Here is a 115,343-nt window from a genome sequence, read left to right as displayed (position 1 = left end):
AGGTGATCCGGCCCTCCTGTGCGACCCGTTGGACGAGGCGGGCCGCCGGCCCGTCGTGGTGGCGCCCGCACGCCCGTCGCAGCGGAGGCCGCGCGGCTAGGGTTGAGCGGTGAGCGCGACGACCGAACCCCTGCACATCGGGCTGGTGTCGCTGCACACCTCCCCCGGAGACGAACCCGGTTCGGGCGAGGTCGGCGGCATGAACGTCGTCGTCCGGCACCAGGCCGAGGCGCTGGCTGACCTGGGCCACCACGTGGACATCATCACGCGACGGTCCGCTCCGACGCAGCCGGACTCGGTGTCGCTCGTGCCGGGCGTGTGCCTGCGGTTCCTGTCCGCGGGGCCGGCCGAGCCGGTGCCGAAGGGTGAGCACGACGCGTTCATCGAACCGTTCCGTCACGAGCTGCAGCAGCTCGGCCCGTTCGACGTCCTGCACTCGCACCACTGGTTCTCCGGCGCGGCCGCGCTGCCCGTCGCCCGCGAGCGCGGCATCCCCCACGTGCAGTCGTTCCACTCCATCGCCGCCGACCCGGCCACGCCGCTGTCCGAGGGCGAACGCCCAGAGTCCGCGGGCCGCATCGCCGGCGAGGAGCTGCTCGCTCGCGAGTCGGACGCCGTCGTGGTGGTCTCCGAGGCCGAGGCCTCGACGGTGCGCACCCGGCTCGGCGGCGACGACGCCCGCATCTGGATCGTGCCGCCGGGGGTCGACGGGTCCGTCTTCCGCCCCGCCGCCGTCGGTGCGCGCCGCGCCGCCACCCCCTACGTGGTCGCGGCGGCGCGCGTGCAGCCGCTCAAGGGCCTGGACCTGGCGATCGAGGCGATCGCGGACATCAGCCTGGAGGCCCGCCCCACCCTGGTCATCGCGGGCGACGTCTCGAGTGAGGCGGGCGACTACGTGGACGAACTGCGTCGGCTCGCCGACGAGCGGGGCATCGCCGACCACGTCACCTTCATCGGGCCGCAGTCGCGTGCCGACCTGGCGTTCCTGTTCCGTGGCGCGGCAGCCGTGCTCGTGCCGTCCCACTCCGAGACGTACGGACTCGTCGCGCTCGAGGGCTCCGCTTCCGGGGTGCCGGTCGTGGCCGCCGCCGCCGGGGGCCTGCGTGAGGCCGTGGTCGACGGGGAGACGGGCGTCGTGCTCGAGTCCCGCGACTCGCAGGCGTGGGCGGACGAGATCGAGCGGATCCTGACGGATGCGCCGTACGCCGCCGGCCTCGCCGCGGCGGGCCGGGAGCACGCGGAGCGCCTCAGCTGGGAGCGATCGGCCGCGGGGCTCGAGGACGTCTACCGCCGGGTGCTCGGGCGATCGTGAGCGGGACGGGCGGCCGGTTCGCGGCGTTCTGGGCGGCGCTCGACGCCGTACCCGTCGAGTCGGACGCCGAGGCGCTCTACGACGTCGGGTCGGCCGAGGGAGGACTGCGACGAGCGAACCTGACGCGGTACCTGGAGCAGTCCGGCGCAGGGGCCGACACGTTGCTCGTGGCCGAGGCCCCTGGGTGGCGCGGCATGACGAACACGGGTGTGCCGTTCACGAGCATGCGCGAACTCGGGTCCGGGTACTCGGTGCCACCGGAGCCGACGGCACCGTGGGAGGCCTCGTCGCGCGTCGTGCACGCGGCACTGGAAGGCTGGCGCGGTGCGCTCCCCGTCGCGTGGGCGATCTTCCCGCACCACCCCTTCGTGGCACCGGACCGGCTGACGAACCGAACGCCCCGACCCGCCGAGGTCCGCTCGGGAGCACCCGTCGCCCTCGCGCTGCTGGAGGCCCTCGGCGGCGTGGAGCGGGTCCGGGTGGTCGCCGTCGGTCGGAAGGCGCAGGGAGCGCTCGCCCTGGCCGGCATCGAGGCGACCGCCGTGCGGCACCCGGCGCAGGGCGGCGCGAAGCAGTTCACCGAACAGCTGCGAGCGCTGGACCGCTAGCCGTCCGTCCGTCCGCCCCGGTCCGTCCCGGTCGCGTCCCGCTCAGGCGGAGCGGACCTCGACGCCCTTGGCCGCGAGCCGCTCGGCGACGTGGGCGGGCAGTGGTGCGGCGGCGTACACGGTGCGGAGCTCCGGCAGGTCGAGCAGGTCGTCCCAGTTCTGCGGGTCGAAGCGGTCGTCCGAGCCGTCCCAGCCGGGGTGCACGTCCCGCAGCACCTCGAGGTCGGAGTCCACCGTGATCTCGGTGACGAGCGACAGGTGCGACGGCAGCAGGTCGAGGTCGTCGTAGTACTCGCGCGCCCGGTCGTCCTGCCCGTCGACGTCGAGGTCCTCGTCGGTCTCGTCCTCGGCGTCCGGGTCGTAGGGGTCGAGGACGTCGAGGTCGTAGCAGAGGACGTCGAGCACCAGGAGCTTCGCGTTGAAGTCCGCGAACTCGATGGGCTCCTCGGTGGTGTTCGACTGCTGGTCCATGGCCGGAGCGTATCCGTCGCCGAGCGACCGTGTTGCGATCGCGAGAAACCTTCCTGTGGGACTGGACAGAAAGGCATCTCGCGCGCAAGGGTGACGCATGGCCACCACCAAGACGGACCGCCCACAGCAGGAGCAGCACGAGCTCCGCCGGGTCATCGGTCCCAAGCTCCTGCTGCTCTTCATCGTCGGCGACATCCTCGGCACGGGTGTCTACGCGCTCACCGGCCAGGTCGCGGCCGAGGTCGGCGGAGCAGCGTGGCTCCCCTTCCTCATCGCGTTCGCGGTCGCGCTGTTGACGGCCTTCTCGTACCTCGAACTCGTGACCAAGTACCCCCAGACCGCCGGTGCCGCCCTCTACGTGCACAAGGCGTTCGGCATCCACTTCGTCACCTTCATCGTGACGTTCATCGTGATGTGTTCCGGGATCACGTCGGCGTCGACGGCATCACGGGCGTTCGCGGCGAACCTCGGCGCCGGGTTCGGCATCGAGCTGCCGAACGGCGTGGTGATGCTCATCGCGATGGGCTTCATGCTCGCGGTGATGTTCATCAACTTCCGCGGGGTGAGCGAGAGCGTCAAGACGAACGTCGTGCTGACGCTCGTCGAGCTGTCCGGTCTCGTCATGGTGATCCTGATCGGGTTCTGGGCGATCGCGGGCGGCAACGCGGACTTCTCGCGGGTCGTGATGTTCGAGACGCCGGAGGACAAGTCCCTGCTGCTGTCGATCAGCACCGCGACGTCGCTGGCGTTCTTCGCGATGGTCGGGTTCGAGGACTCGGTCAACATGGCCGAGGAGACCAAGGACCCCTCGCGCATCTTCCCGAAGATCATGCTCACCGGCCTCGGGATCACCGCGGTGATCTACGTCCTCGTGTCGATCTGCGCCGTGGCCGTGGTGCCGATCGGAGAGCTCGCCGGCAACGAGACCCCGCTCGTCACCGTCGTGCAGACCGCCGCGCCGGACTTCCCGATCGCCGACCTGCTCCCGTTCATCTCGATGTTCGCCGTCGCCAACACGGCCCTGATCAACATGATGATGGCGTCGCGTCTGCTCTACGGCATGAGCAAGCAGGGCGTGCTGCCGGGCTTCCTGTCCCGAATCTCCCCCGCCCGTCGCACCCCGTCGACCGCGATCGTCTTCACCACGCTCATCTCGCTGCTGCTGATCGGGTGGGTCTCGCTCGACCCGGACTCCCCCATCGTCGTCGTCCTCGGTGGCACCACCTCGCTGTTGCTGCTGACGGTGTTCGCCGTCGTGAACGTGACCGTGCTCGTGCTGCGCCGCGACAAGGTCGACCACAAGCACTTCCGCGCGGGCGTCATCATCCCGGTCATCGGCATCATCACGTGCCTCTGGCTCGTCCTGCCGTTCTCGTCCGGTCGTGACCCGCAGCAGTACCAGATCGCCGGCGCGCTGCTGGCCCTGGGCGTGCTGCTCTGGATCCTGACCTGGTTCACCCATGGACGGAAGCAGGCCGAGAAGGCCCCGACCGGACTCGTGACGGAGCCGACGAAGGTGCAGCGCCCGCCGCACGACCACCGCGACGTCTGATGGACGCGACCAGTGTCATCTGGACCATCGTCATCGCGGTGATCGCCGCGCTGTCGCTGTCCGCCGGGGGCTGGCGCCTACGTCGAGGTCGACAGGACGCTCGACGCCGACGGTGACTGACGTGCACGAGTGACCCGTGACGGTTCTGGTTCGCGAAGCCCCCGTTTCGTGAACCAGAACCGTCACTCGTTGCCGGGGATGCACCTTCCCCGCGGCGAGCAACCGGCGGCAAACTCCGAACTCCGAACTCCGAACTCCGGACCCCGAACCCCGAACCCCGAACCGCGAACGTGCGATCACGGCGGGCCGCCGCACGCTTCCCAGGAGGCGCCCGTACGCTCGTGCTGCTCTTCCCGCTCCGCCCGCCCAGCACCCGCCCAGCCCGTCGAGAGGTCCCGTCATGCGCCGTGTCGGCATCACCCTCGCCTCGGTGTTCGGCGCCGGGATCGTGGCGGTCGGCATCGGCGTGGTCGTCCTCGTGGTGATCGCGGTCAACTCGCTCGCCGGCATCGCGAAGTCGAGCGCCGCCACCCCGACTCCCGCGTGCCCGGCCGTCGCCTCGAAGACGATCGGCGGGATGGTCGTGCCGGCCGGCCCCGTCGGTGGCTTCTGTCAGGACCGCCTGGTGAACGCCGCGCACGTGATCGAAGCCGCCCAGGCGCTCGGCATCGGCCCGCACACGCAGGCCGTCGGGGTGATGACCGCGATCGGCGAGTCCAGCCTGGTGAACCTGGACCACGGCGACGCCGCGGGCCCGGACAGCCGCGGCCTGTTCCAGCAGCGCGACAACGGCGCGTGGGGCACGTACGAGCAGCGGATGGACCCGTACACGGCCGCGTCGATGTTCTACGCGAAGCTCGTGAAGGTCCCCGGGTGGAAGACGATGACCCCGACGCAGGTGGCGCACGCGGTGCAGATCAACTCGGACCCGGACCACTACGCGAAGTCGTGGCCGCAGGCGAAGGCGATCGTCGAGGAGCTCACCGGCCAGGACGTGCCGGACGCCGCTCCCCAGGGCTGACCGCTCACGAGGCCACCGCCTGCGTCTCCTCGTCGAACTCGACGATCGCGGCTCCCCCGGAGTGCACGACGACCTGGGCGCGGAGCCGGACCGACTGCTCGTCGAGGGCACACGCGCAGGCGTCGACCCACTCCCAGTCCACCGGGTAGAGCCGGTCGGCGTCGGGGCGTTCCCACACGAGCACGACGTCGACGGCCCCGAGCTGCGCCACGATGTCCGCGATCAGGGCCGCGAAGTCGTCGACGTGTTCGTCCGGGGAGTACGGCAGGTCAGCGATCGGCAACAGGAACGGGATCGACATCCCACGGTCGTCGAGGAACAGCACCCAACACTGCCGGCGCAGCGGTCGTTCGACGACGGCTTCGACGAGTCGGACGACATCGTGGTCGGTGCGGACGGGTTCACGGATCAGGCGGTCGAGCATCTCGGTGTCAGGCATGGCTCCAGCGTGGCGAACCGGAAGCCACCGCCCGAAGCGCGATCCGGGTTCTGTGGATAGCCGCTCCACGAACCCAGCCTGTGAGGGAAGAGTGCCTCAGATGCCGTGCGTGACCGAGCTGTCGACGAGCAGCAGCGAGGCGAAGAACACCGCGACGATCGCCGCCATGCCGACGAGCACCACCGGCCAGGTCAGCCGACGCCGCACGAGCCGCAGGACACAGACGGCGATCGTCGCGACCAGCACCGCCGCCACGATGATCGGCCCCACGACGACGACCGAGTCCCCCAGCGTCTCGTTGCAGGTGTTGCCTGGCGCCGCGCACGACACGAACGCCAGCGACATGAGCTTGATCCCCCACCCCGCTGCCAACGCACCGACCGTGAGCACGACGAGCAGCGCGGTGGAGGCGACCACGTCCGCGACGCGGCTGCGGCCTGCCAGGGGGTGCCGGGCCTCCCGACCGAAGCGCGCCGGACCGGACCCGAGTGGAGCCGGACCCGTCCCAGGACCCGTCCCGGGGGCCGGGCCGCTCTGCCGCGCGGGCGCGTCCATCAGGAGCGCCGGCCGCGCGTCGACCAGAGGGCGAGCGCGATGAGGACGGGCTGACCGAACAGGCGGACGAAGCGCTTCTCGTCGCTGTCCAGGCCGAAGGCGTCGCGACGGTTGACCCACTGCGACAGGTTGCCGGGGAAGATCACCGTGAAGAACAGGGCCGCGACCGAGCCGACGAAGCGGCGGGCCGGCTTCGGAGCGAGCACCAGGGCCGAGCCGAGCGTGATCTCCGCGACCCCCGACGCGAGCACCGTCGTGTCGTCGTCCAGCGGGACGAACTCGGGGACCTGCGCCGTGAACTCCTTGCGCGCGAAGGTGAGGTGGCTCGTGCCCGCGACGACGAGGGCCAGGCCGAGCAGGACGCGGAAGAAGGAACGCATGCCTCCATGGTGCCCGTTCCCGCGACCGGGTGCCCGCGCTGCGCGACTCGGACGTGTTCGAAGCGAGGTTCACTCGCTACCATGCGGTCCATGGGAGCAGTCGCTCGAGACCACGAACCGCCGGCAGCCCCGGCGACCTTCGCGGTGGTGCTCGGACCGGTCGCGTTCTACCTCGGCATCATCGTGCCCGCACAGTCGACCGTGCAGCACGTGCTGCTCGGTGCGGTGTTCGGGCTGGTGTGCGTGCTCAGTGGCTGGCGGGCGATCCGGATCGCCGGTCGTCGCCGGGCCGTGCAGGTCTGGTCGTGGATCGGCATCGTGATCGGGAGCGCCGGGCTCGTCATGCTCGTCTGGCAGGTGCTCGTGATCGTGACCGGGGGCGCGTTCCCGGCGCCGTTCTGGTCGCCGTACGCCAACCGCTGAAGCCGGGTCACCAACCGAGCGTGCCGGGCGCGCCCTTGAACGGCCCGACGATGTCCGCCGTGATCCAGCCGCCGTAGAAGTCGCCGTCCTGCGCCTGGACCCGTTCGCCGCCGACCTCGCACGAGTCCATCGCCGACGGGTAGATCGCGACGCGTTCCCGCAGCGACTCGTAGCCCGGGACCGGTGTCGGGTAGTTCCAGGCGGCACGGCTCGCGACCGTCCTGTCACCACCGACGACGTCGAAGTAGCGCGCCAGGCCCTTGAACTCGCACATGCTCGAACCCGGCGCCTTGACCAACGCACCCTCGGCCAGGTCGGCCATCGGCAGGTAGTAGACCGGCGGGTGCGAGGTCTCGAGCACGCGGACGGCGTCGGTCGTGTCGGCAACGACCGTGCCGCCCAGACGGACGACGACGCGGGCGGTGACCCGCTCGACGGCGGGCGGGCGGGGGTAGTCCCAGACGGACTCCTGGCCGGGGCCGGGCTCGGTCCTCTTCGGGTGGCGCATGCTCCAGGTGTACGCCCGGTGCCTGCGGTGCAGCCGCGTGCGTGCGGCCGGGCGCCTGTGCGCGCGTTGGGGCGTTCTTTCGCGCCGAGCGACAGTTCACGGGTCCGGCGGTGCGTGAAGTGTCGCCCAGCGCGAAACCCCGCCGCCGGAACGCGCGCACCCCGCCCGTGCGCACGATCCCCTCCGGGTGCACCATGGGCGGGTGACGACGACGACACGCAGCCTGTTCCGACGGAAGCCCATCGACACGATCGATGACGAGGCCGGGGGCGAGGGCGGCCTGAAACGGCACCTCGGCCTGTGGCAGCTCACCGCGATCGGCATCGGCGGCATCATCGGAGCCGGCATCTTCACCCTCGCCGGCACCGTCGCGAACGGCGTCGCCGGACCCGCGGTGCTGATCAGCTTCCTGGTCGCCGGGGTCGCGAGCGCCGCCGCCGCGCTGTCGTACGCCGAGTTCGCCGGGCTCATCCCGAAGGCCGGCAGCGCGTACACGTACGGCTACGCGGTGCTCGGCGAGATCGTCGGGTGGTTCATCGGCTGGGACCTGCTGCTCGAGTACACGGCGATCGTGGCGGTGGTCGCGATCGGCATCTCCGGCTACGTGGGGTTCCTGGTCGGCCAGTTCGGCATCGACCTGCCCGCGTGGATGCTCGGCGCCCCGGGCACCGGTGACGGCCACGTGATCGACGTCTTCGCGATCGCGCTGTGCCTGCTCACCGCGTTCGTGCTCACGCGCGGCATCCGCAGCGCCGCCCGGTTCGAGTTCGTCGCCGTCGGCATCAAGGTGGCGCTCGTCGTGCTCATCGTCGTGCTCGGCGTGTTCCACATCAACAGCGCCAACTACTTCCCGTACTTCCCGTTCGGCTTCGGCGGCGTGATGACCGGCGCCGCGACCGTGTTCTTCGCCGTGTTCGGCTACGACGCCATGTCCACCGCGGCCGAGGAGTCCACCGACGCCCGCAAGCACATGCCGAAGGCGATCCTGCTGTCCCTCGGCATCTCGATGGTGCTGTACGTCCTGGCGACCCTCGTGCTCACGGGGATGCAGAAGTACACCGACATCGACCCGGCGTCGGGCTTCTCGTCGGCGTTCGAGTCGGTCGGACTCGGCGGCGTCGCCAACGTCATCGCGATCGGCGCCATCGTCGGCATCGTCACGGTGCTCGTGACGTTCATGCTCGGCGCCTCGCGCGTCTGGTTCTCGATGAGCCGCGACGGCCTGATGCCGAAGTGGTTCGCGAAGACCGACCCGAAGCGGCACGTGCCGACCCGGGTGACCTGGATCCTCGGCATCGCGTCGGCGATCCTGGCCGGGGTGCTGCCGATCGGTGTCGTCGCGGAGCTCACGAACATCGGCATCCTGCTCGCGTTCGTGGTGGTGTGCTCGGCCGTGGTGGTGCTGCGCTACCGGCAGCCCGACCTGGACCGCCAGTTCCGGCTGCCGTTCATGCCCGTCATCCCGATCATCGGCGTCATCGCGTCGCTGTGGCTCATCACGTTCCTGCAGTGGGAGACGTGGGTGCGGTTCGCGATCTGGTTCGCGATCGGGCTCGGCGTCTACTTCGGGTACTCGCGGAAGCACAGCAAGCTGGCCGAGCCGGCAAAGCGCTGAGCACAGCCGACGAGGCGCCGAGCGCAGCCGACGCCCGCGCCCCTCAGCGCCGCAACGTCTCCCGCGGGTACTCCCCGAACCGGTTCGCGTACACCGAGGCGAAGCGCCCCATGTGCGCGAAGCCCCACCGCCGGGCGACGTCCGCCACCGAGGTCGCCTGCGGGTCGAGGATCCGCAGCTCCTCGTGCACCCGTCCGAGCCGCACCTCGCGCAGGTACGTCATCGGCGAGCGCTCGAACGCCCGCTGGAACGACTCCTGGATCCCCCGGATGCTCAGCCCCGCGGCCTGCGCGATGTCGGCCACGGTGAGCGGTTGGTGGGCGTGCGCCTGGATGAACTCGACCGCGGCCCGGAGTCGTCCGTCACTGCGGGTGCCGTAGCCCGCGGGGAACCGCTCGGCCTGCAGCGGGTACATGCGGAACAGGGCCCGGGCGACGTCACGCTGCGCCTCGTGCCAGGCGAGGGACTCGTCGCCCTCCTCGCGCAGCGCACGGAGCGCGCCGGACACGGCGGCCCGCCATTGGCCCAGAGCTGCGGAGTCAGGCGTCGTCGTGGTGTCGAACGCCATGGTGCCGTCGACCAGGTGCTCCTCGGCGGCGACGTCGAGCACCAGGTCACGGCGCAGGTGCACCAGGCGCTGGTCCCAGTCCTGGTACTCCATCTCGAACCGGCGCTCGACGGGGAACAGGGTGGGGATGCCGGGCTGCATGCGGACCTCGTCGCGGCCGACGTCGACGCGGGCCTCGCCCCGTTCGAGCCACTGCACCACGACCTCGCCCTCGGTGGCGACGTCACCGCGCAGGTACCCGTGCATCTGGGAACGGCGGACACTCAGCCGTTCGTCACCGACACCGACGTACTTGAACCAGTAGTCCTGGTCGAGGGCCCGGGAGTACCAGGCCTTGCCCGCGTACATGCCGGCGAGCGAGCTGATGGCGTCGTCGGTGTCCTGACCGGCCACGGCGACGAGCGAACGTGGCTGGGCGGGGCGTGCAGCAGGATCGGAACCCGGAGCGGGCGCCTGCGACTCGGTCGTGTCGGTCATGGGAACACCTCTCTCTCCTGGAGCAGAGCGGTGTGGTCACCTCCGGGTGGTCCCCGGCCTGCCCTCTCACGCTAGGGAGCAGCGGGTGGACGTACAACCGGGTTGCGCTCTGCGGCCTAACGGCCGGTCCAGCGCACCCAACCGTGTACCTGAGCGGCCGCGCTCTCGAAGGACGAGTGCCCGCCGGTCAGCGAGTGGTCCGGTGAATCGACCGTGTACGTGTCGGTCCGGGTGATGTCGCACACGACCTCGGCGTCGATCCACCCGTTCCAGTGGTCGGCTGAGTCGCGTACCCACCGCAGTCGGTCCGGCATGCGCTTCCAATCGGTTCCGTGGACCGCTGTCGTCGCGCTCCGAGTTGGACGGTAGTCCTGTCAGATGTTCGTCGCACAGGGTGGCGGCGGGGATCGTCGGTGGCGACTGGCACGATGGTCCCGTGCCTGCTGCCCCGATGATCGACGCCGTCGACGTCATCCGCTTCGTCGGGCCGCAGACCTTCGGCCGCGCACGCGACGTCGTCCGCGCCGGCCTGGTCGACGACGCCACCTGGCACGACGACGACGGCACGGTCACCGCGGTCGTGTCCGGCACCGCCGACGACCCGTACGAACTCCGCGTCGACACCACCCCCGCGCGCGGCGACTTCGTCCGCCCGGTCCGCAGCACCTGCAGCTGCCCGCTCGGCGGCGACTGCAAGCACGTCGCGGCCGCGCTCCTCACCATCAACGCCCGCGCCCTCGCCGCGAGCGCCGGCCCACGCCCGGAAGCGCCGGCTCCGCCGCCCTCGGACTGGAGGCACGACCTCGCCCGCCTCGCCGGTGACGACGAGCGGGCGCCCACCCCGCAGGGCACCAGGATGGGACTGCAGTTCGAGTTGCGTGACGCGGTTCCCGCCAAACTCGCCTCGCGAGCCCGTGCCGCCGGCCGCGCCCTGCCGGCACCGTCCCGCAGCGTGCGGCTCGGGGTCCGTCCGGTGACCCGCAGCGACGCCGGCAACTGGGTGCGCGGGCAGCTGACCTGGGGCACGCTCCCCTACTCGCAGAACCGGCTCGGCGTCGGTGCCGAGCAGCACGCCTGGTTCCTGCAGCTCGCCGCCCTGCACCGCGCGGGGCAGCTCGCGGGCCTGCCGGGTGAGAGCGACTGGCTGCACCTCGACGACTTCCGGAGCCCCTTGCTCTGGCCGCTCCTGCAGCAGGCCGCGGCGCTCGACATCGCGTTCGTCACGGGCAAGCGCGAGGGCGGTGCGGTCCTCGGCACGCAGGCCCAGGTGCTGCTCGACGTGGCCCGGCACGGCGACGCCGTGGTGATCGGTGCGAGTGCCGTGCTCGACGGCCGGCCCGTGGTGCCCGGAGCAGCGCGGATGATCGGCGACCAGGGCGTCTACGTGTTCCGCGAGAGCCCCGAGTTCACGGTGGCCGTCGCCCCGACCCCGGCGCCGGTGCCCGAGGACCAGCGACGGATGCTCCTCGAGGGCACCCGGATCACCGTGCCGACCGCCGAGGTCGACGAGTTCCTGGCCGACTGGTCACCCCGGTTGCGCGGTGCCCTCGGGCTGGTCAGCTCCGACGGCTCGGTGGAGCTGCCCGAGCGCACCCCGCCCGAGCTCGTGCTCACCGCCACCTTCGAGCCCGCCAGGGCGCCGCGCACCGACGACCGCGTGCACCTGCACTGGCGTTGGCACGTCGACGGCCGGAAGGACCCGGTGTCCCTGCACGGCCCGCTCCCCGACCTGTCCGGGCTCCGTGCCGCCGACGATCCGACAGGCACCGACGACCCACCCGTGACGGAGCCAGCCACGGCGGCCGCGGCCGCGGAGCCGACCACGGCGACGACGCAGGCCGACGACGCGACGCAGGCCGGGCCTCCCGTCCGCCCTGCCGGACCCGGTGGCGGACTGGACTGGTTCCAGGACGGCACCGTCGACGGGGCCGACGTCGCGGTGTTCGCGAACGAGTTCCTGCCCGAGCTGCCGTCGCTCGGCGTGCGCACGGTCGTACAGGGTGAGCGGCTCGACTACGAGCGGTTGAGCGGGCGGCCGCACATCCGCGTCACGACGATGCCGTCGGACAAGCACGATTGGTTCGACCTCGGCATCATCGTGAGCGTCAACGGCAAGCAGATCCCCTTCACGCCGCTGCTCACCGCGCTCGCGGGTCGGCAGCGACGGCTCAAGCTCGTCGACAACTCGTACCTGTCGCTGGCCGACCCCGCGTTCGATCGGCTCAAGGAACTCATCGACGAGGCCCGCGACCTGGACGAGTGGGAGCCCGACCAGCCGATCGCCGTCACGCCCCTGCACGCCGGGCTGTGGTCGGAGTTCGACCTGCTGGCTGACGAGACCTCGCACGACGAGCGGTGGCAGGCGATCGCCTCGGGGCTGCTCGGGGCGACTCCCCCGGGTGACGTCCCCGTGCCGGACACCGTGTGCGCCGACCTGCGGCCGTACCAGCACGCCGGGTACGCGTGGCTGTCGTTCCTGGTGACGCACGGCATCGGCGGGGTGCTCGCCGACGACATGGGGCTCGGCAAGACGCTGCAGGTGCTCGCGATGGTCGCCGCCCGTCGTGCCGCGGAGCCCGACGCTCCCCCGTTCCTCGTCGTCGCGCCGACCTCGGTCGTCGGCAACTGGGCTGCCGAGGCCGCCAAGTTCGTGCCGTCGCTGCGGGTCGCGACGGTGACCTCGACGTCGCTGAAGGACCCGGGGCTCGTCGCGCGCACCGCCGCCGCGTCGGACGTCGTCGTCACCTCGTACGCGCTGCTCCGGCTCGACGCCCGCGCCTGGATCGACCTGCCGTGGTCGGCGCTGGTGCTCGACGAGGCCCAGTTCGTGAAGAACCCGCAGTCCCAGACCCACCGTGTGGCCTCGGAGCTGCAGGCACCGGTGAAGTTCGCGATCACCGGCACACCGCTCGAGAACGGCCTGACGGACCTGTGGGCACTGTTCCACATCGTCGCGCCCGGGCTGCTGTCCACCTGGACCCGGTTCGGCGACGACTACGTGAAGCCCCTCGCCTCGCCCGAGCTCCGCGGCGGGGCCCGGCAGGAACTCACCGGGCGGCTGCGCCGACGGATCCGGCCGCTCATGCTCCGCCGCACCAAGGAAGCCGTCGCGGCCGACCTGCCCCCGAAGCAGGAGCAGGTCGTCCGGGTCACGCTCGACCCCGCGCACCGGGAGCTGTACGAGCGCACCCTGAACCGGGAGCGCCTGAAGGTCCTCGACCTGATCGACGACCTGTCGAAGAACCGGATGATCGTGTTCCGGTCGCTGACCCTGCTGCGGATGCTCGCGCTGTCGCCGGCCCTGGTGTCGTCCGGGTCGTCGTCGTCGGACTCGGACGTCACGTCGGGATCGACCCCGATCCCCTCCGCCAAGCTCGACCTGCTGCTCGACGAACTCGAACAGCTCGCAGCAGAGGGCCGTCGCGCCCTGGTGTTCAGCCAGTTCACCTCGTTCCTGCGGATGGTCTCGGACGCCCTCGACGCCCGAGGGATCGGCTACGAGTACCTCGACGGCTCCACCCGCAAGCGCCCGGAGGTCATCGAGCGCTTCCGGCAGGGCACCGCTCCGGCGTTCCTCATCTCGTTGAAGGCGGGCGGGTTCGGGCTCACCCTGACCGAGGCGGACACCGTGTTCGTCCTCGACCCGTGGTGGAACCCCGCCGCCGAGTCCCAGGCCGTCGACCGCACGCACCGCATCGGGCAGACCCGGTCGGTCAGCGTCCAACGGTTCATCGCCGAGGACACCATCGAGGAGAAGGTCCTCGCCCTCGCCGCGCGCAAGGCCGAGCTGTTCGCCACGATGATCGACGACGACGCCCTGTTCGCCGACGACCTGACCGCCGACGACATCCGCTCCCTGCTGACCTGAGCCGCCGCCCGCGCCCCCGTTCGACCCGCACCACGTTCCGCCCCGCACCACCTGGAGTCCCACCGCATGACGTCCCGCCGACGCCGCAGCCGCATCACCCTGACCTCCGTCCTCATCGTCCTGGCCCTCGCCGTCGGCGGGTACGCGCTCGACGCCACCGGTGTCCTCGGACCCGACGCCGACGCTGCGGGCGGCCCCACAGCCGTGGAGACGACCACCATCGGCCCGCAGCAGGCGTCGTCGGGGGCGAGCCCCGCCTCCAGTCCGACCGTCAGCCGCGGAACCGACGCCGACGCGGTCCGCGCACGCACCCAGCTCGCCGGCCTGCCCGTCAAGGGCAAGGCAGCCGGTACCGGCTACGACCGCACCGGCGACTTCGGCAGTGCCTGGCTCGACGTCGACCGCAACGGGTGCGACACCCGGAACGACGTCCTCGCCCGCGACCTCGCCGACATCACCCGCGAGGGCCGCTGCAAGGTCCTCACGGGCACCCTCGTCTCGCCGTACACGGGTGCGACGGTGGACTTCGTGCGCGGCAACACGACCTCGACCCTCGTGCAGATCGACCACGTCGTCGCACTCGAGAACGCGTGGCGCACCGGAGCGCAGCGGCTCACCGAGACCGAGCGGCAGGCGCTGGCGAACGACCCGGTGAACCTGTTCGCCGTCGACGGGCGGTCCAACTCGCAGAAGGGCTCCGGCGACGCGGCGACCTGGCTCCCCGCGAACAAGGCGTTCCGCTGCACCTACATCGAGCACCAGGTCACGGTGAAGGCGAAGTACCGCCTGTGGGTGGCCCCGGCGGAGCGGGACGCGATGGTGCGGGTGCTGGACGCCTGCTGACGCGGTCACTAAACGACAGGTGTAGTATAGGTATCTCGATGCAGATGCATCGATCGGACTCGCTGCCCCACCGCGGACCCCGAGCCCTTCACCGTCGAAGACCTCAGGAGGCCTCCCACCATGCCCGAAACCACCACCGGCGCCACCCGCTTCGCCGACCGCGTCGTCCTCATCACCGGCGGCGGCTCCGGCCTCGGCCGCGCGACCGCCGTCCGCCTGGCCGCCGAAGGCGCTGCGCTGTCCCTGGTCGACGTCTCCGAGCAGGGGCTCGAGGCAACGAAGACCGCCGTGCTCGAGGCAAACCCGGACGCGCAGGTCCTGACGACCGTCGCCGACGTGTCCGACGAGGCCCAGGTCGACGCCTACGTCACCGCCACGACCGAGCGTTTCGGCCGCATCGACGGCTTCTTCAACAACGCCGGCATCGAGGGCAAGCAGAACCCCACGGAGTCCTTCACCGCCGCCGAGTTCGACAAGGTCGTGTCGATCAACCTGCGTGGCGTGTTCCTCGGGCTCGAGAAGGTGCTCAAGGTCATGCGTGAGCAGGGCTCCGGCATGGTCGTGAACACCGCGAGCGTCGGCGGCATCCGCGGCATCGGCAACCAGTCCGGGTACGCGGCAGCCAAGCACGGCGTCGTCGGCCTCACCCGCAACTCGGCCGTCGAGTACGGCCGCTACGGCATCCGCATCAACGCCATCGCCCCCGGTGCCATCTGGACGCCCATGGTCGAGAACTCGATGAAGCAGCTCGACGCGGAGAACCCGCGCAAGGCCGCCGAGGAGTTCATCCAGGTCAACCCGACGAAGCGCTACGGCGAGGCCCCCGAGATCGCCGCCGTCGTCGCCTTCCTGCTGTCCGACGACGCGTCCTACGTCAACGCGACGGTCGTCCCGATCGACGGCGGGCAGTCGGCCGCGTACTGAGACCGTCACCTCCGATGCCCGGCGCACGTCCGCGTGCGCCGGGCATCGGCCTGGAGGCGCGGCTCGGCTCCGCCGTGTCCGCCGGCCGTGACAGCATGGCTGGCGTGAGTACCGATGAGACGAACGGATCAGCCTTCGGCCGAGGCGTCGACAAGGCCCCGCCGACCGCGGCCGCCGAACTGCGACGGAGGATGGCGGCCTCGCCCGCGGGCTTCCTGCGCAGCGCGGCGTGGGTCCCATGGAAGGCGGCGGGTACCCCGGAGGCCGGCAGCGTCGCCCACGTCATGATCCGGGACAAGCCGTTCGTGCCCGTCTTCACCGACCCGGACGAACTCGCCGCCGGCCTGCCCGACGCCGAGGGGCGTCCGGTGCCGATGTCCGAGCTCGTGTCCGCGCTCCCCGAGGAGTTCGGCATCGTGGTCGACCCCACGAGTGCGGCCGAGGCGAACTTCCTGCACGCCGACGTCCTCGCCGAGATGCGGGCACAGATGCAGGGTGGCGTCCCGACCAGCGACGACTGACCCGCTCCGTCTGCGGCTCAGACCGTTCGTCGTCAGGCAGCCGCCATCGCCGCGGCAGCGACCGCCCACCAGTAGCCGAGCAGACCACCCGCCGGAACGGCCAAGACCGCGAGGACCCGAGCCCGACGCATGAGGCTGCGGCGGGAGCACGCGTCGGCGATCTCGCGTTCGAGTCGCTCGAAGCGCTGGACGTCGCGGAGTGTGTCGTTGATGACCACGGCATCGACGTGCCAGGTGCCCCGTTCCTCCGCCAGCATCGACAGGAAGCGCACGGCTTCGTCGGAGTGCGCACGTGGCAGGCCGCGGATCCAGCTCCCCACACGCTCGGGCTCGAGGACCACGGCTGCCGGCGGCTTCTTGCCGAACCGGAGCTCGGCGGCCGCGACCACCAGGATCGGCTGCACGAGGATCGGACCACCCGCTGCAGCCGACAGCAGTGCGGTGGCACGCTCTCCCTCGGCCAGCGCGCGGTGCACGTGCGGCGTTCGTTGGCCGTTCACCAGCAGTGTGCGTCCGCCCGCCCAGACCGCGTGGCCAGAGTGGTTCTTCGTGTTGATCGAGAAGACGCCGGTCGGACCGACGACGACGTGGTCGATGTCCGTGCTGCCCGCCCCGACCGGGACGGCGTGCAAGACCGTGAAGTCCGGGCCGAGTTCCTCGAGCTGTGCCGCCACCTGCCGCTCGCCGATCGCTCCCTTGAACCACGAACGGGCTTCGGGCCGCAGCGGGTCGTGCCCCCAGAACCGCTGCCAGGTCGTCAGCGCGCGGCCGTCGGCCTGGATCGCGAGACACTGCTGCATCACGGCGTACCCGGGCTTGCGGGCGCGGAGTGTCAGCGGCGCCGTTCCCTTCGGGCTCGGACGGTCCGCGGTGATCGTGCGCTCCCCCATGCCTCCACCGTTCCAGGACGACGTCTGGTCCGGCCAGCCCTCGTTCTGGCGTCACAGCGCGGCGGGTGGGTCCGTGGTTTCGCGCCGTTGACGGTTCTGGTTCACGATCCTCGGGCTTCGCGAACCAGAACCGTCACGCAGCGCTGGCTCACCCGGCGTGCTCCGCGACGACCACACAGGTCACGGACACCACGATCGCCACGACGGTCGCGGTGCCGACAGCGACCGCCCATCCCTGCGACCTCGTCCGTCGAATGGCCTGCCCGAGCCCGAGGGGCATCCGGTGCCGATGTCTGGGTGATGGTAGCGGTCTGCCACCTTCACTCCTGGCCAGCCCGTCAACCCAGTTCTGGGGATCGCTCACGTCAGCGGCGCCCATCAAGATGGGTCCGTTGGACCGAGTGGACGGGGGAACGACGATGCCGTTGGGCGGGCCAGGACCACGAGATTGGTCCCCTCCGGATTACTCGTCAGGACCCTCGCGAAGCGGTGCTCGCCGGCTGCCGACGCTCCACGCACCCTCACCGCTACTGAACTCGAAACCACGCAGGCGCACGAGGCCCTGGGCGTTCGCGACCCTTGCGATGCTGCTCGGCTTCGGCAGCGTGGTCATCGCACTCGTCGAGCCGCAACAGTCCGGGATCCAGACGGGCTTCATCGTCTCGACGATCGGCATCTCGGCGATCGTCTTCGGCGTGCAGGCAATCAAGACCGCACGATGGGGCTCGGCCAAGGCGCGGGCATTCGGTCGCGGAGGTGCGATCCTCGGCAGCGTCGGGACGGCGCTCATGGTGTACGCGGTCATCGGGTCCGCTCTGGCGGGTACCGGTGTCCACCTGCCAGCACTCTCGCTCCCCCTTGACGGCCGGAGCGCTGCCAGCGGCCCGGTTGCGGTCCCGCAACGCCCGGCCGTCGCTGCTCCGGTGGAGTCTGCTGTTCCGGCAGCGACGCCGGAACCTGCCGCGCCGCCAGCTCCGGCGACTGTCGAGACCGAGCGGTCGGCCGTCGTACAGAGCGCCGGCACGCTCGCCTTCGTCATGAAGCAGAGGTTCGGCGCAGGCCCGTACCCGTCAACCCTGTCGGTCGGGATGACGGCGCCGGAGCGGATCCTCCTGCCCGACGGCACCGGGCTCGCTGGCGTTCCTGATGGCGCACGCGTCCTGTACTCCGTCGCCCCGGACGGCTCCGCGTGGACCGTCACGATCATCGGAGCGCGGTTCGGGGCGGTGGCGACCTACAGCTCGACGATCGGCACGGTCGAGTCGGACTGACTTCCCACCGGTCAGCGGCGCGGTTCGACGAGCTCGATGAAGCGGGACAACAGCGAGAGTCCCGCGATCGACGGGGGCAACCCGGTGGTCAGCGCCGGCGAGTGCACGAGGTACGCCGCCCACTTCGCCCGCGAAATCGCCACGTTCAACCGGTTCGGCATGAGCAGGAAATCGAGGCCGCGCGGGATGTCCGCTGCGCTCGACGCTGCCAGGGACACGATCGACACGACGGCCTCGCGGCCCTGGAACAGGTCGACCGTGCCGACTTGCGTGCCGGTGAAGCCAGCGCGGTCGAGCTCCTGCCGGATCAATGCCCCCTGCGCGTTGTACGGCGCCACCACGATGACGTCCTCGTCGGTCAGCGCCCGGGTGTCGGAACCGTCGGTCCAGGTGCGGCCGACGACGTCACCGACGAGTGCGACGACCCGGGCGGCCTCTTCAGCAGAGGACGTCGTGTTGCCCGCGTGCACGACCGGCACCGGGTGCACGCCCGCGTCGACGCCGTCGAGGTGCCGTCCGGAGACCATCGAGGTCAGCTGCCCGTCGTAGGACAGGGCGGAGACGGACTCGGTCAGTGCGGGCTCCATGCGGCGGGTGCGGGCGAGGAAGTACCCGAACTCCGGCGGCAGGACGTGCTGTCCGTCGGCGAGCCAGCCGAGCGCGGACTCGTCGACGGGCTCCGGGTGCGAGCCCTGCGACACCTGGGGCAGCTGCTGGGGGTCCCCGAGCAGCAGGAGCCGGGTCGCGGCGACCGACGACGCAATGGTCGGGGCGAGGGAGAACTGTCCGGCCTCGTCGACCACGAGCAGGTCGAGGGAACGGCGCTCGACCGTCGACTCGTTTGCGAACGTCCACGCCGTGCCGCCGACGACGCCGCCGGTGCCCGAGGACTCGCACGAGGAGAGGAACGCGGCGACGGCGGCACCGTTCTTCACCGGGGTCCAGGCCGCGGCGTCGAGCTCGTCCTCGGTCGCGCCTGACTTCGGCACCTTCACGACCCGGTCCGCGGGGACGCCGGCGTTCACGACCGAGGTCAGGAAGTTCTCCGACGTCGCGTGTGACTGGCCGACGACCCCGACGCGCCAGCCGTACTCGCGGACGAGCCGGGCGACGACGTTCGAGCCGACGTAGGTCTTGCCCGTGCCGGGAGGGCCCTGGATCGCCAGGTACGACCGGTCGAGGCCGAGCAGGGTCGAGACGACGGCCGACACCGTGTCGTCACCCTGCACCGGGACGACCGGACCACGCGGGGGCACCCGGCGCAGCAGGTCGAGCGCGGGGTCGGGCAGCATCGCCGGCAGCTCGTCGAGCACGGCCTGACCCCACCACGCGATCGCCTCGGGCTGGGGCTTCGCTCGGGGCGGTGCCGACGGGGCGAAGGCCACCGGGAACTCGTGGTGCAGTTCGCCACCGACGGGCAGGCCCTCTTTCACGAGGACCTCGACGGCATCGCCGTTGTCCCACACGTCCACGATCACGGCGCGCGACGACGCGCCCTTCGACCCGGGGCCCGGAGAGGCGACCGATGGCGGAAGCGGGTCGTCGTAGACCAGGTGGGGCGTGCCTCCAGGCCGGAGCCGCGAGCCGGGCGCGAGCGTCCCCGACAACCGGAGTTCCCGCGACTGCGAGCGGGCACGCGGCAGCGTGTCCCAGTCGCGCTCGACGGACGCACGCTCCACGACCAGGACGTCACGCGTGTCGGCCCAGTCGTCGACCGGGTTCCGCAGGCGGTCGAAGTGGTCCTGCCAGAAGGTCTTGGCCTCGCGGCGGTGGTAGTCGATCGCGGCTGCGGCGAGCGCCAACGCGGTCTGGTCAGGGGTGCGGTCGAGGGCGTCGACGTCCTCGAGCTGCGCGGCAAGGGCGACGTACACCGGATTGGGCTCGCGCTCGACGGGGATCGGTGGGACCTCGAGCTCGAGCGCGGGGTCGGCCGCATCGGGGTCGTCGGTGCGCAGCGAGCGGAGCCAGTCGCGCAGGCGCAGGGTCGAGCGGCAGTCGTAGGCGTTGTAGTCGGCGACCTGGTCGAGCATCCGCTGCCCCTCGACGGCGTCACCGTTCCGGAGTTCCTCGATCGCGTCGACGTAGGCGGTGATGCTGTCCGCGGCGTTCGTGACGTCGCTCTCGCGCAGGTCCGAGCCCATGTACAGCGGTTCGAGCTTCTTGATCGAGTAGCTGTGACTGCCGACGACCAGGGCCTTGCGGACGATCGGGTACAGGTCGACCAGGACCCCGGCGCGCAGCAGGTCGTCGACGGCCTCTTCACCCACCCCGTGCCGGGCGGCGAGCGACAGCAGGTGCGTCCGCTCGTAGGCCGCGTAGTGGTAGATGTGCATGCCCGGGTACTGCTGCCGCCGGGCCTCGATGAACGCGAGGAACTGCTCCAGCGCGACTCGCTCGTCGCGGATGGTGTGCGCCCAGAACGCGGTGAACTCGGCGCGGTCGTCGACCAGGCCGAACAGGTAGTCGAGGCCCCAGTGCACGCCGTCCTCGGTGTGCAGCGGGTCGCCCTCGAAGTCGAAGAAGACGTCGCCCGGGTCGGGTGCCGGGATCGCGTCGAGCGCGCGGGCGTCGAGGACCTCGAAGCGCGGCTTCACGGGCTGGCCCGGCCCGTCGGCGCCCTTCCGTCGGGCGTCTTCCGACTCGATCTGGAGGCTCGCCTGCCGTACCAGCCGATCCTGCGTCGCGCGGGACAAGCCCGGTACTGCCCCGGTGCGGACCGCCAGGTCGTCGATCGTCCGCACCTCGTGCTTGATGAGCTTCGCCCGTTGGTCGAGGCGCATGCCCGCGACGAGCACGAGGTCGCGGTGCTCGGCGACCTGGGTCGAACAGACGGCGCATCGGCCGCACGACGAGTAGCGCAGGTCGCCCCACTGCAGTGACTCGTCGGCGGCGATGCGCTCGGCGATGACCCGCTGCAGTTCGGCGCGCTGCGTGCGGTACACCGGCGCGATGTCGGCGAGGTCGTGCGTGGTGGTCGTCCGGTCGCCGAGCACCAGGTGCACCTGCTCACCGGTGGGGATGCCGTGCGCCTGCATCTGCTCGGCGTACGCGGCGAGCTGCAGCAGGGCGCTGATCTTGGCGTGGCGGGCGAGCTTGGTGTCGTAGACCTCGTACTCGCCGCGGTCGTTGCGGATGATGAAGTCCGCGAAGCCGATGAACCCGGGGGCGTCGGCGGTCGGTGCTGCGTGGAACGTCGGCTGGTACAGCACGTCGGCGCCGTCGGCGAAGGCCTGTCGTGCTTCGGCCGCGGCGCGTGCGTAGTCCGGCGGTGCGGGACGGTCGAACTCGACGACGGCGCGGGTCTGTTTGAGGATCTCGAGGTAGTCGAGCTCGTGCTGGTCCCCCAGCCGAGCCGTGCGCTCGAGCATGTCGTCGTGCACGTCCGGCAGGGCCTCCCCGCGGCCGAGCTTGGCGTCGAGGCGGCGGAGGAACGCCCACTCGCAGGCCGACCACGTGCTCAGGTCACTCGGGCTGAGCAGCACGTGCCCGTCGACGCCGATCTGCATGCGCTCCCCCTTGCTCTTCGGTGCGCTGAAAGCCTAGGGGTGGGCGCCGACACCGACCCCGTCGGGTCGCCGGACGGTCAGCCGATCGGCACGAACCGAGGCCCGTCGTACCCGTCGCGCGTGACGTGCGCGGTGAAGTCGGCGAGCGAGCGCACCCAGTGCCCGCGTTCGCCGTAGAGCGCCTGGTACACGACCACGGGCTCCTCGGTCTCCACATCACGGGCGACGAGCAGCACCTCGTAGTCGTTCCCCTTGAAGTGCCGGTACCGCCCAGGTGTCACGTCGTCGCTCACACCCCGACACTAAGCGCTCCTACACTCGCCCCATGACGGAGCACGCACGCACCGAGCACGCCCGCACGGACCGCGGACTCGACCGCCTGGTGAACTTCTCCGACGCCACCGTCGCGATCGCCATCACGCTGCTGATCCTGCCCCTGGTCGACATCGCCAGCGAGATGTCCTCGGGCGAGAGCGCCGGCGACCTGCTCCGCCAGCACTGGCCCGCGCTGCTCGAGTTCCTCATCACCTTCTGGCTGATCTCCCGGTTCTGGATCCTCCACCACCAGGTGTTCGAGCACGTGCGGTCCTACAACCCGCGGATCATGCAGCTGAACTTCGTGTGGCTCATCAGCATCGTGTTCCTGCCGTTCGCCGCCAACCTGCTCAACAGCGGCGAGAACGACGACCGTGTGGCCCACGCGCTCTACCTCGGCAGCATGGTCGTGACGAGCCTCGCGCTCACCGCCATCGAACTCGTGCTCCGACGGAACCCCGAGTTGCTCGCCACGCCGCTGGGCGACTCGGCGCGTGGTCTCATCGCCGCCGGACTGCTGTCGGCGGCGCTGGTCTTGTCGGTGGTGTTCCCGAGCATCGGCCTGCTGTGGGCGCTGCTGTTGCTGTTGCAGGGCGCGGTCGCCCGGCTGCTCCGACGCGTCTGAGCACGATGCGCTCCGGTTCGCCTGTCCGCGACCGTACTGCGGCACCCCGTTCGAGCGTGCGGCGCGTTCCGACCAGCCCCGCCGATCGGTGGCACATCGCCTTGAAAAGTATGCCTGTTCAAGCGAAGCGGAGATCGGTCGAGCGACAGCCGGCGAGACCCGACACTTGCTCCCCGTCACGTTCGGTCACGTTGGCCCCGAACGCCGCCGAACCACGTACCGTCACGGCATGACCGTCATCATGGCCGTCGCCGTGCTCGTGGGAGTCCTCGCACTCGCCACGCTGCTCGGCCTGCTCCTGCGCGCAAAGACCGGCCGCGCACGGACCACGACGGCACCGGGCGACGCCGGGACGGTCGCCGACCTCGCCCCCGCCGAGGCATTCGGCACCCGTGCCACCCTCGTCCAGTTCTCCACCCCGACCTGTGCCCGCTGCCCCGCGACCGCCCGGCACCTGGACTCCGTCGCAGCCCGACACGACGGCGTCACCCGACTGGAGATCGACCTCGCCGAGCACCCCGGACTGGCGAGCCGCTTCAACGTCCTGCAGACCCCCACGGTCCTGCTCGTCGACGGTTCCCGGACCGTTCGCACCCGCTTCGGAGGCCCACCCCGCCCACCCGAGCTCACCGCAGCCCTCGACGCCGTCCTGACTGCAGGCAGCACAGACACCAGACGCAGCACCGGCGCCCCAGGAACCACCGGCACCCAGGAGTCCCGATGACCACCACGACCGACCCCACGCGCGGCATCGACCCGCGCTCCCCACGCTTCGGCGCCGCCATCACCACGGTGCTCCTCGCCGCGACGATCGTCCTCACGCTGATCCCCGAGACGTGGGTCGCCGGCATCGTGCTGCTCGCGGTCATCGTCGCGCTGTTCGCCGTCGGAGGCATCGCCGGCATCCGCCGCCACCCCTACGGCGCACTCTTCCGACGGGTCGTCCGCCCACGCCTGGCCCCGCCCGCCGAACTCGAGGCTCCGGAACCCCCGACCTTCGCCCAGCAGGTCGGCCTGTTCGTGACCGCGGTCGCGCTGCTCCTCGCACTGCTCGGCGTGCCGTACGCCGCACCGATCGGTGCCGCGGTCGCCCTGGTCGCCGCGTTCCTCAACGCCGTCTTCGACGTCTGCATCGGCTGCCTGCTCTACGTGTGGCTGGTCCGCGCGGGGGTCTTCCGTCCGCGACGCGGCGTCGCCTGACGGCTTCCTGGAGGCCCGCCCCACCTCGACCACACCGCCAGCGCCCGACGGGTGCTCGGCTCCAGAACACGGCTCTGCCCCGCCCCGTAGGGTGAGCGGGTGGGGGAAGACGAACGAATCATCCGGCGTGCCTGGCGTCGTACCGCCCTGGTCGCGTCGATCGCCGCGGTCGCCGGAGCGGTGGCAGGTTGGGCAACCTCGCGGACCGAGGACGGCTGGACCGTCGCCTTGGCGATCTTCACGTGCGTCACCGTGCTGGTGGGTATGGCCGGGATGCTCTCGTTGCTCCCCGCCACGGCACGCGCGTCGTCGATCATCACGCAGGCGACCGAGGGCCTGACGAGAGACCGCCGCAAGGTCATCAAAGGAGCCATCCGCTCGGGCGTTCCGCTCGCGGAGGACGCGGGCCCCGAACTGCAGCACCGCGCGCTCACCCTCGCTCGCGGGACCGCCGCGTTCAACGGGCTGATCCTCGTCCAGAACCTCCTGCTGTTCGCAGGAGCCGCAGCTCCCCAGTTCGCCCGAGTCGTCACCGGCGATGGCAACGCGATCATCAGCCGGATCTTCCTGGCGCTCTTCGTCGTCGAAATGGTGTTCGTCGTGCCGTTGCTGGTCGTCCGAGGCCGCCGAGCTCGGCGCTACGCAGAAGCCGCGGCGGCCGACAACGAACGCCGCACCACTACTCCGATCCTTCTCGCATGACCGCCGTGTCGGAAGTGCCAGCCACCCCCGAGGCCGTTGCCCGCCGAGCCTGGCGCAGAACCGCCGTCATCGTCACGATCGGTGTGGTCCTCGGTGCGGTCGGCGGGTCGCTCTTCGCACGGCAGGACAGCGCGCTCGAGACCACCCTCGCGATCGTCGGCATCGCTGCAGGAGTGGGTGGTCTTCTCGGCACCTTCTCGATGCTCACCACGACGCTCCGCCGATCCTCCGACATGCAGGCGCCGATCGATGGGCTCTCACGCTTCGGCCGGAAGACGCTCGCGCAGGCGATCGCGAGCGGGACCCCGATCGAACCAGCCGACTCCGACCTCGCACGACGGGCATTCGACCTCGCCCGTCTCCGCGCTGCCTACCAACCGGTCGCGCTCGGCCAGTTCCTGCTGCTCTACGTGGGGATTGCTGGCCCGCAGATCCCGAACCTGTTCGACGACAACTCGTTCGTAGCTGGCCTCAGTCGCATCATCTGCGGAGCACTCCTCGTCGTGGCTGCCGCCATGTCCCCCGTCATTCTGCGTCAGACCCGGGCTGCACGACGCTACGTGCAGGCGGCCACGGCGGTAACCGCCCACCAGCGCTGACTCAGTAGGCCTGCCGCACCTCGTGCTCCTACGGTGATCCTTCGCCCTGTACGGTAAAACACCAGTACAAGGTTTCAAGGGGGCGCAGTGGGCATACACATCGACGAACTCACCTTCGGGTACCGGCGCGACCACACGGTGCTCTCCGGGTTGTCGACGGTGTTCCCGACCGGAGCGAGCGTCCTGCTCGGGCCGAACGGCGCTGGCAAGTCGACCCTGCTCGGGCTCATCGCCGACACGCTCCGCCCCCGCGCCGGGACGATCAGCATCGAGGGACTGGGGGAACCGGGGACGCGCGGAAACCGCCGACGGTACCGCCGCGGCGTCGCATGGCTTCCGCAGCGGAGCGGCGCCTTCCCCGGCCTGACCGCTCGAGAGCACGTCGCCTACTGCGGCTGGTTGAAGGGCTTGTCGCGCGCCGACGCCTGGGATCGCTCGACGGCCGCCCTGACCGCCGTCGATCTCGCCACCCGAGCCGACGCACGAGCGTCCTCGTTGTCGGGCGGCCAGATCCGGCGGCTCGGCGTTGCCGGCGCGCTGGTGCCCGGCGCGCAGTGGATCCTGCTCGACGAACCGACGGCCGGACTCGATCCGGCACAGCGCGCGCGGTTCGCTCGGGTGATCCAGAACCTGCCGACGGAAGTGTCCGTCGTCGTCTCGACACACCAGACCGAGGACGTCGCCACGACCTACGACCACGTGACCGTCCTCGTCGACGGCCGGGTGCCGTTCGCTGGTTCGGTCGCGTCGTTCACCGAGCCGTTCGCAGACCTCTCGCCTGCCGAGGCGATCACCGCTTCGTACGCGCGGTTCACGAGTGAGGACGACTGATGCACCCGATCATCCCGTGGCGCAGCCGAGCGGCAGTGTGGCTCCTCATTCCTGGGTTGCTCGGCGTCGTCGCGTACAGCGTGCAGTTCGCAGATGAGACGACCGTCGCCGGCTACTGGCCCGCCGCGATGGCCGGCTCCGCGATCTACCTGGTCTTCTCGTGCGGCGTCGCGGCCACGGCTGGCGCCTGGGAAGGGAAGCGCTTCCGGGCCGCGGCGCCGGTGATCGAGTCCAGCAGCCGATCCAGTGCAGCAGTCGTCACCGATCACCTGTGGACACCACTGGCCGCTGGTCTGTTGCTCCAGCTCGTCGCGGTCGCACTCATGAGTCGGGACACCTGGGGCACTCCCGGTGGCCCGTCGCCCCTCGTCGGCCTGGCCTTCGCGGGGATCCTGTTCTTCCACAGCTGCATCGGATTCGCACTGGGGCGGTGGGCCCCGCCGGTGGCGTCCATCCCGCTGAGTCTGCTCGTCTCGTACAGCTGGCTCGGCTTCACCTGGTCCGTGGACTACTTCCCGCTCCGGTACCTCGCCGGACTCGTGATGGCGGACTGCTGCTCGGTCGAGACCGCGCTCGACACCCGGGCACCGGTCATCGCGACGGCGTTCAGTCTGCTCGCCGGGTGCAGTCTGCTCGTCATCGCGGTCGCTCGACGCTCGAGTGGTGACCGTGCGCGCCGGTACGGACTCCAGATCGGCGCCAGCTCGTTCGTCGTGATCACCCTCATCGCGCTGACCGCCGGCTTCGGCCTCGGCGCGGCACCGATCGTCGACCGCCCGCAAACGCAAGCGATCTGCAGCGGCGCGGCGCCGACGATCTGCCTCTTCCCGGAGCAACGCACCGCCGACGACTCGCAGTCGGTGATCCGGAAGGCCGTGGAGAACCTCGGCCGCTCGGGCATCACGGTGCCGTCGACCATCCGGGCGAGCAACGCACCGTCGTCGCCCGACGTCCTGAACATGATCGTCCAGGTCCGGATGACCGACGCGGACGTGCTCCACAGCATCACCACCTCCTTGCTCGGCGACGCCGAGGTGGCGTACTGCGGCGCCGAGGAGGACGACGCCGAACGCCTCAACGATGCCGCTGTCGCCAACCGATGGCTCATCGACGTCGCTGCCGAGGGCATCGTGAACGCCGACCAGGTGGAACCCGCCCTCGAGCTGGATGACCCCGACGTTCTGCGAGCCCTCCGTCGTGCTCCGGCCCCCGCTCAGGCCACGTGGGTCACCGCGACGGTCGACCGGCTGACGGATTGCTCGATCGGCCACATCGCGGTGCCGTCCTCGTGATCTGGTGGCTGCGTGTCCACCGAACCCTGCCGTTGCTCGGACTCACGACCGCCCTGACGGTGCTCTCGATCGCGCTCGGCCCGATCGGCATGCTCTTCCCCTCGTTCGGCGGCGGCGCACCGTTCGCGCTGATCCCCGTCGCGGCCGTGCTCCCGCTGGTGATCGCCATCGCGACGAGCGCTTCGGTCACCCGCGCACCGTTCCCCGCGCCCACTCGGCGGACGGACCTGCTCGAGCTGGCCGCCGTCATCGCGGTGGTCGCGCTGGTGACCGTCACCGCGAGCATCGGGCTCGCGATCGGCGCCGCACCCGAGGCCTCAGTCGCGACCGCCCGGAACACGATCGCGTTCTGCGCGCTCGCGCTGGTCAGCCGAGCGGTACTCGGCGATCGGTACCAGTCCGTGCCGGGCGTGCTCTACCTGTTCGTCGCAGCGCTGTTCGGTCGGGGGACCCCGGACCAACCAGCCGGATGGGCCGGAGTCGTGTCTACGAACACCGATCCGGCGTCGTGGGCGTTCGTCCTCCCCCTGGTGATCGCCGCCACCGTCAGTCCGCTGGCACACAGGTCGGGCAGAACGATGTAACGCGCAATTTACTTTCAGCACTGGCGCTCACCTGCGAAAGACGCTTTCATGGCGGGATGACGATCACCGAGCGGCCCGAGCGGCCCGAGCGGCCCGAGCGGCCCGAGCGATCCGAGCGCGCCGACGCCTTCGCCCTCGTCCGCACCCAGTCGGCGAGCATGCCGTCGAGCATGCGCGCCATCGCCGACGCCGTCCTCGAGGACCCGGCAGCCGCGGCCAACACGAACGCCACCGACCTCGCAGCCCGAGCCGGGGTCTCCCCCGCCACCGTCTCCCGCTTCGCCCAACACCTGGGCTTCACGAACTTCGCCGCCCTGCAGCGCAGCATGACCCGAGCAGTCGAACGCGGGATTCACGAGCGTGAGTCCACCGAAATCCACGCCGGTGTCGCGGTCGACGACGACGTCGCTACCGTCATCGCGAAGGTCACCGAGGACGTCCGCGCGGTGATGGCCGACACCCGCGCCGCACTCGACCCGCACGCGCTCGAGGCAGCGGCAGCCGCCGTGAGCGACGCCCGCCGCGTCGTCCTGTACGGCGTCGGCGCGAGCGGCATCGTCGCCCGAGACCTGCACCTCAAGCTCGAACGCATCGGCATCGTGAGCTCGATCGCCGACGACCCGCACAACGCCCTGACCCTGGCGAGCGTCATCGGCGAGCACGACGTCCTGGTGCTCGTCAGCCACTCGGGCTCCACCGTCGAGACCCTCGAGGTCGCCCACGCCGCCCGCGCTCAACATGCCACGATCGTCGCGATCACCGGCCACGCCACCGCCCCGCTCGCCACCACCGCCGACCACGTCCTGCTCGGTGTCGCCGGTGCCGAGAGTGCCTTGCGCCCCGCGGTCATGGGCAGCCGGATGAGCCAGCTCGCCATCGTCGACACCCTGTTCGTCGTCGTCGCGCAGCGCACCGACGAGCGCTCCCAGCCGCTCCTCGCCCGCAGCCGCGACGCCGTCCGCACCCACCACCGGAACTGAGCACCACCATGAACCAGACGCATGAAAGCCACGACGCCCTCCGCGACGAACTCGCGGCCCTCACCACCGAGGCGACCGACCACTCGCTGGACGACATCGACACGATCTCCACGCTGGAAGCTGCCCAGCGCATGAACGCCGGCGACCGCAGCGTGCCTGCGGCACTGGAGCCGTGCCTCCCGGCCATCGCCCTGGCGGCAGACTCGATCGCCGCAGCGTTCGCGCGTGGTGGCCGACTCGTCTACGTCGGCGCCGGCACGCCGGGCCGGCTCGGCGTCCTCGACGCCAGCGAGTGCCCGCCCACCTTCGGCACCGACCCGAGCCAGGTGGTCGGCGTGATCGCCGGCGGCCACCCCGCCCTGACCACCGCGGTGGAGGGCGCGGAGGACGACGAAGCCGCCGCCGTCCGCGACCTCGACGCGCTCGGCCTGACGGCCGACGACGTGGTCGTCGGGATCAGCGCGTCCGGCAGGACGCCCTACGTGATCGCAGCCATCCTGGAGGCCCGGCGCCGGTCCGCCCTGTCGGTCTCCGTGGCGTGCAACCCCGACTCGGCCGCGGGGCGGGAGGCCGACATCGCCATCGACGTCGTCGTCGGCCCCGAGTTCATCGCCGGCTCGACCCGCCTGAAGGCGGGCACCGCGCAGAAGCTCGTCCTGAACATGCTCACCACGCTCGCGATGGTGCGCAGCCACAAGACGTACGGCAACCGCATGGTCGATGTGCGGGCGACGAACGCGAAGCTCGTCGCCAGGGCGTTCTCGCTCGTGCAGGACGTCTCCGGCGCTCCCCCCGCCGAGGTCCAGGCGGCGCTCGACGCCTCGGACGGCGAGGTGAAGACCGCCATCGCCGTGATCCTGACCCGCGCCTCCGCTGCCGACGTGCGTGCTCGCCTCGAAGCTGCTGCCGGCTCGTTGCGCGCCGTGCTGTAGACCTCGTTCCCCCTTTTCCGTTTCCTTTCCCCCGAGGAGCACAGCAATGCCCGATGCACAGCAACTCGCCCAGCAGATCCTCGACGCCGTCGGCGGTTCCGCGAACATCGCCGAGGTCGAGAACTGCATGACCCGCCTGCGGGTCGAGGTCGTGTCCGATTCGTCCGTCGCGCTCGAGGACCTGAAGGCCACCGACGGCGTCATGGCCGCCATCGCGGCCGGCTCGAACCTGCAGATCGTGCTCGGCCCGGGTCTCGTCGACCGCGTGGCCGACGGCCTGGAGGCCCTACGCGCGGCCGCCCCGCCGGCTGCGGCTGGTGGGCCTGGTGCGTCGCCTGAGGAGCTCGCTGCTCGCGGTGCGTCCATCAAGGCGACCGCGCGGTCCCGCTCCGACGGTCGGACCATGCGCGCGATCCGGAAGATCTCCGCGATCTTCATCCCGCTCATCCCCGCGCTGATCGCCTGCGGGCTGATCGCCGGGATCAACGGCATCCTGACGAACCTGGGGTGGGTGCCCGGGGTGACGCCGTTCCTCGGGGTGCTCTCGTCCGGCTTCCTTTCCCTGCTCGCCGTGTTCGCCGGCATGAACGCCGCGAAGGAGTTCGGCGGCACGCCCGTCCTCGGCGGTGCCGTCGGCGGGATCATCGTCGCGGCCGGTGTCGCGAACGTCACGGTGTTCGGCGAGACCCTGGCGCCCGGGCAGGGCGGTGTGCTCGGTGCGCTGGCCGGCGGCATCCTCGCCGCCTACGTCGAGCGCTTCATGCGCCGGGTCACGCCGGACGTCATCGCGCTCATCGTGGTGCCGACCGTCACCGTGCTCGTCGCCGGTTCGATCACCCTCGGCGTGCTCATGTCCGTCGCCGGTGTCGTCTCGGTCGCGATCGGGACCGCTGCGACCTGGCTGCTCGCGAACGGTGGAGCCTTCGCCGGCTTCGTGCTCGGAGGCCTCTTCCTGCCGCTCGTCATGACCGGCATGCACCAGGGGCTCATCCCGATCCACACCACCCTGATCGACCAGACCGGGTGGACCGTGCTGCTGCCCGTGCTGGCGATGGGTGGTGCTGGGCAGATCGGTGCGTGCATCGCGCTGTGGGTGCGGTTCCGGTCGAACGCTTCGCTGGTGCGGACCATTCGGGGTGCGCTGCCCGCCGGGTTCCTCGGTGTCGGAGAGCCCCTGATCTACGGCGTGACGCTCCCCCTCGGGCGGCCGTTCATCACCGCGTGCATCGGTGGTGCGTTCGGCGGCGGTGTCGTCGGGCTGTTCGACCAGCTCGGGCACTCCGTCGGGGCGATCGCCATCGGGGCCTCGGACCTGTCGCTCATCCCGCTGCTGAACGGGTCGTCCGGGTATGGGTGGGCGTTGCTCGGGTACGGGTCCGGGCTCGTGGTGGCATACGTTGTGGGGTTCGTGGCGACGTTGCTGTTCGGGGTTTCGGCGTCGGTCAAGGCCGACCTCGAGGAGCAGTCCGCTCCCGGAGCACCGTTTGACCTGGTGTCGTCAGCAGAGTCCTTAGACTCCAGCTTGTCGATGGCGTCAGCCGCCTCAGCCGAACGCTGATTCGCTTGGGCGAGACGACCCACCTCGGCGACGCCTCGGTCGCCGAGTCGACCATCACAGCAGCAGCCGCCGCTGCGCCACGCTCGCGTTCACCACGCTGCGCATCCGGAGGACTTCGCCGAGCGCGCCCGCACCTCTACCACTAGTCCGGAAGCTTTGACTTGCTGCATCAAAGTGAGCCCGAGGTCGTGCGGGATCCGCCAGGATTAGTCTCGGGCGTCACGTTTCCCTTGCCCGCGCGCTTAATAGGCCAAGTCGCCCCGCCTCATTCTGTCGTCATGGAACAAATGCTGTCAGGCGAAGTGAATGTGAAGGGCGAAATCCCGAAAGCACTGGCGAGCACACGGCCTGTCATTGTAACCAATCGCGACGAAGGCCTGCCGACGAACTTCCGCGACCGTATATCGCCGACGCGCACGAGGAGACTTCTACGATCACCAACCGAGGATCTGGGCGTACTCGGTGGGAGTAACGTAGCGACCCTTGGCGCTGTCACCGGAGGAACGCATAACCTGGCGATAAAGAATATTCAGCGCACGCCAGTCTGTGTCGGTACCGCCGAGGGCGGTCAGTGCCAGTCGATCAACCGCGTCGGTCACATTTCGGAGATTGCTCCACCGGACGTTGAAGTAGTACTTCTTCGCGTTGATACTGACGAAGGTTGCCGACGGGATCGCTGCGTGCACGGCCTGGACCGCGGCGGACCAGCCCGGCGTTCCCGCCGCGAGCTTCGCCAGAGCGCGAGAGGCCTCGAGCTCACGCGCATTGATGTGGAAGTCATCTCCGAGCAGCACCCACCAGAGATAGGAGATCTTCCCACCAAGAACGCAAACCACGTCGGCGACGGATTCGCCTTCGAACAGCCCGATCTTTTTTAGGCCGGAATCGACTTGCTCGAGAACGCGCCCATCGGCGTCCACCACCGGCGAAGCAGCTGGCAAGACCGGTACCCAGTAGGCAGCGGTTGGCCGGACGTGAGCAACGTCGCTACTCCTCGCTCCTGCGACTGGCCTAAGCTCCGAAAGCCGCTGCAGGATCGGAGCGGCCACCCCGCCGCGTACAGGCCACTCGCCATCTGCACGCCGCACACTTGCGTACTCGATTGTCGGCAGAAGCCAGGGCCGCTGGACGGCCTTGTGCAAATGGTGGCGCGTCGCCCGGATGCCCTGCCCTGGACCGAGGACCAAAATCGTGTTCCGCACTCGGACGTGCGAAGGGAAGAGTCCGGCGGGGATACGCCCGAAGGTTGCCCACCACTCGCTTCCGGACCGCTTTGCGATGACTTCCCGGAGTGGACGATAATCCTCGCTGATCGCGAGCGCCGCCATCACAATGAAGGCGTGCCGACCCGTTGGGGCAAGCAAGGACAGACTTCGCTCGTAGCAAACGGCGAAGAGGTCCGGGCAGCGACTTGTCTCGTAACCAATAGCCGTGTACCCGGGCAACTGCCCCATACGCACATACGGAGGATTTCCGATAATCACATCGAAACCCCCGCGACGAAGGACCGCCGGAAACTCGCAGAACCAATGGAATGGTCGAACCTTCTCCAACCACTCGGGATAATCCTCTGCGGCAACGCGGGTCACCTCCGCATAAATTTCATTAGACGCATCGCGAAGTTGTTGCTCCTTTAGCTGAAGCTCCGTTTTCATCGAATTCAGCTTCGGGCTTGCCCATTCAACAGCCGTCACAAACTCGTCGTATAAGTTTGCGTAGTCGTCAATTTTTGGTTGAAGCGCGGTGAGTCGAGCAGATGTGAGCAGATCAGCCCCGACGCGGTCGACGTCGTCGGTGTCCTTGAATCCGACAACGAGGTTCCCGACCTTGAGATTGAAATCCAGATCAGGTAGCGGCTGGAGCTCCTCGCGACGATCAACGCAAGCGGCGAGCGCGAGGAAGATGCGAAGCTTCGCGGTTTCGATTGCCCCGGGCATAAGGTCGGTGCCATGGAGGTTGCGGATGGCGATGTGCTTGCGGATGAAGTACCGCGCGCTCGGCTGCGCGTCAACTTGCTGCAATAGCGCAACTACGCCTGCACTGCCCTGCACTGTTCGAGCCGCATCGATGACGTGCGCGTAGATGTCTTCCAACGATTCCAGCGCTGCAAAAAGAAAAGCGCCCGACCCACATGTCGGGTCAAAGATCGCGAGCTCCGTCAGCGCCCGAAAGAGCCCGGCGATGGTGACCGGACTGCTCACCCGGTCAATGGCGTCGGTCAGGAGCAGGGAACTGTTGAGGTTCTCCGTGACCAAGTCGTTCACGGAGGCGATCTCGCCCGCCGCGATCCGTGATCGCAGCGATTCAACGCGCTCGCGACGATGGAACGTCTCTACCCAGGTCTCGGCCGCCAGCTGCGCGGACTCATCACCCGAACCGGCGTCGAGCGCTGACCACCCCACTGGGTCACCCGCCCAAGCGATCGAGAGCCCTTCGGACGTATCGACCCAATCTGACGCTGCCGCATTCCACCCGTGGAGCATCGCCGGCTGGATGTATCGGTCCGGGTCCGCCTGCAAGAGGTCAAAGACCGGCACGATGCCGACAACGTTATCGAGCACCCGGGGCACCAGCGTTTGGGCGACCATGTGGGCCGTGACATCGTGTGCCGTGTAATACGCGCCATGCTCCTTCTTCCCGGAGGTGGCGAAGTTGATGTACTGCTCGAAAATGTAACCGATGACCTCAGGGTTAATCTCGTTCGGATTCCCAGTCGGCCGCGTATCAAGATGCCAATTAAATTCGGCGAAGAAGCTCAGTATTGACTCGAACGCACTGTCAGGCACTACGAGCGTATCGGCGCACTCTTCCTCCAGCTGGGTACGACCAAAGATGCCGCCATTAACATATGGCACATTGCCGAGCACTCCTGCAATCTCTGGATCAGCGACCTGCTGGGCCGGATCGTTGAGTTTGTCAAAAAAGAGGGGAAGAAGCGCGTCACGATAGAAACTGTAGTACTGATCCGGGCCGCGAAGCGCTCGAACTGACGCGAGCGTGTTCTCCAAGTAGCGGGAGTCGCCGTTCAGAAACTCCTTCTTCTGCATAAAGTAGAGAAACATCAGGCGGTTCAGCAGTGTCGTCGCGTAATCAACTCGGTCCCCCTCGGGGATCCCAACGATTGCCCTTGCCAGACCGTCGTGTTCCGTCTCGAACCGGTCGTAAAACTTCCTGGTGACATTCGTCGCGTCGAAGTTGCCATGCACCCGATCACGAACCTGCGCGAGCGTGATGCCACGAGAGTGCTCGACGGTCGTGAATTCAAGACCGGTGAGCCGCTGGGCTAGAAACGTTGGCAGCGAGTTTGGCGCCGTCTCCACGGACTCGAAAGTTGTTGTCCCAGCGTTGGTGCGCCTCGGCCAGTGCCAGAACCACGCATCCGGCCCCTGGAACACCTGCATTCGCTCAGGCGACAGCTGGGCGAGTTGCGAGTCAACCTGCCGCATGCGCTGTCGTGTTGGTCGTTCTGGCATCTTGATCGCATAAACGCGAAACCCTTTGAGGCTGGCAATAAGTGTCGGCGCAAAGTCGTCGCCGTCTACCTGTATTGGCAGCGTGACCTCGGTCGGAGACGACCAGCCAAGCTGCTCGACGAACATCTCGGAGAGTCCGCCCTGAAGGAATGCGTGCTGCAGCGAGGCAGCACGGTTCAGAAGTGTCATGCGTCCGCTCCCTCATTATCTGCGCTAACCGGATTGAAGCCCATTGACGTCACGATCTGCACTCGGTCGGCCCCGAGATCACGAACGTCTACCAGCGCGTTCTCATCGTGAAGCTTGAGAAGCCGCTCAAGCTGTCCGCTGTCGTCGCCAAGCGTCTTGACAGACCGCAGGACGCCAATCAGTTCCGTCTTAATCGCGTCACGGATCGGGTTCGCGGTTGCTGCGTCGATGAGCTGCGCTGCCTTCGTCCGAGTAGTCTCGGGGATGTCGATGCGCTCGACCTGTTTCGCGAGAAAGTCGTAGAGATGCTTGCGCAAGCCGTGGTTAAGCAGCACAGTGTTCTGCTTAACTTGCTCGCTCATTGCCGTTGCGGCTCGTACGACGTGCTCGAGGTGGTCCTCCAGCCGTACCCCTGGCATCTCCAGAACCGCGCTTTCAACCGACTTCAAAGCCTCCATCGGAGTGAGGAAGGTGATGACGCTCTTTGACGAGCGGATGAGCAGATCGGCTCCGGCGTCAGTGCGGCCATACGTCACTACACTTGCCTCAGCGTCAAACGAGACCGCTTTGGTTGAGTATACGACTTCCTGAAGATCGAGCGCGGTTCGACGGTCGCGCTTTTCGGCGCCCTCCCAAATACCGAGCGCATACGACGAGGCATCGACCTCGCCTTCATCCTCACCCAGAACTGCACTACCGTCGAAGAGGCCCTTTATGAAGTCGTCGGTCACGCTAATTCGGAAGAAGTCCTCATTCCCGCCGAGGATCTCTTGGAATGCCTTTAGTCGCGTGTCGAGGCGCTTGAAAAGCTGGATAACCGCCTCGACACCGTCCTGCGGGAGGAAGGACAGCACGCGGATGGTCTTGGCCGTCTGACCGACGCGGTCGACGCGTCCAGCTCGCTGGATGACTTTGATCGTCGTCCACGGCAGGTCCCAGTTAACGACAATGGCAGCGTCTTGCAGGTTTTGGCCCTCGCTGAGCACATCGGTCGTTAGGAGCACATCGACCTCGGTTTCGCCGTCGGGGAGACCACCGAGGTGCGAGTTCGCCTCCGGTGCGAATCTGCGAGCGATCCGCACGGGATCCGTCGAACCGCCACTCGCCGAAGCGTAGGGCTTGCTCGTCCACTTATTTAGATGTGTGGCAATGTAGTCGACCGTGTCCTTGTACTCGCTGAAAATGAGAATTTTCTCGCCCGGTGCGAGTTCTTCGATCATGCTGCCGAGCGCGTGGAGCTTAGTGTCATCTTTTGCGTCCCAGATCCCGTAGGCATCCAGCAGGTCCTGGAGCATCAGGGAGTCGTCGTGCACATGAGCCAGCAGGGTGTCATGAGCGAACAGCTGCGGGCGGGCCCAGCGGATTCCCTTCGGCTTCTTCCTAGCTACGGCCGTGTATGCCGTCTCCGCGTACGTCTCCCACTGGTCCGACGTCCACTTGACGCCCCACGCCGGTGAGGCCGCCTCTGACGCGCCCAGTCCATCGGCGTCGTCGGCGTCCACGTCGACTGCGTCGAGGTCGAAGTAGAGGTCGGAAAAGTTGCCGAGTGGGAGCGGCAGCTCGTGTTGTATCGCGTATTCGAGCACGTAGTTTCGGGCAATCATCCGTTTAATAGTCAGAACAAAAGCATGGGCGCTCGATGCGAGTCGCTTCAGCGCTGTGGTCCGGATGAAGCCGGCTGCCGCGGAGATGGAGGTCCGGAGGTCATCGACGAGATCCGCCTCGGCCTTATCCTTCGGCTTTACGTCTTCATCAAGATACTTGCCAAGCTGGTAACGCGCGTAATTAAGGTTGTCAACGGCATCGAATGTCTCGCTCGTCGCGAGGCGGTCATTCGGGTCGCTTAGACCGCCCGGGTAGCGAAGCGGCTCCGGGCTGCGTTTCGGAAAGTGGAACGCCTGACCGTTCGGGAATTTGAGCTTCACCTCGCCGTTGACGGGGTCCTTCTCGCCGTAGGCCGCTTCGAGGAACTTCCGGGTCCGGCGCACAAGGAACTCGCTCAGAAGCCGCTGCCAGTCCTCGTTGTACTCCGAACGCTCGAAGGCGCTGAGCGAGTCCAGGCGCCCGCCCGTCTTGCGCGCCAGCTCCTGGGGCCCGATCTCGGCGATCAGCCGCTCGGGTCGCACGCCGAGCGGTTCGTCAGACTGAATCTTGAGGCCAAGTTGCCCGCCGATGTCCTTGTGACGTGCGTTGAACATCGTGGCAGTTAAGAGAACTACTTTACTGTCGTTCTCCTCGACGTAGGCATGGATCGTCTCCCACGCTTTGCGGCCCCGGGTGCGCAGGTTATGAGACTCATCGACGAGAACGAGTTTGTAGCGGCGAAGCTCTGGGAGTTCTTTCCGCACCATGCTGAGGCTGAGTACTTTGCCTGGGATGTGGAAGCGGTGTAAGTGCTCCTCCCACATTTTCACCAAGTTCTTGGGTGAGATTACGAGCACGCTCTCACCAACCGTGGCGGCGATCGCCGTACCCGTCAACGTCTTCCCGAGACCGACGACGTCACCAATCACGGCGATGCCCTTCCGCTCCAGGAGCTTGCTCGCCACCTGCACGGCGCTGATCTGGTGCGGTAGCAGGACCTGCTTTACCTCCGATGGGATGTCCAGCGTGAGACCTTCGCGAGCGTCGCGAGACAGCTCGTAGGCGAGGCGGAGGTACACGTGGTACGGGAGCGGCTGGGCCTCACGAACCCAGGACTGCTCTAGAACTTCGATCAGCTCGGTCGTGATGTCGAGGGAGAAGTTGTCTACCCAACGAGCTTCGAACCAGTCGGCGAGCTCTTGCGTAACCTGCAGGTCGGTCTCTTCAAGGCTCAACTCGCCCTGCTTGCTCAGACCCGCCGCCGTGAAATTTGACGAACCCACGATGCCGTGTCTAAATCCGGCCGGTCCGCCAGGCAGATGCGCTACGTAGAGTTTTGCATGCAATGGCGTTCGCGCCGCAAACTTGACGTTCAGCAACCCGTTCTCGAGGTCGCGTCGCAGCTGCCTCAGGCCGTCCTGGTCAGACTGTGTCGGAAGGCCCCAAATGAGCTGCTCGGCGAATGCCAGAACCGCTTCATCCTTCAGCTTGACGGCGGTCGGCAGATCGATCTTCCCGTCCCCCCCCTCGAGCGCCTGGCGAAGGGCCCGATCGGGCGAGGTCACCATGCCGACAAGAAGCCGTACCGGTGGTCGGGAACCGTCGCCGTCCTGCATGCTGCCGATCGCAGCACGAAGGTGCTGCCAGCCTCGCAGGTTGAAGTAGCCCACGCAGGCGTCGAATGCAGTGGCGTGCGGAAGGATGGCATTCAGCGCATCGGCGAGCTTAACTTCACCGTTGTCAACAATTTTACTCATGCTTCTTCTCACTCAGCCCAGCTGGCCTGGGAACCATTCGAGGGTGTGACGGGGGCGGCGGACATCATCGATCAAGAGAACTTCGTTGTAGGTCGTAAACCGCAGCGACGATGGAGCGTCCAAGGTAGTGAGGGCGGCCACCGTCCGACGCTCGCCCGTGTCGAAGTCGATGACGTTGTCGGGCTCGTCCTTCAGCGCGAAGTGACTTGTGAGGTAGACGTCCCGGCCGAATGCGCGCGAAGTGGTGATGTAGCCCTTAATGAGCTCTGGCGTCTCGTCCTCGGCCAGAGCGATAGGGACGTCGACGCCGTGCATGTATTCGGGGCCTTCCATTGAGTCCTTGCCGTACTCGGTCTTAATTGGCACTACGCGGGTGAGAGCGTAGACGGATCGTCGGGCGGCACCTCGATGGCCGCTCGGTCCTGAACCCAGTCGCACTTCACAACAGTACGCCATGGGTTCAGTTCATTGCTGTCGTCGCGATTCTCGCGCTCGCAGTGGGATGACGAGATCAGCCAGGTCGTCAAGGGCCGCGGCCTGACGTGGTTCGACGACTACGCTGACCTGGCTCGCGCCTGGCACAATCACGCGCTGCCGCTGGATATGCGCCAGGCCGTCCGGGATCTCGACGCGGCTCACGCCCGCGGGCTGTGCGAGCGGCGGTCCCACGATTGGGGGGACAACGTGCACCTCGCACGCGATGCCGTCCGTGCGGCTCCATTGGAGCGGTAGCGCGCGGTCTTTTTCACAAGGCACAGGACCTGCCCCGTAATGGTCGCGCCGGTGCACTAATTGGTGGGTCACCGCACCAGCAGGCTGACCCTGACCGGCGACGGGCAGCAGACGATGTACAACGGCGGGTATGCGTTCGGCGAGGTCGGCCTTCACCTGTCGAGCCGATGCTCGATGCTCGATGCTCGATGCTCGATGCTCGATGCTCGATGCTCGATGGCAACCAACAACACATCGCGGGGATCCTCGACTTCGTCCGCAGGATGGTGGCCCACGACCAGGTCGTCGACATCGGGGGCGACGACGGGGTCGGTGACGCTGTGTCGAACGTCTCACGCTCATGCGCTCACCTGCAGATTGCCCGGCCCGAACCTGGCATCGTGGTTCTGGATCTGCGTTGAGTCACGTCAACAGGCCGGCCCAGCTGTGTGAATCAGCTTCGAAACGAGCGCAATCCTTCATCTGAAGCGGCGATCTCGAGCAGGCTGACCGCCGGGATCTCCTCCGCAGGCAAGTTCATGAAACTGGCGATCAGCTCCCCGAAGCCTGCTGCGGATCGGCGCGCTGCACCGGTTTTCGCCCACGCGGCGAAGCGGAGGGTCACGTCCGCGTCCTTGGTGATGATCTCGACGACGGGTGGACGCTCCGGAGCGTCCGAACGCCGGACGTACCGGATGTTCGCAAGGCTCAACTCGGAGTCAATCGCACCAACCCGTCGTAACGAGTCCTGCTTGGTCAGGAGCAGACGTCGGTCGGTAAGGGCAACCCAACCGTCGCTCAGACGAGGAAGGGTGATCCGGTCGAATGAGACGTCAGCAAGCGCGAGGACCTGCTCCCCGGGCTGGAGGCGGAAGGGGAGGATCCGAATGAGCTCCTCCGGAACGTCGTCCTCGAAGACCAGCAAGGACGGAAGCTGAAGGGGCTCTCGGTCAGGTGCCGTCTCGATCCCCCGGATGTGCCCGAGGGCATTCTGGAGCTCACGCACCATGAGGTGCGACTCCTTCGCCGCACGTGCGGTTCCCCCGATCTTGAACGTCCGTTTGCCCGGCAGTTCGGCGATGATCGCAAATTCACGAGCGAGTTGGTCCAGCAGTTCGTCCGTCTGCGCAAGCGACTGCTCGTGCAGGTCGCGGGCGTCGGTCACCAATCCGTCGAGCAGCTTGGCGTCTGCCTCGTTCGTCTTCGCACTCCGCAACAGGTGGCCGGCGCGGAGGGATTGGTAGACGAACCAGGATGTTTGCGAGAGCAGCAGCGCCTGGACATCGGCGATGATCGCCTGTCCGTTGTCGGCGAGGTACTGCTGGCGGTCCTTGTGCCCGATCTTCTTCTCGAGCTCGTCGGCGTATCGCTGCACTGCATGCTTGTTCGCGTCCCACTGCGAAGTGAGTTCACCCTGGTAGCCGCGCACCTCAGCGAAGACCGCGTCGGTTACTTCCCCGATCCGTCGGGCGTGCCGCAGTTCGCGGATGAGGGTCTCGTAGTGTCCGGTCACCGCGGACCACTGGCCCTGGCGCACGACCTGCAGCACCTTCGAGGTCAGTTCCAGATTGTGCTGGGCAACGGCAGCGATCTGGTTCAGCTGGAACTGGATGACCATCAACGTGATCGCGGGCCCCATCGAGGCGAGGACCGAGGCAGTCGTCGCTGCAGTGGCGGGGAGCCAGCGGACCGACGCTGTGAACGAACCGCCGCCGCTCGCGAGGGTCCCGAGGTTCCAGCCGTCCTTGACTATCGGTGTCGCCGTCTTGAGCGCCTCGAGAGTCTGAGGTGCCAGTCGCACGAGTCCCTGGGCCTGCATCGCTGCGTTGACGCCCTGCGCGCCGACGCTTCCAAGGCCGACGGCGTTCCCGACGGCCGTCGAGACTGCGCGCAGCGTTGGCTCGTCGATGAACGAGAACGGAACGACCTCGAGTCCATCCGGGACATCGGTGCCGAAGAAGATGGCGAGACCGTCCTCGAACTCGACCAGCGCCGACGAGGGTGCCTCGTCGTTCTGTGACTCATCCTCGTGCACTTCGTCGTGGAGCTCATCGCTCATCGGTGTCTCCTTCAGCGTTCTGTGTGTTGGGGTTGAGCTGGTCGACAAACCACCTCAGCGCGTCAACGACCTGCTCGCGGGCAGCGGTCGCGTTGAGCACATCGATCGCGAACGACGGCCGCTTGTCGATCCTGCTGGCGGCGAGGTCGATCCCCGGCACGGCATTGAGTCGGCTACGGAACTCTTGCCGCAGCGCGAGGTCATCGAACGGCGGGCGGACTCGTAGGTGCTGGAACACCACCTCGACGCTCCCGGAGATCGGGTAGATCGCGAAGGGCCAGTGCGACGGCCCTTCCTCGGAGCGACGCGGTGCCGTCATGAACGCGCTGCTCTCCCGGTTCGACCCGAACTCGACAGTGCCGCCGAGTTCCTTCCATGCGGCGAAGAGCTCGGAGACGGCGTGGAACGTCGTCGGCGGGTTCGCGCTGGAGAGTTGGCCCATGAAGGTGCCATCCGACACGGCGTCCGTGCCGTTGACTCCGTCAGTGACGAGGCCGACGCGCTCGGCGAGCGCCGCCGTTGAGAGACGGGCGGCCTCGTCGGCGGCGCCGTTCGTCCAGAACCGCAGGCCCTCCTCTTCCAGAACCGCACGGGGGTCTCGATCATCTGACGGGTCCGGCCAACGGGACCCAGGCGAGATTGTGCCGCCGCCCTGCAGCACCCGGTGTGCTCCGATGACCTCGTGGCTCGCTAGATGAACGCCGAGCGGGACCGGGTGCGTGCCGACGAGAGCAGCAACGTCACCGTACGACGACCAGTGGCCGGCGGGGATGGCCATGATCGCTTGGTGTACGAGCGACCAGTCGCGGCCGGTGTCGGATGACTGCAGCCGTTCGTTCGGGCCGGCCCACTGCTCGACGATCCGTTCGGCGAACCATTCACCACGAGCAAGGATCTCGGCGCGCCCCCACGTCGATGCTTCAAGGACAAGCCGGTTCAGACCGCTGAAGCTGCTCTTTCGGAAATCTTCCTGCTTCGAGGGGAAGGGCCGGTTGCTGAGCTCGGAGTTGTACCCGGTCAGCGTCAGGTTGCCGAGCGAGTGCACGAGCTGCTCGTGCACGAGGTCGGCCGTCTCGTCGTCGGCGAGATTGACATCGAGTGCTGCACGCCATTCTGGGGTCAGCGTCTGCGGCAAGATGTGCTCGATCGTCGACTTCTCGACGTCGACCGGTTCCTTCGCGTTGAGTTCCTCCTGCACCCACTTCAGGATCAGCTTCTGCTGGGTCCGCAGACCACGTAGGTAGAACGGCTGGGTGCGGACTGCGTCGCGGATCTGGTCGTCGGTCGAGAAGTACTTTCGCCCGGTCGAGAAGTAGTCGACGAGAACCCGGTCGACCGGTCGATCATCAAGGACGCCGCACGCCTGAAGGATAGTGCGGTTGAGGCCCTGGCCCGAGCGCCCACCGATGGTCCGGCGAACGATGTAGGACTCGACTGCTGCGAGCGCGCCCGCGACCTGCTCCGTGTTGCTGGCGCCGGCGGCGCGCCGTGCGAGGAGCCGAAGGGTGAGCGGCACGGTGGTCGTCGATCCCCACTCCGCCAGGTGCTGCAGGTGCTTGCGAACACCGGGGTCAGGCTCGCGGGAAGGCTCCCGGATCACCTCGAGCTGCTCGGACAAACGGCTGAAGCGTTCGATCTCTGCGAGGATCTGCTCGTCGTCCATCTTGGCAAGCCGCGCCTGCTGGTAGCTGTAGATGTCGCCTTGCTTGAGCAGCGGTTCGTCTGCGACGGCGTCGAGCCAGAAGATCAGCTCGAGGTCGTTGACGCTGAGCCGGCGCTGCATCGGGAGCCACCACGACGTGTACACCGACTCCCCACGGGACCCGAGTCGCATGAACAGGTAGTTGCGGACGAGGTCACCCTGCGTCAGTCGGAGGCCCGTGTTGTTGAGCGACTCGAAGATCCGGTAGACGTTGTCTTCGTCGCGAGCAGTGATGGACACGAAGCTCAGACCGCCGAGGACGGCCTCGCGGATCCGTTCGATGTCGTGGGGATCATCCGGGTCGTCGGCGAGCTCGAGCTCGCGACGGAAGAACGAGTAGGCGTCGCCCACCCCGGACGTGGAGTCGGCACCGACTGCGCCGTCGACGACGGCTCGGAAAGAGTCGCGATCCGCCTGCGTGGGCAAGAGCTTGAGTCGGGCGTCGCCGGGCTTGAAGCGGTCCGCGATGTACTGCTCGTGGATGCTCTCGGCAAGCATTGGTTGGTCGGTCTGGTGCATCCGCAGGTAGTCCCGGAGCGCGCACAGCAGGATCGACAACGTCGTCAGTCGCTGCTGGCCATCAACGACGAGGAACTCCATGCCGGTCGGCACGATTGCTCCGGTCGAGAGCACGAGTGAGCCCATGAAATGCGTCGCGCTCGGGTTCGTCCTGCGGGTCTCGGCGAGTTCGAGGATGTCGCTCCACAGGCGCTTCCGCTGACGCACCTCCCACGCGTAGGGCCGCTGGTAGAGCGGCACCAGGTACTGCTTGGGTCCGCCGAGCAGTTCCTGCAGGGTGGTTTCACGTACGTCCATGTATCGTCCTCCGTCATCGAGATCCTAGGGACAGAACCGAGTCCTTCTCGACACTGGCGGCCGCTGTCCACGCTTCGTCTCGGCACTTCGGCGGGAACCCGCAAGCGATCGTTTACTGATGTGTAACGTATCGATTGGAAAGCCGTCGCGCCGAAGCACCCCAGAACAGGTGCTCCCGGAGCGGCGTCGCATCCACGAGGATGAATCAGCACCGCACGCTCCGGGGACGGCGAACGGTCGAGACGAACAGATCCTCCGAGGGGCAACACCATGACGATGGCCGGAGAATCCGCAGGGGTCGAGGCACACCGCCAGCGCAGCCATGCACGCGAACTCCGCCGCCAGGCGGACGACGCCGAGCAACGCGCTGCCCGCTTCGAGATCGCCCACCGCACCGAGAGCGAGACCGCGCGGATCCTCGCCCCCCTCGCCGGCATCGGCTACCACCTGCTCGCGGACCGCAGCTGGCCAGGCAGCCGCACAGCGCAGGTCGACATGGTCGTCGTCGGCCGCGCCGGCGTCTTCATCGTCGACACGAAGGCCTGGCGCGAGGTCGCGGTTTACGGCGACCGGATCACCCGCGGCCAAGAGGACGTCACCGACGACATCGCCCGACTCGCCGATCTCGCGTACAGCACCGAGGCAGCACTGGCGGACACGGGCCTGGCGCCCGGCGAGGTGCATGCGGTCGCCGCACTCGCCGGCCAGAAGCGCATGCACGCTCGCGTCGCCTCGGTCGATGTCATCGGGGCGCACGACCTCCTCGGCCACATCACGAAGCGTGGAGCCCGATTGTCCGCGTCCCGCGTCGACGAGGTCCTCGCCGCGATGCTGCACCACTTCCCCGTGATCGGCGACGGCGGAGCAACACCGCCACAGGTCGTCGTCCCGGCACCGGTACTCCCCCGCGAATCCGACGTACTCGTCCCGACGGTCGACACCGCGGACGACGAGCTGACCGACCAGCTCCTCGACGGCGTGCTCGAAGCGCCGATCGAGGACTGGATGGCGTTCCTCGACCCGGCACAGGCCAAGCTCGTCCGCCGCAGCTTCAACGGCCCGGCACGCATCCGCGGCGCTGCCGGCACCGGCAAGACCGTCGTCGGCCTGCACCGGGCCGCGTACCTCGCACGCGCGACCGGCGGTCGCGTGCTGTTCACGACGTACATCAGCACTCTGCCGAAGGTCCTCGAGTCCCTCCTCGAACGCCTCGCGCCCGACATGGTCGGTCGCGTCGACTTCATGGGCGTCCACGCGTTCGCCACGCGCCTGTTGAAGGAACGCGGCATCGCGTTCCGCACTCCTGGACGGGAGGCCCAGCTTGCGTTCGACGACGCGTGGAACGCGATCCGCGCCTCCAGTCCGTTGCGGTCGTCGCGATTCTCGCGCTCGTACTGGGAAGACGAGATCAGCCACGTCATCAAGGGCCGCGGCCTGACGCGGTTCGACGAGTACGCGGACCTGGCTCGCGTCGGGCGCAAGCACGCGCTCCCGCTGGAGACGCGGCAAGCCGTCTGGGACCTGTACGAGGCGTACGCGCGCGGGCTGCGCGAGCGACGGGCGCACGACTGGGAGGACATCGTTCTGCTCGCTCGCGACGCGGTCCGCGCGGTGCCGCTCGAGCGGTACGACGCGGTCATCGTGGACGAGGCGCAGGACCTATCCTGCGCGATGGTCTCGCTGGTGCACCAGCTCGTGGGTGACCGGACCGACGGCCTGACGCTCATCGGTGACGGCCAGCAGACGATCTACCCCGGCGGGTACACGCTTGGCGAGGTCGGCATCAGCCTGTCCGGACGCGGTGTCGTGCTCGACGTGAACCACCGGAACACCGCCGAGATCCTCGAGTTCGCGAAGGAGATGGTGGCGGACGACCAGTTCGTGGACATCGAGGGTGTCGACGGAGTCGGTGACGCGGTGTCCGACGTCTCCCGCTCCGGTGCCGCCCCGACGACGACGCAGTTCGCGAGTCGTGCGGACCACGACCGGGCGATGCTCGACCGGTTGACCGAGGTCCTCCGGCTGGTCGGGACCGGTCACGGTGACGTCGGCATCCTCACGGCGACGAACCGGCAGGCGAACGATGTCATGGAGGCGCTCGGGCGAGCTGGCGTCGCGACCGTCTCACTGCAGCAGTACGCGGGGCGGAGCTCCGACGGGGTTCGAGTGGGGACCGTCAAACGTGCGAAGGGTTTGGAGTTCAAGCAGGTGCTCCTCGCGCACGTCGACCCCCGGCTGCTCGATGCCGCGGGCGAAGGATGGTCCGACGCAGCCCGTGAACGTCACGAGCGCGGAAAACGAGAGCTGTACGTCGGTATGACACGAGCACGGGACGGGCTGTGGGTAGGAGTCCGCGCCCGGGAAGGAAACAACCGGTGACCAACAAGGGCTTCGCAGTGGTCGACCTCGAGACGACGGGGCTGTCTCCCAAGACAGGCCACCGAGTGATCGAGATCGCCGTCGTCCTCGTCGACGAACACGGGCGGATCGAGCGCGAGTTCGAGACAGTCGTCAACCCGAACCGAGACCTCGGGCCCACGCACATCCACCGTCTCCGCGGAGCGGACGTCATCGGTGCGCCGACGTTCGGGGACATCGTCGGCGACCTGACCGACCTCCTTCAGGGACGGACGCTCGTCGCCCACAACGTGCGCTTCGAGGTCTCCTTCCTGCAGGCGGAGTTCGCTCGCGCCGGCGCGCCGTTCCCGTGCACGACGGACAACTCGGTGTGCACGATGCGGCTCGCGAGCACCTTCCTGCCCGGCGCCGCGCGGAACCTCGCCGACTGCTGCTCCGCGTTCGACATCGACCTGGTTGACGCGCACGAAGCACTCGCGGATGCCCGCGCGACCGCTCGGCTCCTCGGCGCCTACATGCAGGACCCCGCGGAGGACCGGCGGCGCTGGGACGAACGTCTCGAGACCGGCGTCACACTCACGTGGGGACACCCCCGAGCGAGTGGACCGGAGTGGCTGCCCCGACGCCGCACCTCGGCCGCCCCAGCTACGAGCGCGATGGACCGCGCGGTCGAACTCCTGCCGGCGAGCACCGACCACATCGAGCGGGAGTACCTCGCACTCGTCGACCGCGCCGTCGCGGACGGGTTCCTCAGCATCGACGAATCAGTCGCGCTCGACGATCTCGCCGAGCACCTCGCGATGCCGGCGGATCAGCGTGCCCAACTCCACCAGGAGTACGTGCACACGCTCGCCCGCGCCGCCCTGTGCGACGGCTTGCTCGATCCCTCCGAACGGGCGCAAGTCGACCTCGTGGCCGAACTGCTGCGCGTCCCGTCCGACGTCGTGCGGGCGGCGCTCGCACGGTCCGCCGGGAGCCCGATGCCGTTCGGCACACCGGCTGCTGAGCCGCGGCCACAGCTCGACGCAGCGACGATCGTCGTGCTGACGGGCGAGATGCGTCGCCCCCGAGCGGAAATCGAAGACGAGCTGCGCGCGCTCGGTGTCACCGTGGGCGCCGCGGTGACGAAGAAGACGACCCTCCTCGTCGCGGCAGACCTGGACAGCCTGAGCGGCAAGTCGAAGAAGGCGCGGCAGTACGGTGTCCCGATGATCGACGAGGCGACGCTCGATTCAGCGCTCATTTCAGCCCGTGCCAGTGATGACGGCGGCTCGTGGCAAGGTGAGTCGGTGTCGGCGGGGGTTCCCGTACAACCGTCGGCTGCTCCGGAAGCGCCGTTCACCGAACCGCGCTCACGACCTGCACGAGAGGACGCTGCGATGACGAACGGCCCCGAGGATATCGAGTACGTCGGAGCAGCGCTACGAGTCGCGGTCGCCGGCCTGGAGCCGTTCGTCAGTGACGTCCTGCAGCCCCGCATCTCGTCCGGAGCGCGGTGGCCCCAACTCATCCAGCTGCTCGACCAGCAGAAGCACGGCCGGTCGAACACCCAGTACGACGAACACGACCTGCAGGTGGTCCTCCGTGCCCTGACAGAGAAGTTGCCGCAGCTCGGATTCCCCTTCGACCTCGACCACAACGGGCGACGACTCGCCGGCGAGCTGCGCGATGTCCGGAACCGATGGGCACACAACGCCGTCTTCGACGAAGCAGACACCTACCGGGCCCTCGACACGACAGTCCGCCTCCTCGAGGCCGTGGGTGCCGAGGAGCAAGCTGCGGAGGCGACCGAGCTCCGACGGGCGTTCCAGTCGTCAATGGCAGAGCGGACCGCGACGCGCGCGACCACGGCGCCCGTGGAGGCGACGCACGCAGCCTCGGCTACCGATTCTGCCTCGGCTGCATCGGCATCGGGCGCGCCAGGGGCCGCGACGAGCTCCACGAAACTCGCGATCGAGTGTGCACCGCTCATCAGCTACGCGATGGCGCACAACCGGATCGCGGTGGTGAACGCTGTCCGCATCCGTCACGACGGCGTGAACGTCCGAGACGCGCGGCTCACCATCGAGGTCTCCTCAGCCGGGCTCTCGCTCGGCGAGCCGAGGGAGCACTTCTTCGACCTCGCGCCGCAGTCCGAGATCGAGAAGCACGACCTCGGGTTCCGGCTCGACCCGGCCGTCACCGCGACGGTCGAGGCCGCTCGTCCTGCCGTCGTCACGGCCACGCTTCGCGACGGCGACGAGCTTCTCGCCACGGCCGCCGCTGAGGTTCACCTCGTTGCCGCCCACCAGTGGGTCGACGGCGGCACCCAGCTGTCGGAGGAGATGCTCGCGGCACACGTGCAGCCGAACCATCCGGCGCTGACCTCGCTCCTCGACGAGGCCTCGACGATCTTGGCGGTCGAAACGGGGCGAGCGAGCCTGAGCGGCTACCAGGAGGGGCCGGAGCGCGTCGATGAGACGGTCGCTGCGATCGTGCGGGCGATGCGCGACCGCCAGGTCCGCTACAGCATGCCGCCCGCGAGCTGGGCCGGCGCGGGCCAGCAGGTCAGAACCCCGGCAGAAGTGCTCGAAGGCCGGTTCGGCACCTGCCTCGACACGACGGTGGTGCTGGCTGCTGCGCTGGAGTGGGCGGGGATCCGCCCGCTGCTGATCGTCATGCGCCGGCACGCCTTCCTCGCCTACGCGCGCTTCGACACACCGATGCCGTCACTCGTCTCTCCCGGGGTCACGCTGAAGAACCTGGTCGACATCGGGGCCGTGACCCCGATAGAGACCACGATGCTCACCACCGACGGCTCGGCGGCTTCGCTCGCCGACGTGATCGCCGCCGGGGCACGTCACCTGTCGGAGGAGCTCCACGACATCCAGGGGGTCGTCGACGTCTTCCTCGCACGCCGGAGCGAGATCCTCCCGTTGCCGGCGAGGACCATCACCGAAGACGGAGAGGTACGCGTCGTCGAGTACCAGGTCGAGCACGCGCGTCTCGCTGAGTACGTACCAGCGGACTCCGGTGCAGCGACCGAGTCCGCAGAGGACTCCACGCCCCCTCGCGTGAAGCAGTGGAAGAACAACCTGCTCGACCTGAGCCTGCGGAACCGCCTGATCAACTTCACGGACCGGGCCCGCTTCGAGCTGTACCTGGCGTCGAACGGACTCGCCGAGTTCGAGGACTACCTGAACTCCGGCAAGCCCTTCACGATCCGGGCCTCGAACGACCTCCCCGAGGTGCTCCTGCAACGCGGCGTGCGGTCAGCGGCGTCCCTCCCCGACGATGACAAGACCGAGCTGTTCCGAGGCAACAAGACGGTCTACGGGGACGTCTCCGTCGACCGCTACTCACGCCACTTCCAGACGCTCGCGCACAAAGCGAAGACCGTCGTCGAGGAGACCGGATCCAACAACCTGTACATCGCACTCGGGTCGATGGTCTGGACGGTCAAGAGCAAGCAGGTCCGTTCCCCGCTCATCCTCGTGCCCGTCACGCTGAAGGCCCGGACGCGCGGCGGCGCGTACGAGGTCGTCCTCGACGAATCCGGCATGTCCACTCCGAACTACTGCCTCCTCGAGAAGATCTGGGCCGAGCACCGCATCCGGATCCCTGCGCTCGCCGACCCGAAGTCAGACGCGTCGGGCATCGACGTGGAGCAGGTCCTGGCGGGCACGCGAGCGGCGATCCTCCGTGCCGGCATCGACGCCGTCGTCGAACCCACGGTCGACCTCGCCATCCTGCAGTTCGCGAAGTTCCGCCTCTGGAAGGACCTCGACGAGAACTGGGCGGCACTGTCGAACAATCCGCTCGTGCAGCACCTGATCGAGTCACCGACCGAGCGCTTCGTCGGCGACCAGGTCGACCTCGAACACGCCTCGGCCGGGACGGACGAGCTCGACGAGCTGTTGTCCGACCTCCCCGTGCCGGCTGACTCTTCGCAACTCGAGGCGGTCGCTGCTGCGATGGCCGGCCGCACGTTCGTGCTCGAGGGCCCGCCCGGAACGGGGAAGTCGCAGACCATCACGAACCTGCTTGCGAAGTCGATCGCCGACGGCAGGCGCGTGCTGTTCGTCGCAGAGAAGCGCGCCGCCCTCCAGGTCGTTCAACGACGACTCGACGCGGTCGGACTCGCGCCCTTCACCCTCGACCTGCACGACAAGGGAGCGAAGCCCGCTGAGGTTCGCGCTCGTCTCCGAGAGGCTCTCGCGCAACGGCCGCGGGTCGACCAGGAAGCAGTGGTCCGCACCGGCGACGCAGTCTCACAGAACCGCCGCGGCCTCAGCCGGTACGCCCGGAGGCTGCACGAGACGAACGAATCTGGTCGCTCGTTCTACATGGCACGCAACTCGGAGCTCGCGACCGCAGACATCACGCGGACACTCGAGATCCCGGTCGACGTCGCGGCACGCATCACCGAGTCGGACATCAACTCGATCCGTCGAGCGCTCAGAGAAGCGCCGGACGTCGCACTGCGGGCGCGCCCGGTCGCCGACCACCCATGGGCCTTCGCCTCGGCCGGTACCGATCCCGAAGTCCTGCGTGCCCGCGCCGTCGCGTTCGATCGTGCGGTCGACATGGTCCCGGCGCGCGACGACCCGACGCTCGGCTCCTACGCCGAAGCCCTGACCAACGCCACGAGGCCAGAGCACTTCCGAGCCCTCGCCTCGATCGTCGAGGCACCGCCCGTCACCGCGGCCGTCCTCACCGAAGCCGGGACGCAGCGGTGGCGTGATGCGACAGCCGCCGTTCAGGACCAGGTCCACTCGTTCTCGCAGCGCTACGCCGACGTGCTCGCAGTGATCCGCCCGGAATCGCTTCGAGCGGATCTCGCTGCGATCGCCAGGGAGGCCGCCACCGCCGCGACGTCGAGCATCTTCGGTCGCAAGAAACGCCTTCAGAGCGTTGCCGACGAACTCGCGCCGCACGGGGTTCCGGGTGTGGTCGTCGACCCGGACCGGCTCGTGGCGCTGACGGCGCGCGCGGCGGACATGCAGCAGGCTGCTCGGGACCTCGCGAGCAGCATCGCTGTGATCCCGGGCCTCGTCATCCGCGCGGGATGGAGTCCGCTCGACCAGGACGCCCCTGCGTCGCTCGCGACCGAGGTCCGGTGGTTGAGCTGGTTGGCCGATGTGACCGGCGGTACGAGCGAGGATGCGAAGGACCGACAGTTCCGTCGATCGTTGTTCGCCTACACGACCCGTTCCGGTGCTCCGCAGCCCGAGCTCCGCGACCAGGTCGTCGCATTCTCGTCCGCTCTCGAAGTGCTCTCCTCGAGCGCGGCGTGGCTCCGCTGGCTCGGCGAAGAGCTGCCGACCAACCGCTGGAACGCGACCCGCGACCCGCGACGGGCGTTCGGGAGCATCTCGTGAGGGGTGCACTCCCGAGGCCTGGGCGGACTGGCTGTCGGTCCTCGAGCCGCTCCGCGCCGCGGGACTGCTCGACGCGTACGAGGTCCTGCTGACCGGCGCCCAGGGATCCGAGGACGCACTCGAGGCCTTCGACCGGGGGCTCGCGACCGCGATGCGACTCGAACGGGCACGCGCCACGGGGCTCGACCAGTTCGACCCTGCCGCCCACGAACACAAGATCGGACGGTACGTCGACGCCGCTCGTGACCTGCGGGAGCACCTCCCGCGTGTCATTCCCGAGAAGGTCGTCACCCGGCGGACGTTCAACGAGACCACCGCGTCCGGCGGCGCCGGGCAGTTCCTCGCCGAGGTGCGCTCGTCGAAGGTGCGCAAGCTCATGCCGGTCCGCGAGCTCATGTCGCGATACGGCCAGTACGTGACCGAACTGACCCCTTGCGTCCTGGTGAGCCCCGACTCAGTCGCACGGTTCTTCGAAGCAACACCGGGCCTGTTCGACCTCGTCGTCTTCGACGAAGCCTCGCAGGTGCGGGTGGCGGACGCGATCGGTGCCATGGGGCGGGCGAAGGCGGTGGTCGTGGTCGGTGACTCGAAGCAGATGCCACCGACCTCGTTTGCGGAGACCTCGATCGACGACTCGGACGACGACGAGAACGGCGCCGCCGAACAGGTGGCGGTCGACGAGGAGTCGATCCTCGCCCAGTGTGTGCAGGCCCGCGTGGACCGTTTTCAGTTGACCTGGCACTACCGCAGCCAGGACGAGTCGCTCATCGCGTTCAGCAACCGGTACTACTACGACGACCAGCTCACCTCCTTCCCCGCACCTGCTCTCGGTGAGGCATCCGCAGGCGTCGACGGTCACGGGGTGTCCCTCCGACGCGTCGACGGCCAGTTCATGCGCGCAGGGCAGGAGGGTACGACCCGGCAGAACCTCCGGACGAACCCGGTCGAGGCCCGCGCGATCGTCGCGGAGATCCAGCGGCGGTTCGCGGCCTCGTCCGACCTCGTCCCGTCGCTCGGTGTCGTGACCTTCAACGCGCAGCAGCGGTCCCTGGTGGAGGAACTCCTGCGTGCGCTCGAAGACCCGCGCATCAACGAGGCGCTCGATTCGGCCGTGGACGGCTTGTTCGTGAAGAACCTCGAGAACGTGCAGGGTGACGAGCGCGACACGATTCTGTTCTCCACCGCCTTCAGCAAGAATTCGCGGGGCATCCTCCCGCTCAACTTCGGGCCACTCACGAGCCCTGGCGGTGAGCGGAGACTGAACGTGGCGGTGACCCGTGCACGACGGCAGGTGGTGCTGTTCTCGAGTTTCGACCCGCAGGACCTCCGCGCTGACGAGACGACCTCATTGGGCATCAAGCACCTGCGCGCGTACCTCGAGCTCGCACAGCGCGGTGCCCGAGCGGCCCTCGGCGCACGTGACGACGCCATCTTGACGGATCGGCATCGCGACGAGATCGCCTCGGAGCTGGCTGCGCGCGGGCTCGCCGTCCAGACGGACGTGGGTCTGTCCGACTTCAAGGTCGACATCGCGGTGGCCCACCCGTCGAACCCGACGGAGCCGCTGCTCGCGGTGTTGCTCGACACCCCCGCCTGGGCAGCACGCGCTACGGTCGCTGACCGGGACGCACTCCCCCTGGAGGTCCTCGAGAACCTGATGCACTGGCCGAGCGTCCGACGGGTGTGGATGCCGCAGTGGCTGGCGGACCACGACGTCGTCGTCGACTCGATCGTCGACTCGCTCCAGAAGGCGCATGAGGAGCGAGTCGTTGCCGCTGAGGCGACAGCCGCCGTTTCGACGGCGATCGACGAGGTGCTCGAGGAGCTGCCAGGGGAGCTGGCGTTCTCGCGAGGTCCGGACGGGTCCACTGTTGACCACTCGCTTCCGGTGTCCCCGATCGACTTCGCAGCCCGGGCAGACCTCGTCGAACCAACTCCCGAGCCCTCGGATGACCCAGTCGACGTCCGCCTCGACGCTCGCACTGGGGGCGGCGGCCCCGATGGGCCAGGCACGTCGCGCTCGCACGTCGCCCCTGCCACGCAGGTCGAGCAAAACGACCTCGCTCGTGAAGTGGTCGCGACCGGAGAGGTCGAACGGTTCCGTCCGTGGTCGCAGGCTGATCTGTACGGGGATGTCTCCGTCCTCGACGCGATCGATCTCCCGCAGAACGCTGCTCGTGTCCAGGCGCTGTTGGTCGAGGTGGTCCAGGCGGAGGGGCCGATCGCCGAGGAGCGTTTGGTGCGCCTGGTCGCGAACTCGTTCGGGCTGGATCGCGTGCACGCTGCTCGGTCGCAGGCGATCTCGGCGCTCGTGCCACCCATGCTGCGCTGGAGTGCGTTGGAGCGCTTCGTCTGGCCGATCGGCGTCGACCCCGAAGGCTGGTCGGGCTTCCGGGCATCCACCCCTCAGGACTCCCGGCCGGTCGAGGTCGTCGCGCTCCGGGAGATCGGCAATGCGATGGTCCACCTGGTCCGTCACGGCGGACCTCGGTCCGAGACGTCACTCTTGCGCGAGACGCTCGCGCTCTTCGGTGGAACGAGGATGACGCAGAACGTCAGCGACCGTATGACGATGGCGTTGATGGTAGCGCTGACCTCTCAGCGGGTCGCTCGGACTGCTCAAGGCGATGTTGACCTGGGCCGGATGGCTGATCGATGAGGAGAAACGTGGCAATGCAGGAAGTCGCCGGGAGCGCTGGCGCGTCAGCTGCACAGGCAGCAGTGCTCGACCACGCAGTCGGCTACCGGGCAGTGCTTCGTCTGCCAGAGGACGTCTCTGCGCTGGACTTGTCCGATGAGGAGCTGCGGCAGTGGCTGCGCTCCAAGCTTCGCTCAAAGCGCCGCGGAACTCTCGAATCTGCGGACTGGGACGGCGAAGGCGACGTCCGGCTCGGGAAGAGTGCAGTTGTATCGGTCACCATCGACGACGATGCTCACGGGGCCCGGAGGCGCCTTACGCGTTTCGTCGAGACCAACGATCGTGGTACCTGGCTCATCTCGGTGTTCGCGCTGTCGTCTCGGTCGAACGGCGAGGCGGTGGTGATCGAGGCGGGCATGCTCGACGTTGAGCCGGAGCGAGCGATGCGAGATGTCGCACCTCCTCGCATCGTCAAGAACCTCCTCGCTCGGACCGTCGTCCGCGACGGGGCGGCTCACCTCACATCGGCGCCGGTCCGTGTCGATGTTGATGACGTCGCAGCGCTCGTGGCCGTCATCAACGACGTAGAACGCCGAGTACCGGTGGTCGTGGCGACCTCCCTGAGCCGCGACACGGACGAGGTCTGGCAACGCACGATCGCCGACTTGACCACGATGAGCGTCGGCGTGGCTGCCACGTATGTCGTGACAGATGCCGCTGCCGTTGCTCTCGCTGCAATGCTCCCGCCGTCCCATGCTGTCTCACCGGGACGGGTCCGCACCTTTGTGACGGACGTCGACTTCGCACTTCCCGCCGACGGTGCTCGACACCGTGTCCTCGGCCCGGCGACCTTTGCTCGCTCGATCCGTGCCGGCCGAGTTGCATTGCCCCTCCAGTCTTTGCACGCGGAAGGCATCCGGAAGCACTTCCTCGGCCACGAACTCCCGAAGGACGTTCGCCGTGGAATGCGACTGCTCATCGACGCCGAAAGTCGGAGGATTCGGGACGCTCGGATCAGTACGATCGTCGCGGAGCGCGTCGAGACAACGCTCGCGACGGACGAGGCTCACGAAACGCCCTCGGTAACGAACACGGGGACAACCGCTGCGACGGTCGGTTCTTCGATTGATTCACCAGAACCGGGTGCCTTCCCCGTCGGCCTGAAAGACCGGATCGCCCGATTCGTGCGACGGTGGCTCGGTGCCTCGAACTTGGAGCACGACCACTTCGATGCTCTGGATTCACTCCTCGCGAAGGCCGCGGGCGAGAAGTCAGCCTACGAAGAGCTGTTCGCTGAAGCCGGTGCCCGAGAGGGTCGGCTCGCCGATCAACTTCTCGCGCTCAACGAGCGCATCGATGAGCTTGAGTTGGTCGCGGCCAGCGAAGCGCAGGAAGCTCTTGACCTGAGACGGGAGCGGGATTGGCTCCGCACTTCGATGACCAGCGAGCAGCGTGCCGCACTGGCGATCGTGCCCGATGACAGCGCCTGGGCTGACCCTGAGAGCGTGAGAGAGCTGGTTGCGCGACTGACGCCCGGTGACGAAGAACACGCGGCGATTGCAAGAGTTCAGTTCACCGGCAACGAGGCTGGTCCCTTGGCTGTCGACGAGCGAGATCCCATCGGGCGCTACGCTTCCGCGCTGTGGTTGTACGTTCGCGTTCTTCACGACTACGCCGAGGCGAAGGCGGGCGGCTGGAGCGGAAGCCTACACATGTATCTCACCAATGACGATGGACCAATCGGAACCCGATGCCCGCGTGATCGGCACGCCTCCACAGAGAGCGATTCAGTTCTGCAGAACAAGGGTTGGCGTCAAGAACGCGTTTTCGCTATCCCCGACTCCACGGGCGCCCTGGTCCCCACGGAGATGTTCGCGCACTTCAAACCAACCCATCGCGACACGTTCGCTCCACGCATGCACTACTTCGATGACACGGACCGGACCGGCAAAGTGTTCATCGGCTACATCGGGCCGCACCTCACGAACACGAAAACCAACTAGCCCGCGTCCGCGTACGGCGCGCCCGCCGCAATCTCTCCCCGACGACCGAGAGCCGCGGCACCACCCAGCGCCGCGCCTCCCGTCCATCGCCACGTCATCAACTCACCACGTCAGCACGAACCGCCCACGCGTCCCGCCCGCTTCCAACCGCTCATGCGCCTCCACAGCCCGAGCAGCAGGCAGCACCTCTGCCACCCGCGGCGTCAACGTCCCACTCTCCACCGCATGCCGCAGCTGCTCGAGCTTGTCGAACGACCGGTACTCCGAGAACACCATGATCTGCACGAACTCGATCCCCCGAGCCCCGTTGCCCTGCCACCCCCGCACGTCGAAGAAGACTCCCCCGTCGCGAACGGCGTCCACCACCTCGTCGCGCTGCACGGCAGCATCGGCGAGCGCATCGACCCCGTCCGGCACGAGCTCCCGGACAGCGGAGGCGAAGGAAGCACCTCGCGGCACCACGTGGTCCGGCCCGAGCGACCGCACGAGGGCTTCGTCCGCCGGAGCAGCATCCGCGATCACGGTCAGCCCGGCGGCCTTCGCCAGCTGCACCACGTAGTTCCCGAGCAGCCCAGCGGCCCCGGTCACTGCGAGTGTCTGACCCGGCGCGAGCGAGGCGTGCGACAGGATCTGCAACGCCGTCAGCCCGTTCATGGGCACGGTCGCCGCAGCCTCGATCGACGTCCCGCGAGGAATCCGCGTGAACGACCCCACCGGCGCGACGAGCTCCTGCACGTAGGCGCCACCGTGGGCGCTGAGCGGCAACGCCATCGCCATGACCTCGTCGCCGACCTGCCAGCCGGTGACGTCGGGCCCGACCTCGTCGATGACGCCGGCGGCGTCCATCCCCGGCACGTACGGCGGCGAGGCCTGCGAGCTGTCCCGCTGCCCGGCACGCACCCCCGTGTCGGTCGGGTTCACGGCGAACGCCTGCACCCGGATCCGCACGGATCCCGCACCGGCGTGCGGCTCCGGCACCTCGTGGACGGCGAGGGCCTCGGGCCCTCCGAACTGTTCGACTCCGACGACCTGCATCCTCCCGGTCTACGCGCACGTTGCTTGACGCAACCTGACGCGACCACCCCACGGCCTGGAGGCCCCGGCACCACCCCGCCCCGCGCCTCCCGCCCGTCATGGGGTGCGGTCCACGGCACGTGGTGCGCCGTGCTGGCACCGTGCGTTTCGACGAACTCCTCACCCGGTCCGACGGTCCCGCGATCGCCGAGGAGCTCGCCGCCCTCCGCCGACCCGCCCGGTACGTCCTCGAGGGCATCCACCAGGAGTCCCGGCAGCAGCACTGGCAGTTCCGTGTCGACATCGACGAGGCCGCGCAGACCTGGACCCTCGATCGGTCCGACGGTGAACACGCCAGCTTCCGCGAAGGGGTTCTGCACGACGACGTCTACCCCGGCGGCTCAATCGACGCCTCGTTCGACCGCAGCACCACGGACGCACCAGTCGTCCGGATGGCCGTGCCCGACCTGATGCTCCGATGGGGACGAGGCTCCGAGAGCTTCCACCCCGTCCTCGTCCAGCACATCGGCGAGCACTCGATCCTGCTGACCTTCGAGCACCGCGGGAACCCGGCGACCCGCGCGACACTGGTGATCGACGAGCGCGACGGCATCGCCCGCCGCTTGTCGGAGTACGGCGAGGACACGATCATCACGAGCGTGCGGACCGCCGAGCCGGACGAGGTCCTGCCCCGCGCCCGCTTCGTGCAGCCGACGGACTGGATCCGTCCGCAGTACTGAAGTCGTGACGGTTCCGGTTCGCGATCCCCGGCGATCGCGAACCAGAACCGTCAGAACTCATTCGTCATCAGGACCGTCACCGGTAGTCGTCCGGGTCCCCGAGCACGCAGCGCGAGTCGACATTGACGTGCGCGCGGATCTTCGTGGCTGCGATCGACGCACGAGGCTTGCCGTCGGCGCGTGCGACCACAGCGGACACGTCGCCCGTCGCTGGATCCATCTCGGTCCGCGTCGTTGCGAGCTCGTACCCTTGCTTTCTCCAGTGTTCAGTGGCCTGTCCGACGAGCACCTGCGGGTCGTCCGGCCTGTCCACCTCGACGTAGTAGCTGAACTGCACCGCCTTCTGCCCGTCGACCTGGCAGTCGTTCGCGACCGGCTTCGGGACTTCCTGTGGCCATGTGTCGGGAGCGAGTTTCAGGACCGACCGGAGTTCGGTCACGGCCTGCGAGCGCGCTTCGTCGCTGGTCATGGTCTCGCCCGGCCCTGTCATCCCGCACCCCGACAGCGCGAGAACGATCGTGCCGGCCACGGCGGCAGCGGTCATCGGCTTGTCCACTCGCCTCGTCATCGGAGCCGACCCCGTTGCGTGCCGAGTCGTCTGGACCACACCGATCAGTCCTCGTCGTCGTCCGGCGAACCCTCGGCGCACTGGGAGTCGACGTAGAGGCTGATGCCGCGCTCACTGAATTGGAACGAACCCCAAGGCTTCCCGTCCGCACGCGCGGTCGCCGAGTACGCGACTCCGTACTTCCCGAAGTCCTCTTGCGAGGGTTGCACGTCCAACCCCTTCCCCCTCCAGAACTCCTCGAACGACGTGGAGAGTTCCTTGGGATCGGTCTTCTGGTCGATCGTCACGAGGTACGTGAACCGGACTCCGTCGCCCCCGTCGGCGCATCGCGTGGCCACCGGGTCTGGGACCTCGGGCCAAGCCAGCGGTTCGTGGTCCATCGTCTCTCGCAGGAACGCCACGGCGTTCTGCTTCGCCTCGTCTGGTTGCATCTCGTCTTCCCCGTTCGAACCACAGGCCGTCGCCGTCGTGAGGAGCCCGACCACGGCGACGAACCCGAGGAGCGACTTCGACAGGCTGTTCACGGCATGGTCACTTTCGCTGTTCCCAACAGCGTCTTCGTGCCGCTGTCGAGGTATCCGACGTTCCGAGACTCCCTGCCATCCCGCACCCCGCCAGCGCAAGGACGATCGTGCCGGCCAGAGCGGCAGCGGTCATCGGCTTGCCCACTCGCCTCGTCATCGCAGCCGCCCCCACCTCGACACCGCCACTCGTCGTGATCCTGCACCGACCCCGTTGCTTCGCGGTCGCCTTCGCGTCGTTGTCGACCGACACCGGGACCAAGTAGGCGAAGCGGACGCCGTCATCGCACTGCTCAGCGGTCGGTTCCGGGGTGTCGGGCCATGACACGTCCACGGCTTTCTCGGTCTTGCGGAGCAGTTGCAAGGCTTCAGCCTTCGCGTCGCTTCGCCACGGCTGTTATTCATCGTCCGGAGAGCCAGCAACACACTGGGAGTTGACGTAGACGAATGCATTTCCGTTCGTGATCTCGAAGGCTGCGCCCGCCTTCCCGTCAGCCTTCGCCGTGGCTGCGTACACGGTCCCGTACTTCGACCCGAAGTCCTGCTTGCTCCGCTCGACCTGGAGTCCTTTCGAGCGCCAGAACTCGGCCAGGGAGTCAGCGAGTTCGGTCTGCTTCGAGTTGACCGGAGCATGCACCATGTACTGGTACCGGACACCCTCCGAGCACTTCTTGCTGACGGGGTCCCCGGGCGACGACCAATCGATATTCGTTGACGTCGTGCTCTGGTCGAGCAGCGCCAGGGCGTCCTTCTGCGTTTCTTCCGGGGTCATGGTCTTCCCTTCGGCCGCGCATCCGGCGAGCACGATCGTGGCGGACAGCAGGGCTGCCAGCACGGCGAGCCTCTTGCGGTTCGGCGCATGACGCGCAGTCCTCACGGCGTACATGTGCTCGGCGTGGGTCGCAGCGGCGTTCGGGACCGAGGACGGGATACCTGCTGATCCGAGGGTCACGAAGGAGTGCACCCGAAGGTCGGGTGAGGCCGCGAGCGCCACTGCCGCGGTGGTCGATCCGTACGGGTGCGCAACGACGTCGAGCTGGGCGTCCGGACGAACCGCCCCCGCCTCGAAACCGTCACTCGTCGTAATCGTGCACCGACCCCGTTGCGCACGGAGAGGTCACCTGCACCGCGACCGACGTCGAACTGATCTGGTACGCCGCTCCTGCCGCACCATCCCGGTCGGCAGTCGCCGAGTAGAGCGTGCCCCTCGCACCGAAATCCGTCTCGGACGGCGATACTCGAAGACCTTCCGACTCCCAGAGCTGCCGGAGTGACTTCGCGGTCGCCTTCGCGTCGTTGTCGACCGACACGGGGACCAAGTAGGCGAAGCGGACACCGTCATCGCACTGCTCGGCGGTCGGTTCCGGGGTGTCGGGCCACGGCACGTCCACGGCCTTCTCGGTCTTGCGGAGCAGTTGCAAGGCTTCAGCCTTCGCGTCGTCAGGGGTGTGCATTGATTGGCTCCCTCCTGCACAGGCCGTGAGGCCCCCGGTCAGCAGACTCACCGTCAACACGACGAGCCCGATGCGTTGCTTCGCCATCACGGCAGGGTCACCTTCGCCACGGCTGCCAGCGTAGGGGTACCGAAGTCGAGGTAGCCGTGATCGTGCGAATCTTTCGGCGCCGTGAGGTCATGGATGTTCACGCCGTTCTCTCCGAATGCCTTGATCCTCGTCGCGCCCTCGAAGCCGTCAGTTGGGTCGAGTCGCATGCTGTACTTCCGGCCGATGAACGCGATGTCGCCCTTTTCGACTCCCTGCGCCGCGTACATGTGCTCTACGTTGGTCGCCGCTGCGTTCGGGATGGAAGTCGGAATGCCCGCTGAACCGAGCGTGACGAGCGAGTGCACGCCCAAGTCCGGGTTCTCGTGGAGCGCGATCGACGCCATCGTCGAACCGTAGGAATGTGCCACGACATCGAGCTGAGCGCCTGGCCGCGTCGCACGGAATCCACCGAGGTCGGCGGCCAGCTTCGGCGCTCCTCGTTCAGCGTACGAATCGCCGAAGACACCGAGGTTCCCGGTGGTGGCGGCATTCGGCGGAGCTTCGTACCCCAACCATGTGACCATGGCCGTGTTCGCTCCGCGATCCATCTGACGCTGCGAGAACATGATGTTCGAGGAAGCACGCATGTACTGCGTCGTGTCCGCCAGCGACGACCCCATCCCCGGGACAACGAAGCTGACGCCGTCGGCGGTGTCGAGATCGCCGAGGGAGAACGCGCCGAGGGGTGGTTCCCCATCGTGGAACGACACCATCTGCCGGGGGACCGAGTCATCGACTGCGAGTTGGGTGCGGGCTCCGGCCGTGAAGTTCTCGAGCCGGTCGCGACGAGTTTCGGCGGCGTTTAGCTTCTGCTGCGCCGCGAGCTGCGCGGTCCGACCGATCGCCGTCTTGAGGTCCTTCTTCGCGGCCTTCACCGCTTCCTTCGCTTGCTCGTACGCCCGCTGCGCACTCAACCGGTTCGCCTGGTCACGCGCCCAGTACGGCACCCCGTTCAGGTTGCCGATCACCGCGGGCAACGCCGTAGTCAGCGCGTCCTGCGCCGCCGAATGCTCCCCAGCGGTCCCGCGCCCACCGAGCCCGTCCCACCACGCCTGCACGACCTCGGGCGGCATCCCGGCGATCCTGTCGGCGACGGCCTTGTCCTGCGCCGCGAGTACTTCCGGCGGCATCCCGGCCACCGCCCGCAGGAAGTCGGCGTCGCTCATCGCGGCGAGCGTCCCCGCGTACCCGACGGCGACCCCGAGCACCTCACTGTCAGTGAGGCCCGCCGCTGCCGCACGGTCCGCAGCAGCCCGCCGCTCCACGAGGGCGTCCCACTCCGCGTCGAGTCGCTTCGCCGCGGCGGCGAGGTCGTCAGCGTCGGTCTGCAGACGATCGACTCGTCGGTCGTCTGCTTCGGTGGCGTCGCTGCCCGCGGCGGTCGACTGAGCGCTGCCCAACGAGACGGCGTTGGCGATGGAGTCGACGGCGTTGGTCAGCTGAGCGGCTTGGATCCGTTCGGCCTCGTCCTGGATCTGTCGGACGGCCTCGGCGTAGGTGTCGAGCACGTCGATCGCGGCGTCGAGTCGACTGATGATGCGCTGCGCGGCGGGCGCGATCGTCCCGACGGTGGTGGTGAAGCGGTCCTTCGATGCGCCTTCCCACCCGTCGGCGTCGTGCAGTGCGCTGGCGACGTGATGTGTGCCCGTGCGGATGTCGTCCTGGTGGTCGGCAAGCGCGCTCGATAGCCTGGTGATCGCGCCCGGGTCGCCGGCGAGTGGATCGGCCGCCATCACTTGCCCCCGGCTTTGCCGGCCAGGTCGTCGTCGGCGTCGGCGAAGAGCGACTTCGTGTCCTTCGCGTACTCGCGGAGCGTCCGGCTCGTGTCGGCGAGCCACTCGTCCGAACGCTGTTGCGCCGTCCGGAAGGTCGCGAACGCCTGCGCGACGTCCTCTGCTCCGGACGCGCCGCCCTCGTTCGGGAGCGAGGTGCCCGTGAACGTGCCCGTCGCCTTGTCGAGCGCACCGTGGACGGCTTCGAGCGTGCTCCACGACACTTGCAGATCGGCCATCGTCTCCCCCGTCTCGCCGTCGCGGTCTGCACCGCTTCCCCATTCGCAACATATCAGAGGAGTTGCCGGACGCGGCCATCCGTGGAACGCCCTGTGGACGACCAACCCGCACCGCGCCTCCAGTCCGGCACCATCCCCCGATCGGACGATGCCGAGACCACCGCCCCGGCCGATCCCCCACAACGAGCCGGCGACGAAGCTGGACCCATGCCCGAGTCCCCCGCCATCGAGGTCCAACACCTCGGCAAGCAGTACGCCACCGGCAAACGTGCCGTGGACGACGTCTCCTTCACGATCGAACGGGGCGAGACCTTCGCGCTCCTCGGCCCCAACGGTGCCGGCAAGTCCACGACGGTCGAGATCCTCGAGGGCTACCGCTCCCGCACCGCCGGCGAGGTCCGCGTCCTCGGCCACGACCCGGCACGGACGAGCCGCAGCCACAACGCACGCATCGGCATCGTCCTGCAGACCAGCGCGGAGTCCCCGAACGTCAGCGTCGCCGAGCAGCTGAACCACTTCGCGACGCTCTACCCGAAGCACCGCAGCGTCGAGGAGCTCCTCACCGCGACGGGGCTCGAGACGCAGCGCAACACCCGCATCAGCCGACTGTCGGGTGGCCAGCGCCGCCGCGTCGACGTCGCCCTCGGCATCATCGGCCGCCCCGAGGTCCTGTTCCTCGACGAACCGACCACGGGCTTCGACCCCGAGGCCCGCCGGCAATTCTGGGACCTCCTGCGCCAGGTGCAGCACGAGGGCACGACGATCCTGCTCACCACGCACTACCTCGACGAAGCCGCCCAGCTCGCCGACCGGGCGGCGGTCATCGCCGACGGGAAGCTCCTCGACCTCGCACCCATCGACGAGATCGGCGGCGCCGAGGCCCGTACGCCCCGGGTCCGCTGGCGAGACGACGACGGCGGACACCACGACGAGCGCACGATCGACCCGACGGCGCTCATCCGCAGCAGCACCATGGCCATGCACGACCTCGAAGTCATCCGTCCGTCCCTCGAGGACGTCTACCTCGACATGGTGGGACAGCAGTGAAGACAGCGACCAGCCGGATCTCCTACGAGATCCGCACCTACTTCCGCGCTCCCGACGCGGTCTTCTTCACGTTCCTGTTCCCGATCATCATGCTGGCGCTGTTCTCGGTGGCGTTCTCCGGCGCCGCCGACATCCAGGCCGGCCCCGACGTCAGCGTCGACTACGCCACCTACTACCTGCCCGGCCTGGTAGCGACGGGCATCCTGCTCTCCGGCACGCAGTCCCTCGGCGTCGACATCGCCACCGAGCGCAGCGACGGCACGTTGAAGCGCCTCGGCGGCACACCGCTCCCGGTGCTGTCGTACTTCGTCGGCAAGATCGGGATGGTCCTCGTCACCACGCTCGTGCAGACCGCACTGCTGCTGGCGATCGCGAGCCTGGTGTTCGGCGTCGATCTGCCGACCGACGCGAGCAACTGGGGTGTCTTCGCCGGGGTGATGGTCCTCGGCATCGCCACCAGCTGCGTCCTCGGCATCGCCGTCTCGGCGCTCCCCCGCGAGGGCCGCCGCGCCACCGCCACCATCGTCCCGATCGTGCTGGTGCTGCAGTTCATCTCCGGCGTCTACCTGCCCTTCACGCAGCTCCCCACCTGGTTGCAGGACGTTGCGTCCGTCTTCCCCCTGCGCTGGATGGCGTCCGGCATGCGGTCCGTCTTCCTGCCCGGCGCGTTCGAGTCGGGTGAGCCGGGAGGCGCGTGGCACCTCGGCCTCGGAGCCCTCGTGTTGGCAGCGTGGCTGGTCCTGGGCACGGTGGCCTGCCTTCTCACCTTCCGCTGGAACCGCAAGGACGCCTGATGGCGCTCCGCTGGTGGGATGCTGGGAACATGAACGGCGAGACGTGGAGGCGCAACCGGTGGTTGCACGTCTTCTTCGCGGGCACGATGCTCCTCACCGCCGTGATCACCGTGTTCGGGTGGTCGCCGTGGGGCACCCGCTGGCCCGCCTACACCGCGGTCGTGGTGCTCGTCGTCGCCTACGCCGTGTTCGGCCACCGCGGCTACGACAGCCCCCGTGCCGCCGCGGTCTTCCTGCCGCTGGTCCTCGTCGCGGCTCTGGTGTTGCCCGCCGTCGTGCCGAGCACCGCGTTCGTGCAGTGCATCGCGTTCCCGCTCGTGTGGGTGCAGTCCGAACGGGTCCGCACCGCCGTCCCGCTCTCGGTCGCGGTCGGCGTCGCGAGCGGCATCGGCCTGCAGGTGTCGAGCGGCCCTGATGCCCTCGTCAGCACCCTGCTCATCGAGGGCATCAGCGTCATCGGTGCCTGCGCGATGGGCATGTGGATCTCGAGCGTCGCCGGACTGTCCGAGGAGCGCCGCCAGCTCGTCGAGGAGCTCCGCGCCACCCAGCAGTCCCTCGCCGATGCCCACCGCAGCGCGGGCGTCGCGAGCGAACGGGAGCGCCTGGCCCGCGAGATCCACGACACCGTCGCGCAGAACCTCGCCGGCATCGTCATGCTCACCGAACGTGCCCGCAAGGACCTGGCGAACGACCGCGGTGCCGCGCTCGACGAGCGGCTGGCGGTCCTCGAAGATTCGGCACGAGCGGCACTCGAGGACTCCCGCGCCCTCATCGCCGCCGGGGTCGCCGGTGCCACGAGCGGCAGCCTCGCCGGGGCCCTGCACCGCCTGGCCGAGCGGTACACCCGCGAGACCGGCACGGCCGTCGCCGTCGACGCCACCGACGGCCCGCTCGACCGCGACGCCCAGGTCGTGCTGCTCCGGGTCGTCCAGGAGTCCCTCGCGAACATCCGCGCGCACGCCGACGCCGGCTCCGTCAGCATCGTCCTGCAGCACGCGCCCGAACGGGTCGGCGTCCGTGTGACCGACGACGGCGTCGGGTTCGACACCGGCGTCCCGACGGCCGGGCACGGTCTCCGGGGCCTCCACGAACGGTTGGCGCTCTCCGGCGGTGCCTGCACGATCACGAGCACCCCGGGCCGGGGCACCGTCGTCGACGCGAGCCTGCCCACCGGACCCGAGCCGAGCCTCCCGGCCGTCGATCGTCACCCCGTGGCAGAGGTGACCCGGTGATCCGCGTCGTGGTCGCGGACGACCACCCGATCGTCCGGTCGGGCATCGTGGCCCTGCTGCAGGACGCCGACGACGTCGAGGTCGTCGGCCAGGCCAGCGACGGCCGCGCCGCGGTGACGGTCGCGCTGGCCGAACGCCCCGACGTCGTGCTCATGGACCTCCGGATGCCCGTGCTCGACGGCGACGCGGCGACGGCGGAGATCCTCGCCGCCGACCCCGGCGTCCGCGTCCTGATCCTGACCACGTACGAGTCCGACGACCAGATCCTCGCCGCCATCGAGGCCGGTGCCACCGGCTACCTGCTCAAGGCCGCCCCGGAGTCCGAGATCCTCGCCGGCGTCCGGGCGACCGCACGGGGCGAGACCGCGCTCGCACCGTCGGCAGCCGCAGCACTCGTCCGCCGAGCAACGGGTTCGCTCCCCGCTGCGGCCGGCCCGTCGCTGACCCCGCGCGAGCTCGACGTCCTACGTCTCGTCGCCCAGGGCAACAGCAACCCGGCGATCGGCCGCGCGCTGTTCCTCAGCGAGGCCACGGTGAAGACCCACCTCGGCCACGTCTTCGAGAAGCTCGGCGTGAACGACCGCACCCGTGCCGTCACCCGGGCGATGGAGCTCCAGCTCCTGCCGTGACTCCCGGGTCCGCGGGCCGAGGCCCCCTTCCTGCAGCGCTCCTGACGGTTCTGGTTCACGATCCCCGAGGATCGTGAACCGGAACCGTCACCGCGCGGACACGAACCCGCGTCCCCTGCGCCGTGGACGCGACGACCGACGAAACGGGAGGCACGGTGCCTGCCCGCACCGTGCCTCCCGTCCGCTCCAGCGTGCGCCCTGCCATCGCGACGCGCGCCCGCTCAGGCCCCCGCGTCCGCCTCCTGCGACCGGACGCGGAGCACCCGCGCTGTGGGGGTCGATCCACCGTTCGTGACCTCGAGCGAGCCCGAAGCGGCGTCCCACGCCACGGACCACGACCCGAGTGCCGTCGGGAACAGCGGCTCGACGACCACCGCCTGCCCGGCGAGCGCCGGCAGCGGCAGCGACACCGACGCGGACGCACCGGGCAGCGACCACACCGACAGGTACAGGTCGCCCGTGGTGGCGTGCAGACCGAGCGCGATCCACGGGTCTTCCCAGGCGGGCAGCCCGAGGGGCCAGACCGGGACGGACGCCTCGACGACGTCCAGGACCTGCCGGTGCGCAGCGATGGCGTCACCGACCACCCCACGCTGCGACGACGACATCTCGTTGAGGTACCCCGACAGGTACATCCGCCCGAGCACCCCGTTCACGAGCGACAGCGTGAAGAGTTCCGGGTCCATCGTCGGCGCCGGGTACGCCCAGTTCCCCGCTTGCTCGGGCAGCATCGCGGCGGGAGCGGCGGCGGCGATCGAGGCGGACAACACCGGGTCCTGCTGGTCCGACGTCGACTGCATGTGCAGGCGGGACAACATGGCCCAGTCGGCGCGCATCGCTCCCGAGGCGCAGTTCTCGATGAGCAGTGCCGGGTACCGCTCCTGCACCGCGTCGAGCCAGTCGAGCAGCGCCCGCTGGTGGTCGAGCATCCCGACGAACGGCCCGGTCATCGTGTTGTTGTCCATCTTGAAGAACGTCACCCCGAGCTCCCCGACGAGCCGGTCGACCACCCCGTCGAGGTGTGCGCGGGCCTCCGGCGAGCGCAGGTCGAGCAGGTGCCGCCCGTGCTCCGCGACCCGGACACCGTGGTGCTCGACGAACGCGGACGACGGCAGGGTCGAAGCCAGCGGCGAGTGGATGCCGATGACCTCGGGTTCGAGCCAGAGGCCGGCCTGCATGCCGCGCGCACGGATGTGGTCGATGACGGCCCCGAGCCCCGTCGGGAACCGCGACGCCGCTTCCTCCCACGCTCCGACGGTGTCCCACCAGTGCCCCTCGGCGTACCAGCCGGCGTCGATGCAGAACAGGTCCGCTCCGGCGTCGGCGGCCGCGTCGATGAGCGGCAGGAGCTTCTCGGTGGTCGGGTCGCCCATGAGCGTGTTCATGTAGTCGTTGAACACCAGGGGCAGGGCGCGGTCGGCCTCCCGCACGTGCCGGAACGCCCGACGCTGCCGGGTGAGCACGGCGAAGGCGTCGTCGATCGACCCGGCGATGCCGACGGACACCGGCACCGAGGTGAACGGCTGCTCCGGCGTGACGACGGTGGTCCACTGGTGTTCCTGGTCGGTCGGCCCGCTCAGCAGCACGTACGCGTGCCGACGGGTCTCACCGAGCTCGTACAACCAGGGCCCGTTGTGCTCGAGCTGCCAGACGAGCGCGTACGGAAGCGAAACAGCGTCCTCCGCCCGCAGCACCCCGATCGGCAGCGCCTCGCCGGTCGACCACGAGCCGCGGTTCTGCACGACGGCGCGGCTGCGGGGCGGGTGGTGCTGAGCCTCCCGGTCGATACGCGCGAGCCCGATCGACCGCAGCGGATCGGACCGCCACCGGCTCTCCGCTGCCCAGTCATTGTCGGCGTGCACGAGGGCGAGCTCATCGACGGTGGCACCCGAGTCGGTCAGGAACGCCCCGGTCGCGAACGACGACACGGAGTCCACGACGTGCTCACCGTGCTCGGCTGACACCTCGGTCCACGTCTGGAACGCGGGTACGCCGGCGCGCGCCCGGAACACCGACTCGGCCTGGAGGCCCGTGTCCGCGTCCGCCTGCACGATCCGGAACCACAGGTCGGTCCCGTCGTCGTGCACGTGGTGCGACACGGGTCGCAGTCGCGCCCCGATCGTGGAGTCCACGTGCCGGAACCCGCCCGGGAACCGACCATGCCCGATCGTCGTCAGCTCGACGAGCGGCTGCGGATCGTCCGGCCCGTCGGCGAGCGCTCCGCCAGCCGACGCTCCGCCGGCCGGCACGAACGACACGAGCGCCGCGGGCTGGTCCGCACCGACCCGGAACCGTGCCGCGAACCCGTCGGTGACCCAGTCGACGAACGTCGGCCCGTCGCTCATCGCGCCCCGACCGGTGCGGGCTCGCTCGACACCCAGTCCCCGACCGTGTGGTCGTAGCAGGTGGTGTTGTCGATCTTCGTCCGGTCGAGCGGCGGCCCCGCGGTGATCCGGCGCTCGGTGCGCTCCGGGTCGGGGGCGGCCTCGGCGAGCAGCCGGGTGTAGTCGTGGTGCGGGTCGAGGATGACGGCGTCCGACGGTCCCCGCTCGACGACCCGGCCGCGGTAGAGCACGAGGATCTCGTCGGAGAAGTGCCGCGCGGTCGCCAGGTCGTGCGTGATGTAGAGCACGGCGAGCTCGTCCTCGCGCTGCAGCCGGCCGAGCAGGTTGAGCACGCTCAGGCGGATCGAGACGTCGAGCATCGACACGGGTTCGTCGGCGATGAGCACCTGGGCGCCCGGGGCGAGCGCGCGGGCGATGGCGACGCGCTGCCGCTGCCCGCCGGAGAGCTCGTGCGGCCGCCGCGACGCGAAGTCCTCGTCGAGGTTCACCCGGCCGAGCAGTTCCCGTACCTTGTCGGCGGTCTCGTCGGCGCCGCGGGCCCGGTGGTGCAGCTGCAGCGGCCGGGCGATGTGGTGCTCGATCGAGTGGAACGGGTTGAGGGAGGCGAACGGGTCCTGGAACACCATCTGCACGTGCCGCCGGTACATGCTGCCCTCGACTGGGGTGCCGTCCTCGAGCCGCACGTCGATCGAGCCGCGCGTCCGGGTCTCGAGCTTGGCGAGCATCCGCGCGATGGTGGACTTGCCCGAGCCGGACTCCCCCACGAGCGCGACGGTCCGGCCGGGCAGCAGGTCGAACGACACGTCGTCGACGGCCCGCAGGGTGGTGCGCTGCAGCCCCTTGCGGGTGTGGAAGTCCTTGCCGAGGTGGCTGACGGTCACACTGGTCATCGGTCCGTCTCCTGTGCTGCCTGGACCACGACGGCCCGGGTGTCGGTCTCGGGTTCGGCGCCGTCCTCGACCCCGGTGCGGATGAACGCGCCACGGGCTCCGGACAGGCTCGGGAACGACTGCAGCAGCTTCCGCGTGTACGGGTGCTGCGGGTCGTGCTGGATCACGCTCGCACGGTCGCACTCGACGACCTCGCCGCGAAGCATGATCGCGATCCGGTCGCTGATCTCGAGCAGCAGCGGCAGGTCGTGCGTGATGAACACGACGGCGAACCCGAGCTCGTCGCGCAGTCGGACGATCTCGCGCAGGATCTCCCGCTGCACCACGACGTCGAGCGCGGTGGTCGGCTCGTCCATGATCATGATCTGCGGTTCGAGCAGCATCGCCATCGCGATCATCACGCGCTGCCGCATGCCGCCGGACAGCTCGTGCGGGTACGCGGTGATGCGGGACGGGTCGACACCGACGCGGCGCAGGGCGTCCTCGGCGATGGCCCGTCGTTCCTTGCGGGGCATGCCCTTGCGGTGTTCGACCAGGGCGTCGTCGAGCTGGGCGCGGATCGTGGTGACCGGGTTGAGCGCGTTCATGGCTCCCTGGAACACCATCGACAGCTTCGACCACCGCACGGCCCGGAGTTGCTCGTGCGGCAGGCCGAGCAGGTCGACGTCGCTCCCGTCGCGGTCGTGGAACGTGATGCTGCCCGACGTGACCTTCGCCGGTGGCCGGTGCAGCCGGGTGATGGCGTAGGCCAGGGTCGTCTTGCCGCAGCCCGACTCCCCCGCGAGCCCGAGGATCTCGCCGGGCGCCAGCGTGAGCGAGACGTCCTTGACAGCGTGCACGGGGTGCTCGGTCTCGTAGACGACGTCGAGGTGGTCGATCGTCAGCACGGCCGGGCGGCGGCCGTCGCCTGTGGGGCCGGAGGTGACCGGTCGTGCGGTGTCGGTGGCGCTCATCGGGCGACCCCCTTCGTGTCGTGACCGGCGGTGGCGACGCGGGCCGGGCCTCCCGAGCGGGCCGCACGCTTCGCACGACGGTCGCGCCGTCGCTGCGCACGCACGTTCGCGAGTCGCGGGTTGATGACCTCGTCGATCGAGAAGTTCACCAGGGACAGGCCCATGCCGAGCAGGGCGATGAGCAGGCCCGGCGGCACGAACCACCACCAGGCGCCGTTCGCCAGCGCGAAGCCGTTCTGGGCGTAGAAGAGCATGGTGCCGAGCGTCGACGAGTTCGACGCCCCGAGCCCGAGGAACGACAGCCCCGCTTCCCCGAGGATCGCGGCGATCACCGCGAACACGAACTGCGACGCGAGCACCGGCAGCAGGTTCGGCAGGATCTCGACGGCGATGACCCGCCAGGGCCGTTCGCCGGCGACCCGGGCGGCGGACACGTAGTCGCGGTTGCGGATCGACATCGTCTGCGCTCGCAGCACCCTGGCGGACCCGGCCCACGACGTGATCGCGAGGACGACCGCGATGGTCCACAGCCCGCGGGCCTCACGCGGCACCAGGCCGGAGATGACGATGACGAGCGGCAGTCCGGGGATGACGAGGAACACGTTCGAGAACAGCGAGAACGCCTCGTCCATGATCCCGCCCAGGTAGGCGCCGAGGATGCCGAAGAACGCGGACAGCACCGTGGCGAGGACGCCGACGATGAGCCCGATCTGCAGGCTGCCCCGGGTGGCGAAGGCGAGCTGGGCCAGGACGTCCTGACCGGTCTGGGTGGTGCCGAGGACGTTCGAGCCGCTCGGTCCCTGCAGCCCGGTGTCGCGGATGGTGGTCGGGTCGCCGACGAGCAGCGGTCCGATCACCCCGAACAGCGTGACGCCGGCGACGAGCGCGATGCCGGTGACGAGCCAGGGGGTGAGCGTCGGGAGGAACCGACGGATGCCGCCCTTCGACGCACGCCGGGTGGCGATCGACGTGGTGCTGTCGGCCTCCTCGGTCAGCGCGCCGATGGTGGGCTCGGTCTCCTGCTGGATGTTGGTCATGGTCGTCTCCTCCCCTAGCTCCGGGCCCGCGTGCGCGGGTCGATCAGTCCGTACAGCAGGTCGACGACGAGGTTCGCGCCGAGGACCGCCAGGGTGATGAACAGGAAGATCCCCTGCATGAGCGCGTAGTCGTTGTTCGTCACGGCGGACAGCAGCTTCGACCCGATGCCCGGGTACGAGAACACCTGCTCGGTGACGACGGAACCGGACACGATGAACCCGAGGGAGATCGCGAACCCGGCGACGGACGGCAGCACGGCGTTCCGGGCGGCGTAGTTCCGCAGGATCTTGCCGTCGGACAGGCCCTTCGCCTGCGCGGTGGTGATGTAGTCCTCGGACAGCGTCGACACCATCATGTTGCGCATGCCGAGCAGCCAGCCGCCGAGCGACGCGAGCACGATCGTCACCGCCGGCAGCACCCCGTACTGCACCGCCGAGACGATGAAGTCCCAGTTGAACCCGGGCGTCAGGATGACGTCGTAGCCGCCCTGCGCCGGGAACAGGTGGAGCCCGGTGGCGAAGAAGTACACCAGGATCAGCGCGAGCCAGAAGTACGGCACCGCGGCGAGCAGGGTGGTGGCCGGCACGAACGAGTCGAGCCAGGTGCCGGGCCGCCAGCCGACGAAGGCCCCGAGGCCGACGCCGATGATCGCGGCCACGATGGTGGCGATCCCGACCAGGGCGATGGTCCACGGCAGCGAACTGCCGATCACCTCGGTGACGGGTGCCGGGAAGTAACTGACGGACACGCCGAGGTCACCGCGGAACACGTTGACCAGGTAGTGGCCGTACTGGGAGATGAGCGGCTCCGAGGAATCGCCACCGAGGAGCAGCTCGTACGCCTCCCGGGTCGCCGGGGTCACCTGGCCGCCGCGCTGCTGGAGCTTGGCGAGCAGGATGTCCACCGGGTTGCCGGGCAGGAGCCTGGGGATGATGAAGTTCAGCGTCAGGGCCGCCCACAGTGCGACGACGTAGAAGCCGATCTTGCGCAGGAAGTAGGTCATCGTCGAGTGCCCCTCGGTCGCGATCCCATCGGTGTCAGCCCTTCGCCGGCTTGAGCGCCTTGAAGATCTCGGCGTTGTCCGGGCTCGCCCAGACCGCCGGGAACGCGTACAGGTCGTCCTTCGTCGGCCAGCCGGTGAACTTCGCCGCGTGGAACTCGCTCGTCGTGCCGCCGGTCATCACGGGGATGTAGGGCAGGTCCTCGACGATGTGCTCCTGGATCGTGTCGAGCTCGGGCTGGGTCGCCGCGGTGTCCTCGGGGTTGATCGTGGCGAGCTTCGCGATGGCCTTGTCGACGTCGGGGTTGCTGTACCGCGAGATGTTCATCGGGGCCGCTTCACCGACCTTCGCGGTGTTGGCCGTCGTGAAGTAGTTGTTGTACAGGTAGTACGGGTTCGCCGTGGGGCCCTGGCCGAGCGAGTCGATCGCGAGCTCGAAGTTGCCCTTGGTCTTCTTGTCCGTCCACTCGTTCCACGACGACTGCTGCGCCTTGAGCTCGATGCCCGCGGCCTTGAGCTGCTGCGTCATCGTGTCGATCGCGGTGATGTAGTCGGTCCACCCGGTGACGACCTCGACCGTCAGGGACAGCTTCTTGCCGTCCTTGGCGTAGATGCCGTCGGAGCCCTTCTCCCACCCGGCGTCCTCGAGGGTCGAGGCGGCCGCGTCGGTGTCGGCGGTCTCCGGCATCACGGCCGGCTCGATGTCCTTCGAGATGGTGTCCTTCTGCGTCGTGGTGAGCGCGAAGGTCGGCGAGATCTCGCTCGCGGTGTTCTCGAACGCCAGCGAGTTGAGCTGCTTGCGGTTGATGGCATCGGCGATGGCGTGGCGGACGGCCGGGTCGGTCTGTGGGCCGGCGCAGCCCAGGTCGGTGTTCGCGCAGGTCAGCAGGGCCATCTGGTTCTGGCCGACGGTGATGCCGTCGTAGCCGTTGTAGTTGGCGGGGATGTCGTCCATGTTCGGCACCGGGCCGGTCTGCCAGTCGATCGACCCCTGCTTCAGTGCGTCGGCGCCGGCGGTGTTGCCGGAGAGCGACAGGTAGCGGATGGTCTTCACGGCCGGGGCGCCGTCCCAGTACTCCTTGTTCGCCTCGAGGGTGAACGCCTGCGCCTTGAAGGTGCCGAGCGTGTACGGGCCGGTGCCGACGGGCTCGCGCACGACGTCGGTGGTCGGGTCGATGTCCTTCCACAGGTGCTCGGGCACGATCCAGGTCTTGCCGAGCAGGTTCGGGCCGAGCACGAACGACGGCTTGTCGAACGAGACGACCACCTTGTCGTCGCCGTCGGCCTTCGCGGTGCCGTCGTAGCCGATCGAGTTCAGGGCCTTCTGCTTCTTGAGCATGTCGAGCGTGAACACGACGTCCTTCGAGGTGAAGGGCTCGCCGTCGCTCCAGGTGGCTCCGTCGCGGAGCGTGATGGTGAGCTGCGTGCCGTCGTCGTTCCACTCGTAGGACTTGCCGAGCAGCGGCTTCGGGTCCTTCGTGTTGACGTTGGTGATGAAGAAGAGCGACTCGTAGATCGTGCCGACGCCGCCGATGTTGGACGGCGACCACGGGTTGAAGTTGATCTGGTAGTCGCCGGACTGGCCGGTGTACGCCACCAGGGTCGAGGCAGCGGCGTCGTTCGTGCTGGCGGTGCCGCTGGAGCTGCAGCCGCTGAGCGCGAGGCCGGCTGCGAGGAGAACGGCGCCGCCGATGGCGAGCCGTGAACGGGTTGGGTTGAACATCGTTGTCCTCTCGGTCTGCGTCGTCGCAGGGTCCACGTTGTGAGCGTGATTGTTACACGCGTAAACTAAGGCGGTCAAGGGGTCGGGTCACGGTCCCGTAACGATGAGGAGACGCAATGGAGCGGACCACCCTGGACGGCACGTGGACCCTCGAGGCGGTGACCGGGCCCGAGCAGTCGGCGGAGCACCGCGAACCGATCGCGGCGCAGGTCCCCGGCTGCGTGCACACCGACCTGCTGCGGGCCGGCCGGATCCCCGACCCGTTCGACGGCGACGGCGAGGCCGCCACCCAGTGGATCGGCGACACCGTCTGGCGCTACCGCCGCACGTTCGACTGGCCGGGCGAGAGCGGCACGGGCCCGACCACGCACGCGCGCCACGACCTCGTCGCCGAGGGCCTCGACACCCTCGCCACGATCGAGCTCAACGGCATCGTCGTCGCGACCACCGCCAACCAGCACCGCTCGTACCGGTTCCCCGTCGGGCACCTGCTCCGCCCGGGCGCGAACGAGCTCGTCGTCACGTTCGACGCGCCCGTCCCCGCCGCCGAGCGTCTGTCCGCCCTGCACGGCGGCGAGCTGCCGCACGTCAACCACCACCCCTACAACGCGCTCCGCAAGAACGCGTCGAACTTCGGGTGGGACTGGGGCGTCGACGTCGCGACGAGCGGCATCTGGAAGTCGATCGGCATCGAGTCCTGGAGCGGCGTCCGCATCGCGGCCGTCCGGCCGCTCGTCGACCTCGACGGCACCACCGGGGTGCTGACGGCCCACGTCGACGTCGAGCACGCCGGCTCCACCGGCTCCTTCTCGCAGGCCATCGGCAGCGCGCCCGTCGCGTCCGCGGACGGTTCCGCGGGCACCGGCCTGGAGGCCCGGATCACCCTGGCCCCGCACCCCGCGTCCGCAGGGCACCCGGGTTTCGACACCGCCGGCCGGGTCGTCGGGGCGCGCCCCGTCCTCGACGGCGCCGCGACCGTCCGCCTCGAGGTCCCCGACGTCGCCGTCTGGTGGCCCCGCGGCGAGGGCGACCAGCCGCTGTACGACGTCCGGGTCGAGGTCGGCGACGACGTGTGGACCGGCCGCGTGGGCTTCCGCACGGTCACGCTCGACACCGCCGCCGACGCCGGCGGTGCGCCGTTCCTGCTCCGCGTGAACGGCCGTCCGGTCATGGTGCGCGGGGCGAACTGGATCCCCGACCACGCCTACCTGACCGAGATGACGCCCGAGCGGTACGCGGACCGGATCCAGGACGCGATCGACGCGAACATGAACCTGCTGCGCATCTGGGGCGGCGGCATCTACGAGTCCGACGACCTGTACGACCGGTGCGACGAGCTCGGCGTCCTGGTGTGGCAGGACTTCCTGTTCGCCTGTGCCGCCTACGCCGAGGAGCCCTGGCTCGCCGACGAGGTCGAGCCCGAGGTCCGCGAGGCCGTCACCCGCCTCAGCCCGCACCCGTCACTCGTGGTGTGGAACGGCAACAACGAGAACCTCGTCGCCTACGCCGAGTGGGGCTGGCGGCCGTCGCTCGTCGGCCGGACCTGGGGCAACGGCTACTACCGTTCCCTGCTGCCGTCGGTCGTCGCCGAGCTCGACCCGACCCGGCCGTACACGCCGGGCAGCCCGTTCTCGTTCGACGAGTACCTGACGCCGAACGACCAGCGGAACGGCAGCGTGCACATCTGGGACGTCTGGAACCGGCTCGACTACCGCGCCTACGCCGACTGGGAGCCGCGGTTCGTCGCCGAGTTCGGGTTCCAGGGCCCGCCGGCGTGGTCGACCCTGACCGCGGTGGTGCACGACGAGCCCCTCGACCCGGACGGCCACGAGATGCTCGTGCACCAGAAGGCCGACCAGGGCAACCGGAAGCTCGCCGACGGCATGCGGGGGCACCTGCCCGAGCCGAGCTCCATCGAGGACTGGCACTTCGCCGCGCAGCTCAACCAGGCGCACGCGATCCGCTTCGGCATGGAGTGGTTCCGCTCCCGCACGCCCGACAACACCGGCATGGTCGTCTGGCAGCTCAACGACGACTGGCCCGTGGTGTCGTGGGCGCTGGTCGATCACGCCGGCATCCGGAAGCCCGTCTGGTACGCCGTCCGGCAGGCCTACCAGCCCGTGCTGCTCACCGTGCAGCCGTCGTCCGGTGCCCAGGGCGGTGACGGCGACGGAGGTCTCGACGTCGTCCTCGTCAACGCGTCCGGGGCGTCGGTCGCCGACGAGGTCACGGTCTCCCGCGTCGCCTTCGACGGCACCGTGCTCGAGTCGTCGTCGTTCATGCTCGCGGCCGCCCCCGCCGATGCCGACCGGGTGCAGCTGCCGTCGTTGCTCGCAGTGCCGGGCGACCCCGGTTCCGAGGTCCTCGTCGTCACGGGAGCCGGCACCCGCACCGTGCACGACTTCGCCGAGGTCGTCGACCAGGCACTCGAACCCTCGCCCCTGTCCACGGTGGTGTCGGCGACGGAGGACGGCGCAACGGTCACCGTGACGGCGACGGCGTACGCGCGCGACGTCTCGCTGTTCCCCGACCGTGTGGATGCGGCCGCCCGCGTCGACGACGGGTTGGTGTCCCTGCTCCCCGGCGAGTCGGTGACCTTCACGGTGACTGGTGCGCCGGGCATCGCTGCACAGGAGCTCGTCCACCCGCTCGTCCTCCGCCACGCAGGTTCGCTCCTGCCCTGACCGGGGTGCCGCGCTGACGGTTCCGGTTCACGATCCCCCGGGTTCGCGAACCGGAACCGTCACCCGAGCACGCCCGCACACCTCCGCTGCACCCGCAACACCGCCACCCGCACCGCACCACCCGCAGCACCGCCACCCCGCACCCGGCACCCGGCACCCGGCACCCGGCACCCGGCACCCGCAGCAGCACCACCCCTCACCCGGCACCCGCAACCCGGCAGCACCGCCGCTCGCACCCGCACCCCGGCACCAAGCCGCTCGCACCCGCACCACTCCCACCCGCACCCACACCCGCACCACTCGCACCCGCAATGCCGCAGCCTGCAGCCCGCAACACCGCAGCCCGCGGACGGAGGGGTCGTCCCGCACCGCCGCCTCGGTCACCGCGCGACACCCCACACCGATCGCCCGGGACGGACACTTCCCCTCGGCGCGTGACGGTTCTGGTACACGATCGCCGAGGATCGCGAACCAGAACCGTCACGTCGCCGATCAGGAAACGCTCCCCCCGCCGAAACAGCGCGGCCGACGGCGCTCAGTCGATCGCGCGGAGCTCCAGCACGATCGCGGTCGCGGGTGCGAGCAGTGGCAGCCGGGCGCCGACGTCCTCGAACACGGCGCCGGTCAGTTCCAGGTGTCCGCGCACGAGCCACTCCGGCGGCACCATGTCGAGCCCACGGGGCACAGCGAGCCCGGACACCGGAGCGAGCCGGTAGCGCCGCGACCGGTCGAGACCGCGCACCCGGAGCGGCACCGGCAAGGACCTCGGCCCCGTCTCCGTCCGCGCCACCCGAACCAGCGCCCGCGAACGGTCGGTGGCCACGACCGACGTCGCCACCGTCCCCGGGTCCCCGAGGTCCAGGTGCCGCAGCCGCCCGGAGTGCAGCAGCCCGCGCTCCCGTCGGTACAGCGCCGTCCAGGCCCGGAGCCGGTCGAGCTCCTCGGGCGACAGCTTCGTGATGTCGGTCTCGATGCCGGCCGAGCCGAACAGCGACACCGCCATCCGGAAGTCCAGGTCGAGGTGCCGGCCCGTCGTGTGCGAGATCTCCGGCCCGACGTGCGAGCCGATCAGCTCGAGTGGCAGCAGCGCCTCGGTCCAGCGTTGGATCGGCAGTCGCTCGAAGGCGTCGTTCGAGTCCGACGGCCACACCCGGTCAGTGCGCTCGAGCACGCCGAGGTCGATCCGGGCACCGCCGCTCGCGCACGCCTCGATCTCGAGCCACGGGTGCCGCGCGCGCAGCTCGTCCATCAACGCGTAGACGCCGCGGGTGTGCGCGTCGATGCCAGCGCGCCCCGCATGCACCGCGTGCACGATGTCCCGGTTCTGGTCCCACTTCACGAAGTCGACGTGGTGCGCACCGATCACGCGGGACATGCTCTCGAGCACGTGGTGCCGGGCCAGCGGGTTCGCCATGTCGAGCACGTACTGGTTCCGCCACGTGCGGACGTCGTCCTCGGGCCGCTGCAACATCCACTCGGGGTGCGCCGCGGCCAGCTCGGACACCGGGCTGACCATCTCGGGCTCGAACCACAGGCCGAACTCCATGCCGAGCGCACGCACCCGGTCGACGAGCGGTGCAAGCCCGTCCGGCCACACCGTCGGGTCGACGCGCCAGTCCCCGAGCGAGGTCGAGTCCGACCGCCGGCCGAGGAACCACCCGTCGTCGAGCACGAACCGCTCGACCCCGATGTCCGCCGCCGTCTCCGCCAGCGCCACCAGGGGCTCGAGCTCCTGCCGGTAGTAGACGGCCTCCCACGTGTTGAGCACCACGGGCCGGGGTCGTCGCGGGTGCTCCGGACGGCTGCGCAACGAGTCGTGCAGGCGGTCGGACAGCCCGTCGATCCCGGTGTTGCTCCACACGAACACGGCGTCGGGGGAAGCGAAGGAGTCCCCCTCGCCGAGCACGACCTCGCCGGCGCGCAGCAGTTCTCCGGCACCGAGCAATGGTCGCGCCTCGGCGAGCTGGTCGTACCGGTACACGGAGTCCGCGCTCCAGGCCAGGTGCACCGCCCACAGCTCGCCCTCGGCGTCCGAGAACCCGGGCGTCCCGAGCACGAGCAACGTCGGCGAGTCGTGGCCCGTCCGCCCGCGACGGCTCTCCCGCGCGTGGCTCCCGGCCGTCGCCGCCCGGCGCTGCGGTGTGCGCTCACGGGTCCACCGTCCGCTCAGGTCGAGCACCTCGGCGATCCGCTCCCCCACGGGCAACGTCGCCTCGAGCGCCTGCACGTGCACGGGCTCGGCGTGGGTGTTCGTCACCGTGTGTCGCACCCGCAGCACCCCCGCGGTGTCGAGCGCGAACTCGCTCCGGAGCGCCACAGAGTCCGACTCCGCGGTCACGACGATCCGCTCGTCGTCACCGATCACCACCACGTCGCGCCACCGCGGCACGAGCGGCATCCCGTCCACGTGCCCCGCGATCCCCGGTCGCCCCTCCCACCCGTCGCGCTCGGTCGGCAGCACCGTGAGGGGCCACCGCGCGTCGAGCGCACTCGGCCCGAGCGGCCGTCCGAGTGCGAGCAGCAGGTCGGCCGTGTCGTCCGGCGCGACGGGCCCGACGTCCCGACCCCAGTGCAGCACCTCGGGCAGCCCGTCCGCCGCGGACGCCAGCACCAGCGACACCCCGGCCGATCGCAGCACGTACACACGTCGATCGCCGGCACCGACGGCTGTCGACTCGCGCTCCACGACGGTCACGAGGCCCGCTCCTCGCGCAGCACGCGGACGCGTCCGGCCGGCACGACGGTGTCCGGCCCGTGGCCGGACCCGTCGAGCAGGTCCGTGCCGGACGCGACGACCGTGACGTCGTCAGCACGGTGGTTGACGAGGAACAGGAAGGCAGAACCGTCGTCGCCGACGCGACGCACCGCCTCCAGGCCGGGAGGCCCGGTGACCGTCCGCAGGATCCCCCGCTCCGCGATCACCCCGTCCACGAGCCGTTGGATGCTGTCGTCCGCGAGCATCGCGGACACGTACCAGGCGCCGCCGCCGACGGGGCGGCGTGTGACGGCGGACCGGCCCGCGAGCGGGCCGTCGGTGTACCGGAGCACGGACTCGGCGTCCTCCAGGACGACCGCTTCGGCCCAGTCGGTGACGACCTCGCCGTCGTCGAGGGTCCAGCGTTCGTCGCGCTGCAGCGGCGTGAACTCCTCGCTCCAGGCGCCGAGCACCTGGCGGAAGGCGCCCGGGTAGCCGCCGGTGCGGATGCGCGCGGTCTCGTCGGCGACGCCGGACAGGTACGTGACGATCAGGGTGGCGCCGCGGTCCACCACGGCGGACAGCCGCGCGGCGGTCGCGTCGTCGACGATGAGCATCGTCGGCACGACGACCACGTCGTAGCCGTCCAGGTCGGCGTCGGCGGGGACCACGTCCGTGAGCACCTGCCGGTCGTGGAACGCGCGGTGCCAGGCGCGGAGCTCCCGACCGTAGCGCAGGCCCCGGTGCGGCTTGAGCCCCGACTGCACGGCCCACCCGGAGGCCTCGTCCACGACGATCGCGACCCGGGCCGGCTCGACGCGGGTGCCCTGCACGGGTGCGAGGTCCTGCAGCGCCCGGCCGAGGGCGAGGACCTCGCGCCAGATGCGAGTGCGGGTGCCGGCGTGCGGGAGCATCGCCGAGTGGAACTGCTCCGCGCCCGCGGTGGAGGCCCGCCACTGGAAGAACAGCGCCCCGTCGGACCCGTGCGCGACGTGCGCCAGGGCGTTCCGGACGAGCTCGGCCGGTTCCTTGGCGCGGTTGCGCTGCTGCCAGCTCGGGCCACCCGTCGAGTGCTCCATGAGCAGCCAAGGACGGCGGTCCGCCGACATCCCGCGCATCCGGTCCCCGGCCAGCGCGAGGTCCTGCTCGCGGCGGGCGTCGTCGACCAGGGTGTAGTGGTCGTTCGCGACGATCGCCACGTGCTTGGCCCACCCGGCGTAGTCGACGACCTGCGACCCGGCGCCCACCATGAAGTTCGTCGTGACCGGCACGTCCGAGTGCTGCTCGATGACGGCCTTCTCGGCGTCGTACTGTCGGAGCAGCGCGTCGGACGAGTACCGCTCGAAGTCCAGCGCGAGCCCGGGGTTCGGTGCCCCGCCCACCCCGCGCGGCGGCGAGACCTGGTCGAACGAGGTGTACGTGTGCCCCCAGAAGGCCGTGCCCCATGCGTCGTTCGCGGCCTCGACGTCGCCGTACTTCGCGACGAGCCAGTGCCGGAAGTCCGCTGCCGACTCCTCGCAGTAGCACCGGCCGTTGCCGCCGCCGAGCTCGTTGCTCACGTGCCAGAGCCGCACCGCCGGGTGTCGGCCGTACCGCTCGGCCAGCGCGTCGACCATGCGGAGCGCGTGCTCCCGGAACAGCTCGGAGGCCGGGCACCACCCGAGTCGCCCACCCGGTCGTTCCCGCCGCTCCGTGGTGTCCACGGGCAGGATCTCCGGGTGTGCGGTCAGCAGCCAGTTCGGCGGGGCAGCGGTCGGCGTCGCGAGGTCCACCGCGATGCGGTTCTGGTGCAGCAGCGCGAGGACGTCGTCCAGCCACTCCCACGTGAAGTCCCCCGGCGACCGCTCGAGCAGTGCCCACGAGAACACCCCGACGGTGACCAGGTTCACCCCGGCCTCGCGCATCAGTCGGACGTCTTCGAGCCAGGTCTCCCGGGGCCACTGTTCGGGGCTGTAGTCGCCGCCGAACGACAGGCCGTCGGTCGGCCACGGGACGGTGGGGGCAGCGGTCACGGCATCTCCTTCGATGGTGGGGACCGCTCAAGCCTCCCGTCTGCGTCCGCGTTTGTCAACGCGTGTAACTAACGCGTCGACACCGCTGCAGTCCCGCTGGCTGACTACTCGCCCAGCAGCCGGCGGATGGCGAGGACCGCACCGGCACGTGCCCACTCCGAGAACTCGAACGGCTGCACCTCCACCGTGACCGGCTCGGCGTACGGCGCCAGGGCGGCCCGCATCGACTCGTCCACGGTCGCCCGCGCCAGGTCGTACACGGGCAGACCGTCGCCCGTCAGCACGATCGCCGAAGGGTCCGCGATGTGCACCGCAGTGGCGAGCAGGACCCCGAGGGCGCGGCCGGCATCCTCGAACGCGGCGAGGGCACCCTCGTCGCCGTCCCGGGCGAGCTCGACCACCTGGTCGTACGTCTTCCCCTCGTGGCCGGCGTTCCGCACGATGACCGGGCTCGGCAGGTAGCTCGAGGCACACCCGGCATGACCGAGACCACAGTCCGGACCGCCCCCGAGGACCGGGAGGTGCCCGATGCGCCCCAGCCGCCCGTGTTCCCCGGTGGAGACCTGCCCGTTCGCGATGAGCCCGAGGCCCAGGCCCTCACCGACCGTCACGAGCACCATCGACCCGCGACCGGCACCCGCACCGAACCAGTGCTCCTTCGCCGTCAGCGCATGCACGTCGTTCGCGGTGAACGTGGCGATGCCCGTCCGCTCCTCGAGCATCCGGGCGAACGGCACATCGTGCCACCCGAGGAACACCGACGCCGCGACGACGGACTCCCCCGCGCGGACCATCACGTCACCCGGCAGCGAGACTCCGATCGCGCAGATCGCCGGGTGCGCATCCCGAAGCCGCTCTCGCACGGAGGTGATCTGCTCCGCCAGAGACTCAGCGGCGGTGTCGTCGATCGCCTCTTCGTGCAGGGCGAGGACCCGTCCGCCCAGGTCCGTGACCGCGGCGTACAGGCGGTCCTTCGTGAGCTTGACGCCGAGGAACTCCCACTGCCCACTGCTCACCTGCAGGAGCTCCGACGGGCGGCCGGTGGCGCCACGCACATCAGTGCCGACCTCGACCACGAGCCGCTGTGACACGAGGATCCGCATCGCCCGGGTGAGGCTCGCCCGTGAGAGCCCGAGTGACCGAGCGATCTCGGCCCGGGAGAGCACCCCGTGGATGAGGATCTCCCGCAGCGCCAGTCGGGAGCCGTCGGGCAGGGCCGGCCAGGCTTCGGTCATCGTTCCTCCGTCGTCGGCTGATCCTACGGCCTGACCAGTCCCTTTCGACAAGGACCCAGAACGGGCCGGGAACGCAGAAAACCCCTGACCACGAATGGTCAGGGGTTCCCTGGTTCTTCTACGTTAAGTCCGGCGGCGTCCTACTCTCCCACAAGGTCCCCCTTGCAGTACCATCGGCGCTGAGAGGCTTAGCTTCCGGGTTCGGAATGTGACCGGGCGTTTCCCTCTCGCTATGACCACCGGAACACTCTCGACCAGATCGTACATTTGGTCTCAAAGCTGTCCCGGCTGCTGCCCTCCGTGAGGAGGGCAGAGCGGTGTATTCAGTTTCGATTCCCGATCGTCTGTCGGGAACCACAAAGTGGACGCGAGCCCCGCACACAAGGTGCGGGAAATCAGTGTGTTATCAAGTCTTCGGCTTATTAGTACCGGTCAGCTCCACGGGTCGTTAGTCCCCGCTTCCACATCCGGCCTATCAACCCAGTAGTCTGCTGGGAGCCTCTCACACTCAAGGTGCATGGAAATCTCATCTCGAAGACGGCTTCCCGCTTAGATGCTTTCAGCGGTTATCCGGTCCGAACGTAGCTAATCAGCGGTGCCCTTGGCAGAACAACTGACACACCAGAGGTTCGTCCATCCCGGTCCTCTCGTACTAGGGATAGATCTTCTCAAATTTCCAACGCGCGCAGCGGATAGGGACCGAACTGTCTCACGACGTTCTAAACCCAGCTCGCGTACCGCTTTAATGGGCGAACAGCCCAACCCTTGGGACCTACTCCAGCCCCAGGATGCGACGAGCCGACATCGAGGTGCCAAACCATGCCGTCGATATGGACTCTTGGGCAAGATCAGCCTGTTATCCCCGAGGTACCTTTTATCCGTTGAGCGACAGCGCTTCCACAAGCCACTGCCGGATCACTAGTCCCGACTTTCGTCCCTGCTCGACCTGTCAGTCTCACAGTCAAGCTCCCTTGTGCACTTACACTCGCCACCTGATTGCCAACCAGGTTGAGGGAACCTTTGGGCGCCTCCGTTACTCTTTGGGAGGCAACCGCCCCAGTTAAACTACCCATCAGGCACTGTCCATGAACCCGATCAGGGTCCTACGTTAGACATCCAAAGTGACCAGAGTGGTATTTCAACAATGACTCCACGAACACTAGCGTGCCCGCTTCACAGTCTCCCACCTATCCTACACAAGCCACTCCGAACACCAATACCAAACTGTAGTAAAGGTCACGGGGTCTTTCCGTCCTGCTGCGCGTAACGAGCATCTTTACTCGTAGTGCAATTTCGCCGAGTTCGCGGTTGAGACAGCTGGGAAGTCGTTACGCCATTCGTGCAGGTCGGAACTTACCCGACAAGGAATTTCGCTACCTTAGGATGGTTATAGTTACCACCGCCGTTTACTGGGGCTTAAATTCAGAGCTTCGCCCAAAGGCTAACCCTTCCTCTTAACCTTCCAGCACCGGGCAGGCGTCAGTCCGTATACATCGTCTTGCGACTTCGCACGGACCTGTGTTTTTAGTAAACAGTCGCTTCCCACTGGTCTCTGCGGCCTTCAACGCTCACGGAGTAAATCCGGTCACGTGTCCGGCCCCCCTTCTCCCGAAGTTACGGGGGCATTTTGCCGAGTTCCTTAACCACGATTCTCTCGATCTCCTTGGTATTCTCTACCTGACCACCTGAGTCGGTTTCGGGTACGGGCGGCTGCAACCTCGCGTCGATGCTTTTCTCGGCAGCATAGGATCACTGATTTCCCCTTACGGGTACGCGTCGGATCTCAGGCACACAGACGACGGATTTGCCTATCGTCAGCCCTACATCCTTACACCAGGTTCACCTTACGGATACCATCGCCTGGCTCAGCTACCTTCCTGCGTCACACCTGTTCATACGCTAACCGCACCAGCATGGGGTCGAGCGTTAGACCGGCCACCATCACCCCGAAGGGATCCGGTTGTACCGGGTTAGGACTCTTAGCACCACTGGATTAGCTTGGGCGGTTGTTCGCCGGTACGGGAATATCAACCCGTTGTCCATCGACTACGCCTGTCGGCCTCGCCTTAGGTCCCGACTTACCCAGGGCGGATTAACCTGGCCCTGGAACCCTTGGTCTTTCGGAGGACGGGTTTCTCACCCGTCTTTCGCTACTCATGCCTGCATTCTCACTCGTGTAGCGTCCACGGCTGGATCACTCCGCCGCTTCACTCGCCACACGACGCTCTCCTACCACTCCGCACGACTGAACCACGAAGGCTTGTCTATAGTGCGAAATCTACAACTTCGGTGGTGTGCTTGAGCCCCGTTACATTGTCGGCGCGGAATCACTTGACCAGTGAGCTATTACGCACTCTTTCAAGGGTGGCTGCTTCTAAGCCAACCTCCTGGTTGTCTGTGCAACTCCACATCCTTTCCCACTTAGCACACGCTTAGGGACCTTAGTTGGTAGTCTGGGTTGTTTCCCTCTCGACGATGAAGCTTATCCCCCACCGTCTCACTGCTGCGCTCTCACTCACCGGCATTCGGAGTTTGGCTGACGTCAGTAACCTGTTGAGGCCCATCGGCCATCCAGTAGCTCTACCTCCGGCGAGAAACACGCAACGCTGCACCTAAATGCATTTCGGAGAGAACCAGCTATCACGAAGTTTGATTGGCCTTTCACCCCTATCCACAGCTCATCCCCTCCATTTTCAACTGAAGTGGGTTCGGTCCTCCACGACGTCTTACCGTCGCTTCAACCTGGCCATGGATAGATCACTTCGCTTCGGGTCTAGAACATGCGACTCAAACGCCCTATTCAGACTCGCTTTCGCTACGGCTGCCCCTCACGGGTTAACCTCGCCACATATCACTAACTCGCAGGCTCATTCTTCAAAAGGCACGCCGTCACCCCTACTAAGGAGGCTCCGACGGTTTGTAAGCAAACGGTTTCAGGTACTATTTCACTCCCCTCCCGGGGTACTTTTCACCTTTCCCTCACGGTACTTGTCCGCTATCGGTCATCTGGGAGTATTTAGGCTTATCAGGTGGTCCTGACAGATTCACACGGGATTTCTCGGGCCCCGTGCTACTTGGGATACACATCCGGCCATAACACCATTTCGTCTACGGGGCTGGCACCCACTACGGCCCGGCTTTCAAACCGGTTCGACTATGATGCGCTGTAACCGTCCCAGTCCGGCAGAACTGAGTGACGTGTCCCACAACCCCGACCATGCAACGCCCGCCGGCTATCACACATGATCGGTTTAGCCTCATCCGCTTTCGCTCGCCACTACTCACGGAATCACATGTTGTTTTCTCTTCCTGTGGGTACTGAGATGTTTCACTTCCCCACGTTCCCTCTACCCGCCCTATATATTCAGGCGGGAGTCACCAGGTCGCAAAACGCCTGGCGGGGTTTCCCCATTCGGAAATCCTCGGATCGAGGCTCGATTATCAGCTCCCCGAGGCTTATCGCAGATTTCTACGTCCTTCATCGGCTCCAGATGCCAAGGCATCCACCGTTTGCTCTTAGAAACTTGACCACAAAGATTAAAATTGCGATCCAACGTCACCAATCAACAACCCGAAAGGCTGATCATGGATGACGCGAATCAAAGATGCTCGCGTCCACTGTGTAGTTCTCAACATACGATCGGCACCAGCACTCCCCCACCACAACGGTAGGTTCACCCTGGCCCGACGAAGGACCCGTAGGCCCAACCCCCACCACCACTCACGTGACAGCGGGAAGCCTGGTCCCTCAGGACCCAACAACGTGCACCAGCTGAGCGCTCCACCTTCGACCCGTCCCAACCCTGCAAGCAGAGCGTACTGAGGTCGGAAGCATCACTCCCAACTGCACTGTCAATGTTCCACCCATGAGCTACCCGTCGGACACGTTCGGTCCGAAACAGGCGCCTGGACCAGCAACCAACCACCCCTAATGGGCGACCAGCACTGACCAGATGCTCCTTAGAAAGGAGGTGATCCAGCCGCACCTTCCGGTACGGCTACCTTGTTACGACTTAGTCCTAATCACCGATCCCACCTTCGACGGCTCCTTCCACAAGGGTTAGGCCACCGGCTTCGGGTGTTACCGACTTTCATGACTTGACGGGCGGTGTGTACAAGGCCCGGGAACGTATTCACCGCAGCGTTGCTGATCTGCGATTACTAGCGACTCCGACTTCATGAGGTCGAGTTGCAGACCTCAATCCGAACTGAGACCGGCTTTTTGGGATTCGCTCCACCTTACGGTATCGCAGCCCTTTGTACCGGCCATTGTAGCATGCGTGAAGCCCAAGACATAAGGGGCATGATGATTTGACGTCATCCCCACCTTCCTCCGAGTTGACCCCGGCAGTCTCCTATGAGTCCCCGGCATAACCCGCTGGCAACATAGAACGAGGGTTGCGCTCGTTGCGGGACTTAACCCAACATCTCACGACACGAGCTGACGACAACCATGCACCACCTGTACACCGACCACAAGGGGGCGACCATCTCTGGCCGTTTCCGGTGTATGTCAAGCCTTGGTAAGGTTCTTCGCGTTGCATCGAATTAATCCGCATGCTCCGCCGCTTGTGCGGGCCCCCGTCAATTCCTTTGAGTTTTAGCCTTGCGGCCGTACTCCCCAGGCGGGGCGCTTAATGCGTTAGCTACGACACAGAAACCGTGGAAAGGTCCCTACATCTAGCGCCCAACGTTTACGGCATGGACTACCAGGGTATCTAATCCTGTTCGCTCCCCATGCTTTCGCTCCTCAGCGTCAGTTACGGCCCAGAGATCTGCCTTCGCCATCGGTGTTCCTCCTGATATCTGCGCATTCCACCGCTACACCAGGAATTCCAATCTCCCCTACCGCACTCTAGTCTGCCCGTACCCACTGCAAGCCCGAGGTTGAGCCTCGGGATTTCACAGCAGACGCGACAAACCGCCTACGAGCTCTTTACGCCCAATAATTCCGGACAACGCTTGCACCCTACGTATTACCGCGGCTGCTGGCACGTAGTTAGCCGGTGCTTTTTCTGCAGGTACCGTCACTTTCGCTTCTTCCCTACTAAAAGAGGTTTACAACCCGAAGGCCGTCATCCCTCACGCGGCGTTGCTGCATCAGGCTTTCGCCCATTGTGCAATATTCCCCACTGCTGCCTCCCGTAGGAGTCTGGGCCGTGTCTCAGTCCCAGTGTGGCCGGTCACCCTCTCAGGCCGGCTACCCGTCGTCGCCTTGGTGAGCCATTACCTCACCAACAAGCTGATAGGCCGCGAGTCCATCCCCAACCAAAAAATCTTTCCACCACCAGACCATGCGGCCAGTGATCATATCCAGTATTAGACGTCGTTTCCAACGCTTATCCCAGAGTCAGGGGCAGGTTACTCACGTGTTACTCACCCGTTCGCCACTAATCCACCCAGCAAGCTGGGCATCATCGTTCGACTTGCATGTGTTAAGCACGCCGCCAGCGTTCGTCCTGAGCCAGGATCAAACTCTCCGTAAAAAAATACAGACCCAACACCCGAAAGTGTCAGACCGAGTTGATTCTGACTGTTGACTGTCTACTGACAATCTTCAATCCAAAAGGAATTGCTTCATGACCCGGTCAGCAAGCCGACCAGGCACGAGGTCAATCAATAAATTGGCATTGACAATGTGCACGCTGTTGAGTTCTCAAGGACCAGACGCACTCCCCGCTCGACCCATCACAGGTTCCGCCAGAGAGGCATTCGTCTTGTTCCACCGTCAGACACGTCGAATCACTTCGACTTCTTCGGGGGGATGTTGCCTGAGCGGGACCCCGTCCGGACTGCGCATCCAGGGCTTGCACCCTGTGACCGTCTCGGCCGTTCCGTTCTCCGCCTCAGCGGCAACGAGTGATTACTTTACACACGCCCCGGGGGCCCTGCCAACCGTCGTCCCTCCCGGGCGTGTCGCAGTCGGGTGAACGGCACGTGTCTCCCGGGTTTCCGGGGATCGACGGCCTGAGCGCGACCCCGGGAACGACGGAAGGCACGGTGCGAACCCGCACCGTGCCTCCCGAACGAACGAACAGACGACCACCAGACGAACCGGACTGGACCGGTCCCGCTGATCCGACCGACCTACTCGGCCGCTGCCAACTGCCCGCACGCCCCGTCGATCTCCTTGCCGCGGGTGTCGCGCAGGGTCGTCGGGATGCCGGCGGCGTTGAGTCGGCGCACGAACTCGTCCTGCACGTGCACCTCGGACGAGGTCCACACGGAGCCTGGCGTCGGGTTGAGCGGAATCGGGTTGACGTGCACCCAGCCCTTGCCGCGCTTGTTGAGCTTCTCGGCGAGCAGGTCCGCTCGCCAGGCGTGGTCGTTCATGTCCTTGATGAGCGCGTACTCGATCGAGACACGACGGCCCGTCTTGACGTAGTAGTTGTGCGCGGCGTCGATCGCCTCGTCGGCCTTCCAGCGCGAGTTCACCGGGATGAGCTCGTCGCGGAGCTCGTCGTCGGGAGCGTGCAGGGACAACGCGAAGGTGAGCGGGATCCCTTCGTCCGCGAGCTTGATCATCGCCGGCACGAGTCCGACAGTCGACACCGTGATGCCGCGGGCACTCATGCCGAGACCGTTCGGCTGCGGCGCGACCATCAACCGCACGGCGTCCATCACCCGCTTGTAGTTCGCGAGCGGCTCTCCCATGCCCATGAACACGATGTTCGTCACGCGCTCGGCGTCGACGCGGTCGTTGCCGCCCTTGCGGGGATCCCCCCCGAGCTCACCAGCGGCGATCGCGGCGTTGGCCCGGACGATCTGCTCGATGATCTCGGCGGTGGACATGTTGCGGGTCAGCCCAGCCTGGCCGGTGGCGCAGAACGGGCAGTTCATGCCGCACCCGGCCTGGGACGAGACGCACAGGGTGATGCGGCCCGGGTAGCGCATGAGGACCGACTCGACCAGGGCGCCGTCGTGCAGCTTCCAGAGGAACTTGATCGTGTCGCCGTTGTCCGTCGCCAGCCGCCGGGTCTCGGTGAGGAGCGGCGGCAGCATCCCGGCGACGAGCTGCTCCCTCTGGGCGGCGGGCAGGTCGGTCATCTTGGCCGGGTCGGACGTGTAGTGCTGGAAGTAGTGGGTCGCGAGCTGCTTGGCACGGAACCCGGGCAGGCCGAGTTCCTTCACGCGGGCCTCGCGTTCCTCGGCCGTCAGGTCGGCCAGGTGCACGGGCGGCTTGCCACGCTTCGGGGACGCGAACTGCAGCAGCGGGCGACCGTCGGTGTCGGTGGCCTGCTTCCAGCCCTCGGTGCGCGGGCGCACCTGCGGACGAGCAGACTGCTGCTGTTCGAACGGGGTGCGGGTGTCGGAAGCCATCACTCCAGGATACGGGAGGCCCGTGATCGGTGGGGACGCCCCGTCCGGGTGGTCCTGCTGGTCACCACCACGGCCGCGCCACGGATGGTCGGGTCAGCTGCCGGCGGGCAGGACGCGCGCGAAGTGGTGCGCCGCCGAGTACATCGGGACGATGTCGACGACCTCGCCCGGGTGCGGTGCCTGCAGGACGAGCCCCTGGCCGAGGTACAGGCCGACGTGGTCCTCGTCGTCGTACACGACGAGGTCGCCCGGCAGCGCCTCGGACTCCGGGATCGTGGTGGCGACTGCGTCCTGCGTCGGCACGTAGTGCACGAGCTGGATCCCCACTGCCTGGTACGCGACCATCGTGAGCCCGGAGCAGTCGATGCCCTCGTGGCTCGCGCCGCCCTCGACGTACGGGTCCCCCATGTACTGCAGGGCGGTCTGCACGATCGTGGCCCGGTCGCCCCCGGCCGAGAGTGCGGCGGACAACGCGGACTGTGCCTGCGCGGTCGTCACCCCGAAGCGGAGGTCGAGCGTCGGGTAGGACACGATCGTCGTCGTGGTGGTCATGCCGTCGGTGGAGACCACGGGCACCTGGACGTCGTGCGCCACCGTGAAGGTCTGGGCGGCCTGCGCCGTGGTCGTGCCGGCGCGGGTGTCCGCGGGCAGGGTGTCGGCGTTCGCGGGCAGGGCGAGCGTCAGGCTCGAGGTCACTGCGATCGCGGGCGCGAGCAGGATCGCCGCGCGCTTCGCGTTGGCGGAACGGCGGATGTGCCGCGGATCGACGGCGCGCTCGGCACGCAAGGTGGCGGTCCGGCTCAGCACCGCACTGCCGGCCGACGACGCGACGGGGGCGGGACGCGGCTGCATCCGCACGGTCCGGGCCGGCTTCGGGTGCTCGACGAAGGTGGAGCGGGCGGCCGCGGGGCCGAGGGCGGAGCGGCGACCACGGGGACGGGACTGCTGCGTGTCCGGCGTCAGCGGCGCGGGGTCGACCGCGGGGTGCGTGTGCGTTCGCGCGTACTGACGGTCGTCGGCTGCTGCAGGCAGGGTGTGGCGTCCCATGGGTCCTTCCGGGTCGGGACCACTCGGCGGTCCGGAAAGTAACGTATTGGTCACGGTGGTGCTCGCGGCTGGGCAGCGCCGGAGTGTTCCTGCGGCTGGTCACAGGAACGAGCACCGCTCGCAGGCCACTCCGACGGCGCGCACGGGCGTTCCGGAGCCGGCCCGCGGCGGTGGACCCGGGTTCAGGCCGGCGCGACCCGCATGACGGCGGCGATCCGGGCCTCCCGGTCGGCCGCCAGGCGGTCGAGGCGAGCCGACAGCGCGACGACCGATGCGTCCACCGGGCTGTCCCCCGAGATGTCCCCCGGGATCGGGACCCCGGCGCGGACCGCGAGTGGCAGCACGCCCGCCCAGACGGTGTGGTCCTCACCGTCCGCCGGGTCCTCGCCGACACCGTGGGCTCGGACCTTGACGCTCGCGCGGTCGAGGGGCAGCTGGAGGACCTGGGTGGCGCGGACCTCCTTCGCGGTCATCTCGCGCACCTCGGCCCGGCGGCCCGGCATGAGGTGGTCGGCCACCTGCCAGAGGGCTTCGGTGCGCAGGTCGGTCGGCACCACGGTGGCGCGGCCGGCGACCATCGCGCTGCGGTAGTTCGCCGAGCTGTCGTTGGTGGAGCGTGCGAAGACGAGACCGTCCAGGTGGGTGATGGTGGCGGCGACCGGGACGCCCTCGGCCCCGGCGTCGAGGAACAGACCTCCACCGGTCGAGCCGTGCAGCAGCAGGACGGGGCCGTCGCCGAGGTCCCCGACGGCGCAGAGGAACGGCAGGACGACGGGGTGGCCGCCGCGGACGATGCCGACGTGGGCGACGTGGGCCTCGGCGAGGATCGCGTGCAGGACGGCGGGGTCGTCGGACTGGCGGTCGCGCAGGCGGCGGACGCGGAGTGAGGGGCCGTCGGTGAGCGGTTCCGGTTCGGGGCTCGAGGTGGGCATGTCGTCACGCTAGGGTCACCAGTGGTCTGGCGCCTGGACCAGATCGGGGAGATCACGATGGACCAGTCGAGCAAGGTGTCCGGTGTGGTGGCACGGGTGCGCGGGATGGTGCACGACGGCACCCTGCGCGAGGGCGATCCACTGCCGTCGACGCGGGCGCTGGCGGCGGAGCTCGGGGTGGCCCGGGGCACCGTCGTCGCGGCGTACGAGCAGCTCGACGGCGAGGGGTACCTGCGGACGCGGCACGGTGCCCTCGCGCGGGTCGCGGCGAGTGTGACGGCGACCTCGGCTCCGGGCTCGGCTCCGGGCTCGGCTCCGGTCCGAGCCCGCTTCCCCGACCCCGACGATCCGGCGCGGACTCCCCCGCTCGTCGATTGCCGACCCGGCATCCCGGCCGTCACCGCCATCCCGCAGCGGGACTGGCGGGCAGCATGGCGCACCGCGGCGTCGGCCCCGCTCCGGAACGCGATCGCGGATCCGCTCGGCTCCCCCGACCTGCGGGCACAGGTCGTCGCCCAGCTCGGCCTGACCCGCGGGTTCACGGCGACGGTCGACCGGGTGCTCGTGACCGCGGGGACCTCGGAGGCGCTGTCGCTCGTCACCGAAGCGCTGCGGGGGCTGCTGGGTCGCGCTCCCGTCGTCGCCGTCGAGGACCCCGGCTACCGCACCGGACACCGTGCGATCACGAGTGCGGGCGGGTCCCTGGTGGGCGTCCCGGTCGGCGAGGACGGCCTCGACCTCGACGCGCTCGAGGCCGCCGGACCGGTCGACGCCGTCCTGGTCAGCCCGACGCACCAGTACCCGCTCGGGTCGGTGATGCCCGTCGCCCGGCGCCGGCGGCTCCTCACCTGGGCCGCCACCACCGGCACCGTCGTGGTCGAGGACGACTACGACTCCGAGTTCCGGCACCGTGGCGCTCCCGTGCCCGCGCTGGCCGCGCTCGACGCCGAGGGCGTGGTGCTGCACGTGGGCGGCTTCTCGAAGACGCTCGACCCCCGGCTGCGCTGCGCCTACCTCGTGCTGCCCGCTGCGGCCGGCGCAGCGGCGGGTTCCCCGGTGACGGACGCGGTACTCGCTGCCCGTCGAGCACGTGGCGCGGTCGTCGCCGAACCGGTGCAGGCCGCGCTCGTGCACCTGCTGCGGACGGGTGCGCTGCGGCGACACCTCGGTCGGGTCCGGCGGGATTACACGCACCGCCGGGCCCGGATCGCGGCTCGGCTCGGCGACGTCGCCGGCCTGGAGGCCCGTGCTCTGAACGGCGGACTGCACGCGGTGGTCACGTGGTCGGGTCCGACCACCGGGGCGGAGATCGCGCAGCGGATGGCGGACGCCGGGGTGCTCGTGGCGTCGCTCGAGGAGTACGGGATCGCGCCCGGCAGCACGCCGCCGGGCATCGTGTTCGGCTACGGCGCCGTGACGCTGCCGGAGCTCGACCGCGCGCTCGACGCGCTGGTGACGGCGGTCACGGGAGCCTGATCAGGGTCGTCAGCCGCCGTACTGGGCGGTGCTCACGACGTTCGACCCGGCCCGCTGGCACGCGGTGTTCAGGGTGCGCCCGACGAGTTCCCACTCGGGGGTCATCTCGAGCGCCGGCCCGGACTCCGGTGCGGGGTGCGCGTCGAGGTACTCGTGCGCGTAGTCGATCGCGTCATCGAGCTCCTCATCGCTGCTCGACAGGTGCTCGTAGCCGAAGCGTTCCGCCGCGATCAGTGCCTGGTACTGCGCCTCGGAGAGCTCGCCCTGGCTGCGGCCGACCGTCGCGTTCAGCGAGATCGTCGTCAGCGCACTGATCTGGCCGCAGATCGCCGCAGCACTCCGGTCCTCCTCCATGGGGTCCGTCGCACCGCCCACGGACTGGGCGTTCGAGGCCTCCGAGGTCGGCGTCGGGGCCGACGTCGAGACCGCCGCTGTGCCGGAATCGGCCGAGCAACCGGCAAGCGAGCCGGACACGAGGACCGCGCTCACGACGACCAGGGGCAGTGCGTACCGGAAGGAGACCATGGACGACATCGTGGCAGCGCCGTCGTGCCGTTCGCGTCGTCGTGTCCCGATCGAGACCTCGTCGAGACCGGATCGTGAGCTTGCGTCAGCGGGACTCGGCGGTGCCGTTCTTCCGATCGTTGACGAGGTCGGCGAGGGACGGCTCACCGGCGTCGCCGGGCAGGGCGTGTCCGCGGCGGGCGGCCTTGCGGACCTGTCGGTAGGTGGTGACGTGCAGGGGGTCCACACCGTCGGCGGACTCGTAGTTCGACGGGGCAGCGGTGGTGGGCGAATCGATCATCGCGACGGACGGTACGCGTGCCGGGAGCCGCCGAACCACGTGCTGCGTTCCGCGGCCAAAGGTCGGGCGTGGGAGGGTCCGGCGGGCGCACCGAGCCTCCGAGACGGGTCAGAGGCTCGTCATGCCGCCGTCGACGCGGAACTCCGCTCCGGTGGCGTAGGACGACTCCGTGCTGGCCAGGTAGACCATGATGCCGGTGACGTCGTCGGGGGTGCCGGGGCGGCCGAGGGGCGTGCGGGCGACGATCGCGGCTCGGGCCTCGGGGTCACCGGAGATCGCCGACACGAGGCCGGTCTCGGTGTAGCCCGGCACGACCGTGTTCACCCGGATGCCGTCCCCCGCGTAGGCCATCGCGGTCGCCCGGACGAGAGCGTGGATGCCGCCCTTGGTCGAGGAGTACGCCGCGAAGTCGGCGCCTTCGCCGTTCAGGCCGGTGGGCGACCCGGTGGCGATGACCGACCCGCCGGTGCCGTTCGCGAGCATCGCCCGGACGGCGTGCTTGATCGTCAGGAACGTGCCGGTGAGGTTGACCGCGACCGTGCGGTCCCAGGTCTCCAGCGACAGGTCGGCGACCTTCGCGTCGTGGCCGAACAGCTGCACACCGGCGTTCGCGACCACCACGTCGGGGCTCGCACCACGGTCGGCCAGTCCGGCGAACCCCGCGGCCACGCTCGCCTCGTCGGCGATGTCCATCGTCAGGCCGGTCGCGGTCGGGCCGGCTGCGGCGGCGGCACCGGCGGCCGCATCGGCGTCACGGTCGGCGTAGACGACGGTGGCCCCCTCGGCCACGAAGCGGTCGGCGATCGCGCGGCCGATGCCGGACCCCGCTCCCGTGACGAGTGCGGTCCGGCCGTCGAGTCGTGCGGTCATGTGGGACTCCGTCCTCGGAGCAGCGCTGCTCCGTCGCCCCCATCATTGCCCAACCGGTTGACCGGTGCTAGGCATGCACCATGACTGCGACGTCGAACGACGAGATCGTGTCCGTCGGACCCTGGCGTCTGGCCCTGCGCGGAGCCGAACTCACCGACGTCACCGTCCGGGGCGCGCTCGTCCTGCGCGCCGTCCGGTTCGTCGTCCGCGACCACGACTGGCGCACCGCCGACGACACGGTGCTCATACGGACGGTGGACGGTGACGAGGGCAGCATCCGCCTCGAGACCAGCGCTCGGTACGACGGCGTCGAGGTCGTCCGCACCGTCCTCGAGGTCACGCTCGACGACGACACCCTGCGGCTCGCCGCGGTCGGGACGGTCACGCGGGCCTTCCGCCGCAACCGCATCGGACTCGTCGTACTGCACCCGCCGACTCTGGCCGGACAGCCGCTGACGGTGCGGCATCCGTCCGGTGGCAGCACCGCGACGGCGTTCCCGTTCTGGATCGCGCCGCACCAACCGGCCGTCGACGTCGCCGGGCTCGACTGGTCGGCGGGCCCGGTCGCGCTGGCGCTCGACCTGACCGGCGACGTGTTCGAGACCGAGGACCAGCGCAACTGGACCGACGCCTCGTTCAAGACGTACTCGACGCCGCTCGCCGAGCCGTTCCCGGTCGCCCTCTCGCCTGGGACGACGGTCCGGCAGGGGCTCACCCTGCGTGCGACGGCGGTCGGTCCAGCAGGTGGTCCGGGCACCCGGTCGGGAGGCGCGGCCTCCCCCGCCCTGGACCTCGCGGCGCTCGACGGGCCGGCTCCCGGTGCCGTGGTCACGCCGCCGCCGACGCTCCAGCTGCTCGCGGGTTCGGCACCGGTCGCTGCGCGCCCGGACGACGCCGACCTGCTCCGCGGGTTCCCGATCCTGGTCGAGCCGACCCTCGGGGCCCCGAACGTCGAGGCGGTGCTCGCCTCGGCCCGGCGGGACGCGGGCGGTGTGCCCCTGGACGTCCGGTTCGTCACCGACGACCCGGTGCTGCTGCGCGCGGCGACCGACGCGGTGCTCGAGGGCGGGCCGGTGATCCGCGTCGGGGCGTTCGACCCGGTGTCGCACGTGACGACGCCGGCGCTGCAGCGGGCACTGCGCGAAGCGGTGGCAGCGGTCGGCGCGCTGGAGGTCGTCGCCGGTACCCGGGCCCACTTCACCGAGCTGAACCGGTCGATCGCGGTGTTCTCGGGCTGGGACGGCCCCCTGACCTGCAGCGTGACGCCGCAGATGCACGACCGGTCGCCCGAACAGGTGACCGAGTCGATCCGGATGCAGCGCTGGGTGGTGAGCAGTGCCTCCAGGCTGGCCGCCGGCAGGGCGCTGCACGTCGGACCGGTGACGCTGCGGCCACGGTTCAACGCGGTGGCGACGGCACCGACCCGGGTCCTGACGGACGCGACCGTCGAGCACGGGTACGGGCAGGAGACCGTCCCGGACGCGACCGACCCGGCGCAGCACACGCCGGCCGCCGAGCGGTGGTTCGCCGACGCGGTGCGCGCGCTGACGGTGCCCGGTGTGGCCTCGATCACGCTGGCGGAGGCATGGGGGCCGCGCGGGTTCGTGGCCGCCGACGGCACGGGGAACGCCCCGCCGGAAGGGGGTCGGCGGGGCGTTCCGGTCCGGACGCGCTGAGGGGTCGGCGCGGTGGTCGGTGACGGTGCGGCTCAGCGCCGGACGGCGTCGATCTTGAGCATCTTCGCGATGACCGAGTCGAGCTCGCTGTCGTCGAAGACCTGCTTCCAGTCCTCCTTGATGAGCTTCTCGCGGCCGTAGCCCATCGCGATGTGGCAGGCGTCGGAGAACGGGTTCGAGCCGCGCAGGCCGTTGGTCAGCGCGATCCACGTGTGGCCGTAGAGCATGGCGCGGGCGGCCTCGCGGGGCACGCCGACACCCGTGACGGTCTCCTCGAGGGCGTCATTGAGGAAGTCGCCGATCATGCAGGCGATCGTCTCGACCAGGGTCGGCTCGAGCACGGCCAGCTGCTTCACCGTGACCCAGTGCACCTGGATGACCGGGGCGTACATCGTGGTGATGACGGCCTCGGCGACGGCCTTGGCGCGGTCGCCCTCGTCGCCGAGCGACTCCGAGGCGTCGAAGGCCGCGATGACCTCCTGCGGGGCGGCGATGCCACCGAAGGTGTCGTCCCACTCGGCCTTGGTGGTGCGCTCGAGGAACACCGACGGGTGGCACGGGTGCGCCACGGCGTAGTGGATGTCCTCGCGCTTGGCGAGGAGACCCGCGTAGGCGGCGGCCGGGTCGAGCGTCAGGATGCTGGCGCCTGACTTCATGACGGGGACGAGCTGCTCCGAGATGGTGCCGAGCAGGACGTCCGGGACGGCGAGGATGACGACGTCGGCGGCCTTCGCGGCGTCGAGGCTGTCGGTGATCTCGCGGCCGAGGGCCTGGATGCGCTCCTGGCCGGCGGGCGACGCCTCGCTGTACAGGGTCGTGTACTCGCTCTTCGCGAAGTTGTTCGAGACGCGGGTGCCCATCTTGCCGCCGGCACCGATCACGGCGACGGTGACGTCGGCCGTGCCGGATCCGGCAGCGACGGTGTGGGGGGTGGTGACGGTGTCGGTCATGATTCCTTGCTCCTGATGTACTCGATGGTGTGTTCGGTCCACGCCGCTTCGATGCGGGTGGTGGTCTGTGCGGGGGGCTCCCCCGGCAACGGTTCGGCGCCCGCGTGCTCGTCCTGCCACGGCAGCCAGAACTCGATGACGCGGTTGATCCCCCGGGTGTCCGGGTCGATCGCGGCGCGGACGGCGTCGTGGTCGAGGACCCCGGTGCCGATCGGGACGCCGGTGTACTGGAACCCGACCCAGCCCGGTGAGCGGGTGAAGGCGGAGTCCTTGACGTGCCAGTTGACGACGTGCGGAGCGGTCATCGCCACGACGTCGGTCGGGTGTTCGAGCCGGGCGACGGTGTTCGCCGGGTCGAGGCAGATGCCGAGGTGGTCGGAGCCGATCGCCTCGATGACCGCGACGAGGTCGGCGGTGGCGACGACCTCGTACGTCTCCAGCGCGAGGGTCACGCCCGCGCGCTGGTAGGCGGGGAGCGCCTGCCGCAGGCGCCGTTCGGTCTCGGCCGCGTCGGGCTGGTCGTCACCGCTCGTCCACATGCTCCGCACGAGCGTCGCGCCGAGCTGCTGCGCGACGTGCAGGTACCGGGCGAGGTGCTCCGGCCGGGTGCCGCGGGTGCCGACCTCGAGCGTGAGACCGAGGTCGTCGGCCAGGGACCGGATCGCGGCCAGGCGCTCGTCGGTCGCGGTGTCGAGCGGCAGGTGGTCGCAGATCTGGAACAGGTCGACGCCGTCCTGCGAGGCGGCGTCGCGCAGGGCGTCGTCGAGGGACATCGGCGACGGGACGCGGTCGGACATGCGCCAGAAGTAGGCGTACGTGGAGAGGCCGAGCAGGGAGGTCATGCCGGTGCTCCGTCCTGCGTCGCGGTCAGCGCCTCGGCTTCGTCGAGGATCGTGCGGATCGCCTCGGGGTCGTGGGCGAAGCGGCCGAGGAACAGGCCGCCGATGCGTCCGGCACCGCGGGTCAGCAGGCCCGGACCAGCACTGCCGCCGTAGATCGCGACGGAGCCGGCGAGCTCCGGCCGGGTCGCCAGGTGCTGCTCGATACCGGCCAGGACGGCGACGATGTGCTCGTCGGGCGCGGGCTGCGGGGCACCGATCGCCCACACCGGCTCGTACGCGGCGATGAGCGGTCCGGCCAGCCCGTCGGCGGCCGCCGTGGCGGTGAAGCGGTCGAGCTGCGCGGTGACCTCGGCGATCGCGGCCGCGGGGTCGCCGTCGGCGGCGCGCTCGGTCTCGCCGATGCAGATCAGGGGCCGCAGGTGGTTGCGGTACGCCGCGTGCACCTTGCCGGCGATCTCGTCGTCCGTCTCGTGGAACAGTTCGCGTCGCTCCGCGTGTGCGATCTCGACGAGGTCGACCCCGATCTCACGGAGCTCCGCACCGGAGACCTCGCCGGTGAACGCGCCGCTGTCCGCCCACGCCAGGTCCTGCGCGCCGAGCGTCACGGGGGCGTCCCCGATCACCGCACGCACCGGGACGAGCGACGGGAACGTCGGCACCACGAAGAGCTCGACCGCGCCGGACCGCACCGCCGGGTGGCTCCGCGCGATGTCGGCCACGGCGGCCGCCCACTCGAGCGTCCGGGCGTGCGAGAAGTACATCTTGAGCGACACCCCGATCGTCACCGGGGCGGCCGCCGTGGTCGCGGTCATCAGGCGTCGGTCCCGACCGGGGCGGCGCCGTCGTAGGCGCAGATCGCGTTGACCTTCTCGGCGCTCGCGCTCGTCTGGTCGAAGGTGTAGCCGAGCCACTCCTTCGCCATCCGGCGCGCGACCTCGACCCCGACGACGCGCTGCCCCATGCAGAGGACCTGTGCGTCGTTCGACAGGATCGAGCGCTCGACCGAGAACGAGTCGTGCGCGGTCACGGCGCGGATGCCGGGGACCTTGTTCGCCGCGATCGCGACACCGAGGCCGGTGCCGCAGATCAGGATCGCGCGGTCGGCCTCGCCGTTCGCCACCAGACGGGCGGCGTCGACGGCGACGTGCGGGTAGGCGGTGTGACCGTCGGCGTCCACGCCCACGTCGACGACCGAGGCCACGCGGGAGTCCTTCGCCAGGTCGGCCTTGATGACCTCCTTGTAGTCGAAGCCGGCGTCGTCCGAACCGACGACGATGCGGAACTGCTGCTCACTCATGCGGGTGTGCCTTTCGTGGTGGGGGTCAAGCGGGGACGGCGATGGTCGCCAGGACCGCGGCGGTGATGAGCGCGAACGAGATCGCGCCGGCGTCCGGGGTGCCGACGGCGTCCTCGCCGTGGGTGCGGGCGCGGCCCATCCGCGGCAACAGGTCGGCCGTGGCGTCCGCCGCGGTCTGTGCTGCGGCCGAGGCGGCCGACCAGGCGTCGACGAGTTCGTCGCCGGCGTCGACCCGGGCGGAGAAGACCTGGTCGAACGGCACGAGCGCGTCGACCATCGTCTTGTCACCGGGGACGGCCCCGAATGCCAGGACGGCCTCGGCGGCGGCGTGCACCGCGCTCTGGACGGTGGCGGCCGACGGGCGTTCGTCGTCGCCGAGGACGCGACCCAGTGCCTCCAGGGCGGCGCCCCAGATCGCACCGGACGTGCCACCGGCCTTGTCGGACCAGGCGTCGCCGGCGATCGCGAGGACCGAACCGGCGCCGGCGCCACGCGCGGCGGCGTCCTGTGCCGCGCGGTCGGCGGCGGTGGAGCCGCGCTGCATGCCGATGCCGTGGTCGCCGTCCCCGGCGACGGCGTCGATGCGGCCGAGTTCGTCGGCGTGGTCGTCGATCGTGGCGCGGATCGCGGCGATCGCGCTCGCGACGCGGGCGGCCGAGGCCTGGGACTCCTCGGTGCCCGGCGTCACGGGCACGACCACGCCGGCTTCGAGCACCTCGACCGGCACCGGCTGCTGCGGGACGGCGCCGCCCTTGCGGTAGGCGGGGGCGTCGGCCGGTGCTGCCCAGAGCTGCTCGAGTTCGTCGTCGAGCCAGAACAGGGTGAGCGAGACGCCCGCCATGTCGAAGCTCGTGACGAGTTCGCCGACCTCGGGCTCCACGACGACGATGCCGGCGTCGGTGAGCTTCCGCTGGACGGCGCCGAAGACGACGAAGAGTTCCTCGTACTTGACCGAGCCGAGGCCGTTGAGGATCGGGACGACGCGGGGACCGGGGCGTGCTGGTGTGGCGTCTGGTGCGGTGCCGTGTGTCGTGGTGCCGGTGCCGGTGCGCTCGGGTCGCTCGGGTCGCTCGGTGAGGAGCTTGTCGACGAGCAGGTCGGCCAGGCCGTCCGCGGTGGGGACGTCGGCCTCGGCGATGCCGCGTTCGCCGTGGATGCCCATGCCGATGGCCATGCGCCCCTCGGGGACGGTGAAGAGCGGCTCGTCGGCGCCGGGCAGGGAGCAGCCCGAGAACGCGACCCCGAAGCTGCGGGTGCGGTCGTTGGCGCGGGTCGCGATCGCGGTGACCGCGTCGAGGTCGTCGCCGCGCTCAGCGGCCGCTCCGGCCACCTTGAACACGCAGAGGTCCCCCGCGATGCCGCGGCGCTGGTGCGCCTGGTCGGCGGGCGCGGACGCGACGTCGTCGGTCACGCGGACCGTGCGGACGTCGATGCCCTGCGCCTCGAGTGCCCGTGCCGCGGCGTCGAAGTTCAGGACGTCGCCGGCGTAGTTGCCGTAGCTCAGCAGCACGCCGCCGCCGTGCTCGGACGCCTTCGCGACCGCGGTGACCTGCTGGGCACTCGGGCTGGCGAACAGGTTGCCCATCGCGGCACCGGCCGCCAGGCCGTGCCCGACGAGTCCGCCGAAGGCCGGGTAGTGGCCGGAGCCACCGCCGACGACGAGCGCGACGGTGCCCTCGGGGCTGGTGGTGGAGCGGGCGACGCCGCCGTGCACCTTGCGCACCCGGGCGCGGTTGGCGGCGACGAAGCCGTCCACCATCTCGTCGGCGAAGTCCGCCGGGTCGTTGAACAGGCGGGTCATGCGCCGGCCTCCTTCGCGATGGCGGTCGGTCCGTCCGTGGCGGCGACCGCGGTGTCGGCTCCGGACGCCGCGGCAGCTGCTTCGTTGCGCTTCGTGTTCCGGCCGAGCACGAACATCAGCACGCTCGACAGCACCATGAAGAAGCCGACGATGAACATCGGGACCTGGTACCCGCCGGTCCACTCGCTGACCGCACCGGTGATGTACGGGGCGGCGAACCCACCGAGGTTGCCGACGGTGTTGATGAGGGCGACCCCCGCGGCTGCGGCGGCACCGGTCAGGAACTGCGTCGGGACCGTCCAGAAGTTCGGCAGGGCCGCGAAGATCGCACACGCGGTGATCGCGATGACCGCGACGGTGGCGGCCGGGCTGTTCATGTAGAGCGCGACCGGGATGCTCAGGCCGCCAACCAGGGCCGGGACGGCGATGTGCCAGACCCGGACGCCGCGACGGAAGGCGTCACGCGACCAGAAGTACAGGACGACCGCGGCCGGCACGTACGGGATGGCCGTGATCAGGCCCTTCTGGAACAGGTCGAACGTGGTGCCGAACTGCTCCTGGAAGCCGTCGATGATCGTCGGCAGGAAGAAGCTGAGCGCGTAGAGGCCGTAGATGAAGCCGAAGTACACCGCGGCGAGCATCCAGACGCGGCCGGAGCCGAAGGCCGCACGCAGGCCGCCCTTGCCGTGACCGTCTCCGCCGCCCTTCGCGGCGCTCTCGGCAGCGAGCGTCGTCTCCAGCCAGACCTTCTCGTCCTCGTCGAGCCACTTCGCCTGCGACGGCTTGTCCTTGAGGACGAAGAGGCACAGGACGCCGACGATGATCGCCGGGATCGAGACGCAGAGGAACATGAAGCGCCATCCGGCCAGACCGCCGAGGATCCCCTCGTGGGTCATCAGCCAGCCGGCGAGCGGGGAACCGATGACGCTCGTGAGCGGCTGCGCCAGGTAGAACAGCGCGAGCATCTTGCCGCGGTGACGGGCCGGGACCCAGGTCGACAGGAACAGGATCGCGCCGGGGAAGAAGCCGGCCTCGGCGATGCCGAGCAGGAAGCGCAGGCCGACGAGCTGCGGGTAGTTCTGCACCCACGTGAAGAGCAGGGACACGATGCCCCACGTGATCATGATGCGGGCGAGCCAGATCCGGGCGCCGAACTTGTGCAGCGCCAGGTTGGACGGCACCTCGAGCACGAGGTAACCGATGAAGAACACACCGGACGCGAAGCCGAACTGGGCGGCGGTCAGGCCGAGGTCGGCCTCCATGCCGTTTGGGGCGGCGAAGGAGATCGCGGTGCGGTCGAGGAAGTTGATGAAGAACATCAGCGCCACGAACGGCACGATGCGGATCGCGATCTTGCGGATGGCCGTCTTCTCGACGACCGAGGTGGGGATGCCTCGCGTGGCGGGGATGTCCACGATGACTCCTGCTCGGTGGGGGTGGTACGACTCCCGTCCTGGCGGCTGCGCCGGGACGCTCCTGGCGGCTGGGCCGGGATGTTCCAGTCGGCTGCGCCAGGACGGTCCGTGCTGCTGCGCGGATCGAGAGCGGGCGCATCGGTGCGCCTGATCCAGTGTGCGTCGCGGTCGGGCAACTTGTCAACCGGTTGACCATTTCGCGCGCTCTTCGCTGCACCGTGCGCACCGCTCGCCGCGCTGGCGCCGCTCCCCACGCAACCGGTTGACCGACCGGTACGCTCACTCCATGCCCGCGTTCAGCCCGGACGACCCCCTCAACATCCGACTCGAGCTCGAGTCCGTGCCCGTCGGGTCCCCCGCCTCGGTGGTCGCCCGACAGCTCGTCTCACTGCTCACCGCCGGCGAACTGGCCCCCGGCTCACGGCTGCCCTCGGAGCGGATCCTGTCCGAGCGGCTCGGCGTCGGACGCTCGGCCGTCCGCGAGGCCCTCGCCGCCCTCGAGATCCTGGGCATCGTGCAGATCCGCCCCGGCTCGGGCACCTACCTGCGCGGAGGCACCTCGGACCTGCTCCCGACGACCCTGTCGTGGGGCCTCATGCTGGCGTCCAACCGCACCCGCGAGCTGCTCGAGATCCGGTCCTCGCTGGAGCGCACGGCCGCGATCCTCGCCGCACAGCGCGCCACCGACGAGCAAATCACCGAGCTCGGCGAGTACCTGGTCCGGCAGGAGGCGACGCTCGACGACCCGCAGGCCTTCATCGACGCCGACGTCCGGTTCCACGTCCTGCTGGCGCGGGCGTCCGGCAACGACGTGCTCGCCGACCTGCTGCAGAGCCTGCGCTCGATGCTGAGCGTCTGGGTCGCGCGGCGCGTGCAGACCCGGCAGGCGACCGAGGCCGCGTTCCACGAGCACCGCGCCGTCTTCGAGGCCTTGCGCGTCCGCGACGTCTCCGCCGTCCAGCGCGCGATGGACGCGCACATGGCCACGGCGAGCGCCCGCATCGAGCACGCCGAGCCGCTGGCCGCCGACGAGTAGGGGGCGCGCGCGCTTCGTGAGCAGGAATGGTCGGGTCCGTCGAGCCGACCCGACACCTTCTGCTCACGATCGGGCGGACGGGAGGCCCGGGTCCCGCCCGCCCCGCACCGTGCGGTGTTGCTGGGTCGGCAACACCGCTTGGGTCCGGCCCGGCAGGTGCGCTGGAGTAGGTGTATGCACACCCACCACGACGGCTCCGCCGCCGGATCCGCCACCGATGCCACCGCCGCCTCCGACGCCACCGCCGCACCGTCCGCCCGGGAGTGGTGGGAGGCCCGCTACGCCGAGCGCGACGGCATCTGGTCCGGCCGGGTGAACGCCGTGCTCGCCTCGGTGACCTGGGGGCTGCCGGTGGGGCGTGCGCTCGACCTCGGCTGCGGCGAGGGCGGCGACGTGGTGTGGCTCGCCGAGCAGGGGTGGGACGTGACCGGAATCGACCTGTCCGTGACGGCGCTCCAGCGCGGTTCGCGGGCCGCCGTCGCCGCCGGGGTGGAGGACCGGACGGCGTTCGTCGCCGCGGACCTCGCCCGGTGGGACACCGCCGGGCGGTTCGACCTGGTGACGGCGTCGTTCCTGCAGTCGTGGCCGGTGGAGATCCCCCGAGCCGACATCCTGCGTCGGGCCGCCGGCTTCGTCGACGTCGGTGGGCACCTGCTCGTCACCGCGCACGCCGCTCCCCCGCACGACGACCTGCCGCCCGAGCTACGGGAGTACCGGTTCCCCGCACCGGCCGACGACCTCGCCGCCCTGCAGCTCGACGACCGGTGGGATGTCCTGGTCGCCGAGGTCCGGCCGCGCACCGCGACGACACCGGAGGGTGATCCGCACGAGGTGCTCGACAGCGTCGTGCTCGCCCGGCTGACGCGCGGGTAGCGTCGGTGGCGTGAGCACCGACGACGGCATCCGCGCACTCGTCGTGGACGGTGTCGAGGTCGCCGTCGAACGCAGCGGCACCGGCACGATCGCCACGTCGTCCCCTCGGCCGTACCTGCACCCGGTCCGGACCCTCGGCGGCACCGTCGTCAGCGCGCACCACCCCGGCGACCACGACTGGCACTGTGGCGTCGGCGTCGCGATCCCGGACGTCGACGGCGTGAACTGCTGGGGCGGCCGGACCTACGTCCACGGCCGCGGCTACGTCTGGCGTGACGACCACGGCTCGGTCGAGGTGGTGCTCGCCGAGCAGCACGGCACGATGTCCGCCGAAGCGCTCGTCTGGCGGGGCCCGGATCGCACGGTGGTCCTGCGCGAGGACCGCACCCTGCGCTGGCGCGCGGTCACCAGCGGGTGGGAACTGTCCTGGTCGTCGTCGTTCCGCACCCCCGCTGACGCCCCGGTGCACCTCGGGGGCCCGGGCAGCAACGGCCGGACCGGAGCTGGCTACGGCGGCTTCTTCTGGCGGTTCCCCGAGTGCACGGGGGTCGTCGTCCGGACCGCCGAGGGCGAGGGCGAGACAGCCGTGCACGGCTCGGTCACACCCTGGATTACCTGGTCGGCGGTGTTCGACGGCGGTCCGGCGACGATCCGGATCGAGGCCGTCGACCACCACGACCCCTGGTTCGTCCGCGCTGAGGAGTACCCCGCGATCGGCTCGGCCCTGGCGTGGGACACCCCCGCCGTCGTGCAGCCCGGCGAACCGCTGGTCCGCTCGTTCCGCGCGACGATCACCGACGGCGGTACGCTCGCCGGATGAGCACCGGGGACTGGGAGTCACGCGTCGCGGCGCTGTGGGACGACGAGACGATCGACGACCAGCAGCGGATCGAGCGGATGCGCGACCTCGCCGCCGAGGCTCCGCATCCCGCACTCGGCGCGTTCGAGCTCGGCGGCGCCTTCGACTCGGGCGGACACGAGGCCGATGCCGACGTGCAGTACGCCGCCGCGACCGCAGCCGGCCTGGACGCCGTCGACCCGGACCGCGCAGCCAGGATGGTCGTCCAGCACGCCTCGACGCTGCGGAACCTCGGCCGGATCGACGCGGCCATCACGATGCTCCGCGACGCGCCGGAACACCCCGCCACCGGGGCGGCACCCAAGGTGTTCCTCGCGCTCGCCCTGCACAGCGCGGGACGCTCCGCCGAGGCCCTGCGCGTCGCGATCGAGGCCGTCGAGCCGACACTCCCCCGGTACCACCGGTCCGTCCGGGCCTACGCGGCGGCCCTCACCGAGGACTGACGCGCCTCAGGCGATCGCGACCTCGCCCCGCGCGAGCATTTCACGGGCCCGACCGGCGTCGGCAGCCGGTGGCCGGCCGTGCAGGGCGCGGTAGTCGCGCGAGAAGTGCGAGGCGCTCCGATACCCCACCGCCGCCGCAGCCTGGGCAGCGGTGTCACCGAGCACGATCATCCGCCGCCGGGCCTCCCCGAGCCGCAGCCGCCGCAGGTACTGCACCGGGCTCATCCCGGTGACCTGCCGGAAGCGCGCGAACAGCGTCGACTCGCTCGTTCGGACCGCCGCGGCCAGGCCCGCCACCGACCACGGGTCCGCCAACCGGTCGGTGAGCAGGGCGGTGGCCGCTGCGACGACGTCGCCGTCGCGATTGCCGATCGCGGCCAGGATGCGCGGTGCCTGGTCGGTCTGCAGCAGGCGGAGCACGACCTCGCGGGTGACGAGCGGGGCGAGGACCGTCATGTCCTCCGGAGCATCGAGCAGTCCGACGAGTCGGGCGAACGCGTCCGCCAGGGCCGGGGTCCAGCTGCCGAGTCGTGCCGGCGGCGCTTCGTCCTGGTGGGGGCGGGACATCGCCGTCGCGACCTCGGCGACCACCGCGGGGTCGAGCTGCCAGACGACCGCGACGAACCCCGCGGGTGGTTCGACCTCGACCACCCCGGCGATCACGGGCAGGTCGACCGGCGTGATGATGAAGCGCTCCCGACCCCAGACCTGGTCGTCGTCCCCCACTACCGAGCGCTTCCGTCCGGCGAGCACCAGCGACACCGACGGCGTGTAGCGCTGGTACCCGAGGTCGGTCGGACGGTCCACCCGGGCCAGGCGGAGGCCGATCCGTCCGGCGCGCTCAGTGTCGTCCAGGTGGGCGAGGACGCTCTGCAACGCACGGTCCAGCCGGTCCGAGATGACGTCGTCCATGTGCCCATTCTGTCGAGGCATCCGACGCGAGGGGTGCCCGCGCAGGATCCGGCAAGCACTCCGGAGCCCTGGGCAATCACCGCCGGGTCCGTCGGAACGAGCATCGGAGCATGCAGACCAACGAAGCACTCCTCGACTCCCTGACCACCGACGCCCGACTGGCCGGCCGCACCGCGCTGGTGACCGGCGCCTCGAGCGGCATCGGCGCAGCCGTCGCCCGTATCCTCGCCGCCTCCGGCGCCACCGTCGCGGTGGCCGGCCGCGACCCGGAGCGCACGCAGGCCGTGGTGGACACCATCACCGCGTCCGGAGGCACCGCCGTGGCCGTGATCGGCGACCTGAACAGCCACCCCAGCGCGGTCCGTGACCTCGCTGCCCGCGCCACCGAGGCCCTCGGCGGCCGGGTCGACGTCCTCGTCAACAACGCCGGCGTCTACCCGGTCGGCCCCACCGCGCTGCTCGCCGACGAGGACGCCGAAGCCCTCTGGGCCACGAACGTCCGCGCGCCGCACGTGCTGGTCGGAGCGCTGGCTCCTGCGATGGTCGAACGCGAGTCGGGCGTCATCGTGAACATCGGCTCGTGGATGTCCCGTGTCGGCGTCCCGTTCACGGCGCTCTACCCGGCGACGAAGGCCGCCGTCGAGCAGCTGACCCGTGCCTGGGCAGCCGAGTTCGGACCGCACGGCGTGCGGGTGTCGACCGTGTCGCCCGGCGCCACCGCGACGCCCGGCAACGCGGACTCGCACGACGTCCTCGCGCAGATGACGGCGGGCACCCCGGCCGGCGCGCCCGTCCGACCGGTGGACGTCGCGTTCGCCGTGCGCTGGCTGGCCTCCGACGAGGCGACCTTCGTGCACGGCGCCACCATCGACGTGGACGGCGGCCTCGCCGCGACCCGCCTCGGCTGAGCGCGCCCCGCACGAGCGGGCGGAACACCCGGGTCGGCCGCAGAGGCACCCCGGCATTCCGCCCGCTCGGCAGCGCCAGCCGCCCCGCGCGAACCCCCACCACCGCGAACGGGCGAAACACCCGGGTCGGCACACGGAAGCACCCCGGCATTCCGCCCGCTCGACAGTGCCAGCCGACGCGAGCGGATCCCCGGCACCGCGAGTGGTCACGACACACCGCTGACGGGCGGTCGAGCGGCCACGGACCGTCGCGCGGGAGCGCGCCCGGCGACGGATCGTGACCGCTCGGCGGACGGCGTCGGCGCGGCGGTGGGCGCGACCACCGCACGGTCGGGAGGCGCGGTGCGGGCTGGCACCGCGCCTCCCGTCAGGTGGTGTCGCCGCCGACCACCCGTGGGACCGGCAGCGAGTCGCTGGTCGTGCGCAGGGACTCCTGTCGGATCTCGAGCTGCGTGACGGCGAGCGCCGCCAGGTCGCGGAGGTTCGCGAGGTCGTCCTCGGTGGCCTGCCGCGGGCGGGTGTCGAGGACGGCGAGGGTGCCGATCGGCGCGCCGTCGTGCTTCACGAGCGGGACGCTGACGTAGAAGCGGATGCCGAGCGGCCCGGTGACCAGGGGGCTGTTGCGCATCTCGGGGTGCGCGGAGCCGTCCGGGATCACGACGGGGACGGGGACCGGGGCGAAGCCGTTGCGGAAGCTGATGCTGCGGGCGGCATCGTCGACGCCCTCGGCGATGTACGACTGGGACCACTCGCGGTCCTCGTCGAGGACCTCGACCAGGGCGATCGGTGCGTCGAAGAGCCGGGCCGCCATCGCCGTGGTGCGCTGCAGTGACTCGTCGGGCAGGGTGTCGAGGGTCGCCGGGCGGTCCGTCTCGGGGCGCGTCGGTACCGGGGCCGTCTCGTCGGTCGGCTCGACCACGTGGTCGGCCGTGGCGGTCTCGGCGATCACGACGTCGCGGAGCATCGTGACCAGCTCGGCGCCGAGCGGACGGGCCGCGGGGTCCTGCGCGGTCATGGCACGGAGCAGGTGCTTCCAGTGCTCGGGCAGGGGCTCGGGGACCACGGGGTCGCGGGACAGGCGGGCGACGGCGGACTCGACGAGGGAGCCCGGGAACTCGCGACGGCGGGTGAAGCACTGCAGCAGCACGAGGCCGAGCGAGTAGACGTCGCTCGGTGGGCCGACCTCGCCGCCGCGCGCCTGCTCGGGGCTGAGGTACGCGGCGGTTCCGGTGGTCACGCCGTCGGCGGTCAGGCGTTCGACGCCGGCGGCGAGCGCGATGCCGAAGTCGGTCAGGCGCGCCCGGGCCCGGTCGGAACCGTTGCCGTAGTCGACGAGCAGGATGTTCGACGGCTTGATGTCGCGGTGCACGACGCCGTGGGCGTGGATGTAGTCGAGGGCCTCGGCCATGTCGTAGCCGATCTCGGCGATGTGCCGCGAGGCGAGCGGGCCGACGGCCAGGCGCTCCTCGAGGTCCTGCCCGACGACGAGCGACATCACGATGTAGCGCTGCTGCGTGCCGTCCTGCCCGGCGACGACACCGGCGTCGAGCAGGCTGACGAGGTTGTGGTGCTCGAGCGACGCCAGCACGCCGAGTTCGGCCTCTTGCCGGGCGATGTCGACGATGCCTGCGTGGAAGAGCTTGATCGCGACCGGGCGGTGCAGGCTCTCGTCCACACCCCGGTAGACGACGGACATGCCGCCCTGGCCGATCGCTTGCTCCAAGCGGTACCGACCGTCGAGCAGCGGCGCGCTCGCGTCGTGTTCTTCCGTCGGGATCATCCAACCCTCGTTCTCGGCTCCGGCACCAACGATGCATCTTCGCATCCCGACGGGTATCTCGGTGACGGGCGACGTTTCGCGGCTGAACGGGGCCGTGCGGCCTCGCAGAACACCGGTGTTCGCGGGTCGAACACGCGCAGACCGCGGTTCAGCGCGCGAACACCGGTGTTCTGCGGGGCCACCCCGTCAGCGACGCGTCACGACCGTGCTCACGCGGAGGTCCTCGAAGGTGCTGCTGAAGCCGGAGCCCCCGAGTGAGATGAGCCCGACGCGGGGCGCACTGCCGAGGTCCGCCGTCCAGGTGCCGCCCCGGACGAAGTGCCGCCCGTCGAGGCTGGTGTACGCCGTGTACCGGTCCTCACCCCGGACCTCGCGGTGCACGATCCGGAGCGTGGTGGTGTCCCCGACCGGACCGACGACCATGTTGCCGTAGCTCGGCGCCCCGGCCGGTTGCCCGGACATCTGCTTGCCGAACTCGGTCTGTCGCGTGTTGAAGATCGAGTTCGACGTGAGCCGGACGTAGTTGCCGTCGTCACCCCAGACGATCAGGCCACCCTGCACGTAGTTCAGGCCGTCGCCGGTCGCCGGGGTGTCCACCCCGACCGTGGTCTGGAGCACGTAGTCCCCACGGGGCGCCGGTTCGGACAGCACCGATGCGAGCGGCGTCGCGGGCGGGTGGATGTCGGCGTCCTGCGTCTGCCAGCGGAACGTGCCGTCGGCGACGGTCCAGGTGGACGGGTCCGGCTCACGCGTCCAGGTGAGCGCGGCGGGCAGCGCGGCACCGTCGAACGAGGTCGACAGCGCGCGGATCGTCCGCCCCGGCACGTCGACCGGGGCGGTGGACGCCCGGTACGTCGGCCGTTGCCCCGGCTGTGCGACCGGCCCCGGTTGCACCGTGTCGGACGGGCCGGCACCACCGCGCACGACCGGCCAGCCGTGCTGCCAGTCGAGCGGGTCGATCAGCGCCGGCCGCTTCGTGTAGGTCGGCTGCCCCGCGTAGTACGGGTCGTTGCGGTCGGCCGCGTGGTAGATGATCCAGTCCTGGCCGGCGAAGTCGGTGACCACGGTGTTGTGGCCGGTCCCGACCCACCGGTTGCCGTTCTGCGCGAGCAGGGGCGTGCCGCCGACCCGGGTGCTCGTGATCGCCACGCCGTCGCGGTCCGTGAACGGTCCGAGCGGGCTGCGTGACCGGGCGACGAAGACGCCGTAGCCGGTCAGGGCGCCGTTGCAGCAGTTCGTCGCGGAGCCCATGAAGTACCACCAGCCGCCGTGCCGCATCAGGTAGGCGCCCTCGTAGCGGTTGTCGATAGCGATCTGCCGTTCGGTCGACGGGTCGGAGCGCAGTCCGTCGGCGCTGAGGCGTCGGACGTTCACACCGCCGAAGTAGCTGCCGAAGTACAGGTAGGTCGTGCCCTTGTCGGTGATGACCTCGGGATCGAACGCCCACCGCGCTCCGTCGCCGTTCGGTGCGGTCTGCGGTGCCACGACCGGGCCGCCGGAGTCCTTCCACGGACCCGTCGGGCTCGAGCTCGTCGCCACCCCGACCGCGGAGCCGCCGCCGCTCGGCCCCGTCGCCGACGGGGTGTCCGAGGCCGCGTAGTACAGGTACCAGGTGCCCGCCCGGCCACGGTCTCCGGCGCGGTACACCACGTCCGGCGCCCAGATCCCGTTCGCGTCGCCCACCCAGGCGGGCTTCGTCGGGAACGCGTCGTTGACGTACGTCCAGTGGGTCAGGTCGGTCGACCGGTACGTGGGCACCGCGTGCTGCACGAGGGACCCGTCCGGGTTCTGCTCCGTCGCGGTGAGTGCGTCGGTGGTGCAGTACAGGTACCAGTTGCGGTCGCGTCCGGCTCCGTGGATCACGGTCGGGTCCGCGCAGCTCGCGGCCGTCTGCCCGTCGGGCAGGCTGAGCGCGACGGGGTTCTGGTGGCTGGGTGCCGCGCGGCCGTGCCGGCCGGCGGGACTCGACGCCACGGTCGTGGTGGTCGCCCGGGTGGTCCCGCCCGGCACCGCGGACGCATCCGCTGGTGCGGCCTGGAGGCCCGTGGTCGCGACGCCGAGGAACGTCACGACGGCGAGGAGTGCGGTGGACGATCGGCGCATGCCTGACCTGCTCTCGTCGTTGAGGGAGGTGCTGCTGGAGGGACTGCGGGTGTCGACGGGCGACGTGCGCGAGCGTACGCTCGGCTCGACGAAGGAGTCATGCCATGTCCGCGAGATTCGTCTACTGGATCAACGTCTCCGTCGACGGGTTCGTCGAACGGGCCCCCGGCGAGCACGACGGACTGGACGGCCCCGACTGGGTCCGGATCGACGAGCCGCTGCACCGCGAGTTCAACGCCCGCGCCGCCGCGATGACCCTGTCCGTCGAGGGCCGGGTGGTGCGCGACATGATGGACCCGTTCTGGCCCGACGCGCGGCACGACGAGTCGATGCCGCAGTACCTGCGCGAGTACGGCGAGATCTGGACCGCGCAGCCGAAGATCCTGGTGTCCCGCACACGGACCACCGCCGACCACGACACCCGGGTCATCGGTGGCGACGGCGACGCGATCGCCGAGCTGGCCGCGATCCGCGCCTCCGGCGACGGCGACATCGGAGTGGGCGGACCGAGCATCGCGAGTCAGCTGCTCGACGCCGGGCTGCTCGACGAGGTCATGCTCTTCACGCACCCGTCGGTGCTCGGCGCCGGCCGGCCGCTGTTCGATCCGCCGCTCTCGGGGCACCGCCCGCTCGTGCAGCTCGACCTGCTCGAGCAGCAGCGCTACGACAACGGCGTCACCCTGCACCGGTACGACGTCCGGCGGTCCTGAGCGCTCGGGGCCTCAGTCGGAACCGGTGCCGGTTCCCGGACCGACGATGACGAGGCGCCAGGAACTCGGGCGGTCGCTGTCGAACCCGTTGAACCCGACGCTGTCGACGGTGCCACGCACCCCCGCCGCGATGCGGTGCGGGCTGTCGTCGCAGGACATCGGCTCGAGCGTCCGCGTTGTCGAACTGCGCTCGGTTCCGATCCGCACGACGCCGCGCATCTCCCCGTGCCCGAAGCACGAGAACTCGAGATGGTCGAGGGTCTGCGACGTGGCGAACTGCAGACGCACACCGTCACGGTTCTGGGCGTCGGCCTCGTCCGAGACCTCGGGGTCGACGTCCGCCGTGAGCACGCCGAGCACGGCGTCGTCGGTCTCGACCGCGGCGTCCTGCTGGACCTTCCAGGCGGACCGGGCGGCCTCGTCGACGGGCACCGCCGACGCGGAGCACCCGGCCAGCAGGAGCACACCCGCGATCGCGGGCAGGAGCAGGGCGGGGACGGGGCGCACGCTGTGAGCCTAGTGACGCTGTGGACCCGCACCGTGAACGACGGGAGGCGCGGTGCCGACTGGCACCGCGCCTCCCGGCCGTGGGGTGGTCGCGTCAGACGTCGCGACGGCGCGCGAGCGTCAGGGCGAGGCCACCGACGACGAGCACCTCGGCGGCGAGGACGCCGAAGCCGCCCCAGCCGTTGAGCACGACCCCGCTGTCGTCGGCGGCGCTCGCGCCGTCGTACGAGTAGGCGTAGAGCTGGCCGCCGGCCATGTCCGGCAGGAACGCCGCGATGTTCGTCGGCCACTCGACGTTCATCAGCCCGGCCATCAGGCTCAGCACCACCGGCAGGACCAACAGGATGCCGAGCGTGATCGCGATGCCACCGGCGCTCGAGCGGACGAGCAGGCCGATGCCGTAGGCGAGGAGCGCCAGCAGGGTCAGGAAGACCGACGAACCGAGGATCGGCATGAAGACCGACGGGTCACCGATCTCCGCCTCGACACCGTTGCCGGCGAGCAGCGGGAGCGAGATGAGGACGCCGATCCAGGTGGCGACGGCGCTGACCACGAAGGTCGTGAGGGCGAGGACGGTGGCCTTCGCCAGGATCACGCCGGAGCGGCGGGGGTCGGCGGTGAAGGTCGAGCGGACCTGGCCCGTGCCGTACTCACCGGTGATGATGAGGACGCCGAGCACCCCGACGACGAGCGACGAGAGCAGGACGCCCACGGTGTTGACGTTCACGACGGTGCCGTTGGCGATGTCCGTCGGCAGGTCCTGCCCGCCGCTGTTCGTGTTCGCTCCGACCAGCGCGGCCATGCCGATCGTGACGACGACCAGGATCGCGTAGCACCAGAACGTGGACCGGATGCTGCGCAGCTTGATCCACTCGCTCCGCACCAGGTGCGGGAACGACAGCCGGGTCGAGCCCGGCAGGCTCGTCGACGGCGAGGTGGTGGCGCTCATCGGGTGCCCTCCGATCGGTACTCGACGTCGTCGCGGGTGAGGGCCATGTAGGCCTCTTCCAGGCTCGCGCCGGTCGGGGTGAGTTCGTGCAGGGGGACGCCGGCCTGCGCGGCGATGTTGCCGACCGTCGGCGCGTCGGGCCCGACGACGAGGAACGAGCCGTCCTCGCGCTGGGTGACCGCGGCGTTCGGACCGATCGCGGTGAACAAGCCGTTCGGGTCCGGCGTGCGGACGATGACGCGGCTGACGGCGGCATCGGTGCCGGCAGCGGCGCCGCCACCGGCGACGAACTCGGCGATCGGGGCGTCGGCGAGGACCTTGCCCCGGCCGAGCACGACCACGCGGTCGGCGGTCTGCGCCATCTCGCTCATCAGGTGGCTGGAGAGGAACACCGTGCGGCCGTCGGCGGCCATGCGGCGGGCGAGCTGTCGTACCCACACGACGCCGTCGGGGTCGAGGCCGTTGACGGGCTCGTCGAGGATCAGGGTCTTCGGGTCACCGAGCAGTGCGGCAGCGATTCCCAGGCGCTGCCCCATGCCGAGCGAGAACCCGCCGACGCGCTTCTTCGCGACGGAGTCGAGGCCGGTCATGTCGATGACCTCGTGCACGCGGGACTTCGGGATGCCGTGGGTCGCCGCGAGGGAGAGCAGGTGGTTGTAGGCGCTGCGGCCCGAGTGCACGGCCTTCGCCTCGAGCAGGGCGCCGACCTGCCGGAGCGGGTCGCGGAAGCTCGTGTAGGGCTGGCCGTTCACGGTGGCCGTGCCCGACGTGGGCCGATCCAGCCCCATGATCATGCGCATCGTGGTGGACTTCCCGGCGCCGTTGGGGCCGAGGAAGCCGGTCACACTGCCGGGACGCACGACGAAGGAGACGTCGTCCACGGCGGTCTTCGGACCGTACTGTTTGGTGAGATGGCTGACTTCGATCACGGCCTCGACGCTACGGGAGTGCTCTGCGCCGCCGCGTCCGCCGTTGGGGGGAGATGTGTGCTCCCGCAGGGTGACGCGGGGTGGCGCCGGGGCGCGGCGCGCGGGTGCGGCGCGGGTGCGGGCGCGGGCGGGATCGCGCGGGATTTCGCGCTGGGCGACAGTTCACGGGCGCCGCGGGCCATGAACTGTCGCTGGACGCGAAAAGTCG

90 protein-coding genes, 3 rRNA genes and 1 pseudogene (1 of these 94 cut by a window edge) are annotated in these 115,343 nt (G+C 69.2%); 42 read left to right on the top strand and 52 right to left on the bottom strand.

What is annotated here, in order from left to right; genetic code table 11:
- The 3 genes in view from DEJ20_RS07070 to DEJ20_RS07060 are tightly spaced (at most 9 nt apart) and all read left to right on the top strand, a layout consistent with a single transcriptional unit that may run on beyond the window.
- On the top strand, positions 1–100 hold the end of the coding sequence (locus DEJ20_RS07070) for a DUF429 domain-containing protein (protein WP_111236074.1). The gene continues 737 nt to the left of window position 1, outside the view; 100 of the gene's 837 nt are visible here — the last part of the coding sequence; its start codon lies off the left edge, out of view; its stop codon occupies positions 98–100.
- 9 nt (positions 101–109) lie between these two features.
- A complete protein-coding gene (locus tag DEJ20_RS07065; protein ID WP_111236075.1) occupies positions 110–1,312 on the top strand; it encodes a glycosyltransferase in 1,203 nt (400 codons plus the stop codon).
- On the top strand, positions 1,309–1,920 hold the full coding sequence (locus DEJ20_RS07060; RefSeq protein ID WP_111236076.1) for a uracil-DNA glycosylase: 612 nt from the start codon (positions 1,309–1,311) through the stop codon (positions 1,918–1,920). The genes DEJ20_RS07065 and DEJ20_RS07060 overlap by 4 nt, the downstream gene beginning before the upstream one ends.
- 42 nt (positions 1,921–1,962) lie before the next feature.
- Here DEJ20_RS07060 and DEJ20_RS07055 read toward each other — a convergent pair whose 3' ends face one another.
- Positions 1,963–2,391 (bottom strand): DUF6892 domain-containing protein, encoded by a 429-nt coding sequence (locus DEJ20_RS07055; protein ID WP_051596670.1) that lies wholly within the window; start codon positions 2,389–2,391, stop codon positions 1,963–1,965.
- A 97-nt stretch (positions 2,392–2,488) separates the two neighbouring features.
- Here DEJ20_RS07055 and DEJ20_RS07050 point away from each other — a divergent pair, with 97 nt between their 5' ends.
- Together DEJ20_RS07050 and DEJ20_RS07045 are read left to right on the top strand one after the other, a co-directional pair.
- On the top strand, positions 2,489–3,943 hold the full coding sequence (locus DEJ20_RS07050; RefSeq protein ID WP_071404196.1) for an APC family permease: 1,455 nt from the start codon (positions 2,489–2,491) through the stop codon (positions 3,941–3,943).
- 400 nt (positions 3,944–4,343) lie between these two features.
- Positions 4,344–4,964: a hypothetical protein gene (locus DEJ20_RS07045; protein WP_111236077.1), complete on the top strand. Its 621-nt coding sequence runs from the start codon at positions 4,344–4,346 to the stop codon at positions 4,962–4,964.
- Positions 4,965–4,968: 4 nt separating this feature from the next.
- Here the strand turns inward: DEJ20_RS07045 and DEJ20_RS07040 are convergent, their stop codons facing one another.
- The 3 genes and pseudogenes from DEJ20_RS07040 to DEJ20_RS07030 all read right to left on the bottom strand — a co-directional run bounded on the left by DEJ20_RS07040 (position 4,969) and on the right by DEJ20_RS07030 (position 6,338).
- The gene (locus DEJ20_RS07040; protein ID WP_111236078.1) at positions 4,969–5,403 is read right to left on the bottom strand and encodes a hypothetical protein; all 435 of its coding nucleotides are present in this window, start codon (positions 5,401–5,403) and stop codon (positions 4,969–4,971) included.
- A gap of 96 nt (positions 5,404–5,499) precedes the next feature.
- A pseudogene (locus DEJ20_RS07035) lies at positions 5,500–5,991 on the bottom strand (DUF6264 family protein); the annotation flags it as partial.
- Positions 5,958–6,338 carry a DoxX family protein gene (locus DEJ20_RS07030; RefSeq protein WP_071404200.1) on the bottom strand — a complete coding sequence of 127 codons (381 nt, stop codon included), beginning with the start codon at positions 6,336–6,338 and terminating at the stop codon, positions 5,958–5,960. The pseudogene DEJ20_RS07035 and the gene DEJ20_RS07030, both read right to left, overlap by 34 nt.
- Positions 6,339–6,428: 90 nt before the next feature.
- Between DEJ20_RS07030 and DEJ20_RS07025 the strand changes: the two genes are divergently transcribed.
- The gene (locus DEJ20_RS07025) at positions 6,429–6,761 is read left to right on the top strand and encodes a hypothetical protein (RefSeq protein ID WP_146245467.1); all 333 of its coding nucleotides are present in this window, start codon (positions 6,429–6,431) and stop codon (positions 6,759–6,761) included.
- A gap of 7 nt (positions 6,762–6,768) precedes the next feature.
- Here DEJ20_RS07025 and DEJ20_RS07020 read toward each other — a convergent pair whose 3' ends face one another.
- Positions 6,769–7,269 carry a DUF427 domain-containing protein gene (locus DEJ20_RS07020; RefSeq protein WP_111236081.1) on the bottom strand — a complete coding sequence of 167 codons (501 nt, stop codon included), beginning with the start codon at positions 7,267–7,269 and terminating at the stop codon, positions 6,769–6,771.
- A gap of 202 nt (positions 7,270–7,471) precedes the next feature.
- Between DEJ20_RS07020 and DEJ20_RS07015 the strand changes: the two genes are divergently transcribed.
- Positions 7,472–8,884 carry an amino acid permease gene (locus DEJ20_RS07015; protein WP_111236082.1) on the top strand — a complete coding sequence of 471 codons (1,413 nt, stop codon included), beginning with the start codon at positions 7,472–7,474 and terminating at the stop codon, positions 8,882–8,884.
- 43 nt (positions 8,885–8,927) lie between these two features.
- Here DEJ20_RS07015 and DEJ20_RS07010 read toward each other — a convergent pair whose 3' ends face one another.
- Together DEJ20_RS07010 and DEJ20_RS07005 are read right to left on the bottom strand one after the other, a co-directional pair.
- Complete coding sequence (locus DEJ20_RS07010) at positions 8,928–9,929, bottom strand: AraC family transcriptional regulator (RefSeq protein WP_111236083.1); 1,002 nt, start codon at positions 9,927–9,929, stop codon at positions 8,928–8,930.
- Between the two features lie 116 nt (positions 9,930–10,045).
- On the bottom strand, positions 10,046–10,243 hold the full coding sequence (locus DEJ20_RS07005; protein ID WP_027465181.1) for a hypothetical protein: 198 nt from the start codon (positions 10,241–10,243) through the stop codon (positions 10,046–10,048).
- A gap of 122 nt (positions 10,244–10,365) precedes the next feature.
- On the opposite strand from DEJ20_RS07005, the gene DEJ20_RS07000 reads away from it, so the two are divergent.
- The 4 genes from DEJ20_RS07000 (at position 10,366) to DEJ20_RS06985 (ending at position 16,085) form a co-directional block, all read left to right on the top strand.
- On the top strand, positions 10,366–13,797 hold the full coding sequence (locus DEJ20_RS07000; protein ID WP_146245468.1) for a DEAD/DEAH box helicase: 3,432 nt from the start codon (positions 10,366–10,368) through the stop codon (positions 13,795–13,797).
- A 66-nt stretch (positions 13,798–13,863) separates the two neighbouring features.
- Positions 13,864–14,640, top strand: coding sequence for an HNH endonuclease family protein (locus tag DEJ20_RS06995; protein WP_258377221.1), 777 nt, complete (start codon positions 13,864–13,866; stop codon positions 14,638–14,640).
- Positions 14,641–14,760: 120 nt separating this feature from the next.
- Positions 14,761–15,564, top strand: a complete 804-nt coding sequence (locus tag DEJ20_RS06990; protein ID WP_111236085.1) for an SDR family oxidoreductase — start codon at positions 14,761–14,763, stop codon at positions 15,562–15,564.
- A 104-nt stretch (positions 15,565–15,668) separates the two neighbouring features.
- Positions 15,669–16,085 carry an SseB family protein gene (locus DEJ20_RS06985; RefSeq protein WP_181431606.1) on the top strand — a complete coding sequence of 139 codons (417 nt, stop codon included), beginning with the start codon at positions 15,669–15,671 and terminating at the stop codon, positions 16,083–16,085.
- A gap of 32 nt (positions 16,086–16,117) precedes the next feature.
- Here DEJ20_RS06985 and DEJ20_RS06980 read toward each other — a convergent pair whose 3' ends face one another.
- Positions 16,118–16,975, bottom strand: a complete 858-nt coding sequence (locus DEJ20_RS06980; RefSeq protein ID WP_111236087.1) for a nuclease-related domain-containing protein — start codon at positions 16,973–16,975, stop codon at positions 16,118–16,120.
- A 584-nt stretch (positions 16,976–17,559) separates the two neighbouring features.
- Between DEJ20_RS06980 and DEJ20_RS06975 the strand changes: the two genes are divergently transcribed.
- Positions 17,560–18,246 carry a hypothetical protein gene (locus DEJ20_RS06975; RefSeq protein ID WP_111236088.1) on the top strand — a complete coding sequence of 229 codons (687 nt, stop codon included), beginning with the start codon at positions 17,560–17,562 and terminating at the stop codon, positions 18,244–18,246.
- Positions 18,247–18,257: 11 nt separating this feature from the next.
- On the opposite strand, the gene DEJ20_RS06970 is transcribed toward DEJ20_RS06975, so the two are convergent.
- Together DEJ20_RS06970 and DEJ20_RS06965 are read right to left on the bottom strand one after the other, a co-directional pair.
- Positions 18,258–21,752, bottom strand: coding sequence for a TM0106 family RecB-like putative nuclease (locus DEJ20_RS06970; protein WP_111236089.1), 3,495 nt, complete (start codon positions 21,750–21,752; stop codon positions 18,258–18,260).
- A gap of 77 nt (positions 21,753–21,829) precedes the next feature.
- Positions 21,830–22,045, bottom strand: coding sequence for a DUF1653 domain-containing protein (locus tag DEJ20_RS06965; RefSeq protein ID WP_181431607.1), 216 nt, complete (start codon positions 22,043–22,045; stop codon positions 21,830–21,832).
- Positions 22,046–22,077: 32 nt separating this feature from the next.
- Here DEJ20_RS06965 and DEJ20_RS06960 point away from each other — a divergent pair, with 32 nt between their 5' ends.
- From DEJ20_RS06960 to DEJ20_RS06910, 11 genes are all read left to right on the top strand, one after another.
- A complete protein-coding gene (locus DEJ20_RS06960; protein ID WP_111236090.1) occupies positions 22,078–22,692 on the top strand; it encodes a TMEM175 family protein in 615 nt (204 codons plus the stop codon).
- 229 nt (positions 22,693–22,921) lie between these two features.
- Positions 22,922–23,416 (top strand): thioredoxin family protein, encoded by a 495-nt coding sequence (locus DEJ20_RS06955; RefSeq protein ID WP_111236091.1) that lies wholly within the window; start codon positions 22,922–22,924, stop codon positions 23,414–23,416.
- Complete coding sequence (locus DEJ20_RS06950) at positions 23,413–23,892, top strand: DUF4395 domain-containing protein (RefSeq protein WP_111236092.1); 480 nt, start codon at positions 23,413–23,415, stop codon at positions 23,890–23,892. The genes DEJ20_RS06955 and DEJ20_RS06950 overlap by 4 nt, the downstream gene beginning before the upstream one ends.
- A gap of 228 nt (positions 23,893–24,120) precedes the next feature.
- Positions 24,121–24,594 carry a hypothetical protein gene (locus tag DEJ20_RS06945; RefSeq protein WP_146245469.1) on the top strand — a complete coding sequence of 158 codons (474 nt, stop codon included), beginning with the start codon at positions 24,121–24,123 and terminating at the stop codon, positions 24,592–24,594.
- Positions 24,591–25,193, top strand: coding sequence for a hypothetical protein (locus DEJ20_RS06940; protein WP_111236094.1), 603 nt, complete (start codon positions 24,591–24,593; stop codon positions 25,191–25,193). Before DEJ20_RS06945 ends, DEJ20_RS06940 begins: the two co-directional genes overlap by 4 nt.
- A gap of 87 nt (positions 25,194–25,280) precedes the next feature.
- Positions 25,281–26,024 carry an ATP-binding cassette domain-containing protein gene (locus DEJ20_RS06935; protein WP_220035016.1) on the top strand — a complete coding sequence of 248 codons (744 nt, stop codon included), beginning with the start codon at positions 25,281–25,283 and terminating at the stop codon, positions 26,022–26,024.
- Positions 26,024–27,316 carry a DUF7224 domain-containing protein gene (locus DEJ20_RS06930; RefSeq protein ID WP_111236095.1) on the top strand — a complete coding sequence of 431 codons (1,293 nt, stop codon included), beginning with the start codon at positions 26,024–26,026 and terminating at the stop codon, positions 27,314–27,316. The genes DEJ20_RS06935 and DEJ20_RS06930 overlap by 1 nt, the downstream gene beginning before the upstream one ends.
- Positions 27,317–27,348: 32 nt before the next feature.
- On the top strand, positions 27,349–27,900 hold the full coding sequence (locus tag DEJ20_RS06925) for a hypothetical protein (RefSeq protein ID WP_146245470.1): 552 nt from the start codon (positions 27,349–27,351) through the stop codon (positions 27,898–27,900).
- 56 nt (positions 27,901–27,956) lie between these two features.
- On the top strand, positions 27,957–28,880 hold the full coding sequence (locus tag DEJ20_RS06920; protein WP_181431608.1) for a MurR/RpiR family transcriptional regulator: 924 nt from the start codon (positions 27,957–27,959) through the stop codon (positions 28,878–28,880).
- 8 nt (positions 28,881–28,888) lie between these two features.
- Entirely contained in the window at positions 28,889–29,812 is a 924-nt protein-coding gene (gene murQ / locus DEJ20_RS06915) for an N-acetylmuramic acid 6-phosphate etherase (RefSeq protein ID WP_111236097.1), read from the top strand.
- Positions 29,813–29,858: 46 nt separating this feature from the next.
- A complete protein-coding gene (locus DEJ20_RS06910) occupies positions 29,859–31,370 on the top strand; it encodes a PTS transporter subunit EIIC (protein WP_111236098.1) in 1,512 nt (503 codons plus the stop codon).
- A gap of 434 nt (positions 31,371–31,804) precedes the next feature.
- Here the strand turns inward: DEJ20_RS06910 and DEJ20_RS06905 are convergent, their stop codons facing one another.
- The 3 genes from DEJ20_RS06905 to DEJ20_RS06895 are packed head-to-tail and all read right to left on the bottom strand — an operon-like array spanning position 31,805 to position 38,739.
- Positions 31,805–35,032 (bottom strand): Eco57I restriction-modification methylase domain-containing protein, encoded by a 3,228-nt coding sequence (locus DEJ20_RS06905; RefSeq protein ID WP_146245471.1) that lies wholly within the window; start codon positions 35,030–35,032, stop codon positions 31,805–31,807.
- The gene (locus DEJ20_RS06900) at positions 35,029–38,373 is read right to left on the bottom strand and encodes a helicase-related protein (RefSeq protein ID WP_111236100.1); all 3,345 of its coding nucleotides are present in this window, start codon (positions 38,371–38,373) and stop codon (positions 35,029–35,031) included. The genes DEJ20_RS06905 and DEJ20_RS06900 overlap by 4 nt, the downstream gene beginning before the upstream one ends.
- Before the next feature lie 12 nt (positions 38,374–38,385).
- Entirely contained in the window at positions 38,386–38,739 is a 354-nt protein-coding gene (locus DEJ20_RS06895) for a hypothetical protein (RefSeq protein ID WP_146245472.1), read from the bottom strand.
- Positions 38,740–39,314: 575 nt separating this feature from the next.
- Here DEJ20_RS06895 and DEJ20_RS06890 point away from each other — a divergent pair.
- Positions 39,315–39,506 (top strand): hypothetical protein, encoded by a 192-nt coding sequence (locus DEJ20_RS06890; RefSeq protein WP_111236103.1) that lies wholly within the window; start codon positions 39,315–39,317, stop codon positions 39,504–39,506.
- Between the two features lie 32 nt (positions 39,507–39,538).
- On the opposite strand, the gene DEJ20_RS06885 is transcribed toward DEJ20_RS06890, so the two are convergent.
- Together DEJ20_RS06885 and DEJ20_RS06880 are read right to left on the bottom strand one after the other, a co-directional pair.
- Entirely contained in the window at positions 39,539–41,143 is a 1,605-nt protein-coding gene (locus DEJ20_RS06885) for a hypothetical protein (RefSeq protein WP_111236104.1), read from the bottom strand.
- The gene (locus DEJ20_RS06880; RefSeq protein WP_111236105.1) at positions 41,133–43,661 is read right to left on the bottom strand and encodes a GmrSD restriction endonuclease domain-containing protein; all 2,529 of its coding nucleotides are present in this window, start codon (positions 43,659–43,661) and stop codon (positions 41,133–41,135) included. Before DEJ20_RS06880 ends, DEJ20_RS06885 begins: the two co-directional genes overlap by 11 nt.
- Before the next feature lie 270 nt (positions 43,662–43,931).
- Here DEJ20_RS06880 and DEJ20_RS06875 point away from each other — a divergent pair, with 270 nt between their 5' ends.
- From DEJ20_RS06875 to DEJ20_RS06860, 4 genes are all read left to right on the top strand, one after another.
- Positions 43,932–46,040, top strand: a complete 2,109-nt coding sequence (locus DEJ20_RS06875) for a nuclease-related domain-containing DEAD/DEAH box helicase (RefSeq protein WP_220035017.1) — start codon at positions 43,932–43,934, stop codon at positions 46,038–46,040.
- Positions 46,037–51,379 carry a DUF4011 domain-containing protein gene (locus tag DEJ20_RS06870; protein WP_181431609.1) on the top strand — a complete coding sequence of 1,781 codons (5,343 nt, stop codon included), beginning with the start codon at positions 46,037–46,039 and terminating at the stop codon, positions 51,377–51,379. The genes DEJ20_RS06875 and DEJ20_RS06870 overlap by 4 nt, the downstream gene beginning before the upstream one ends.
- Positions 51,380–51,530: 151 nt before the next feature.
- Positions 51,531–54,038, top strand: a complete 2,508-nt coding sequence (locus DEJ20_RS06865; protein WP_111236107.1) for a DUF3320 domain-containing protein — start codon at positions 51,531–51,533, stop codon at positions 54,036–54,038.
- 8 nt (positions 54,039–54,046) lie between these two features.
- Complete coding sequence (locus DEJ20_RS06860) at positions 54,047–56,020, top strand: hypothetical protein (protein WP_146245473.1); 1,974 nt, start codon at positions 54,047–54,049, stop codon at positions 56,018–56,020.
- Between the two features lie 102 nt (positions 56,021–56,122).
- Here DEJ20_RS06860 and DEJ20_RS06855 read toward each other — a convergent pair whose 3' ends face one another.
- A complete protein-coding gene (locus tag DEJ20_RS06855) occupies positions 56,123–57,055 on the bottom strand; it encodes an NADP-dependent oxidoreductase (protein WP_111236109.1) in 933 nt (310 codons plus the stop codon).
- Positions 57,056–57,195: 140 nt separating this feature from the next.
- On the opposite strand from DEJ20_RS06855, the gene DEJ20_RS06850 reads away from it, so the two are divergent.
- Entirely contained in the window at positions 57,196–57,774 is a 579-nt protein-coding gene (locus tag DEJ20_RS06850; RefSeq protein WP_146245474.1) for a hypothetical protein, read from the top strand.
- Positions 57,775–57,850: 76 nt separating this feature from the next.
- Here DEJ20_RS06850 and DEJ20_RS06845 read toward each other — a convergent pair whose 3' ends face one another.
- The 6 genes from DEJ20_RS06845 to DEJ20_RS06820 all read right to left on the bottom strand — a co-directional run bounded on the left by DEJ20_RS06845 (position 57,851) and on the right by DEJ20_RS06820 (position 62,418).
- Entirely contained in the window at positions 57,851–58,330 is a 480-nt protein-coding gene (locus DEJ20_RS06845; RefSeq protein WP_111236111.1) for a hypothetical protein, read from the bottom strand.
- Positions 58,331–58,386: 56 nt separating this feature from the next.
- Positions 58,387–58,827 carry a hypothetical protein gene (locus DEJ20_RS06840; protein WP_146245475.1) on the bottom strand — a complete coding sequence of 147 codons (441 nt, stop codon included), beginning with the start codon at positions 58,825–58,827 and terminating at the stop codon, positions 58,387–58,389.
- A 433-nt stretch (positions 58,828–59,260) separates the two neighbouring features.
- Positions 59,261–59,950: an alpha/beta hydrolase gene (locus DEJ20_RS06835; protein ID WP_111236113.1), complete on the bottom strand. Its 690-nt coding sequence runs from the start codon at positions 59,948–59,950 to the stop codon at positions 59,261–59,263.
- On the bottom strand, positions 59,937–60,404 hold the full coding sequence (locus DEJ20_RS06830; protein ID WP_111236114.1) for a hypothetical protein: 468 nt from the start codon (positions 60,402–60,404) through the stop codon (positions 59,937–59,939). The genes DEJ20_RS06835 and DEJ20_RS06830 overlap by 14 nt, the downstream gene beginning before the upstream one ends.
- Positions 60,404–62,140, bottom strand: a complete 1,737-nt coding sequence (locus DEJ20_RS06825) for an alpha/beta hydrolase (RefSeq protein WP_111236115.1) — start codon at positions 62,138–62,140, stop codon at positions 60,404–60,406. Before DEJ20_RS06825 ends, DEJ20_RS06830 begins: the two co-directional genes overlap by 1 nt.
- A complete protein-coding gene (locus tag DEJ20_RS06820; protein ID WP_146245477.1) occupies positions 62,140–62,418 on the bottom strand; it encodes a hypothetical protein in 279 nt (92 codons plus the stop codon). The genes DEJ20_RS06825 and DEJ20_RS06820 overlap by 1 nt, the downstream gene beginning before the upstream one ends.
- Positions 62,419–62,625: 207 nt before the next feature.
- Between DEJ20_RS06820 and DEJ20_RS06815 the strand changes: the two genes are divergently transcribed.
- The 4 genes from DEJ20_RS06815 to DEJ20_RS06800 are packed head-to-tail and all read left to right on the top strand — an operon-like array spanning position 62,626 to position 66,120.
- Positions 62,626–63,465, top strand: a complete 840-nt coding sequence (locus tag DEJ20_RS06815) for an ABC transporter ATP-binding protein (protein ID WP_258377224.1) — start codon at positions 62,626–62,628, stop codon at positions 63,463–63,465.
- Positions 63,462–64,259, top strand: a complete 798-nt coding sequence (locus DEJ20_RS06810) for an ABC transporter permease (protein ID WP_111023905.1) — start codon at positions 63,462–63,464, stop codon at positions 64,257–64,259. The genes DEJ20_RS06815 and DEJ20_RS06810 overlap by 4 nt, the downstream gene beginning before the upstream one ends.
- Before the next feature lie 29 nt (positions 64,260–64,288).
- Positions 64,289–65,491, top strand: a complete 1,203-nt coding sequence (locus tag DEJ20_RS06805; RefSeq protein WP_181431610.1) for a sensor histidine kinase — start codon at positions 64,289–64,291, stop codon at positions 65,489–65,491.
- Positions 65,488–66,120 carry a response regulator transcription factor gene (locus tag DEJ20_RS06800; protein WP_110865151.1) on the top strand — a complete coding sequence of 211 codons (633 nt, stop codon included), beginning with the start codon at positions 65,488–65,490 and terminating at the stop codon, positions 66,118–66,120. The genes DEJ20_RS06805 and DEJ20_RS06800 overlap by 4 nt, the downstream gene beginning before the upstream one ends.
- A gap of 221 nt (positions 66,121–66,341) precedes the next feature.
- Here the strand turns inward: DEJ20_RS06800 and DEJ20_RS06795 are convergent, their stop codons facing one another.
- The 6 genes from DEJ20_RS06795 to DEJ20_RS06770 are packed head-to-tail and all read right to left on the bottom strand — an operon-like array spanning position 66,342 to position 74,069.
- The gene (locus DEJ20_RS06795) at positions 66,342–68,465 is read right to left on the bottom strand and encodes a glycoside hydrolase family 36 protein (RefSeq protein WP_111236119.1); all 2,124 of its coding nucleotides are present in this window, start codon (positions 68,463–68,465) and stop codon (positions 66,342–66,344) included.
- Positions 68,462–69,355, bottom strand: a complete 894-nt coding sequence (locus DEJ20_RS06790; RefSeq protein WP_111236120.1) for an ABC transporter ATP-binding protein — start codon at positions 69,353–69,355, stop codon at positions 68,462–68,464. Before DEJ20_RS06790 ends, DEJ20_RS06795 begins: the two co-directional genes overlap by 4 nt.
- Entirely contained in the window at positions 69,352–70,308 is a 957-nt protein-coding gene (locus DEJ20_RS06785; protein ID WP_220035018.1) for an ABC transporter ATP-binding protein, read from the bottom strand. Before DEJ20_RS06785 ends, DEJ20_RS06790 begins: the two co-directional genes overlap by 4 nt.
- The gene (locus DEJ20_RS06780) at positions 70,305–71,345 is read right to left on the bottom strand and encodes an ABC transporter permease (protein WP_111023919.1); all 1,041 of its coding nucleotides are present in this window, start codon (positions 71,343–71,345) and stop codon (positions 70,305–70,307) included. The genes DEJ20_RS06785 and DEJ20_RS06780 overlap by 4 nt, the downstream gene beginning before the upstream one ends.
- Positions 71,346–71,359: 14 nt before the next feature.
- The gene (locus tag DEJ20_RS06775) at positions 71,360–72,349 is read right to left on the bottom strand and encodes an ABC transporter permease (RefSeq protein WP_071247140.1); all 990 of its coding nucleotides are present in this window, start codon (positions 72,347–72,349) and stop codon (positions 71,360–71,362) included.
- A gap of 34 nt (positions 72,350–72,383) precedes the next feature.
- Positions 72,384–74,069, bottom strand: coding sequence for an ABC transporter substrate-binding protein (locus tag DEJ20_RS06770; protein WP_111236121.1), 1,686 nt, complete (start codon positions 74,067–74,069; stop codon positions 72,384–72,386).
- A 116-nt stretch (positions 74,070–74,185) separates the two neighbouring features.
- On the opposite strand from DEJ20_RS06770, the gene DEJ20_RS06765 reads away from it, so the two are divergent.
- Positions 74,186–76,753 (top strand): glycoside hydrolase family 2 protein, encoded by a 2,568-nt coding sequence (locus DEJ20_RS06765; protein WP_111236122.1) that lies wholly within the window; start codon positions 74,186–74,188, stop codon positions 76,751–76,753.
- Positions 76,754–77,288: 535 nt separating this feature from the next.
- On the opposite strand, the gene DEJ20_RS06760 is transcribed toward DEJ20_RS06765, so the two are convergent.
- The 9 genes from DEJ20_RS06760 to DEJ20_RS06720 all read right to left on the bottom strand — a co-directional run bounded on the left by DEJ20_RS06760 (position 77,289) and on the right by DEJ20_RS06720 (position 91,994).
- Positions 77,289–79,448 (bottom strand): alpha-galactosidase, encoded by a 2,160-nt coding sequence (locus DEJ20_RS06760; protein WP_258377225.1) that lies wholly within the window; start codon positions 79,446–79,448, stop codon positions 77,289–77,291.
- Positions 79,445–81,460 (bottom strand): beta-galactosidase, encoded by a 2,016-nt coding sequence (locus tag DEJ20_RS06755; protein ID WP_111236123.1) that lies wholly within the window; start codon positions 81,458–81,460, stop codon positions 79,445–79,447. Before DEJ20_RS06755 ends, DEJ20_RS06760 begins: the two co-directional genes overlap by 4 nt.
- 104 nt (positions 81,461–81,564) lie before the next feature.
- Positions 81,565–82,695 carry an ROK family transcriptional regulator gene (locus DEJ20_RS06750; protein WP_111236124.1) on the bottom strand — a complete coding sequence of 377 codons (1,131 nt, stop codon included), beginning with the start codon at positions 82,693–82,695 and terminating at the stop codon, positions 81,565–81,567.
- A 127-nt stretch (positions 82,696–82,822) separates the two neighbouring features.
- A 5S ribosomal RNA gene (rrf, locus tag DEJ20_RS06745) occupies positions 82,823–82,939 on the bottom strand.
- 158 nt (positions 82,940–83,097) lie between these two features.
- Positions 83,098–86,225, bottom strand: a 23S ribosomal RNA gene (locus DEJ20_RS06740).
- A 434-nt stretch (positions 86,226–86,659) separates the two neighbouring features.
- Positions 86,660–88,181, bottom strand: a 16S ribosomal RNA gene (locus tag DEJ20_RS06735).
- The 16S, 23S and 5S rRNA genes sit together here, the layout of an rRNA operon.
- A 601-nt stretch (positions 88,182–88,782) precedes the next feature.
- Positions 88,783–90,015, bottom strand: a complete 1,233-nt coding sequence (gene rlmN, locus DEJ20_RS06730) for a dual-specificity RNA methyltransferase RlmN (RefSeq protein WP_017885785.1) — start codon at positions 90,013–90,015, stop codon at positions 88,783–88,785.
- Positions 90,016–90,108: 93 nt separating this feature from the next.
- Positions 90,109–91,062 carry a C40 family peptidase gene (locus DEJ20_RS06725; RefSeq protein ID WP_111236680.1) on the bottom strand — a complete coding sequence of 318 codons (954 nt, stop codon included), beginning with the start codon at positions 91,060–91,062 and terminating at the stop codon, positions 90,109–90,111.
- 182 nt (positions 91,063–91,244) lie between these two features.
- Positions 91,245–91,994 carry a pyridoxamine 5'-phosphate oxidase family protein gene (locus DEJ20_RS06720; RefSeq protein ID WP_111236681.1) on the bottom strand — a complete coding sequence of 250 codons (750 nt, stop codon included), beginning with the start codon at positions 91,992–91,994 and terminating at the stop codon, positions 91,245–91,247.
- A gap of 21 nt (positions 91,995–92,015) precedes the next feature.
- Here DEJ20_RS06720 and pdxR point away from each other — a divergent pair, with 21 nt between their 5' ends.
- On the top strand, positions 92,016–93,470 hold the full coding sequence (gene pdxR / locus DEJ20_RS06715) for a MocR-like pyridoxine biosynthesis transcription factor PdxR (protein ID WP_111236682.1): 1,455 nt from the start codon (positions 92,016–92,018) through the stop codon (positions 93,468–93,470).
- Between the two features lie 9 nt (positions 93,471–93,479).
- Here the strand turns inward: pdxR and DEJ20_RS06710 are convergent, their stop codons facing one another.
- The 3 genes from DEJ20_RS06710 to DEJ20_RS06700 all read right to left on the bottom strand — a co-directional run bounded on the left by DEJ20_RS06710 (position 93,480) and on the right by DEJ20_RS06700 (position 95,145).
- The gene (locus DEJ20_RS06710; RefSeq protein ID WP_146245514.1) at positions 93,480–93,995 is read right to left on the bottom strand and encodes a hypothetical protein; all 516 of its coding nucleotides are present in this window, start codon (positions 93,993–93,995) and stop codon (positions 93,480–93,482) included.
- 85 nt (positions 93,996–94,080) lie between these two features.
- On the bottom strand, positions 94,081–94,275 hold the full coding sequence (locus DEJ20_RS06705; protein WP_111236684.1) for a hypothetical protein: 195 nt from the start codon (positions 94,273–94,275) through the stop codon (positions 94,081–94,083).
- A 108-nt stretch (positions 94,276–94,383) separates the two neighbouring features.
- Positions 94,384–95,145 (bottom strand): SDR family NAD(P)-dependent oxidoreductase, encoded by a 762-nt coding sequence (locus DEJ20_RS06700; RefSeq protein ID WP_111236685.1) that lies wholly within the window; start codon positions 95,143–95,145, stop codon positions 94,384–94,386.
- Between the two features lie 80 nt (positions 95,146–95,225).
- Between DEJ20_RS06700 and DEJ20_RS06695 the strand changes: the two genes are divergently transcribed.
- Entirely contained in the window at positions 95,226–96,821 is a 1,596-nt protein-coding gene (locus DEJ20_RS06695) for a D-apionate lactonase family protein (RefSeq protein WP_111236686.1), read from the top strand.
- 32 nt (positions 96,822–96,853) lie between these two features.
- On the opposite strand, the gene DEJ20_RS06690 is transcribed toward DEJ20_RS06695, so the two are convergent.
- From DEJ20_RS06690 to DEJ20_RS06665, 6 genes are read right to left on the bottom strand one after another with little or no spacing between them, the layout of a single operon-like run.
- Positions 96,854–97,771: a phosphogluconate dehydrogenase C-terminal domain-containing protein gene (locus tag DEJ20_RS06690; protein ID WP_051596643.1), complete on the bottom strand. Its 918-nt coding sequence runs from the start codon at positions 97,769–97,771 to the stop codon at positions 96,854–96,856.
- Complete coding sequence (locus DEJ20_RS06685) at positions 97,768–98,613, bottom strand: sugar phosphate isomerase/epimerase family protein (RefSeq protein ID WP_111236687.1); 846 nt, start codon at positions 98,611–98,613, stop codon at positions 97,768–97,770. The genes DEJ20_RS06690 and DEJ20_RS06685 overlap by 4 nt, the downstream gene beginning before the upstream one ends.
- Positions 98,610–99,425, bottom strand: a complete 816-nt coding sequence (locus DEJ20_RS06680) for a triose-phosphate isomerase family protein (RefSeq protein ID WP_111236688.1) — start codon at positions 99,423–99,425, stop codon at positions 98,610–98,612. The genes DEJ20_RS06685 and DEJ20_RS06680 overlap by 4 nt, the downstream gene beginning before the upstream one ends.
- Positions 99,425–99,910 (bottom strand): ribose-5-phosphate isomerase, encoded by a 486-nt coding sequence (locus tag DEJ20_RS06675; protein ID WP_111236689.1) that lies wholly within the window; start codon positions 99,908–99,910, stop codon positions 99,425–99,427. The genes DEJ20_RS06680 and DEJ20_RS06675 overlap by 1 nt, the downstream gene beginning before the upstream one ends.
- 25 nt (positions 99,911–99,935) lie before the next feature.
- On the bottom strand, positions 99,936–101,711 hold the full coding sequence (locus DEJ20_RS06670) for a dihydroxyacetone kinase family protein (protein WP_111236690.1): 1,776 nt from the start codon (positions 101,709–101,711) through the stop codon (positions 99,936–99,938).
- Complete coding sequence (locus tag DEJ20_RS06665; protein ID WP_111024851.1) at positions 101,708–103,126, bottom strand: MFS transporter; 1,419 nt, start codon at positions 103,124–103,126, stop codon at positions 101,708–101,710. The genes DEJ20_RS06670 and DEJ20_RS06665 overlap by 4 nt, the downstream gene beginning before the upstream one ends.
- Positions 103,127–103,412: 286 nt before the next feature.
- Between DEJ20_RS06665 and DEJ20_RS06660 the strand changes: the two genes are divergently transcribed.
- The 4 genes from DEJ20_RS06660 to DEJ20_RS06645 all read left to right on the top strand — a co-directional run bounded on the left by DEJ20_RS06660 (position 103,413) and on the right by DEJ20_RS06645 (position 106,337).
- Positions 103,413–104,162, top strand: a complete 750-nt coding sequence (locus DEJ20_RS06660) for a FadR/GntR family transcriptional regulator (protein WP_111236691.1) — start codon at positions 103,413–103,415, stop codon at positions 104,160–104,162.
- A gap of 174 nt (positions 104,163–104,336) precedes the next feature.
- Positions 104,337–105,035, top strand: a complete 699-nt coding sequence (locus tag DEJ20_RS06655; protein ID WP_111236692.1) for a class I SAM-dependent methyltransferase — start codon at positions 104,337–104,339, stop codon at positions 105,033–105,035.
- A gap of 10 nt (positions 105,036–105,045) precedes the next feature.
- On the top strand, positions 105,046–105,855 hold the full coding sequence (locus DEJ20_RS06650; RefSeq protein ID WP_111236693.1) for a DUF6807 domain-containing protein: 810 nt from the start codon (positions 105,046–105,048) through the stop codon (positions 105,853–105,855).
- Entirely contained in the window at positions 105,852–106,337 is a 486-nt protein-coding gene (locus DEJ20_RS06645; RefSeq protein WP_111236694.1) for a tetratricopeptide repeat protein, read from the top strand. Before DEJ20_RS06650 ends, DEJ20_RS06645 begins: the two co-directional genes overlap by 4 nt.
- Before the next feature lie 6 nt (positions 106,338–106,343).
- Here the strand turns inward: DEJ20_RS06645 and DEJ20_RS06640 are convergent, their stop codons facing one another.
- Positions 106,344–107,249 (bottom strand): AraC family transcriptional regulator, encoded by a 906-nt coding sequence (locus DEJ20_RS06640; protein WP_111236695.1) that lies wholly within the window; start codon positions 107,247–107,249, stop codon positions 106,344–106,346.
- A gap of 110 nt (positions 107,250–107,359) precedes the next feature.
- On the opposite strand from DEJ20_RS06640, the gene DEJ20_RS06635 reads away from it, so the two are divergent.
- Positions 107,360–108,157 carry an SDR family NAD(P)-dependent oxidoreductase gene (locus DEJ20_RS06635; RefSeq protein WP_111236696.1) on the top strand — a complete coding sequence of 266 codons (798 nt, stop codon included), beginning with the start codon at positions 107,360–107,362 and terminating at the stop codon, positions 108,155–108,157.
- Positions 108,158–108,524: 367 nt separating this feature from the next.
- Here the strand turns inward: DEJ20_RS06635 and DEJ20_RS06630 are convergent, their stop codons facing one another.
- Positions 108,525–109,937 carry a protein kinase domain-containing protein gene (locus DEJ20_RS06630; protein ID WP_111236697.1) on the bottom strand — a complete coding sequence of 471 codons (1,413 nt, stop codon included), beginning with the start codon at positions 109,935–109,937 and terminating at the stop codon, positions 108,525–108,527.
- 186 nt (positions 109,938–110,123) lie between these two features.
- The gene (locus tag DEJ20_RS06625; protein ID WP_111236698.1) at positions 110,124–112,040 is read right to left on the bottom strand and encodes a glycoside hydrolase family 43 protein; all 1,917 of its coding nucleotides are present in this window, start codon (positions 112,038–112,040) and stop codon (positions 110,124–110,126) included.
- A 104-nt stretch (positions 112,041–112,144) separates the two neighbouring features.
- Here DEJ20_RS06625 and DEJ20_RS06620 point away from each other — a divergent pair, with 104 nt between their 5' ends.
- A complete protein-coding gene (locus DEJ20_RS06620) occupies positions 112,145–112,750 on the top strand; it encodes a dihydrofolate reductase family protein (RefSeq protein ID WP_111236699.1) in 606 nt (201 codons plus the stop codon).
- 12 nt (positions 112,751–112,762) lie between these two features.
- Here the strand turns inward: DEJ20_RS06620 and DEJ20_RS06615 are convergent, their stop codons facing one another.
- The 3 genes from DEJ20_RS06615 to DEJ20_RS06605 all read right to left on the bottom strand — a co-directional run bounded on the left by DEJ20_RS06615 (position 112,763) and on the right by DEJ20_RS06605 (position 115,135).
- The gene (locus tag DEJ20_RS06615) at positions 112,763–113,257 is read right to left on the bottom strand and encodes a putative periplasmic lipoprotein (protein ID WP_111236700.1); all 495 of its coding nucleotides are present in this window, start codon (positions 113,255–113,257) and stop codon (positions 112,763–112,765) included.
- Positions 113,258–113,351: 94 nt separating this feature from the next.
- Positions 113,352–114,206: an ABC transporter permease gene (locus DEJ20_RS06610; RefSeq protein WP_111236701.1), complete on the bottom strand. Its 855-nt coding sequence runs from the start codon at positions 114,204–114,206 to the stop codon at positions 113,352–113,354.
- On the bottom strand, positions 114,203–115,135 hold the full coding sequence (locus DEJ20_RS06605) for an ABC transporter ATP-binding protein (RefSeq protein ID WP_111033997.1): 933 nt from the start codon (positions 115,133–115,135) through the stop codon (positions 114,203–114,205). Before DEJ20_RS06605 ends, DEJ20_RS06610 begins: the two co-directional genes overlap by 4 nt.
- Positions 115,136–115,343: the final 208 nt, after the last annotated feature.

The sequence above is a fragment of the Curtobacterium sp. MCSS17_005 genome (assembly GCF_003234225.2).
Classification (GTDB): domain Bacteria; phylum Actinomycetota; class Actinomycetes; order Actinomycetales; family Microbacteriaceae; genus Curtobacterium; species Curtobacterium flaccumfaciens.
Note: the sequence above shows the minus strand (reverse complement) of the source record. Positions and strands in the feature narration are given on the sequence as shown.

Coding starts and splice junctions, on each gene's coding strand:
- DEJ20_RS07055 (WP_051596670.1), bottom strand. CDS start 2,391: ATGGACCAGCAGTCGAACACCACCGAGGAGCCCATCGAGTTCGCGGAC.
- DEJ20_RS07050 (WP_071404196.1), top strand. CDS start 2,489: ATGGCCACCACCAAGACGGACCGCCCACAGCAGGAGCAGCACGAGCTC.
- DEJ20_RS07045 (WP_111236077.1), top strand. CDS start 4,344: ATGCGCCGTGTCGGCATCACCCTCGCCTCGGTGTTCGGCGCCGGGATC.
- DEJ20_RS07040 (WP_111236078.1), bottom strand. CDS start 5,403: ATGCCTGACACCGAGATGCTCGACCGCCTGATCCGTGAACCCGTCCGC.
- DEJ20_RS07030 (WP_071404200.1), bottom strand. CDS start 6,338: ATGCGTTCCTTCTTCCGCGTCCTGCTCGGCCTGGCCCTCGTCGTCGCG.
- DEJ20_RS07025 (WP_146245467.1), top strand. CDS start 6,429: ATGGGAGCAGTCGCTCGAGACCACGAACCGCCGGCAGCCCCGGCGACC.
- DEJ20_RS07020 (WP_111236081.1), bottom strand. CDS start 7,269: ATGCGCCACCCGAAGAGGACCGAGCCCGGCCCCGGCCAGGAGTCCGTC.
- DEJ20_RS07010 (WP_111236083.1), bottom strand. CDS start 9,929: ATGACCGACACGACCGAGTCGCAGGCGCCCGCTCCGGGTTCCGATCCT.
- DEJ20_RS07005 (WP_027465181.1), bottom strand. CDS start 10,243: ATGCCGGACCGACTGCGGTGGGTACGCGACTCAGCCGACCACTGGAAC.
- DEJ20_RS06995 (WP_258377221.1), top strand. CDS start 13,864: ATGACGTCCCGCCGACGCCGCAGCCGCATCACCCTGACCTCCGTCCTC.
- DEJ20_RS06990 (WP_111236085.1), top strand. CDS start 14,761: ATGCCCGAAACCACCACCGGCGCCACCCGCTTCGCCGACCGCGTCGTC.
- DEJ20_RS06980 (WP_111236087.1), bottom strand. CDS start 16,975: ATGGGGGAGCGCACGATCACCGCGGACCGTCCGAGCCCGAAGGGAACG.
- DEJ20_RS06975 (WP_111236088.1), top strand. CDS start 17,560: ATGCTGCTCGGCTTCGGCAGCGTGGTCATCGCACTCGTCGAGCCGCAA.
- DEJ20_RS06970 (WP_111236089.1), bottom strand. CDS start 21,752: ATGCAGATCGGCGTCGACGGGCACGTGCTGCTCAGCCCGAGTGACCTG.
- DEJ20_RS06960 (WP_111236090.1), top strand. CDS start 22,078: ATGACGGAGCACGCACGCACCGAGCACGCCCGCACGGACCGCGGACTC.
- DEJ20_RS06955 (WP_111236091.1), top strand. CDS start 22,922: ATGACCGTCATCATGGCCGTCGCCGTGCTCGTGGGAGTCCTCGCACTC.
- DEJ20_RS06950 (WP_111236092.1), top strand. CDS start 23,413: ATGACCACCACGACCGACCCCACGCGCGGCATCGACCCGCGCTCCCCA.
- DEJ20_RS06940 (WP_111236094.1), top strand. CDS start 24,591: ATGACCGCCGTGTCGGAAGTGCCAGCCACCCCCGAGGCCGTTGCCCGC.
- DEJ20_RS06930 (WP_111236095.1), top strand. CDS start 26,024: ATGCACCCGATCATCCCGTGGCGCAGCCGAGCGGCAGTGTGGCTCCTC.
- DEJ20_RS06920 (WP_181431608.1), top strand. CDS start 27,957: ATGACGATCACCGAGCGGCCCGAGCGGCCCGAGCGGCCCGAGCGGCCC.
- murQ (WP_111236097.1), top strand. CDS start 28,889: ATGAACCAGACGCATGAAAGCCACGACGCCCTCCGCGACGAACTCGCG.
- DEJ20_RS06910 (WP_111236098.1), top strand. CDS start 29,859: ATGCCCGATGCACAGCAACTCGCCCAGCAGATCCTCGACGCCGTCGGC.
- DEJ20_RS06905 (WP_146245471.1), bottom strand. CDS start 35,032: ATGACACTTCTGAACCGTGCTGCCTCGCTGCAGCACGCATTCCTTCAG.
- DEJ20_RS06900 (WP_111236100.1), bottom strand. CDS start 38,373: ATGAGTAAAATTGTTGACAACGGTGAAGTTAAGCTCGCCGATGCGCTG.
- DEJ20_RS06890 (WP_111236103.1), top strand. CDS start 39,315: ATGCTCGATGGCAACCAACAACACATCGCGGGGATCCTCGACTTCGTC.
- DEJ20_RS06885 (WP_111236104.1), bottom strand. CDS start 41,143: ATGAGCGATGAGCTCCACGACGAAGTGCACGAGGATGAGTCACAGAAC.
- DEJ20_RS06880 (WP_111236105.1), bottom strand. CDS start 43,661: ATGGACGTACGTGAAACCACCCTGCAGGAACTGCTCGGCGGACCCAAG.
- DEJ20_RS06875 (WP_220035017.1), top strand. CDS start 43,932: ATGACGATGGCCGGAGAATCCGCAGGGGTCGAGGCACACCGCCAGCGC.
- DEJ20_RS06865 (WP_111236107.1), top strand. CDS start 51,531: ATGCGACTCGAACGGGCACGCGCCACGGGGCTCGACCAGTTCGACCCT.
- DEJ20_RS06855 (WP_111236109.1), bottom strand. CDS start 57,055: ATGCAGGTCGTCGGAGTCGAACAGTTCGGAGGGCCCGAGGCCCTCGCC.
- DEJ20_RS06830 (WP_111236114.1), bottom strand. CDS start 60,404: ATGGCGAAGCAACGCATCGGGCTCGTCGTGTTGACGGTGAGTCTGCTG.
- DEJ20_RS06825 (WP_111236115.1), bottom strand. CDS start 62,140: ATGGCGGCCGATCCACTCGCCGGCGACCCGGGCGCGATCACCAGGCTA.
- DEJ20_RS06820 (WP_146245477.1), bottom strand. CDS start 62,418: ATGGCCGATCTGCAAGTGTCGTGGAGCACGCTCGAAGCCGTCCACGGT.
- DEJ20_RS06815 (WP_258377224.1), top strand. CDS start 62,626: ATGCCCGAGTCCCCCGCCATCGAGGTCCAACACCTCGGCAAGCAGTAC.
- DEJ20_RS06805 (WP_181431610.1), top strand. CDS start 64,289: ATGAACGGCGAGACGTGGAGGCGCAACCGGTGGTTGCACGTCTTCTTC.
- DEJ20_RS06795 (WP_111236119.1), bottom strand. CDS start 68,465: ATGAGCGACGGGCCGACGTTCGTCGACTGGGTCACCGACGGGTTCGCG.
- DEJ20_RS06790 (WP_111236120.1), bottom strand. CDS start 69,355: ATGACCAGTGTGACCGTCAGCCACCTCGGCAAGGACTTCCACACCCGC.
- DEJ20_RS06785 (WP_220035018.1), bottom strand. CDS start 70,308: ATGAGCGCCACCGACACCGCACGACCGGTCACCTCCGGCCCCACAGGC.
- DEJ20_RS06780 (WP_111023919.1), bottom strand. CDS start 71,345: ATGACCAACATCCAGCAGGAGACCGAGCCCACCATCGGCGCGCTGACC.
- DEJ20_RS06775 (WP_071247140.1), bottom strand. CDS start 72,349: ATGACCTACTTCCTGCGCAAGATCGGCTTCTACGTCGTCGCACTGTGG.
- DEJ20_RS06770 (WP_111236121.1), bottom strand. CDS start 74,069: ATGTTCAACCCAACCCGTTCACGGCTCGCCATCGGCGGCGCCGTTCTC.
- DEJ20_RS06765 (WP_111236122.1), top strand. CDS start 74,186: ATGGAGCGGACCACCCTGGACGGCACGTGGACCCTCGAGGCGGTGACC.
- DEJ20_RS06750 (WP_111236124.1), bottom strand. CDS start 82,695: ATGACCGAAGCCTGGCCGGCCCTGCCCGACGGCTCCCGACTGGCGCTG.
- rlmN (WP_017885785.1), bottom strand. CDS start 90,015: ATGGCTTCCGACACCCGCACCCCGTTCGAACAGCAGCAGTCTGCTCGT.
- DEJ20_RS06725 (WP_111236680.1), bottom strand. CDS start 91,062: ATGGGACGCCACACCCTGCCTGCAGCAGCCGACGACCGTCAGTACGCG.
- DEJ20_RS06720 (WP_111236681.1), bottom strand. CDS start 91,994: ATGCCCACCTCGAGCCCCGAACCGGAACCGCTCACCGACGGCCCCTCA.
- DEJ20_RS06710 (WP_146245514.1), bottom strand. CDS start 93,995: ATGGTCTCCTTCCGGTACGCACTGCCCCTGGTCGTCGTGAGCGCGGTC.
- DEJ20_RS06705 (WP_111236684.1), bottom strand. CDS start 94,275: ATGATCGATTCGCCCACCACCGCTGCCCCGTCGAACTACGAGTCCGCC.
- DEJ20_RS06700 (WP_111236685.1), bottom strand. CDS start 95,145: ATGACCGCACGACTCGACGGCCGGACCGCACTCGTCACGGGAGCGGGG.
- DEJ20_RS06695 (WP_111236686.1), top strand. CDS start 95,226: ATGACTGCGACGTCGAACGACGAGATCGTGTCCGTCGGACCCTGGCGT.
- DEJ20_RS06690 (WP_051596643.1), bottom strand. CDS start 97,771: ATGACCGACACCGTCACCACCCCCCACACCGTCGCTGCCGGATCCGGC.
- DEJ20_RS06685 (WP_111236687.1), bottom strand. CDS start 98,613: ATGACCTCCCTGCTCGGCCTCTCCACGTACGCCTACTTCTGGCGCATG.
- DEJ20_RS06680 (WP_111236688.1), bottom strand. CDS start 99,425: ATGACCGCGACCACGGCGGCCGCCCCGGTGACGATCGGGGTGTCGCTC.
- DEJ20_RS06675 (WP_111236689.1), bottom strand. CDS start 99,910: ATGAGTGAGCAGCAGTTCCGCATCGTCGTCGGTTCGGACGACGCCGGC.
- DEJ20_RS06670 (WP_111236690.1), bottom strand. CDS start 101,711: ATGACCCGCCTGTTCAACGACCCGGCGGACTTCGCCGACGAGATGGTG.
- DEJ20_RS06660 (WP_111236691.1), top strand. CDS start 103,413: ATGCCCGCGTTCAGCCCGGACGACCCCCTCAACATCCGACTCGAGCTC.
- DEJ20_RS06655 (WP_111236692.1), top strand. CDS start 104,337: ATGCACACCCACCACGACGGCTCCGCCGCCGGATCCGCCACCGATGCC.
- DEJ20_RS06645 (WP_111236694.1), top strand. CDS start 105,852: ATGAGCACCGGGGACTGGGAGTCACGCGTCGCGGCGCTGTGGGACGAC.
- DEJ20_RS06640 (WP_111236695.1), bottom strand. CDS start 107,249: ATGGACGACGTCATCTCGGACCGGCTGGACCGTGCGTTGCAGAGCGTC.
- DEJ20_RS06635 (WP_111236696.1), top strand. CDS start 107,360: ATGCAGACCAACGAAGCACTCCTCGACTCCCTGACCACCGACGCCCGA.
- DEJ20_RS06630 (WP_111236697.1), bottom strand. CDS start 109,937: ATGATCCCGACGGAAGAACACGACGCGAGCGCGCCGCTGCTCGACGGT.
- DEJ20_RS06625 (WP_111236698.1), bottom strand. CDS start 112,040: ATGCGCCGATCGTCCACCGCACTCCTCGCCGTCGTGACGTTCCTCGGC.
- DEJ20_RS06620 (WP_111236699.1), top strand. CDS start 112,145: ATGTCCGCGAGATTCGTCTACTGGATCAACGTCTCCGTCGACGGGTTC.
- DEJ20_RS06610 (WP_111236701.1), bottom strand. CDS start 114,206: ATGAGCGCCACCACCTCGCCGTCGACGAGCCTGCCGGGCTCGACCCGG.